The 112,352-nt window shown below is 72.5% G+C and carries 98 protein-coding genes, 2 rRNA genes and 1 pseudogene (2 of these 101 running past the window's edge); 47 read left to right on the top strand and 54 right to left on the bottom strand.

What is annotated here, in order from left to right; genetic code table 11:
* The 3 genes from LCN96_RS10360 to fxsT form a co-directional block, all read left to right on the top strand.
* Nucleotides 1–55, top strand: a 23S ribosomal RNA gene (locus LCN96_RS10360); it begins 3,049 nt to the left of the window's first position.
* A 130-nt stretch (nucleotides 56–185) separates the two neighbouring features.
* Nucleotides 186–302, top strand: a 5S ribosomal RNA gene (gene rrf, locus LCN96_RS10365).
* Nucleotides 303–593: 291 nt separating this feature from the next.
* Nucleotides 594–4,028: an FxSxx-COOH system tetratricopeptide repeat protein gene (fxsT, locus tag LCN96_RS10370; RefSeq protein ID WP_225275953.1), complete on the top strand. Its 3,435-nt coding sequence runs from the start codon at nucleotides 594–596 to the stop codon at nucleotides 4,026–4,028.
* Nucleotides 4,029–4,102: 74 nt separating this feature from the next.
* Here the strand turns inward: fxsT and LCN96_RS10375 are convergent, their stop codons facing one another.
* On the bottom strand, nucleotides 4,103–4,738 hold the full coding sequence (locus tag LCN96_RS10375; RefSeq protein WP_225272374.1) for a LysE family translocator: 636 nt from the start codon (nucleotides 4,736–4,738) through the stop codon (nucleotides 4,103–4,105).
* Nucleotides 4,739–4,836: 98 nt separating this feature from the next.
* Between LCN96_RS10375 and LCN96_RS10380 the strand changes: the two genes are divergently transcribed.
* A complete protein-coding gene (locus tag LCN96_RS10380; RefSeq protein ID WP_225272375.1) occupies nucleotides 4,837–5,295 on the top strand; it encodes an Lrp/AsnC family transcriptional regulator in 459 nt (152 codons plus the stop codon).
* 192 nt (nucleotides 5,296–5,487) lie between these two features.
* Here LCN96_RS10380 and LCN96_RS10385 read toward each other — a convergent pair whose 3' ends face one another.
* Entirely contained in the window at nucleotides 5,488–6,957 is a 1,470-nt protein-coding gene (locus LCN96_RS10385) for a phosphodiester glycosidase family protein (RefSeq protein ID WP_225272376.1), read from the bottom strand.
* A gap of 261 nt (nucleotides 6,958–7,218) precedes the next feature.
* Here LCN96_RS10385 and trpS point away from each other — a divergent pair, with 261 nt between their 5' ends.
* Complete coding sequence (trpS, locus tag LCN96_RS10390) at nucleotides 7,219–8,184, top strand: tryptophan--tRNA ligase (RefSeq protein WP_225272377.1); 966 nt, start codon at nucleotides 7,219–7,221, stop codon at nucleotides 8,182–8,184.
* Here the strand turns inward: trpS and LCN96_RS10395 are convergent.
* The 5 genes from LCN96_RS10395 to LCN96_RS10415 form a co-directional block, all read right to left on the bottom strand.
* Nucleotides 8,181–9,209, bottom strand: a complete 1,029-nt coding sequence (locus LCN96_RS10395) for an acetylserotonin O-methyltransferase (RefSeq protein WP_225272378.1) — start codon at nucleotides 9,207–9,209, stop codon at nucleotides 8,181–8,183. The genes trpS and LCN96_RS10395 overlap by 4 nt on opposite strands.
* Nucleotides 9,210–9,273: 64 nt before the next feature.
* Nucleotides 9,274–9,648, bottom strand: coding sequence for a cupin domain-containing protein (locus LCN96_RS10400; RefSeq protein ID WP_225272379.1), 375 nt, complete (start codon nucleotides 9,646–9,648; stop codon nucleotides 9,274–9,276).
* Between the two features lie 18 nt (nucleotides 9,649–9,666).
* Nucleotides 9,667–11,283 carry a PucR family transcriptional regulator gene (locus tag LCN96_RS10405; protein ID WP_225272380.1) on the bottom strand — a complete coding sequence of 539 codons (1,617 nt, stop codon included), beginning with the start codon at nucleotides 11,281–11,283 and terminating at the stop codon, nucleotides 9,667–9,669.
* A 66-nt stretch (nucleotides 11,284–11,349) separates the two neighbouring features.
* Nucleotides 11,350–12,978, bottom strand: coding sequence for an AMP-binding protein (locus tag LCN96_RS10410; RefSeq protein ID WP_225272381.1), 1,629 nt, complete (start codon nucleotides 12,976–12,978; stop codon nucleotides 11,350–11,352).
* Between the two features lie 13 nt (nucleotides 12,979–12,991).
* Nucleotides 12,992–13,693, bottom strand: a complete 702-nt coding sequence (locus LCN96_RS10415) for a TetR/AcrR family transcriptional regulator (protein ID WP_225272382.1) — start codon at nucleotides 13,691–13,693, stop codon at nucleotides 12,992–12,994.
* Nucleotides 13,694–13,748: 55 nt separating this feature from the next.
* On the opposite strand from LCN96_RS10415, the gene LCN96_RS10420 reads away from it, so the two are divergent.
* From LCN96_RS10420 to LCN96_RS10435, 4 genes are all read left to right on the top strand, one after another.
* A complete protein-coding gene (locus LCN96_RS10420) occupies nucleotides 13,749–15,236 on the top strand; it encodes an MFS transporter (RefSeq protein WP_225272383.1) in 1,488 nt (495 codons plus the stop codon).
* Between the two features lie 78 nt (nucleotides 15,237–15,314).
* Entirely contained in the window at nucleotides 15,315–16,595 is a 1,281-nt protein-coding gene (locus LCN96_RS10425) for an aspartate aminotransferase family protein (RefSeq protein WP_225272384.1), read from the top strand.
* Complete coding sequence (locus LCN96_RS10430; RefSeq protein WP_225272385.1) at nucleotides 16,592–18,100, top strand: CoA-acylating methylmalonate-semialdehyde dehydrogenase; 1,509 nt, start codon at nucleotides 16,592–16,594, stop codon at nucleotides 18,098–18,100. The genes LCN96_RS10425 and LCN96_RS10430 overlap by 4 nt, the downstream gene beginning before the upstream one ends.
* A 74-nt stretch (nucleotides 18,101–18,174) precedes the next feature.
* Nucleotides 18,175–19,317, top strand: a complete 1,143-nt coding sequence (locus tag LCN96_RS10435; RefSeq protein WP_225272386.1) for an extracellular solute-binding protein — start codon at nucleotides 18,175–18,177, stop codon at nucleotides 19,315–19,317.
* Between the two features lie 100 nt (nucleotides 19,318–19,417).
* Here LCN96_RS10435 and LCN96_RS10440 read toward each other — a convergent pair whose 3' ends face one another.
* Both LCN96_RS10440 and gabT read right to left on the bottom strand, forming a co-directional pair.
* Nucleotides 19,418–19,618: a hypothetical protein gene (locus LCN96_RS10440; RefSeq protein ID WP_225272387.1), complete on the bottom strand. Its 201-nt coding sequence runs from the start codon at nucleotides 19,616–19,618 to the stop codon at nucleotides 19,418–19,420.
* Nucleotides 19,619–19,826: 208 nt separating this feature from the next.
* On the bottom strand, nucleotides 19,827–21,155 hold the full coding sequence (gene gabT, locus LCN96_RS10445) for a 4-aminobutyrate--2-oxoglutarate transaminase (RefSeq protein WP_225272388.1): 1,329 nt from the start codon (nucleotides 21,153–21,155) through the stop codon (nucleotides 19,827–19,829).
* 140 nt (nucleotides 21,156–21,295) lie between these two features.
* Between gabT and LCN96_RS10450 the strand changes: the two genes are divergently transcribed.
* Complete coding sequence (locus tag LCN96_RS10450) at nucleotides 21,296–22,966, top strand: PucR family transcriptional regulator (RefSeq protein ID WP_311132251.1); 1,671 nt, start codon at nucleotides 21,296–21,298, stop codon at nucleotides 22,964–22,966.
* Here LCN96_RS10450 and LCN96_RS10455 read toward each other — a convergent pair.
* Nucleotides 22,932–23,558, bottom strand: coding sequence for a TetR/AcrR family transcriptional regulator (locus LCN96_RS10455; protein WP_225272390.1), 627 nt, complete (start codon nucleotides 23,556–23,558; stop codon nucleotides 22,932–22,934). The genes LCN96_RS10450 and LCN96_RS10455 overlap by 35 nt on opposite strands.
* Nucleotides 23,559–23,850: 292 nt before the next feature.
* Between LCN96_RS10455 and LCN96_RS10460 the strand changes: the two genes are divergently transcribed.
* Entirely contained in the window at nucleotides 23,851–25,278 is a 1,428-nt protein-coding gene (locus tag LCN96_RS10460) for an aldehyde dehydrogenase family protein (protein ID WP_225272391.1), read from the top strand.
* Between the two features lie 61 nt (nucleotides 25,279–25,339).
* Here the strand turns inward: LCN96_RS10460 and LCN96_RS10465 are convergent, their stop codons facing one another.
* Together LCN96_RS10465 and LCN96_RS10470 are read right to left on the bottom strand one after the other, a co-directional pair.
* The gene (locus LCN96_RS10465) at nucleotides 25,340–26,431 is read right to left on the bottom strand and encodes a trypsin-like serine peptidase (protein WP_225272392.1); all 1,092 of its coding nucleotides are present in this window, start codon (nucleotides 26,429–26,431) and stop codon (nucleotides 25,340–25,342) included.
* A 55-nt stretch (nucleotides 26,432–26,486) separates the two neighbouring features.
* Nucleotides 26,487–27,440, bottom strand: a complete 954-nt coding sequence (locus LCN96_RS10470; RefSeq protein WP_225272393.1) for a trypsin-like serine peptidase — start codon at nucleotides 27,438–27,440, stop codon at nucleotides 26,487–26,489.
* Between the two features lie 128 nt (nucleotides 27,441–27,568).
* On the opposite strand from LCN96_RS10470, the gene dxr reads away from it, so the two are divergent.
* The 3 genes from dxr to LCN96_RS10485 all read left to right on the top strand — a co-directional run bounded on the left by dxr (nucleotide 27,569) and on the right by LCN96_RS10485 (nucleotide 31,890).
* Entirely contained in the window at nucleotides 27,569–28,828 is a 1,260-nt protein-coding gene (gene dxr / locus LCN96_RS10475) for a 1-deoxy-D-xylulose-5-phosphate reductoisomerase (RefSeq protein ID WP_397351868.1), read from the top strand.
* A 39-nt stretch (nucleotides 28,829–28,867) separates the two neighbouring features.
* Nucleotides 28,868–30,034, top strand: a complete 1,167-nt coding sequence (gene ispG / locus LCN96_RS10480) for a flavodoxin-dependent (E)-4-hydroxy-3-methylbut-2-enyl-diphosphate synthase (protein ID WP_225272395.1) — start codon at nucleotides 28,868–28,870, stop codon at nucleotides 30,032–30,034.
* Nucleotides 30,035–30,321: 287 nt separating this feature from the next.
* The gene (locus tag LCN96_RS10485; protein ID WP_225272396.1) at nucleotides 30,322–31,890 is read left to right on the top strand and encodes a hypothetical protein; all 1,569 of its coding nucleotides are present in this window, start codon (nucleotides 30,322–30,324) and stop codon (nucleotides 31,888–31,890) included.
* A gap of 51 nt (nucleotides 31,891–31,941) precedes the next feature.
* On the opposite strand, the gene LCN96_RS10490 is transcribed toward LCN96_RS10485, so the two are convergent.
* Entirely contained in the window at nucleotides 31,942–33,753 is a 1,812-nt protein-coding gene (locus LCN96_RS10490; protein WP_225272397.1) for a glucuronyl esterase domain-containing protein, read from the bottom strand.
* 367 nt (nucleotides 33,754–34,120) lie between these two features.
* Here LCN96_RS10490 and LCN96_RS10495 point away from each other — a divergent pair, with 367 nt between their 5' ends.
* The 3 genes from LCN96_RS10495 (at nucleotide 34,121) to LCN96_RS10505 (ending at nucleotide 37,450) form a co-directional block, all read left to right on the top strand.
* Nucleotides 34,121–35,704 carry an alpha/beta hydrolase gene (locus LCN96_RS10495; protein ID WP_225272398.1) on the top strand — a complete coding sequence of 528 codons (1,584 nt, stop codon included), beginning with the start codon at nucleotides 34,121–34,123 and terminating at the stop codon, nucleotides 35,702–35,704.
* 72 nt (nucleotides 35,705–35,776) lie between these two features.
* Complete coding sequence (locus LCN96_RS10500) at nucleotides 35,777–36,619, top strand: GNAT family N-acetyltransferase (protein ID WP_225275954.1); 843 nt, start codon at nucleotides 35,777–35,779, stop codon at nucleotides 36,617–36,619.
* 9 nt (nucleotides 36,620–36,628) lie between these two features.
* Nucleotides 36,629–37,450 carry an NAD(P)H-binding protein gene (locus LCN96_RS10505; protein ID WP_225272399.1) on the top strand — a complete coding sequence of 274 codons (822 nt, stop codon included), beginning with the start codon at nucleotides 36,629–36,631 and terminating at the stop codon, nucleotides 37,448–37,450.
* A gap of 18 nt (nucleotides 37,451–37,468) precedes the next feature.
* Here LCN96_RS10505 and LCN96_RS10510 read toward each other — a convergent pair whose 3' ends face one another.
* Genes LCN96_RS10510 through LCN96_RS10520 form a run of 3 tightly spaced genes read right to left on the bottom strand, consistent with a single transcriptional unit; the run spans nucleotide 37,469 to nucleotide 40,395 of the window.
* Nucleotides 37,469–39,151 (bottom strand): SpoIIE family protein phosphatase, encoded by a 1,683-nt coding sequence (locus LCN96_RS10510; RefSeq protein ID WP_225272400.1) that lies wholly within the window; start codon nucleotides 39,149–39,151, stop codon nucleotides 37,469–37,471.
* 57 nt (nucleotides 39,152–39,208) lie between these two features.
* Nucleotides 39,209–39,586, bottom strand: a complete 378-nt coding sequence (locus LCN96_RS10515) for a DUF3037 domain-containing protein (protein WP_225272401.1) — start codon at nucleotides 39,584–39,586, stop codon at nucleotides 39,209–39,211.
* Nucleotides 39,583–40,395 (bottom strand): HipA family kinase, encoded by an 813-nt coding sequence (locus tag LCN96_RS10520; RefSeq protein ID WP_225272402.1) that lies wholly within the window; start codon nucleotides 40,393–40,395, stop codon nucleotides 39,583–39,585. Before LCN96_RS10520 ends, LCN96_RS10515 begins: the two co-directional genes overlap by 4 nt.
* Before the next feature lie 123 nt (nucleotides 40,396–40,518).
* Here LCN96_RS10520 and LCN96_RS10525 point away from each other — a divergent pair, with 123 nt between their 5' ends.
* Nucleotides 40,519–41,481, top strand: a complete 963-nt coding sequence (locus tag LCN96_RS10525; RefSeq protein WP_225272403.1) for an ArsR/SmtB family transcription factor — start codon at nucleotides 40,519–40,521, stop codon at nucleotides 41,479–41,481.
* Between the two features lie 298 nt (nucleotides 41,482–41,779).
* Here LCN96_RS10525 and LCN96_RS10530 read toward each other — a convergent pair whose 3' ends face one another.
* Complete coding sequence (locus LCN96_RS10530; protein WP_225272404.1) at nucleotides 41,780–42,652, bottom strand: TIGR03619 family F420-dependent LLM class oxidoreductase; 873 nt, start codon at nucleotides 42,650–42,652, stop codon at nucleotides 41,780–41,782.
* On the bottom strand, nucleotides 42,649–43,896 hold the full coding sequence (locus LCN96_RS10535) for an LLM class flavin-dependent oxidoreductase (RefSeq protein ID WP_225272405.1): 1,248 nt from the start codon (nucleotides 43,894–43,896) through the stop codon (nucleotides 42,649–42,651). Before LCN96_RS10535 ends, LCN96_RS10530 begins: the two co-directional genes overlap by 4 nt.
* An 89-nt stretch (nucleotides 43,897–43,985) precedes the next feature.
* Between LCN96_RS10535 and LCN96_RS10540 the strand changes: the two genes are divergently transcribed.
* From LCN96_RS10540 to LCN96_RS10575, 8 genes are all read left to right on the top strand, one after another.
* Nucleotides 43,986–44,795 (top strand): TIGR03619 family F420-dependent LLM class oxidoreductase, encoded by an 810-nt coding sequence (locus tag LCN96_RS10540; RefSeq protein WP_225272406.1) that lies wholly within the window; start codon nucleotides 43,986–43,988, stop codon nucleotides 44,793–44,795.
* 30 nt (nucleotides 44,796–44,825) lie between these two features.
* Nucleotides 44,826–46,586, top strand: a complete 1,761-nt coding sequence (locus tag LCN96_RS10545; RefSeq protein ID WP_225272407.1) for a serine/threonine protein kinase — start codon at nucleotides 44,826–44,828, stop codon at nucleotides 46,584–46,586.
* 47 nt (nucleotides 46,587–46,633) lie between these two features.
* Nucleotides 46,634–48,394 carry a serine/threonine-protein kinase gene (locus tag LCN96_RS10550; protein ID WP_225272408.1) on the top strand — a complete coding sequence of 587 codons (1,761 nt, stop codon included), beginning with the start codon at nucleotides 46,634–46,636 and terminating at the stop codon, nucleotides 48,392–48,394.
* Between the two features lie 106 nt (nucleotides 48,395–48,500).
* Nucleotides 48,501–50,672 carry a serine/threonine-protein kinase gene (locus LCN96_RS10555; protein WP_225272409.1) on the top strand — a complete coding sequence of 724 codons (2,172 nt, stop codon included), beginning with the start codon at nucleotides 48,501–48,503 and terminating at the stop codon, nucleotides 50,670–50,672.
* A 51-nt stretch (nucleotides 50,673–50,723) separates the two neighbouring features.
* Entirely contained in the window at nucleotides 50,724–50,876 is a 153-nt protein-coding gene (locus LCN96_RS10560) for a DUF6203 family protein (RefSeq protein ID WP_225272410.1), read from the top strand.
* A 43-nt stretch (nucleotides 50,877–50,919) separates the two neighbouring features.
* Entirely contained in the window at nucleotides 50,920–51,864 is a 945-nt protein-coding gene (locus LCN96_RS10565) for an RNA polymerase sigma-70 factor (RefSeq protein WP_225272411.1), read from the top strand.
* Between the two features lie 93 nt (nucleotides 51,865–51,957).
* Nucleotides 51,958–53,142: an NAD(P)/FAD-dependent oxidoreductase gene (locus LCN96_RS10570; protein WP_225272412.1), complete on the top strand. Its 1,185-nt coding sequence runs from the start codon at nucleotides 51,958–51,960 to the stop codon at nucleotides 53,140–53,142.
* A gap of 75 nt (nucleotides 53,143–53,217) precedes the next feature.
* Entirely contained in the window at nucleotides 53,218–54,222 is a 1,005-nt protein-coding gene (locus tag LCN96_RS10575) for a zinc-dependent alcohol dehydrogenase family protein (RefSeq protein WP_225272413.1), read from the top strand.
* A gap of 59 nt (nucleotides 54,223–54,281) precedes the next feature.
* Here LCN96_RS10575 and LCN96_RS10580 read toward each other — a convergent pair whose 3' ends face one another.
* The 5 genes from LCN96_RS10580 to LCN96_RS10600 all read right to left on the bottom strand — a co-directional run bounded on the left by LCN96_RS10580 (nucleotide 54,282) and on the right by LCN96_RS10600 (nucleotide 60,479).
* Nucleotides 54,282–56,222 (bottom strand): hypothetical protein, encoded by a 1,941-nt coding sequence (locus LCN96_RS10580; RefSeq protein WP_225272414.1) that lies wholly within the window; start codon nucleotides 56,220–56,222, stop codon nucleotides 54,282–54,284.
* A gap of 85 nt (nucleotides 56,223–56,307) precedes the next feature.
* The gene (locus LCN96_RS10585; protein ID WP_225272415.1) at nucleotides 56,308–57,114 is read right to left on the bottom strand and encodes a carbohydrate ABC transporter permease; all 807 of its coding nucleotides are present in this window, start codon (nucleotides 57,112–57,114) and stop codon (nucleotides 56,308–56,310) included.
* Nucleotides 57,104–58,015, bottom strand: a complete 912-nt coding sequence (locus tag LCN96_RS10590; RefSeq protein WP_225272416.1) for a carbohydrate ABC transporter permease — start codon at nucleotides 58,013–58,015, stop codon at nucleotides 57,104–57,106. The genes LCN96_RS10585 and LCN96_RS10590 overlap by 11 nt, the downstream gene beginning before the upstream one ends.
* Nucleotides 58,012–59,250, bottom strand: coding sequence for an ABC transporter substrate-binding protein (locus LCN96_RS10595; RefSeq protein WP_225272417.1), 1,239 nt, complete (start codon nucleotides 59,248–59,250; stop codon nucleotides 58,012–58,014). Before LCN96_RS10595 ends, LCN96_RS10590 begins: the two co-directional genes overlap by 4 nt.
* Complete coding sequence (locus LCN96_RS10600) at nucleotides 59,247–60,479, bottom strand: Gfo/Idh/MocA family protein (protein WP_225272418.1); 1,233 nt, start codon at nucleotides 60,477–60,479, stop codon at nucleotides 59,247–59,249. The genes LCN96_RS10595 and LCN96_RS10600 overlap by 4 nt, the downstream gene beginning before the upstream one ends.
* Before the next feature lie 102 nt (nucleotides 60,480–60,581).
* On the opposite strand from LCN96_RS10600, the gene LCN96_RS10605 reads away from it, so the two are divergent.
* Nucleotides 60,582–61,679, top strand: a complete 1,098-nt coding sequence (locus LCN96_RS10605; RefSeq protein ID WP_225272419.1) for an ROK family transcriptional regulator — start codon at nucleotides 60,582–60,584, stop codon at nucleotides 61,677–61,679.
* Between the two features lie 114 nt (nucleotides 61,680–61,793).
* On the top strand, nucleotides 61,794–62,501 hold the full coding sequence (locus tag LCN96_RS10610; protein ID WP_225272420.1) for an MBL fold metallo-hydrolase: 708 nt from the start codon (nucleotides 61,794–61,796) through the stop codon (nucleotides 62,499–62,501).
* A gap of 8 nt (nucleotides 62,502–62,509) precedes the next feature.
* On the opposite strand, the gene LCN96_RS10615 is transcribed toward LCN96_RS10610, so the two are convergent.
* Entirely contained in the window at nucleotides 62,510–63,037 is a 528-nt protein-coding gene (locus tag LCN96_RS10615; RefSeq protein WP_225272421.1) for a TetR/AcrR family transcriptional regulator, read from the bottom strand.
* Nucleotides 63,038–63,136: 99 nt separating this feature from the next.
* On the opposite strand from LCN96_RS10615, the gene LCN96_RS10620 reads away from it, so the two are divergent.
* Complete coding sequence (locus LCN96_RS10620; RefSeq protein ID WP_225272422.1) at nucleotides 63,137–65,362, top strand: MMPL family transporter; 2,226 nt, start codon at nucleotides 63,137–63,139, stop codon at nucleotides 65,360–65,362.
* 103 nt (nucleotides 65,363–65,465) lie between these two features.
* Here the strand turns inward: LCN96_RS10620 and LCN96_RS10625 are convergent, their stop codons facing one another.
* The 6 genes from LCN96_RS10625 to LCN96_RS10650 all read right to left on the bottom strand — a co-directional run bounded on the left by LCN96_RS10625 (nucleotide 65,466) and on the right by LCN96_RS10650 (nucleotide 68,839).
* A complete protein-coding gene (locus LCN96_RS10625; protein ID WP_225272423.1) occupies nucleotides 65,466–65,864 on the bottom strand; it encodes an effector-associated constant component EACC1 in 399 nt (132 codons plus the stop codon).
* 94 nt (nucleotides 65,865–65,958) lie between these two features.
* On the bottom strand, nucleotides 65,959–66,291 hold the full coding sequence (locus tag LCN96_RS10630; RefSeq protein ID WP_225272424.1) for a hypothetical protein: 333 nt from the start codon (nucleotides 66,289–66,291) through the stop codon (nucleotides 65,959–65,961).
* 48 nt (nucleotides 66,292–66,339) lie between these two features.
* Entirely contained in the window at nucleotides 66,340–66,729 is a 390-nt protein-coding gene (locus tag LCN96_RS10635; RefSeq protein ID WP_225272425.1) for a hypothetical protein, read from the bottom strand.
* A gap of 48 nt (nucleotides 66,730–66,777) precedes the next feature.
* Nucleotides 66,778–67,419, bottom strand: a complete 642-nt coding sequence (locus tag LCN96_RS10640; protein ID WP_225272426.1) for an ArsR/SmtB family transcription factor — start codon at nucleotides 67,417–67,419, stop codon at nucleotides 66,778–66,780.
* On the bottom strand, nucleotides 67,419–67,910 hold the full coding sequence (locus tag LCN96_RS10645; RefSeq protein WP_225272427.1) for a cupin domain-containing protein: 492 nt from the start codon (nucleotides 67,908–67,910) through the stop codon (nucleotides 67,419–67,421). Before LCN96_RS10645 ends, LCN96_RS10640 begins: the two co-directional genes overlap by 1 nt.
* Before the next feature lie 29 nt (nucleotides 67,911–67,939).
* Entirely contained in the window at nucleotides 67,940–68,839 is a 900-nt protein-coding gene (locus LCN96_RS10650) for an LLM class flavin-dependent oxidoreductase (protein WP_225272428.1), read from the bottom strand.
* A 115-nt stretch (nucleotides 68,840–68,954) separates the two neighbouring features.
* On the opposite strand from LCN96_RS10650, the gene LCN96_RS10655 reads away from it, so the two are divergent.
* Nucleotides 68,955–69,485: a hypothetical protein gene (locus LCN96_RS10655; RefSeq protein WP_225272429.1), complete on the top strand. Its 531-nt coding sequence runs from the start codon at nucleotides 68,955–68,957 to the stop codon at nucleotides 69,483–69,485.
* Between the two features lie 365 nt (nucleotides 69,486–69,850).
* On the opposite strand, the gene LCN96_RS10660 is transcribed toward LCN96_RS10655, so the two are convergent.
* On the bottom strand, nucleotides 69,851–70,939 hold the full coding sequence (locus LCN96_RS10660) for an alcohol dehydrogenase catalytic domain-containing protein (protein ID WP_225272430.1): 1,089 nt from the start codon (nucleotides 70,937–70,939) through the stop codon (nucleotides 69,851–69,853).
* 175 nt (nucleotides 70,940–71,114) lie between these two features.
* Here LCN96_RS10660 and LCN96_RS10665 point away from each other — a divergent pair, with 175 nt between their 5' ends.
* From LCN96_RS10665 to LCN96_RS10675, 3 genes are read left to right on the top strand one after another with little or no spacing between them, the layout of a single operon-like run.
* The gene (locus LCN96_RS10665) at nucleotides 71,115–72,362 is read left to right on the top strand and encodes an ABC transporter substrate-binding protein (RefSeq protein ID WP_225272431.1); all 1,248 of its coding nucleotides are present in this window, start codon (nucleotides 71,115–71,117) and stop codon (nucleotides 72,360–72,362) included.
* Between the two features lie 13 nt (nucleotides 72,363–72,375).
* Nucleotides 72,376–74,967: an ABC transporter permease subunit gene (locus LCN96_RS10670; protein ID WP_225272432.1), complete on the top strand. Its 2,592-nt coding sequence runs from the start codon at nucleotides 72,376–72,378 to the stop codon at nucleotides 74,965–74,967.
* Between the two features lie 2 nt (nucleotides 74,968–74,969).
* Nucleotides 74,970–75,710: an ABC transporter ATP-binding protein gene (locus LCN96_RS10675; protein WP_225275955.1), complete on the top strand. Its 741-nt coding sequence runs from the start codon at nucleotides 74,970–74,972 to the stop codon at nucleotides 75,708–75,710.
* Here the strand turns inward: LCN96_RS10675 and LCN96_RS10680 are convergent.
* The 3 genes and pseudogenes from LCN96_RS10680 to LCN96_RS57370 all read right to left on the bottom strand — a co-directional run.
* Nucleotides 75,698–76,426, bottom strand: a complete 729-nt coding sequence (locus LCN96_RS10680; RefSeq protein ID WP_225272433.1) for a dienelactone hydrolase family protein — start codon at nucleotides 76,424–76,426, stop codon at nucleotides 75,698–75,700. The genes LCN96_RS10675 and LCN96_RS10680 overlap by 13 nt on opposite strands.
* 59 nt (nucleotides 76,427–76,485) lie before the next feature.
* Nucleotides 76,486–77,103 (bottom strand): LysR family transcriptional regulator, encoded by a 618-nt coding sequence (locus tag LCN96_RS10685; RefSeq protein ID WP_397351871.1) that lies wholly within the window; start codon nucleotides 77,101–77,103, stop codon nucleotides 76,486–76,488.
* A 108-nt stretch (nucleotides 77,104–77,211) separates the two neighbouring features.
* Nucleotides 77,212–77,406 (bottom strand): annotated as a pseudogene (locus LCN96_RS57370) (LysR family transcriptional regulator); the annotation flags it as partial.
* Between the two features lie 9 nt (nucleotides 77,407–77,415).
* Between LCN96_RS57370 and LCN96_RS10690 the strand changes: the two are divergent.
* On the top strand, nucleotides 77,416–78,084 hold the full coding sequence (locus tag LCN96_RS10690; protein ID WP_225272435.1) for a type 1 glutamine amidotransferase domain-containing protein: 669 nt from the start codon (nucleotides 77,416–77,418) through the stop codon (nucleotides 78,082–78,084).
* A gap of 95 nt (nucleotides 78,085–78,179) precedes the next feature.
* Nucleotides 78,180–79,139, top strand: coding sequence for an alpha/beta hydrolase (locus LCN96_RS10695; RefSeq protein WP_225272436.1), 960 nt, complete (start codon nucleotides 78,180–78,182; stop codon nucleotides 79,137–79,139).
* A gap of 10 nt (nucleotides 79,140–79,149) precedes the next feature.
* Here LCN96_RS10695 and LCN96_RS10700 read toward each other — a convergent pair whose 3' ends face one another.
* Entirely contained in the window at nucleotides 79,150–80,184 is a 1,035-nt protein-coding gene (locus LCN96_RS10700) for a helix-turn-helix domain-containing protein (protein WP_225272437.1), read from the bottom strand.
* 46 nt (nucleotides 80,185–80,230) lie between these two features.
* Here LCN96_RS10700 and LCN96_RS10705 point away from each other — a divergent pair, with 46 nt between their 5' ends.
* The 3 genes from LCN96_RS10705 to LCN96_RS10715 are packed head-to-tail and all read left to right on the top strand — an operon-like array spanning nucleotide 80,231 to nucleotide 83,084.
* Nucleotides 80,231–81,325: an acyl-CoA dehydrogenase family protein gene (locus LCN96_RS10705; RefSeq protein ID WP_225272438.1), complete on the top strand. Its 1,095-nt coding sequence runs from the start codon at nucleotides 80,231–80,233 to the stop codon at nucleotides 81,323–81,325.
* On the top strand, nucleotides 81,322–82,266 hold the full coding sequence (locus LCN96_RS10710; RefSeq protein ID WP_225272439.1) for an acyl-CoA dehydrogenase family protein: 945 nt from the start codon (nucleotides 81,322–81,324) through the stop codon (nucleotides 82,264–82,266). The genes LCN96_RS10705 and LCN96_RS10710 overlap by 4 nt, the downstream gene beginning before the upstream one ends.
* Nucleotides 82,263–83,084 carry a TIGR03619 family F420-dependent LLM class oxidoreductase gene (locus LCN96_RS10715; RefSeq protein WP_225272440.1) on the top strand — a complete coding sequence of 274 codons (822 nt, stop codon included), beginning with the start codon at nucleotides 82,263–82,265 and terminating at the stop codon, nucleotides 83,082–83,084. Before LCN96_RS10710 ends, LCN96_RS10715 begins: the two co-directional genes overlap by 4 nt.
* Here LCN96_RS10715 and LCN96_RS10720 read toward each other — a convergent pair.
* The 8 genes from LCN96_RS10720 to LCN96_RS10755 all read right to left on the bottom strand — a co-directional run bounded on the left by LCN96_RS10720 (nucleotide 83,068) and on the right by LCN96_RS10755 (nucleotide 93,450).
* A complete protein-coding gene (locus LCN96_RS10720; RefSeq protein WP_225272441.1) occupies nucleotides 83,068–83,847 on the bottom strand; it encodes a hypothetical protein in 780 nt (259 codons plus the stop codon). The two genes, LCN96_RS10715 and LCN96_RS10720, sit on opposite strands and share 17 nt — an antisense overlap.
* A 79-nt stretch (nucleotides 83,848–83,926) precedes the next feature.
* Nucleotides 83,927–85,897 (bottom strand): CHAP domain-containing protein, encoded by a 1,971-nt coding sequence (locus LCN96_RS56495; protein WP_263657465.1) that lies wholly within the window; start codon nucleotides 85,895–85,897, stop codon nucleotides 83,927–83,929.
* A gap of 263 nt (nucleotides 85,898–86,160) precedes the next feature.
* A complete protein-coding gene (locus LCN96_RS10730; RefSeq protein ID WP_225272442.1) occupies nucleotides 86,161–86,910 on the bottom strand; it encodes a glucose 1-dehydrogenase in 750 nt (249 codons plus the stop codon).
* Nucleotides 86,897–88,975, bottom strand: a complete 2,079-nt coding sequence (locus LCN96_RS10735) for an acetate--CoA ligase family protein (RefSeq protein ID WP_225272443.1) — start codon at nucleotides 88,973–88,975, stop codon at nucleotides 86,897–86,899. Before LCN96_RS10735 ends, LCN96_RS10730 begins: the two co-directional genes overlap by 14 nt.
* Nucleotides 88,972–90,480, bottom strand: a complete 1,509-nt coding sequence (locus LCN96_RS10740; protein WP_225272444.1) for a class I adenylate-forming enzyme family protein — start codon at nucleotides 90,478–90,480, stop codon at nucleotides 88,972–88,974. The genes LCN96_RS10735 and LCN96_RS10740 overlap by 4 nt, the downstream gene beginning before the upstream one ends.
* Before the next feature lie 35 nt (nucleotides 90,481–90,515).
* A complete protein-coding gene (locus LCN96_RS10745; RefSeq protein WP_397351872.1) occupies nucleotides 90,516–90,839 on the bottom strand; it encodes a VOC family protein in 324 nt (107 codons plus the stop codon).
* Nucleotides 90,836–91,198 (bottom strand): Zn-ribbon domain-containing OB-fold protein, encoded by a 363-nt coding sequence (locus tag LCN96_RS10750; RefSeq protein ID WP_225272445.1) that lies wholly within the window; start codon nucleotides 91,196–91,198, stop codon nucleotides 90,836–90,838. Before LCN96_RS10750 ends, LCN96_RS10745 begins: the two co-directional genes overlap by 4 nt.
* Before the next feature lie 167 nt (nucleotides 91,199–91,365).
* On the bottom strand, nucleotides 91,366–93,450 hold the full coding sequence (locus tag LCN96_RS10755; protein WP_225272446.1) for a protein kinase domain-containing protein: 2,085 nt from the start codon (nucleotides 93,448–93,450) through the stop codon (nucleotides 91,366–91,368).
* 141 nt (nucleotides 93,451–93,591) lie between these two features.
* Here LCN96_RS10755 and LCN96_RS10760 point away from each other — a divergent pair, with 141 nt between their 5' ends.
* Nucleotides 93,592–94,185 (top strand): isochorismatase family cysteine hydrolase, encoded by a 594-nt coding sequence (locus tag LCN96_RS10760; protein ID WP_225272447.1) that lies wholly within the window; start codon nucleotides 93,592–93,594, stop codon nucleotides 94,183–94,185.
* Nucleotides 94,182–94,907, top strand: a complete 726-nt coding sequence (locus LCN96_RS10765) for an SDR family NAD(P)-dependent oxidoreductase (protein ID WP_397351951.1) — start codon at nucleotides 94,182–94,184, stop codon at nucleotides 94,905–94,907. The genes LCN96_RS10760 and LCN96_RS10765 overlap by 4 nt, the downstream gene beginning before the upstream one ends.
* Nucleotides 94,908–94,919: 12 nt before the next feature.
* On the opposite strand, the gene LCN96_RS10770 is transcribed toward LCN96_RS10765, so the two are convergent.
* On the bottom strand, nucleotides 94,920–96,191 hold the full coding sequence (locus LCN96_RS10770; protein ID WP_225272448.1) for a serine hydrolase domain-containing protein: 1,272 nt from the start codon (nucleotides 96,189–96,191) through the stop codon (nucleotides 94,920–94,922).
* Nucleotides 96,192–96,221: 30 nt separating this feature from the next.
* Here LCN96_RS10770 and LCN96_RS10775 point away from each other — a divergent pair, with 30 nt between their 5' ends.
* Nucleotides 96,222–97,130 carry a cyclase family protein gene (locus tag LCN96_RS10775; protein WP_225272449.1) on the top strand — a complete coding sequence of 303 codons (909 nt, stop codon included), beginning with the start codon at nucleotides 96,222–96,224 and terminating at the stop codon, nucleotides 97,128–97,130.
* Between the two features lie 9 nt (nucleotides 97,131–97,139).
* On the opposite strand, the gene LCN96_RS10780 is transcribed toward LCN96_RS10775, so the two are convergent.
* Nucleotides 97,140–98,279 carry a cytochrome P450 gene (locus LCN96_RS10780; protein WP_225272450.1) on the bottom strand — a complete coding sequence of 380 codons (1,140 nt, stop codon included), beginning with the start codon at nucleotides 98,277–98,279 and terminating at the stop codon, nucleotides 97,140–97,142.
* Nucleotides 98,280–98,377: 98 nt separating this feature from the next.
* On the opposite strand from LCN96_RS10780, the gene LCN96_RS10785 reads away from it, so the two are divergent.
* Nucleotides 98,378–98,971: a TetR/AcrR family transcriptional regulator gene (locus LCN96_RS10785; protein WP_225272451.1), complete on the top strand. Its 594-nt coding sequence runs from the start codon at nucleotides 98,378–98,380 to the stop codon at nucleotides 98,969–98,971.
* Nucleotides 98,972–98,986: 15 nt separating this feature from the next.
* Here LCN96_RS10785 and LCN96_RS10790 read toward each other — a convergent pair whose 3' ends face one another.
* Together LCN96_RS10790 and LCN96_RS10795 are read right to left on the bottom strand one after the other, a co-directional pair.
* The gene (locus tag LCN96_RS10790; protein ID WP_225272452.1) at nucleotides 98,987–100,471 is read right to left on the bottom strand and encodes an AMP-binding protein; all 1,485 of its coding nucleotides are present in this window, start codon (nucleotides 100,469–100,471) and stop codon (nucleotides 98,987–98,989) included.
* Nucleotides 100,468–101,532 (bottom strand): LLM class flavin-dependent oxidoreductase, encoded by a 1,065-nt coding sequence (locus LCN96_RS10795; RefSeq protein WP_225272453.1) that lies wholly within the window; start codon nucleotides 101,530–101,532, stop codon nucleotides 100,468–100,470. The genes LCN96_RS10790 and LCN96_RS10795 overlap by 4 nt, the downstream gene beginning before the upstream one ends.
* 97 nt (nucleotides 101,533–101,629) lie before the next feature.
* Between LCN96_RS10795 and cpt the strand changes: the two genes are divergently transcribed.
* Entirely contained in the window at nucleotides 101,630–102,160 is a 531-nt protein-coding gene (gene cpt / locus LCN96_RS10800; protein WP_225272454.1) for a chloramphenicol phosphotransferase CPT, read from the top strand.
* A gap of 3 nt (nucleotides 102,161–102,163) precedes the next feature.
* Here the strand turns inward: cpt and LCN96_RS10805 are convergent, their stop codons facing one another.
* Nucleotides 102,164–103,351, bottom strand: coding sequence for an MFS transporter (locus tag LCN96_RS10805; protein WP_225272455.1), 1,188 nt, complete (start codon nucleotides 103,349–103,351; stop codon nucleotides 102,164–102,166).
* A 73-nt stretch (nucleotides 103,352–103,424) separates the two neighbouring features.
* Between LCN96_RS10805 and LCN96_RS10810 the strand changes: the two genes are divergently transcribed.
* Nucleotides 103,425–104,441, top strand: a complete 1,017-nt coding sequence (locus tag LCN96_RS10810) for an ROK family transcriptional regulator (protein WP_225272456.1) — start codon at nucleotides 103,425–103,427, stop codon at nucleotides 104,439–104,441.
* A 43-nt stretch (nucleotides 104,442–104,484) separates the two neighbouring features.
* Here LCN96_RS10810 and LCN96_RS10815 read toward each other — a convergent pair whose 3' ends face one another.
* Nucleotides 104,485–105,906 carry an ATP-binding protein gene (locus LCN96_RS10815; RefSeq protein ID WP_225272457.1) on the bottom strand — a complete coding sequence of 474 codons (1,422 nt, stop codon included), beginning with the start codon at nucleotides 105,904–105,906 and terminating at the stop codon, nucleotides 104,485–104,487.
* A complete protein-coding gene (locus LCN96_RS10820) occupies nucleotides 105,903–107,552 on the bottom strand; it encodes an FAD-dependent oxidoreductase (RefSeq protein ID WP_225272458.1) in 1,650 nt (549 codons plus the stop codon). The genes LCN96_RS10815 and LCN96_RS10820 overlap by 4 nt, the downstream gene beginning before the upstream one ends.
* A gap of 85 nt (nucleotides 107,553–107,637) precedes the next feature.
* On the opposite strand from LCN96_RS10820, the gene LCN96_RS10825 reads away from it, so the two are divergent.
* Entirely contained in the window at nucleotides 107,638–108,210 is a 573-nt protein-coding gene (locus tag LCN96_RS10825; RefSeq protein WP_225272459.1) for a TetR/AcrR family transcriptional regulator, read from the top strand.
* On the opposite strand, the gene LCN96_RS10830 is transcribed toward LCN96_RS10825, so the two are convergent.
* Complete coding sequence (locus LCN96_RS10830; protein ID WP_225272460.1) at nucleotides 108,200–108,961, bottom strand: SDR family oxidoreductase; 762 nt, start codon at nucleotides 108,959–108,961, stop codon at nucleotides 108,200–108,202. The genes LCN96_RS10825 and LCN96_RS10830 overlap by 11 nt on opposite strands.
* A 36-nt stretch (nucleotides 108,962–108,997) precedes the next feature.
* Complete coding sequence (locus LCN96_RS10835) at nucleotides 108,998–109,855, bottom strand: RNA polymerase sigma-70 factor (protein WP_225275958.1); 858 nt, start codon at nucleotides 109,853–109,855, stop codon at nucleotides 108,998–109,000.
* A 90-nt stretch (nucleotides 109,856–109,945) separates the two neighbouring features.
* Between LCN96_RS10835 and LCN96_RS10840 the strand changes: the two genes are divergently transcribed.
* Nucleotides 109,946–110,620 carry a ThuA domain-containing protein gene (locus LCN96_RS10840; protein ID WP_225272461.1) on the top strand — a complete coding sequence of 225 codons (675 nt, stop codon included), beginning with the start codon at nucleotides 109,946–109,948 and terminating at the stop codon, nucleotides 110,618–110,620.
* Here the strand turns inward: LCN96_RS10840 and LCN96_RS10845 are convergent.
* The gene (locus LCN96_RS10845) at nucleotides 110,610–111,059 is read right to left on the bottom strand and encodes a TIGR03668 family PPOX class F420-dependent oxidoreductase (RefSeq protein ID WP_225272462.1); all 450 of its coding nucleotides are present in this window, start codon (nucleotides 111,057–111,059) and stop codon (nucleotides 110,610–110,612) included. The genes LCN96_RS10840 and LCN96_RS10845 overlap by 11 nt on opposite strands.
* Nucleotides 111,060–111,108: 49 nt before the next feature.
* Between LCN96_RS10845 and LCN96_RS10850 the strand changes: the two genes are divergently transcribed.
* The gene (locus LCN96_RS10850; RefSeq protein ID WP_225272463.1) at nucleotides 111,109–111,993 is read left to right on the top strand and encodes a prenyltransferase/squalene oxidase repeat-containing protein; all 885 of its coding nucleotides are present in this window, start codon (nucleotides 111,109–111,111) and stop codon (nucleotides 111,991–111,993) included.
* A gap of 11 nt (nucleotides 111,994–112,004) precedes the next feature.
* On the opposite strand, the gene LCN96_RS10855 is transcribed toward LCN96_RS10850, so the two are convergent.
* On the bottom strand, nucleotides 112,005–112,352 hold the 3' portion of the coding sequence (locus LCN96_RS10855; RefSeq protein ID WP_225272464.1) for a MerR family transcriptional regulator. Its footprint extends 273 nt past the window's final position; the window shows 348 of its 621 coding nt (coding positions 274–621); its start codon lies off the right edge, out of view; its stop codon occupies nucleotides 112,005–112,007.

Below are 112,352 nucleotides of genomic sequence, written 5' to 3' on the forward strand. Positions count from 1 at the left end.
GAAGCACGGTAACGTGTGGAGCTGACCGGTACTAATAGGCCGAGGACTTGACCACAAAGCATTGTGCTTGGTGTGTGCTGCGCTCTGTTACTCTTCGCCGGGTCCGGAGCTGCGCCACATCAAGGTACTTCTTGCTCGCGTCCACTACGCAATTCTGAGACAGCAAACGCGCTGTTTCGCAGGGTTACGGCGGTTATGGCGGGAAGGAAACACCCGGTTACATTCCGAACCCGGAAGTTAAGCTTCTCTGCGCCGATGGTACTGCACTCGGGAGGGTGTGGGAGAGTAGGTCACCGCCGGACAATCTTTATCTGGGAAAAGCCCCGACCAGCACCGGTCGGGGCTTTTTTCATTTCTCCCTGCGCATAGGGCGCTTTCCGGGCATGCTGGAATTCCGGTGGCGACCCTCCGGGGTCCCGGGTCACCCTGGAAGCGTGACTCCCCCTTCAAGACGGAGCTCCGGGCCGGAGCGACCTGGTCGCCGGCGCCCGCGTCTCCTCCTCTGGACGCTCACCCCGATCTCGCTCACTCTGGTTGCGGCGGGCGTGATCGACATGGTCGCTGACCTGTATGGGATGCCCGGCTCGTTGTTAATGGTGCTGGGTGAGCAGGACAGCCTGGTCAGCGTCTCCCTTGGGCTGTTCGGGCTGTTCGTGGCGGCCGTGGTCGTCATGGTGCGGCGCCGCACGGCGAGGAGGCCGTCGAGGAGTGGTGGCCGGCCCGGTCGATACGGGCTGGGCAAGCGTGCCCGTCCCGCGTTGCCGGCGGAAGGCGTCGGCGCGGCGGGGGCGGGCGTGGTGCCGCCAGGGCTGTCCGCCGCGCAGGACGGCGAGGGCGACCGGGACGCCGCACAGGTCGGTGAGCTGTGCGGCGGATCTGTCGTGCAGGACGGCGAGCGGGACGGGTCGCCTGCGCATGGAGGCCGGCGTGGCAGGTCGGACGCCCAGGACGGCGAGCGGGACGGGTCCGTGGCCGAGCAGGTGGAACGTTCCATCGAGGTGGCAGGGGACAACCCCGGGGTGGCGATGACCGGCGACAGGGCCACGGCCGTGAACGTCGGGCACGTGGACGTCGTGGGGGACGTGCGGTTGCCGCCCCGCCCGCAGGTCCCCACCCGCCCCGTACAGCTATCGCCCCGCCCGCCGCGACTGCTCGGCCGGGACGAGACGGTGGCGGAAGTGCGCAGGCGGCTGGCCGGCGGGAAGGGGCAGCCGTGCGTGGTGGCCGTGCACGGGCTCGGCGGGGTGGGCAAGACCAGCCTGGCCCTGGAGTACGCGCACCGGCACCTGCGTGACTACCAGCTCGTCTGGCAACTGCCCGCCGCCGACCCGGCGGTGCTCTCCGCCGCGTTCGCCCGGCTGGCGGCGTTGCTGGGGTTACGGGACACCGTGGACGCCGCCGACCCCGTCGATCAGGTGCATGCCGCGCTCGCGGCCCGTACCGAGCCCTGGCTGTTGATCTTCGACAACGCGCCGGAGGCTGATGCCCTGCGCCCTTTTCTACCGCCGGCGGGGCCCGGGCACGTGCTGATCACCAGCAGGTCCGGGAACTGGCCGCGCGAGCAGGGGCTGGAGCTGCCGGTGCTGGAGCCGGAGCCGGCGGCGGCGCTGCTGCTGGGGCGGTCGGGGCAGGAGGACGCCGAGGCGGCCTCCGCCGTCGCGGCCGAGCTGGGAGCGCTGCCGCTGGCGCTGGAGCAGGCGGCGGCGTTCATGGTGGAGACCGGGCTGACGCTGGCCGAGTACCTCGACCTCCTGCACGAGCAGCGGGCCGGGTTGCTCGCCCAGGGGCAGGCCTGGGGGTACGAGGAGCGGATCACGACCACGTGGCAGCTCGCGTTCAGACACCTGGCGGGCACCAGCCGGCAGGCGATCGCGTTGCTGCGGGTGCTGGCCTGCTACTCGCACGAGCCCATCCCGTACCATCTGCTGCTGTCGCAGCTCGAAGGGCGGACGGCGCGGGAGCTGTTCGCCGACGACGTGCAGCGGCAGCGGGCGTATGGGCGGCTGTCCGGGTCGCGGGTGCGGCTGGTGCGCGACTTCCGGCCGTGGATGAGCGCGGTGGCGGTGTTGCAGGAGCTGCCGCGCGATCCGCTCGCGATCAACACCGCCGTCGGCGCGCTGCGCGGGCACAGCCTGATCGGGCAGCCGGGGGAGGGCACGGTGTCGGTGCACCGCCTGGTCCAGGCCGTCACGCTCGATCAGCTCGCGCCCCACGAGCAGCAGCGCTGGCGGGACGCCGCCGCCGTGCTGCTGGAGTCGGTGCTGCCCGACGATCCCATCCGGAAGCGGGCCTGGCCCCGGTACGCGCTGCTCCTGCCGCACATCCTCGCCGCGCTGGGCCCGGTCTCGCCGGGCATGGACAAGACCGCGCGGTATCTGGGGGCGAGCGGCGACTACCGTACGGCCAGGTCGTTGTTCCAGGAGATCTGCGACGCGCTGAGCGCGAAGCTCGGCGCCGAGCATCCGTCCACGCTGACCGCCCGGCACGAGCTGGCCCGCTGGACGGGCGAGCTGGGCGAGGCGGCGGCGGCGCGACGGCAGTACGCTGAGCTGCTGCCCATCCGCACGGGCCAGCTCGGGGCGGAGCACCCGATCACCTTGACGATCAGGCACGAGCTGGCCCGCTGGACGGGCGAGCTGGGCGACGCGAGGGCGGCCAGGGACCAGTACGCCGAGCTGCTGCCGGTGAGCGCGCGGATGCAGGGCCCCGAGCATCCGAACACGCTCACCATCAGGCACGAGCTGGCCCGCTGGACGGGTGAGCTGGGGGACGCGGCGGCGGCGCGGGACATGTACGCCGAGCTGGTGCCGATCAGGGAACGCGTTCAGGGCCCCGACCACCCCGACACACTGGCCGCCCGGGCGAACCTGGCCCAGTGGACAGGCGAGGCGGGCGACCCGGCGGCGGCCCGCGACCAGTACGCGGCGCTGCTGCCGATCCGCGAGCGCGTCCAGGGCCCGCAGCACCCGTCCACGCTGACCAACCGGCACGAGCTGGCCCGCTGGACGGGCGAGCTGGGCGAGGCGCTGGCGGCCAGGGACCAGTACGCGGCCCTGCTGGTCGTGCGGGAGCGCGTGTCCGGCCCAGAGCACCCCGACACGCTGACGATCCGGCACGAGCTGGCCCGGTGGACGGGCGAGCTGGGGGACGCTGCGGCGGCCCGCGACCAGTACGCGGAGCTGGTGCCGATCAGGGAACGCGTCCAGGGGCGCGATCACCCCGACACGCTGATGGCCAGGGCGAACCTGGCCCAGTGGACGGGGCAGGCCGGAGACCCGGCGGCGGCTCGTGACCACTACGCGGCCCTGCTGCCGATCCGGGAGCGGGTCCTCGGCCCGCAGCACCCGTCCAGCCTGATCACCCGGCACGAGCTGGCCCGCTGGACGGGCGAGCTGGGCGACGCCGCGTCCGCCCGCGACCAGTACGCGGAGCTGCTCATCCGCCGTGAGCACGCCTCGGGCCCCGAACACCCCGACACCCTGACCACCCGGCACAACCTGGCCTACTGGACCGGCCAGGCGGGTGACCCGGCGGCGGCCCGCGACCAGTGCGCGGCCCTCCTGCATGTCAGGCGGCGCGTCCTCGGTCCCGAGCATCCGGACACCCTGATCACCTGGCACAACCTGGCCTACTGGACGGGGCAGGCAGGTGACGCGCAGGCGGCCAGGGACCAGTACGCGGGGCTGCTCGTCGTGCGGGAGGGGGTGCTGGGTCCCGAGCATCCTGACACGCTGACGATCCGGCATGAGCTGGCGCGGTGGATCGGTGAGCTGGGGGACGCGGCGGCGGCCCGTGATCGGTACGCGGCGTTGCTGCCGATCCGGGAGCGGGTGCAGGGAGCCGAGCACCCGGACACGCTGACCGCGCGCGCCAACCTGGCCTACTGGACGGGGCAGGCGGGGGATCCGGTGGCGGCCCGAGACCAGTGCGCGGCTCTGCTTCCCGTCAGGGAACGCGTGCTCGGTCCCGGGCATCCGGCGACGCGGACGACCCGGGAGCAGTTGGCCTACTGGAGCGAGCGGGCCTGATGCCGGGCCTGGGGGGTGACCACACGCAGGAGGGGCTGGTGGAGTGGCGCGGCTCGCAGAGCGACGCGATGGCGTTAGCGGGTGCTCAGCGTGGCGGCGGCGACGACGAGCAGCAGCGTGCCGGAGACCGCCGAGATCCGGCGTGCCGCCTTCGGGGTGCCGGTCAGTGCGGAGCTCGCCCGCGCCGTGCCGACCGCGACCAGCCCGTAGAGGACGGCGCAGTTCACGACGTGCAGCAGCCCGAGCGCGGTGAGCTGGATCCCGAGCGGCACGCCGGTCCCGGGCGAGATGAACTGCGGCATCAGCGACAGGTAGAGCAGCAGGCCCTTGGGGTTGAGCAGGGCCGTGAGGGCGCTCTGCCGCAGCACCCTGCCGCGCGGCTCGGCGGACGGCGCGGCGAGCGCGGGGCCGGTGCGGGTGCGGGTGCGCAGCGACAGCAGCGTCCTGACGGCCAAGAAGATCAGGTACGCGGCCCCGGCGTAACGCATCGCGGGCAGCGCGGCAGGTACGGCACGCAGGGCGGCGGCCAGCCCGGCGGCGGCCAGGACGGTGTGTACGGCGTACCCGCAGCAGATGCCCGCCACCGCCGTCAGCCCGGTCCTGCGGCCCTGGCCGAGGGAGCGGGCCAGCACGTACAGCATGTCCGGGCCGGGGGTGCAGATCAGCAGCAGGTCCATGCCCAGGAACAGGAGCAGCAGCTCGATGTCCATGATGTACCTCCTCGTGCTTGCGACGGTAGCCGAGCAGGGGTGGCACGCGATGGTGGATTCGTGCTGGCACATGGCCGTGCGTGGCAGGATGTTGCGTCATGGACCGGATTGACCGCAGGATCCTTCAGGAGCTGCAGCGGGACGGGCGGCTGAGCAACACCGAGCTGGCCGACCGGGTGGGGTTGACGCCGTCGCCGTGCCTGCGGCGGGTGCGGCAGCTGGAGGAGACGGGGGTGATCCGCGGCTACCGGGCGTTGCTCGACGGGGGCGCCGTGGGGCGGGGGTTCCAGGCGTTCGTCACCGTGGTGATGCGGTATGAGGATCATGACACGGTGGCCGAGTTCGAGCGGCGGGTGTCGGAGATGGCGGAGGTGGTGGAGGCGTACCGGCTGTTCGGGGATCCGGACTTCCTGCTGCGGGTGGCGGTGGCGGACGTGGCGGCGTACGAGCGGTTCTACTCCGAGACGCTGTCCGGGCTGCCCGGTGTGGCGCAGGTGACCTCGCACCTGGCGATGAAGGCCGTCAAGCCCGACACCGGGCTGCCGGTCACGGGCTGAGGGGGCCGCACCCGGCCACGGGCTGAGGGGAGCGGGGCCACACCGGGCCCCGTCCGCGCGGGGCCCCGTCCGCGCGGGGCCCCGTCCGCGCGGGGCCCCGTCCGCGCGGGGCCCCGTCCGCGCGGGGCCCCGTCCGCGCGGGGCCCCGTCCGCACGAGGCCCCGTCCGCACGAGGCCCCGAGCGAGCCGGCGTTACTGGGGCAACACCAGGAGAGCGTCGCCGACGGCGCGTTCGGCGCCGTCCGAGGGCCGGTTGACGACCTTGTTGCCGACGACCATGGCCGTGGAGCCGCCGCCGTCCAGGTTGATCGCCTGGGTGGCCCCCAGCCACCGCATGAACTGGGCGGCCTCCACGAAGTTGGCCCCCACCGTCACTCCGGGCTGGCGCCCGTCGATGGTGGCCAGGATCAGGCTGCCGTTGCGGGTGGTGCCGAGGAGGGTGCGCGGGTGGCGGCGCAGGATCATGTTGATCGAGTCGTGCCCGTCCGTCTTGGCGGTGATCTTGACCTTGCCGTTGCGGACGAGGCCGACGCCGCCCGCGACCACGTTCAGCTCAGGGGTGAGCTGGAGCGCCCGCTTCGTGCGCAGGTCCACGAGTTTGGTGTCGATCTGGACCTTCCAGTCCTGCCAGGCGTGCTCGTTCAGCCAGTCGGCGGCCACGCCGTTGCCGTGCAGCACCCGCATGCCGGCGGTCACCGCGCCGCCCGAGGCCCGCAGCCCGACGACCTTGTTGCTCGCGTCGATGACGGCGTCGACCCCGCCGGTGGGGGTCTTGGCGCCGTACTCCTCGGTGTAGAGCACCAGCTCGTCGGTCGTGGCGGCCCGGTTGATGCCGTTGACCTCGACCTTCTCGCCGTCCTGGGAGATGGCGGTCACCGTCGACTTCAGCTCGGTGATCTTGGCGGTGCGGCCCTTGAGCACGACGGCGGAGCGGCCGGGCACGGCCTCGCTGAGCAGCTTGCCCCCCACGACGGACGCGCCGAGGGGCTCGCCGCGCAGCGCGGGGGAGGTGTGGATGTTGAAGAAGCCGCCGTTGACGCCGAGCAGGGCCTTGCGGGCCTTGACCATCGAGGAGACGGTCTCCCGCTTGGCCACGCTGGCGCCGAGCGAGGCGGCGTACGAGCCGCGGAACGTCCTGACGTCGATCAGGGCGACCTTGACGTGCCAGGGGCCGGTGGTCTGCACCCCGTCGTCACCGAGATAGTCGACCTTGACCTTCAGCCCGGCGTCCTTGAGCTTCTTGGCCATCTCGTCGGCCTTCTTCTTGTCCTTTAACGGCCACAGGCCGACCCGGACCATGTAGACGGTCTGGGAGGGCGCGTCGGCCACGCCCGGCCGGACGACCTTCTGCACGGCGGGCGTCTCGCCGGCCGCCTCCACCTCCGCGGCGACGGTCTCGGCCGCGGTGAGCGACCCGGCGTCGCGGCCGTTGGGCATCAGGATGCTCACCGTGTAACCGTCGGTGGACGTGCCGGCCTTCACGTCGTACAGGTCGATGCCCTGCGCCACGGTGGTCATCGTCTTGGTCGGCACGGCCCGCGCGCCCAGCGGGAACTTCGCCGACGGGAACCGCACCGACTGCTGCTCCGCTGTCGCGGGCAACGCGGTGAGGGTGAGCGCCGCGGCTATGGCCAGGCCGCCGGCGAGGGTGCGTCGAGACATGAACTCTCCAGAGGGCGGAAAAGGGACCGCACCATAGTGGCGAGATCAAGGTCTCCTGGGCAGCCGAACGCGCCAAACGCTTGAAGAGGTTACGGAATCGACACAAGAACCGGGTACCCTTTGAGGCATGACTCGCTTCCGCATGTGGTGGCGGCCGATAGACGGCCGCTGAATTCCGCTGTGCGGGCCGTCCTGGAGACGGCCCGGAAGCGACGAGGGCTCTTCTCTCGGACGGCGTGATCCGAGAAGGAGAGAGACCTGATGAACGACGTCGTGCTGACGGGCGACCGCCCCACCGGGCCGCTGCATCTGGGCCACTATTTCGGCTCGCTGGCCAACCGGGTCCGGTTGCAGGACCTGCACCCCATGTACGTGCTGATCGCCGACTACCAGGTGATCACCGATCGCGACCTGCCCGGCGAGATCCGGCGCAACACCACCGAGCTGCTGCTCGACTACCTGGCGGTCGGCATCGACCCGGCCAAGGTGACGATCTTCCAGCACAGCGCGATCCCTGAGCTGAACCAGCTCCTGCTGCCGTTCCTGAGCCTGGTGTCGGTGGCCGAGCTGCGGCGCAACCCCACGGTGAAGGACGAGATCGCGCACAGCTCGCAGACGGCCGTGAACGGCCTGATGTTCACCTACCCGGTGCACCAGGCGGCCGACATCCTGTTCTGCAAGGGCACGCTGGTGCCCGTCGGCAGGGACCAGCTCCCGCACCTGGAGGTGGCGCGGCTGGTGGCGCGCCGCTTCAACGAGCGGTACGGCGAGGTGTTCCCGCTGCCGGAGGCCATGATGGGCGCGCAGCCGCTGCTGAAGGGCCTGGACGGCGGCAAGATGAGCAAGAGCCGCGGCAACGCGATCGCCCTGTCGGCCACCGAGGACGAGACCGCCGCGCTCATCCGCAAGGCCCGCACCGACGCCGAACGGCTGATCACCTTCGAGGAGGAGCGCAGGCCCGAGGTGGCCAACCTGCTCACGCTGGCCGGGCTGTGCCTGGGCCGCCCGCCGGCGGAGCTGGCCGGGGAGATCGGCGACGGGGGCGCCGTCATGCTCAAGCGGGTGGTGACGGAGGCGGTCAACGAGTTCCTGCGGCCGATCAGGAAGCGCCGGGCCGAGCTCGGCGAGGGCGAGGTCAGGCGGATCCTGGCGGAGGGCAACGAGCGGGCACGGGAGCGTGCGGTCCGGACCCTGGCGGAGGTTCAGGAGGCGATGGGTCTCAGCTAGCGGAGCGGCTTGCGGGCGATGGCCAGCTCCGTCGTCGGGGAGCCGAGCGGGCGCCGGTGGCGGACCCGGCCGAAGCCGGCCGCCCGCAGCAGGCCGGTCACCTCGGCCAGGCCGCGTACCCGGCCGCCCACGGTGACCAGGTAGTTCAGGTCGAGCAGGTGCACGAGGGCGCGGCTGGCCCGGCCCGGCATGAGGCTGTCGCCGAACTGGTCGCCGACCACGACCACGCCGCCCGGGTCGAGCGCCGCAGCCACGCGGCGCAGCAGCCGGGCGGCCTCCTCGTCGTTCAGGCCGTGCACGATGTTGAACAGCAGGGCGACGTCGTACCCGCTGCCGAGGTCGTCCTCCAGGAACGAGCCGGCACGCGGCGTCAGCCGGGGGTGGGCGGCGGCGGGCGGAAGCGCGTCCGGCAGGTCGATCACGGTGGCGCGCAGGCGGGGGTGGCGGCGCAGCAGGGCCAGGCTGAACAGGCCGTGCCCGCCGCCCACGTCCAGCACCAGCCGGGCGTCGCGCGGCACGGGGATGCGGCGTGCCGCGGCCGGGGCCTGCCGGGCGGCCACCGCCGCCGTCCAGGCGTGAAACGAGCGTGACAGCTCCGGGTCGTCCGCCAGCGAGGCGTAGAACGGCCTGGCCGGGGCGCCGTCCCGCACCGCCTGCTCCAGGCCGGGCCACAGCACGCGGGCGGTGCGCTCCCAGAACACCAGCCCCGGCAGCAGCGACGTGGTGGAGCCGGTGGTGAGCCAGCGCCGGGCGGTGCGGGTCAGGCGGTAGCGGCCGCCCCTGACCCGCAGGTAGCCGAGGCCGGTCAGGGCGCGTAACAGCACGCCGGTCGCGTGCGGGTCGAGGCCGAGCGCGGCGGCCAGGTCGCCGGCCGTGGACGGGCGCTCGCGCAGGGCGTCGAAGACCCCCGTCCTGGCCGCCGCGACGAGCGCGTGCAGGCCCATGGCGCCGAAGTAGTCGAACATCGGAGGCACGACCGACAGCCGGTGGGCCGCGGCTTCGAGGGGGTTGTAGAAGAGGGGCACACTTGCGACGGTAGGTCGCGGGAGAGGGCTGACGCGTCCGCCACGGAGGGTCGCGGGAGGCGGGCTAGCGCGTCTGGTACACCTTGCGCAGCGTCTCGTGCACGATCCAGGTGGTCTTGGCGCCCTCGGCCAGCAGGCACACGTCGCCCGGTCCGACCTCGATCGTGGTGCCGCCCGCCACGGCGATGGTGGCGCGCCCCGACAGCACGACGAAGAGCTCGTCGCGCTCCACGTCCGTCACGACGCCCGGGGTGATCTCCCAGATGCCCCGGCCGCCGCCCAGCTCCAGGGAGGAGGTGACGGGGTCGCCCGCGACGATCTGCGCCGGGTCGAGCTCGTCGGGGGTCAGCCGTACGTCGTGGACGGGCATGGCGAAGGCTCCTCCGGTGGCGAGCATCCGGCTGAGATCGGCCACGTCGGGCACCAAAACATCAGACATATCGCCCATTCCAGCACATCAGCGGCTCTCCCGGCGGAACGACTCCAGCGCCAGCAGTGCCACGTGCAGTGAGAGGCACGACTCGACGTCGTCCAGATCGGTGTCGAGGATGCGTTCGAGGCGGCGCAGGCGGTCGTAGAAGGCGGGCCTGGACAGGTGGGCCTTCTGCGCCGCGACCGCCTTGTTGCGGCCGGAGTCGAGGTAGACGCGCAGGATCCGGGTCAGGTCGCCGCCCCGCTGCGCGTCGTGGGCCAGCAGCGCGCCCAGCTCCCGCTCGGCGAACGTCTGCAGCCGCGCGTCGTCGCGCAGCAGGTGCAGCAGGCCGCGCAGGCGCAGGTCGGGCAGCCGGTAGAAGGGACGGCCGTCGGGCTGGCGGACCGCCACGTCGGCCACCTGCTCGGCCTCCAGGAAGCTGCGGCGCACGTCCCTGATCGACTCCACCACCGAGCCCGCCGCCAGCACGAACGCCGAGCCGGGGCCCCACAGCACGCGCAGCCGCTCGGCCAGCGAGGTCAGCGCGGGCTCCGCCTGGGTGCGCGGCGGCAGCGGCAGCAGCACCCCCACCCGCTCCTGGTCGAGCGCGCCCACCAGGGCGGGCAGGCGGGCGTCGCGGCAGGCGGCGGCGGTCGCCTCGGCCAGCTCCCCGAGCTGGGCCTGCCCGTCGAGCGCCTGATCGATGTGCTCGGTCGGCCTGATGACCACGCTGATCAGCTTGCGGCCGGTGAGCGGCACCCCGACCGCGCGGGCGCGGGCGGCGGCCTCGTCGGGGTCGGCGTAGGCGTGGGTGAGGATGCCGGTGATGATCGTGCCGTGCGCCTGGCGTTCGAGCGACTCCTGGTGGCGCTCCAGCAGGCGGCCCAGCGCGAGCGTGGTGGCGGCGCGCTCGGCCAGCACCAGGTCGCGCGGCGACGGCGCCGCGTCGCAGATCAGGATGAGCCGCCCCCAGTCCTGCCCGCGCGCGCCGACCGTGGTGACCAGCCAGCCGGAGGCCGGGTCGTACGCCGTGCGCTCGGCCGGGGCCACCGCCCGCGACCTGGTCTCCCACCCGGCCAGCAGGGCCCCGGCGTCGCGCCCCGCCGACTCGGCGGCCAGCACCTGGTGCGCGAGGTTCTCCAGCAGCACCGGCCGCGCCGACAGCCGCGCCACCTGGGCCAGCACCTCGGCCGGCGAGGCGCCCTCGACCGACAGCTCGGTGAAGACCTCGTGCAGCTGCTCGGAGGCGCGCAGCTCCTCCAGCTGGATGTCGATGATCCGCTCGTGCACCGACTCGGTGATCTGCACGAACGGCGTCTCGCGGGTCAGCACGATGACCGGGAAACCGTGCTCCTCCGCCGACTTCACCACGGCGCGCGGCAGCTCGCGGACGAACCTGCGGCCCAGCTCCACGATCAGCCCGGACGCCCCGACAGAAGACAGCTCGCCGATGTAGTCGGCGAGCTTCTCCGGGTCCTCCGGGAGGGCCACCCCCGTGGTGAGCACCAGCTCCCCGCCGCGCAGCAGGTGGGCGATGTCGGCGATCTCGCCGACGTGCACCCACCGCACCTTGGTGTCGAGCCGGTCGGCGCCCGCGACCACGCGCGGGCTGCCCCGGCGCACGGTCTCCAGGGCGAGGACGTCGGCGATGGTGGGCAACACGGGGCAGAGCCTAGCCGATCAGCCTGTAAGAACGGCCATGGGTCAATTTACACTTTGCGCCCTTTGTTATGGGTTGAGGTCCTCCTCGCGATACTCCCGGCGAGGCTCGCGTACGCGCAGCTCAACGCGGCGGATCTTGCCCGAGATGGTCTTGGGCAGCTCGTCGAACTCCAGCCGCCGCACCCGCTTGTACGGGGCCAGCTCCCGGCGGCAGTGCTCGAAGATCGACCGGGCCGTCTCCTCGCCCGGCTCGAACCCGGGGGCGAGCGTCACGTACGCCTTCGGCACGGCCAGGCGCACCGGGTCGGGCGCGGGCACCACGGCGGCCTCGGTGACGGCCTCGTGCTCCAGCAGCACGCTCTCCAGCTCGAACGGCGAGATGCGGTAGTCGGAGGCCTTGAAGACGTCGTCGGTCCTGCCCACGTAGGTGATGTAGCCGTCGTCGTCGCGGGTGGCGACGTCGCCCGTGCGGTAGAAGCCGTCACGCATGGCCTCCGCCGATCCACCGACATATCCGGACATGAGGCCGAGGGGTCGGCGGTCGTCCAGCGGCAGGCAGATCTCGCCGTCATTCCCCTGCTCGCCCGTGACCGGGTCGATCAGCACGATGTCGTACCCGGGCAGCGGCAGCCCCATGGAGCCGGGCTTGACCGCCTCGCCGGGGGCGTTGCCGATCTGGGCGGTGGTCTCCGTCTGGCCGTAGCCGTCCCTGATCGTGATCCCCCACGCCTTGGCCACCTGGTCGATGATCTCCGGGTTGAGCGGCTCGCCGGCGGCCACGGCCGTACGCAGGGGCAGCCGCCACGCGGCCAGGTCCTCCTGGATGAGCATCCGCCACACGGTCGGCGGCGCGCAGAAGGTGGTCACCCGCTCGTCGCGCAGCACCTCCAGCAGCGCGGGCGCGGAGAAGCGCCGGTAGTCGTGGACGAGCACGGTGGCCCCGGCGTTCCACGGGGCGAACACGTTGCTCCACGCGTGCTTGGCCCACCCGGGCGAGGACACGTTCAGGTGCACGTCGCCCGGCCGCACCCCGATCCAGAACATCGTCGACAGGTGCCCGGCCGGATAGGAGGCGTGCGTGTGCTCGACCAGCTTCGGCTGCGAGGTGGTGCCGGAGGTGAAATAGAGCAGCAGCGTGTCGCCCGCGCGTGTCGGCCCGTCGGGGGTGAACCGCTCGTGCGCGTGATAGGCGTCGTGGTAGGGCAGCCAGTTGTACGCGTCGCCCACGGCGATCTTCGTGTACGCGCCGGCCGGGAACTTCCCGGCGTCGGCGGCGTTGGCGATGACGTGCGAGACGCCGCCGCGCTCGATCCGCTCGGCGATGTCCTTGCCGGTCAGCAGCGTGGTGGCCGGGATGACGACCGCGCCCAGCTTCATCACGGCCAGCAGCGACTCCCACAGCTCGGCCTGGTTGCCCAGCATCAGCAGCACCCGGTCGCCCCGGCGCACGCCTTGCTCGTGCAGCCAGTTCGCGACCTGGCCCGAGCGAGCCGACAGCTCGGCGAAGGTGTAGGTGGCGCTGCTCTCGCCCACGATCTTGAGAGCGACGGCGCCGGGCGTCTCGGCGGCGAGCACGCCGTCGAACCAGTCGAGCGCCCAGTTGAACGTCTCCAGCGCGGGCCAGCGGAAGTCGCGGCGGGCGGTGGTGGCGTCGGACTCGAGCAGGAAGTCACGGGCGGCACGGAAATCGCTCATGCCGTGGATCCTGCTACGTCGGCAGCCGCCGCTCAAGACCGTCGAGCACCGACACGAGCCCGAAGTCGAAGGCGACCTCCCGCACCACGCGCGGATCCTCCACCCGGCTCAGCTCGTAACCCTCGCGCATGTGCGGATATCGCTCGAAGACCTGGACGACCATCGAGCGCATCTGCTCGACGTCGAGCTGCGCGGCGCCCGACTTGGCGTTCCAGGCGATCTCGGGGATCGTCATGCCGAAGATGAAGGCGGTCAGCGTGGCGATGGCGTAGTCGGTGTCGGCCCCGGTGAACCCGGCCTGCTTGAACATCCCGCGCATCTCGTTGGCCACGTGCAGGGCGTTGGGGCCGAGCGCGGGCAGCCGGCCGATCAGCTCGGCCGACCACGGATGGCTCAGGATCACCTGCCGCATGCTGTGGGCCAGGACGGAGACGGCCTCCCGCCAGCCCACCTCGTCGGGGTCGGGGACCATCATCTCGCCCCACACCTCGTCGTAGACCAGCTCCAGCAGCTCGTCCTTGTTGGCGACGTACCAGTAGAGGCTGGTGGCCCCCGCGCTCAGCTTCGCGCCCAGCTTGCGCATGCTCAGCCCGGACAGCCCCTCCTCGTTGAGCAGCTCGACCGCGGCTCTGACGATCTCCTCGCGGCTGCGCCCGGGACTGGTGGCCTTGCGGGGCTCGCGCAGCCACACCGAGGAGAACGTCTTGCCTGTCATACCCCAAGGATAAAGGCACTCGCACGCCGTTCGAGGTTTGTCGTACGCTGTGCGAGTGAACTCGAACACCGTACGAGACCCACGGCGATGGTGGATCCTCGCCGTCCTCTGCCTGGCGCTGCTGGTCCTCGGCATCGACAACACCGTGCTCAACCTCGCCATCCCCTCGCTCAACCAGGAGATGGGCGCGACGCCGTCGGACATCCAGTGGATCATCGACGCCTACGTGCTGGCCTTCGCCGGCCTGCTGCTCACCTCGGGCAGCCTGTCCGACAAGTACGGCCGCCGCCGCTTCCTGATCATCGGCCTGGTCTTCTTCGGCGGCGCCTCCCTGCTCGCCGTGCTCGTCACCGAGCCCTGGCAGCTCATCGCGGCCCGCGGCCTCATGGGCGTCGGCGGCGCGCTCGTCATGCCCTCCACGCTGTCGATCCTGATGACCGTCTTCGACGAGGAGGAGCGGCGCAAGGCGATGGCCGCCTGGAGCGCCGTGGCTTTGATCAGCCTGGTGTCCGGGCCCACCGTGGGCGGCTTCCTGCTGGAGCACTACTGGTGGGGCTCGGTCTTCCTGCTGAACATCCCCATCGCGGCGGTCGCCGTCGTGGCCGCCGTCGTCCTGATGCCGGAGACGCGCAGCGAGGGCAGGAAGATCGACCCGGTCGGCGTGGTGCTGTCGATCGTCGGACTGACCGCCGCCGTCTACGTGATCATCGAGCGCGAGTGGAACATCCCCGTCATCGCGCTGGCCGTCGTCGCCCTGGTGGCCTTCGTGATCTGGGAGCGCCGCCAGGAGGAGCCGATGTTGCCGCTCTTCCTGTTCGCCAACCGCAACTTCAGCGGCGCCTCGTTCTCGATCCTGCTCATGTCGTTCGGCGCGGGCGCCGTGATGCTGATCCTCACCCAGTACCTGCAGTTCGTGTTGGGGTACGGGGAGATGCAGGCCGGTCTGGCCATGCTGCCGTACGCCGTGGCCGCCGCGGTCTTCAACGGCGTGGGCGCCGGGCTCGGCAAGAGACTGAGCAACCGGGTGCTGGTGTTCGCGGGGCTGCTGCTGATGGCCGGGGGCTTCGTCGTCATGGCGCTGACCACCGGTTTCCTGCCCCTGGCCACCGGGCTGGTGATCATGGGGATGGGTGGCGGGCTGGCCGGCCCCGCCGCCTACACCTCACTCATGGGCGCCATCCCCGTGGAGCGGGCCGGCGTCGGCTCCGCGCTCAACGACACCGTGCAGCAGGTCGGCATGGCGCTCAGCATCGCCGTGCTGGGCAGCGTGCTGGCCACCCGGTACACCTCCGAGATGCCCGCGGGGCTGCCGGCTCTGGCCAGGGAGTCGATCGGCGGCGCCCACACGCTGGGCTTCGCCGAGGCGGGCAACCAGGCCTTCACCTCCGCCATGCATCTCGGCTCGTGGGTCGGCGCCGCCTTCTGCGTGGCCGCCGCGCTGCTCGCCGTCACGGTGCTGCGTCCCGGCCCGGCTGCCGTCGTCCCGTCGCCGGTGGAGGCGCAGGAGGCGGGGGTGGAGGTGTCCCGCCCCGTCAGCTCTTGACATCATGTAAGCCAAGGCATCTCCGCGCCGACAGGCTGCAGGTAGGAGGCTCTCCAGTGAAAAGGGATACTCGGTAACATGTCGGAGCTTCTCGCGCGCCACCGGGCAGTCATGCCGAACTGGTTGGCCCTCAACTACAACGACCCCATCGAGATCGTCAGCGGCAAGGGCAACCGTGTCATCGACGCGGACGGCAAGAGTTACCTCGACTTCTTCGCCGGGATCCTGACCAACATGATCGGGTACGACGTCCCCGAGGTCCGCGAGGCCGTCGAGCGCCAGCTCGCCACCGGCGTGGTGCACACCAGCACCGTCTACCTGCTGCGCGGCCAGATCGAGCTGGCCGAGAAGATCGCGCGGCTGTCCGGCATCCCCGACGCCAAGGTGTTCTTCACCAACTCCGGCACCGAGGCCAACGAGACCGCGCTGCTGCTGGCCACCTACGCGCGCAGGAGCGACCAGGTGCTGGCCATGCGCCAGAGCTACCACGGGCGCAGCTTCGGCGCGATCAGCGTCACCTCCAACCGGTCCTGGAAGAACAACTCGCTCTCCCCGCTCAACGTGCACTTCCTGCACGGCGCCGACCGGCACCTCACCCAGTTCAAGGGACTGTCGGACGACGACTACATCAAGGCGTGCGTGGACGACCTGCGTCACGTGCTGGCCACGTCCGTCTCCAACGACGTGGCGGCGCTGATCGCCGAGCCGATCCAGGGGGTCGGCGGGTTCACGATGGCCCCCGACGGGCTGTTCGCCGCGTACAAGGAGGTGCTGGACGAGCAGGGCATCCTGTTCATCTCCGACGAGGTGCAGACCGGCTGGGGCCGCACCGGCAGCGCGTTCTTCGGCATTCAGAACCACGGCGTGACCCCCGACATGATCACGTTCGCCAAGGGGCTCGGGAACGGCTTCGCGGTCGGCGGCATCGTGGCGCGCGGCGACCTCATGGACGCGCCGCACGCCGTGGGGCTGTCCACGTTCGGCGGCAATCCGATCTCCATGGCCGCCGCCAACGCCACCCTCGACTACGTGCTCGACCACGACCTTCAGGCCAACGCCGCGCGTACCGGAAAGATCATCATCGGCGGGCTCAAGGAGGCCGCCAAGCGGCTGCCCGTCGTCGCGGACGTGCGCGGCAAGGGCCTGATGTTCGCCGTCGAGCTGCGGAGCCCGGCCCAGGCCGCCCGCTTCATGGAGCTGACCAAGCAGGCGGGCCTGCTGGCGGGCAAGGGCGGCCTGTACGGCACCGCCATCCGGATGGCCCCGCCCCTCACGCTCTCCGTGGACGAGGCCACCGAGGGCCTCGGGATCATCGTCACCGCCCTCGAAACGATCAACGCAGAGGCAGCAGCGCAGTGAAGTCCGTCAAGCACTGGATCAACGGAGCACTCGCGGACGGCGACGCCGCCCGTACCGGGGAGCTCTTCAACCCGGCCACCGGCGAGGTGAGCGGCTCCGTCGCGCTGGCCTCGGCCGCCGACGTGGACGCCGCCGTCGCGGCGGCCGTCGCGGCCTTCCCCGCCTGGCGGGACGCCTCGCTGACCAAGCGGGCGGGGGTGCTGTTCCGCTTCCGCGAGCTGATGTACGCCCACCGCGACGAGCTGGCCGCGCTCATCTCCGCCGAGCACGGCAAGGTGCACTCCGACGCGCTCGGCGAGGTGGCCCGCGGGCTGGAGGTCGTGGAGTTCGCCTGCGGCATCCCGCACCTGCTCAAGGGCGGCTACTCCGAGGGCGTCTCGACCCGGGTCGACTCCTACTCGATCCGGCAGCCGCTGGGCGTGGTGGCCGGCATCACGCCGTTCAACTTCCCGGCGATGGTGCCGATGTGGATGTTCCCGATCGCGATCGCGTGCGGGAACGCCTTCGTGCTCAAGCCGTCGGAGCGGGACCCGTCGGCCTCGCTGCTCATGGCGCGGCTCTGGCAGGAGGCCGGGCTGCCCGACGGCGTGTTCAACGTCGTGCAGGGCGACAAGGTGAGCGTGGACCGGCTGCTGGAGCACCCGGACGTGCGGGCCGTGTCGTTCGTCGGCTCCACCCCCATCGCCCAGTACGTCTACGAGACCGGCACCGCCCACGGCAAGCGCGTCCAGGCGCTCGGCGGCGCCAAGAACCACATGCTGGTGCTGCCCGACGCCGATCTCGACCTGGTGGCCGACTCGGCCGTGTCGGCGGGGTTCGGCTCGGCGGGGGAGCGCTGCATGGCGATCTCCGTCGTGCTGGCCGTGGACCCGATCGGCGACGAGCTGGTCGAGAAGATCGTCGAGCGGGTCGGCCGGCTGACCGTCGGCCCCGGCGACGACCCCAGGTCCGAGATGGGGCCGCTGGTCACCGGGCCGCACCGCGACAAGGTGGCCTCCTACCTCGACCTCGGCGTGGAGGAGGGCGCCAAGCTGGTCGTGGACGGCCGCGAGACGCCGGTGCTGGGCGGCGGCAAGGCCGCGGACACGCCGGGCTTCTGGCTCGGCCCGACGGTGCTCGACCACGTGCCCGCCGGCTCGCGTACGCACACCGAGGAGATCTTCGGCCCGGTGTTGTCGATCGTGCGCGTCGGCACGTACGAGGAGGGCCTGGAGGCGATCAACGGCGGCGCGTACGGCAACGGCACCGCGATCTTCACCAACGACGGCGGCGCGGCCCGGCGCTTCCAGAACGAGGTCGAGGTCGGCATGATCGGCATCAACGTGCCGATCCCGGTGCCCATGGCCTTCTACAGCTTCGGCGGCTGGAAGTCCTCGCTGTTCGGCGACACGCACGTGCACGGCACCGAGGGCGTGCACTTCTACACCCGCGGCAAGGTCGTCACCTCACGCTGGCTGGATCCCTCGCACGGCGGCGTGAACCTGGGCTTCCCCACGAACGGGTAACCGCGGGCCACGAGCGGCGTCCCTCCAGGTCCTGACACCGGTAAGCTCCAGCAGACAGGACAAGGGGGGACATCGTGATTCGTCGCCGTGCTCAGGCTCTGGCGCTCGCCGTGACTGCGCTCACGGCGACGGCGCTGGTCACCGGCATGGGCACGGTGACGCCCGCCCCCACCCCGAAGCCCACGGCCACGCCCACGCCCACTCCCACGCCGACCGCGACGCAGAGCGACGGCACCCTGCAGATCCTCACCTACCGGGGCTACGCCGAGTACGGCGGCGTCAGCCCCAAGGTCAACTGGGTGGGCGACTTCGAGAAGGAGACGGGCTGCCGCATCGCCCGGCTCGACACCGTGCAGACCGCCGAGCAACTGGCCGGCCAGGTCACCCAGCGGCCCTACGACGTGATCACGGCCGGGCCCGCCCTGGCCGCCGACCTGATCGCCAACAAGCAGGTGCAGCCCATCGACCCGGCCAAGGTCAGCGACTACAAGGACCTCGCCGAGCGCTTCCGTGACCTGACCACGGTGTCGGGCGAGGCGTACGGGGTGCCGTACCTGTGGGCCTACCACGAGTTCGTCTACGACTCGGCCAAGGTCAGGGGCAACGGGGTGGAGCAGGTGTTCGCCTCCGGCAGGGCGGCGCTGCGCGACAGCCCGCTGACGATCGCCGACGCGGCGCTGGCCGAGGGGTCGGTGAAGGAGCCGTACGAGCTGAGCGAGGCCGAGCTCGGCAAGGCGATGGCGCTGCTGGGGCGCAACAAGGACCGCACCTACTGGCAGAACCCGGTCGACCTGGTCAAGGGCTTCGCCACCGGGGCGCTCGACTACGCGCAGGTCACCCCGTACTACCGCCAGCTCCTGCAGCAGGCCGGCATACCGATCAAGACCATCCCGGCGCCGAGGACGACCGGCTGGGTCGACTCCTGGATGCTGGGCGCCAACGTGCCCGACACCACCTGCGCCTACCGGTGGCTCAACTGGGTGACGGCGGCCAACGCGCAGCGCGACGCGGCGGCGTGGGCGGGCATGGCGCCGGCCAACTCCAAGGCGTGCAAGGGCCGTGCCAGGACGATGTGCGAGACGTACGGGGTGGGTGACGACAAGCGGCTCGACCGCGTGGTGTTCGCCGTGCGCCCGCCCGGGGATTGCCGGGCCGAGGACGGGGAATGCACTGACTATCGCGGCTGGGAGACGCAGTGGAGTGAGCTGCTCAAGTGAGCGGCTGAGCAGTGCCACGCGCCCGCCCGTCCGCCGCTGGGCGTGGCTCATCGGCGGCGCCCCGAGCCTTCCCCCATCCTGGAGGTCGCGCCGCCGCGGGCTAGCGGGACGGGAAGGCCACGACGGTGGCCATGGGAGCGGGCAGAAGGGCCTCGGCGCAGTCGGCGCAGGCGAGCACCGGCGCGTCGTCGGGCAGGCGGCCCACGCGCACGCGTGGCCGCGGCCACCTCTTGTGGCAGACGACGCAGGCGTCGCCGTCGCGTTGGGCCCAGGTCAGGCCCTCAGGGTCGAACGTCAACATATTCCGCGCCGTTCTGGTCGGACCCCAGTTCATCACGCTCCCAGCTGCCATCGCCCCTCCGTATGTCGGAACCGTTATAACCCTGACCGAGGCCGTGAGCGGCTAGCTGAGCGTCAAGTCAGGGTGAATTCTCTACCCTGATGGGGCCGTTTACACCACAAAAACGGGCATCCAGCCCAAGCTGGATGCCCGTTTGGTTGGCTTTCGTCTAGACCTCGGCGATCGCCTTCTCCAGGATCCCCAGCCCCTCCTCCAGCAGGTGCTCGGGGATCACGAGCGGCGGCAGGAAGCGCAGCACGTTGCCGTACGTGCCCGCCGTCAGCACCAGCAGGCCCTCGGCGTGGCAGCGCTTGACGATCTCCTGGACGGCGGTCGGGTTCGGCTCCTTGGTGCCCGGCTCGACCAGCTCGATCGCGATCATCGCGCCGCGCCCGCGCACGTCGCCGATCACCTCGAAGCGCTCCTTGAGCGCCTCCAGCCGGGGCAGCATGATCTCGCCGATGCGGCGGGCCTTGGCGACCAGGTCCTCCGCCTCGATCGTCTCCAGCACGCCGAGGGCCGCCTCGCAGGCGAGCGGGTTGCCGCCGTACGTGCCGCCGAGGCCGCCGACGTGCACCTTGTCCATGATCTCCGCCCGCCCGGTCACCGCGGCCAGCGGCAGGCCGCCCGCGATGCCCTTGGCGGTGGTGATGATGTCCGGGACGACACCCTCGTCCTCACAGGCGAACAGCGTCCCCGTCCGCGCGAAGCCCGTCTGCACCTCGTCGGCCACGAACACGATCCCGTTCGCCCGGCAGAACTCCGCGATCCGCGGCAGGAACCCCCTGGCGGGCACGATGAAGCCGCCCTCGCCCGCGATGGGCTCGATCACCACGGCGGCCACGTTCTGGGCGCCGATCTGCTTGGTGATCATGTCGATGGCCTGCTCGGCGGCCTCCTCCGCGCAGTTCTCCGGGCCGCTCGGCCAGCGGAACGGGTAGGCCAGCGGCACCCGGTACACCTCCGGCGCGAACGGGCCGAACCCTTGCTTGTACGGCATGTTCTTGGCCGTCAGCGTCATCGTGAGCAGCGTGCGGCCGTGGTAGCCGTGGTCGAACACCACCACGCCCTGACGGCCGGTGGCGTGCCGGGCGATCTTGACGGCGTTCTCCACGGCCTCGGCGCCCGAGTTCACCAGGAACGTGCGCTTGTCGTGGTCGCCCGGCGTCAGCTCGTTGAGCCGCTCGCAGACCTGCACGTACGACTCGTAGGGGGTGACCATGAAGCAGGTGTGGGTGAAGTCGGCGACCTGCTTCTGGACGCGCTCGACGACCCTGGGGGCGGCGTTGCCGACGTTCGTCACGGCGATGCCCGAGCCGAAGTCGATCAGCGAGTTCCCGTCGGCGTCCTCCACCACGCCGCCGCCCGCGCGCGTGACGAAGACCGGCAGCGTGGTGCCGATGCCGGGCGGGACGGCCGCCTGCTTGCGGGCCAGCAACTCCTGGGACTTGGGGCCTGGGATCGCGGTCACGACGCGCCGCTCCTGGGGAATGCTCATGGCTCCGACGGTACGGCGGGCTCCCACCAGGGCCGATACGTCGATATGTCACACTGGGAGTGCTCGTCTTTGCCGGAATGGACAAAACTCTCATGCCGCCTTCGTTGCAGACCGTCGTGCGCCGCATGAACCTCCGGCCGATGGCCGGGACCACGCGCCCCGGGGTGCTGGACGCCGCCGTGCGCTGGGTCGCGGTCAGCGAGCTGGCGGACCCGACACCGTACCTCGAGGGCGGGGAGCTGCTGCTCACCACCGGCATGCGGATGGAGGGCGACCTGACGGGGTACGTGGCGCGGCTGGTGCGGCGCGGCGTGGCGGGCCTCGGCTTCGGCGTCGGCGTCTCGCACGAGGAGGTGCCGCCCGCCCTCGTCGAGGCGGCGGAGTCGGCGGGGCTGCCGCTCCTGGAGGTGCCGCGCGAGACCCCGTTCATCGCGGTCGGCAAGGCGGTCAGCGAGCTGCTGGCGGCCGAGCAGTACGAGGAGATCAGCCGGGCCTTCGCCGCCCAGGGCCGGCTCACGCGGGCGGCGCTGCGGCCCGAGGGCGTGCACGCCGTCATCGACCGGCTCGCCAGGGAGGTCGGCGGCTGGGCCGCGCTCCTGGACGAGGCGGGCGAGGTGCGGCACGCCACCCGGGGGGCCGACGTGCGGGCCGTCACGGCCGAGCTGGCCCGCCTGCGCGGCACCCGGCCCGCCGCCGAGAGCGCCGAGGGCCGCCTGCGCGGCACCCGGCCCGCTGTCGAGGGCCGCCTGCGCGCCCGCCCCGCTGCCGAAGGCGGCGAGGCGCGGCAGGGGGAGCGGTTGCCTGCCAGTCTGGCTCTGTCCGGGCCGGGGGAGCACATCGTCGTGCAGCCGCTCGGCGGCGGGGCCCGGCCGCGCGGGTTCTTCGCCGTCGGCGCTCCGCAGCCCTTCACGCCCGTCACCCACACCGTCGTCAACGCGGCAGGTTCGCTGCTCACGCTGGCCATGGAGCAGGGCAGGACCCAGCTCGCCGCCTCCCGGCGGGTCCGCACGGCGGTGCTGGAGCTGCTGGTGGCGGGGGAGCGGGAGCGGGCGGCGGCGGTGCTGGAGGCGTTGGGCGGGCGGCTGCCCGAGGGGCCGGTGGTGGCGCTGGCGGCCGATCCGGAGGCGCTGGACGCCCTGGAGACGCAGGCCTTCGCCGCGCTGCTCGGCGAGGTCGCCGTCGCGCTGGTGGCCGAGAGCGCGGCGGAGGAGGTGGCGCTGGGCGCGGAGGCGCCGGTGGGGGTCAGCCAGCCGTACGAGGGCGCGGGCATCGGCCTGCGCAACGCGCTCGACCAGGCGGAGCGCGCCCTGGAGGCGGCATGGAGCCGCAGCGGCGCCGGGCGCGGTGGCGGAGGGCGGGGTGGTGCTGAGCGCGGTGGTGCGGGGCGCGGTGCTGCGGGACGCGGTGGTGAAGGGCGCGGCGCGGTGGGGGCCGGGGCTCGGGGCGCGGGGGCGGGCGGGCCGGTCGTCAGGTTCGCCGAGCTGGCCGGGCAGGGGCTGCTGGGGCTGCTCGACCCCGCCGCCGCCCAGGCGTTCTCGGCCGCCGTCCTGGCCCCTCTCACCGCGTACGGCTCCCGGGCCGACCTCGTCGAGTCGCTGCGCGCGTACCTGGACAGCAACGGCCACTGGGACGCCGCCGCGCAGAGGCTGGGCGTGCACCGCCACACCCTGCGCTACCGCATGAGACGCGTCGCCGAGCTGCTGGGCCGCGACCTCGACGACCCGGGCACCCGGGCGGAGCTGTGGCTGGCCCTGGAGGCGGCCAGGGGGACGGCCGCTACTCCTGCTTCTCGACCAGGTAGCAGCAGATGATCGCCGTGGTCACCGCCTCGTAGGTGCGCCCGTCACGCAGGTGCCCGGCACGTTCGAGGGAGATCGCCCCCTGCGCCGCCGCCCACAGCGCGTCGGCGATCTTGCGCGGCTGCGTGGGGATCAGGTAGCCGGCCGAGATGCAGTCGGCGATGACGCGGTCGAGGATGTTCAGGGCGGCGCGGGCCAGGGTCCTGGCGCGCTCGCTGGGCTCGAAGCCGGGGATCGCGCGCTCGAACATCAGGCTGTAGTAGCCGGGCTCCGACAGGCACGCCTGCCGGTAGGCGGGGCCGAGCGCGCCGAGCTGCTCCAGCGGGTTGCGGCGCTGCGGCACCGCCTCCAGGAAGCGGCGGAAGCGCTCGAACCCCTCCAGATAGAGCGCCTCCGCCAGACCCTCCCTGTTGCCGAACATCGTGTACATGACGGTCGTCGTGCAGCCTGCCTCCGCGGCGATCCGGCGCATGGTGAGGCTGTCGGGCCCGTCGGTGCGCAGCAGGTTCACCGCGACGTCGAGGAGGCGGGAGCGCAGCTCGTCGTGGCCGGCGCGCTCACCCATGAGGTAGGCGCCCTGCAGCCCCAGCGGCGCCGAGGTCATGAGACCTCCCTGGTGGCCAAGGAACCATGCGTCCTTGTGACCTCACGCTGTTCGGTCACGGGGCCCACGCCTTTCTGAGATCGGGGGCCCGCCGCGCTGGAGACCCGCACCGATGACTTAGCCATGGCGGAGATCGCTCAAACCACTCCGCATGGTAAACATCCCGAATTAGGTCTACTTCTGTTACATCGTGGGTATACAACGGGGCTTGTACTTAACGGTGAGCCCTCGCGGGGGTGTTGTGCATCGTGGTGTAAATCCCCGGTCCATGCCTTGGCATAACGTCGGAGACATGGACGTGCGTACCTTCTGGCTGGCCGGCCGCGCCGCGACCGGGGACTCCGAGCTCACTGTCACCAACCCCCACGACGGCCGCGAGGTCGGCAGGCACTCGGTGCCGACCGACGCGCAGGTCGAGGAGGCCGTCGCGGCCGCCTGCGCGGTGGCGAAGGAGGCCGCCGCGCTGCCCGTCCACGTGCGGGCGGAGGCCCTGGCCCACGTCTCGCGCCGGCTCGCGGAGCGGGCCGACGAGATCGCCCACCTGATCACGGCCGAGAACGGCAAGCCGATCGTGTGGGCGCGCGGCGAGGTCGGGCGGGCCGTGGCCACCTTCCGCTTCGCCGCCGAGGAGGCCCGCCGCTGGTCCGGCGGCGTGCAGCGGCTCGACACCGAGCCCGCCGCGGCCGGCCGCCTGGCCTACGTCTCCCGCGTGCCCAAGGGCCCCGTGCTGGCGATCACCCCGTTCAACTTTCCGCTGAACCTGGTCGCCCACAAGGTCGCCCCGGCCATCGCCGTCGGCGCCCCTGTCATCGTCAAGCCCGCGCCCGCCACGCCGCTGTCGTCGCTGCTGCTCGGCGAGATCCTGGCCGAGACTGACCTGCCCGCGGGCATGTTCTCGGTGCTGCCGATCGAGAACGACCGCGCCGCCGCGCTCGTCCAGGACCCCAGGCTCCCGGTCGTGTCGTTCACCGGCTCCGCGCCCGTCGGCTACGCCATCGCCGACCAGGTGCCGCGCAAGCACGTCACGCTGGAGCTGGGCGGCAACGCGGCGGCCGTCGTGCTGGCCGACGCCGACCTCGACTGGGCGGCCCAGCGCATCGCCCTGTACTCCAACTACCAGGCCGGACAGAGCTGCATCGCCGTGCAGCGGGTGATCGTCGAGCAGCCCGTCTACGACGCGTTCGTCGAGCGCCTGCTGCCCGCCGTCGCCGCGCTCGTCACCGGCGACCCGGCCGACGAGAAGACCCAGGTGGGCCCGCTGGTCTCCGAGGCCGCCGCCGAGCGGGTCGAGCAGTGGGTCCAGGAGGCCGTCGCCGCCGGGGCGACCGTGCTGGCGGGCGGCACCAGGCAGGGTGCGACCGTGGCGCCGACGGTGCTGTCCGGCGTGCCGCACGACGCCAAGGTGGCGTGCGAGGAGGTCTTCGGGCCCGTCATGATCCTCCAGCCCGCCGCCTCGATCGACGAGGCTTATGCGATGGTCAACGACTCCAAGTACGGGCTGCAGGCCGGGGTGTTCACCCGCTCGCTGGACGCCGCCTTCCGGGCGAACCGGGAGCTGGAGGTGGGTGGTGTGATCATCGGCGACGTGCCCTCGTACCGGGCCGACCAGATGCCGTACGGCGGGGTGAAGGACTCGGGGATCGGGCGCGAGGGGCTGCACTCGGCGATGGAGGACCTGACGTACGAGAAGGTCATGGTGCTGACCGGGCTGACACTCTGAGAAGCGCCCGTCAGCCTCAGTGGCGGGCGCCCGTCGCTGAGCCTGACGGGCGCCCGTCCGGTCAGGCGCGCTGTGCGGTGTCGAGGAGCGCCTTGACGGCGTCGCCGAAGTACGGGCCGTACATCGTGCGCTGGTCGTCGCTGTACTTGAAGCTGCTCAGGGACGTGATCGTGCCCTTCCCGGTGGCCGTGTCGAACCCGGTCATCCACGGGCCGCCGCTGGCCCCCGCCGTCATGTCGCAGCCGAGCCCCTGGTCACGGGTCTGCCCGTAGGGGTCGTTCTTCAGCCGGCCCGCGCAGTAGACCAGATGGTCGCCGCTGTACGGCGGATCGGCGGGGTAGCCGAAGCCGAACGCCTGCCCGCCCCGCCCCGCGTTGAACGCGATGCGCTGCGTGCCCACCACGTCGGCCACGTGCTTGCCCCGCGAGGTGGACAGGGCCACCATGCCGACGTCGTAGTTGTCGTCGCCGCTGCGTGACCAGGGCCCGGCGACGAACATGCGGCGCGCGGTGTACTGCCCGTACGGGCGCAGGCCGCTCGTGCCGTACCCGGGGACGAACGTCCAGTTCGCCGCCCACTCCCCGGCGCCGTCCTTGACGCAGTGGCCGGCGGTGACCACGACGTCCTTGTTGGCGGAGTCGACGGTGCTGGCCGAGCAGACGAAGTCGGCCCCCGCCACGGTGAGGAACACCCGGCCGGTGGTTCTGGCCACCGCGCCGCCGGTGATCCAGCGGGAGCCGGCCGTGCTGCTGTCGGGCCTGGCCGCGGCCAGGTGGCGCACGCCCATGAGCTTGCGCGGCAGCGCCAGGTCGGCCTGCTTGCCCGACAGGTCGGGGGTGGTGCGCACGCCGGCGCCGCCCGTGACGCCGCTCAACAGGTCGCCGCCGTCGGTCACGTCCGTCACGATGTCGAGCAGGCCGATCGGCAGGGCCTTGGCCATGCGCTCGGGAGTCCAGTAGTCGAGCACGCGCCGGTGGTCGGCGGCTGAGCGGGCGGCGACGTGCTCGACGATGTCGCTCCGCTTGGCCGTGTGCGCGGGCACGACGGCCGGTCGGTCGGCCTGCTGGCGGCTGGGTGCCGCGCCGAGGAGCGCGGGGCCGATCAGCCCCGCGAGGAGCGGCGCAGCCGCCAGCAGGGGGGTGCTCAAGGTCATGCCCACCGAGTGTGCACCACGAGATGTGTTCTTGTGACTACTTTCGGTAAATTGCTCAGAGTGCGTCGGCCGATTGGGCTGATTGGTAGACGGCCTGGGCGTCGTTCCCGAAATAGGGGCCGAGCATCCAGGTGGGGGCGAAGCTGTATTTGAAGCTGTTCACCGAATTCTGGGTGCCGAGACCGGTCGACTCGTTGAAATTCAGCATCCACGGCCCGCCGCTGGAGCCTCCGGTCATGTTACAGGTCAGCACGAGGTCGTCGCTGCCCATGAAGTCGTCGAACGCCCTGCCGCTGCAGTGGATCAGCTTCGAGCCGTCGTACGGGGCCAGCGCCGGGTAGCCGAAGGCGTACAGCTGCTGGCGTCTGGGCTGGTTGAAGGCCACGCCCTGGCCGCCGACGGCGTCGACCAGCGTCCTGCCGTCCAGCGGCGCCACCACGGCGGCGGCGACGTCGAAGTTCACGTCCTCACGGGCGTTCCACTGCGGCGTGGTCAGCAGCCTGGTCGCGGCCCAGGTGCCGAACGGGCGGCTGCCCCTGTCGTAGCCGGGGACGAAGACCCAGTTGGTGTGGAAGGCGCCGTTCATCTTCACGCAGTGGCCGGCGGTCAGCACCACGCTCTTGTTGGCGCTGGTCACGGCGGTGCCCGAGCAGGAGGAGTTGCGGCCGGCCTGCGTGGTGAAGAAGACCCGTCCGGTCGTACGGGCCACCGCGCCGCCGCCGGTCCACGGCTCACCCGGGGTTCTGGCCGCCAGCAGCTCCCGGGTGGGCGGGGCGGTGAACGGGGCGCCCCGCTCGGGCTCACCCGCCTGCGTCTTCGGTGCCGGGGCCGTCACCGGCCGGGCCGCCTCCATGCGGCCCTCGGTCCAGTACGTCAGCACCTGCCGCCGCTCGGCGGCCGTGTCGGCGGCGGCCCGCTGGGCGGGCTTGGGACGGGCCTCGGCGGGCCCTGGGGCGAGTGAGACGGAAAGCAGGGTTGCGGCGGCAAGCAGGGCGAAGCGGCGGTACATTACGAACCTCCCAAAACCGGACGGTGGGTTGGGAAGGTAGCCGTCGCAATGACCACTTTTCTCGGGCTATGCACATTCCGATATGACGATATTCCGGCATAAATCCACTGCATTCCCGCGTGTCACTTATGTGGGGGAATATTAGGTCGACCGGTCCCGCGTGCCCGAGTGCGCCGTGCAGCGGGGACAATGGACAGGTGCATGAGAAGACCCTCCGCTCCGTCGTCGTGCTCGGCTCCACCGGTTCGATCGGCACCCAGGCCCTCGATGTCATCGCCGCCGACCCCGGCGGCTTCAGGGTGGCCGCGCTGGCGGCCGGGGGCGGCAGGGTCGAGCTGCTGGCCACGCAGGCGGCGCGGTTCGGGGCCGAGGCGGTGGCGGTGGCCGACGCGGCGGCCGTACCGGCGCTGAAGGACGCGCTGGCCGCGCACGGCGCCGCGCCCACCGTGCTGGGCGGCCCCGAAGGGGTCGCCGAGGTGGCCGCGTGGCAGTGCGACGTGGTGCTCAACGGCATCACCGGCGCGCTCGGCCTGACCTCCACGCTCGTCGCCCTGGAGGCGGGCAGGGCGCTGGCGCTGGCCAACAAGGAGTCGCTGATCATCGGCGGGCCGCTGGTCAAGCGGCTGGCCCGGCCGGGGCAGATCCTGCCGGTCGACTCCGAGCACTCGGCGGTGCTGCAGTGCCTGTGGGCCGCCGGGCCCGACGGCTACGACGCCTCGCTCGTCAAGCAGCTGGTGATCACCGCCAGCGGCGGGCCGTTCAGGGGCATGAAGCGCGAGGAGATGGCGGGCGTCACCCCCGAGATGGCGCTGGCCCATCCCACGTGGTCCATGGGCCCCTACATCACCGTCAACTCCGCGAACCTGGTCAACAAGGGCCTGGAGGTCATCGAGGCCCACCTGCTCTACGACCTCGGCTTCGACCGCATCGAGGTCGTGGTGCATCCTCAGTCGATCATCCACTCCATGGTCGAGTACGTCGACGGCTCCACCATCGCCCAGGCCAGCCCGCCCGACATGCGGTTGCCGATCGCGCTCGCGCTCGGCCACCCCGGGCGCGTCCCCGGCGCCGCCAGGCCCATCGACTGGACCAAGGCGCACACCTGGACGTTCGAGCCGCTCGACGACCTGGCCTTCCCGGCGGTCGCGCTGGCCAGGCACGTCGGTGGCGAGGGCGGCACCGCGCCCGCCGTCTACAACGCCGCCAACGAGGTCTGCCTCGACGCGTTCCTGGAGCGCGGGCTGCCGTTCCTGTCCATCGTCGACACCGTGGCCAAGGTCGTGGAGGAGCACCAGGTCACCCCTGCCGACACCGTCGAAGAGGTACTGGCGGCCGATGCCTGGGCCCGGGCCCGTGCGGCCGAACTCACAGCCGGGCAGTCCCGCTAGCTACCTAAACTGGAAAGCGTCGTCACAGTAAGGGTTGAAATGTCTTCTGTAGCTCTCGGCATCCCGACGGTGCGCCCCAAGCCGCTCGCCGAACGCCGCCACTCCCGCCAGATCATGGTCGGCAGCGTGCCGGTGGGCGGCGACGCCCCCGTGTCGGTGCAGTCGATGACGACGACGGTGACCGCCGACGTCAACGCCACTCTCCAGCAGATCGCCGAGCTGACCGCGTCCGGCTGCCAGATCGTCCGCGTCGCCGTGCCGTCGCAGGACGACGCCGACGCCCTGCCGATCATCGCCAGGAAGTCGCAGATCCCGGTCATCGCCGACATCCACTTCCAGCCGAAGTACGTCTTCGCCGCCATCGAGGCGGGCTGCGCGGCCGTCCGGGTCAATCCCGGAAATATCAAGAAATTCGACGACAAGGTCGGCGAGATCGCCAAGGCGGCGGCCGACGCCGGTGTCCCCATCCGCATCGGCGTCAACGCCGGCTCCCTCGACCCGCGCCTGCTGCAGAAGTACGGCAAGGCCACGCCGGAGGCGCTGGTGGAGTCGGCGCTGTGGGAGTGCTCGCTGTTCGAGGAGCACGGCTTCCGCGACATCAAGATCTCGGTCAAGCACAACGACCCGGTCGTGATGATCAACGCCTACCGCCTGCTGGCCGCCAAGTGCGACTACCCGTTGCACCTGGGCGTCACCGAGGCCGGCCCGGCCTTCCAGGGCACCATCAAGTCCGCCGTCGCCTTCGGCGCCCTGCTCGCGGAGGGCATCGGCGACACCATCCGCGTCTCCCTGTCCGCCCCTCCGGTGGAGGAGGTCAAGGTCGGCACCCAGATCCTGGAGTCGCTCGGCCTGCGGGAGCGCGGCCTGGAGATCGTCTCCTGCCCGTCGTGCGGGCGGGCGCAGGTGGACGTCTACACGCTGGCCGACCAGGTGCAGGCGGGCCTGGAGGGGCTGAAGGTGCCGCTCCGGGTCGCGGTCATGGGCTGCGTCGTGAACGGGCCCGGGGAGGCTCGGGAGGCGGACCTGGGGGTGGCTTCCGGGAACGGGAAGGGGCAGATCTTCGTCAAGGGGGAGGTCATCAAGACCGTGCCCGAGTCGCAGATCGTCGAGACGCTGATCGAAGAGGCGTTGCGGCTGGCGGAGGAGATGGGTGTCGAGGTGGATCTCGACGATGAGAGCACGGGGCCGACGGTCACGGTCGGCTGAGGTCGAGTGTCTGGGGGCGGGCTCGTGGGTGAGCCCGCCCCCAGACAAAAACAGAGGGCGCGACCTCGTCGGTCGCGCCCTCTGGGGGGCCGTAGCCCCGGACAAGTTCTTGGTGCCCTCTTGTGCGGCTGATTTCAGCATACCCCGAACGAGGGCCTTGGCGCTTCCTTATGCTCAGAGTCGTCACATCAACACTTTGAGTAACAAGAGCCCGAGGCTGCAGGATGCCCAGCACTTCCCCCGGACGCGACCCGTCCTCCGCCTACTCCCGGCACGTCGTGACGCGCATGCTGGACTTCAGCAGTGCCAGAACGCCCTGGCCGCGCCGCCTTTGGGACGTCAGCAGCTTCTTAACGCTGGAGGAGTTGTACGAAGCGGGCACGTGGGTGGACCGGCGCGTGCTCTCCCAGGCCTCGGTCGACTGGCAACGGCATGAGAGTGAGCGGCTGTTCGGCGAGGACCCGGCGCTCGGCACCAAAGCGTTCCGGCGTGAGCTGCAAGGGTGCCTCCGTACGACTCTCACGACCGCCAGCGACGGCCGCAGGAGGCTACGGCACCTGATCGACGTGGGCCGATCGGGATACCTCGAACGCTGGGCCACGTGCGCGGCGGAGGAGGACCCGCCGTCACCGGAGAAGGTCGCGAGGGCTGTCGCCGCTCACCTGCTCGACAGCGGGTACAGCATGGACGGCCTGAATCACTGGCTGCGGCAGGGCCGGCTCGGCCTGTCGGCCACAGACTTGATCACTGAGATGGCGGGGTTGCTGACCGCGCCGCCGACCTGCTGGAAGGTGGTCGTCCCCTTCTCCGCTCTGCACGGCTGGGAAGAACTGGCGGCGAACCTGCCCCATTGGGTCGACGGAAGGGCGGCCGAGGAGATCATGGCCGCCGCCGGAGCGAAACTGACGGCCCCCGCCGTCGGTGCCCTCTCCTACGAGGTGGAGGCGAGAGACGCCGAACGAGCGCTGGAGATCGTGTCCGACGTCGTCGAGCGGCTGCAGGCGCGCGCCCGCTTCTCCGGGTCGGAGACGGTCACCCCGTTCGACCGGGCCGCCGTGCTCAACCACGGCAGCGCGATGCCACTGCGGATGCCCGCGAGAGGGGCTCGAGTGCTATCCCTCGCGGCGGAACGGCAGCTCTACCTGGTCGGAGTCGAACCGCAGCACTTGAGCGATCGGCGGCGCAGCGCCGTTGACGAAGCGCTGGAGATCGCCTCCGCTCTCAACCACGGCCCGCTTGCTCCCGCCATCGCCGGAGCGTGGAGCGCGCTGGAGTCCTTGCTGACCGAGGCGCGGGATCCCGACGAGCGGGAGCGCGTGGTCGCCGCGACCCGTGCCGCCGCCCTGGTCGCCTGTTCCTGGCCCCGGGCCGAGCTGACCGCGCTGTCGCACCGCATCCGGCGTACCGGGCCAGGAGACCTCGCCGAAAGGCTGGACCGCTGCGCGTCCAACCGTGAACGTGCCCAGGTGATCGCCGCTGAGCTGGAGCTCGGGCACTCCCTGCCGCTCGAACGTTCCTGGCGCAGGGCGAACGATGTCGCGGCAGTAGCCCGCATGCGCGCGCTGCTCGCCGACCGCACGCAGGTCCTCGCCCGCGTGCGGCGCTATGTCGAGACCTCGCTCCGCAGGCTCTACCGCAGCCGCAACATCATCCTGCACGGCGGCTCGACCGGCGGCGTCGCACTCCAGGCGACCTTGCGTGTCACCCCGCCGCTGGTCGGAGCCGCACTCGACCGGCTCGCGCATGCCGACTTGGTGGCCGGAGTCCCGCCTCTGGTCCTCGCGTCCCGCGCCGAGATCGCGCTGCGCATGGTCGGCGACGAGTTGGGCCCCGGCCTCTGCGATCTGATCGAGTAGGGGAGGGCCGCCCGTACCGGTAAGGAACGGGCGGGCCGGAGGGGATGGCCGTCAGGCGCAGGTGTAGCCGGACGGAGTCGAGGTGTTGCCGCTCGGGCGGTTGACCTGGAAGCCGGCGCTGCTGTTGCTCGCGCCCGCCGCGATCGTGCCGTTGTGGGCGACGTTGCGGATGGTGACGGTCTGGCCGTTGGTGGTGACGGTGCCGTTCCAGGAGCCGGCCAGGGTGTGGCCGGCGGGCAGGGTGAAGGTGACCGTCCAGCCGGTGATGGTGACGGTGCTCGGGTTGGTGATAGTCAGGGGCTGGACGCCGTAGCCGGTCGACCACTGCGTCTGTACGGTCCCGGTGGCGGTGCAGGTGCCGGTGGACGTGCCGGGCTGGGTGGTGAGCTGGGCCGTGTTGGAGACCGGTGAGGTGTTGCCCGCGGCGTCACGGGCGCGGACCTGGTAGCGGTAGGTGGTGTTCGGGGTCAGGCCCGTGTCGGTGTACGTGGTGGTGGGCGAGGTGTCGATCTGGGTGAAAGCGGTGCCGGTGGCGCGCAGGATGTCGTAGCCGGTGACGCCGTCGTCGTCCGTCGCGGCCGTCCAGGTCAGCGTCGTGCCCGTGGCGGTGGTCGCCGAGGCGGACAGGCCGGTCGGGGCCGTGGGCGGTGAGGTGTCGCCGCCGGTGCCGGTGGTGGTGAAGGTGACGGCCGGGGAGCTCGCCGACAGGTTGCCCGCGCCGTCACGGGCCCGCACGTAGACCTGGTACCGGGTATTGGCGGTCAGGCCGGTGAGGGTGATGGAGTCGGTGGTGGACTGGCCGAGCCGCGGGTCGGTGGCGCCCTGCTCGTGGTGCACGTCGTAACCGGCCAGGCCGGAGCCGCCCTGGTCGGTGGAGGCGGCCCAGGTGAGGGTGGCGCCGGTGGCCGTGACGGCGGAGGCGGCCGGGGCGCCGGGGGTGCTGGGCGCGGTGGTGTCGGTGCCCCCGTCGGGCAGGGTGGGGGTCGTCCAGTCGCGCCATTCGGCCAGGTTGCCGCTCTTGTTCGAGGCGATCCGCATCGAGCCGGTGTAGCTGCCGGTGTTCAGCAGGAAGCGCTGGATGCTCTGCTGCAGCGGGGTCCGCCACTCCGACCTGGTGGCGCAGTGGGTGCCGTCCTGGACGGCCGACCAGTACGTGATGTTGCCGCCGGCGCCGAGCGCCTTGTAGACCTCCGCGCCGCCCAGCGCCCCGACGCTCGCGGACCTGGCGGCGAGCCAGTCGATGTGCGGGTTGTCCATGATGAACAGGCCGCGCGGCGCGATCATGCCGACCACCGAGTGGGTGTCCACCGGCAGCCGGGCCGGGCTGCCCGTGAAGGAGCCGAACGCGTCGCCGAGCCACGGCTGCTCGGAGTAGGTGCTGCTGAGCGGTTGGGCGCCGCCCTCGCCCGGGACCGAGCGGAACGCGGCGACGCCGCCGCTGCCCGACTCGATGGGCATGGTCAGCGCGATGCGCTGGTCGAACGCGCCGACGACGAAGGCGCCCTTGCCGTACCGGGAGCAGCCCGTCACTCCGGTCGCGTCGGCGCGCAGGACGCTGCCGCCCGACTGCTCGATGACGTCGATGATCCGGCTCACGCCCCACGCCCAGGCGGCCAGGAGGCCGGTGCCGCTGGAGGTGCCGTAGAGGGTGTAGAAGGCACCTTGCTTGTTGGTGCGCGGCGTGCCCTCCCTGCCGACCGCGAGGGGGTCGTAGCTGATGACGGCGGCGCCGGCCGCCTTGATGGTGGCGGTGTCGGCGCCGAGGCCGCCCAGGACGACCACGGCGGGGAAGGGGCCGGTGCCGCTGGGCAGGTCCACGCCGGCCGTGAAGCTCGCGGTCCTGCCGTTGTGCGAGACGTTCACGGTGATGCCGGTCCTGGAGACCGTCCCCGTGACGCTGGACGGCTTGGCGGGCTTCTCGCCGTAGACGAACTTCTCCGCCAGCTTCCTGATCTCCTGGCGCCTGCACCGCCCGTCGGCCCGGGTGGCGACGCGGGTGCCGTTCAGCTTGGCGAAGGGGTCGGGGAGCCGGGAGACGGTGGCTAAGGAGCCCGCGTCGGGCAGGGCGGGCTGGAGGTGTGGAGAGCGTAGGTGCGAAAGTTTCGGGACCGGGGACGGTTGCGCTGTGTCATGGGATCATTACAGATCGGCAAACATGTCTCCATACTCGCAGTCACCGCGTGGTCGCGCACGGGAGCATCGCAAGGCCTATGACAAGGAAGGGGGCCGGGTGAAGCGGGTAATGGGGGTTGTCGCCGGACTGGTGGTGCTCGTCGCGGGGGTCGTGAGCGCGGACGGAGCAGCGGTGGCCGGCAGGAAGGCGCCTGTGGTGTGGGGGGCCTGTCCCAAGGTGGCGGGGAAGACGGCCTCGGCCGCCCTGGAGTGCGCCACCGTACGCGTGCCGCTCGACTACCGCCATCCGATGGGGCAGTCGATCAAGGTCGCGCTCAACCGGATCAAGGCCAAGGTGCCCAGGGACGGCAACCATCTCGGGACGTTGCTGGTCAACCCGGGCGGGCCGGGCTCGTCGGGCCGCGACCTGACCGAGTACGTGGCCACGTCACTGCCCGCCGACGTGGCCGAGCGGTACGACGTCGTCGGGTTCGACCCGCGCGGCGTCGGCGCCAGCGAGCCGTCCGTGCACTGCGTGGACCCCGCCACGTACTACAAGGCCCCGCGGCCGGACGCGGTGCCGCACAACAGGGCGGAGGAGAAGCGGCTGCTCGCGCGCGCCGAGGAGTACGCCTCCCGCTGCGGCCAGCTCTGGTCCTGGCTGCTGCCGCACCTCACCACCGAGAACTCCGCCAGGGACATGGACACCATCCGCGCCGCACTCGGCGAGGAGAAGATCAGCTACCTCGGCTACTCGTACGGCACCTACCTCGGCGCCGTCTACGCCACCCTCTTCCCCGGCCGCGTCAAGCGCCTGGTGATGGACAGCTCCGTCGATCCCACCGGCGTCTGGTACGACTCCAACCTCAAGCAGGACAGCGCCTTCGAACGCCGGCACCGCCAGTTCCTGGCCTGGACCGCCAAGCACCACGCGGCCTACAAGCTGGGCACCACGGTCAAGCAGACCTCCTTCGCCTACTACGCGATGCGCGACCGGCTGCGTGCCAGGCCGGCGGGGGGGCTCGTGGGCCCGAGCGAGCTCGACGACACCTTCACCGTGGCCGGCTACAGCGACAAGGTGTGGCCGCAGTTCGCCCAGGCGTGGTCCTCCTACGTCCGGCAGGGCGACATCAAGGGGCTCACCGAGATCTACGCCAAGCACGGCAAGAACGACGCGGCGGACGAGAACGGCTACGCCATCTACCTGAGCGTCCAGTGCCGCGACGCCCGCTGGCCGCGCCAGTGGGACAGGTGGCGGGCCGACATGAAGGCGATGCACCGCCAGGCGCCGTTCCTGACCTGGCCGAACGCCTGGTTCAACGCCCCCTGCGCGTTCTGGCCGGTGCGGGGCGGCAAGCCCGTGGAGGTGCACTCCTCGCGCAAGCTGCCGCCGTTCCTGATGCTGCAGTCACGGCACGACGCCGCGACCCCGTACCAGGGCGCGCTGCAGATGGCGCGGCTGTTCCCCCGCTCGCGCATGGTGCTCGAGGAGGGCGGCAACCACGGGGTGTCGCTGGCGGGCAACAAGTGCCTGGACGGGCATCTGGCCGCGTACCTGCGGGACGGCACGCTGCCGCGCCGTGACACGACCTGCCCCGCCTCGGCCGAGCCACGCCCGGCCGCGCACATGACGTCGCAGGGCCCGCAGCAGCAGGGACTGCTCGGGATCCTGGGCGTGCTGGAGGGCCTGCCCATCGGCTGACGTCAAGAAAGGGTTACCGTGGGCAGCGCCGGATGCCGTATTCGGTAACCCTTCGCGTAGTCTGACCATGTGATGCTGCGTACATCGGCGTCGCGCGTGCTCGACGACAACGACCGGGACGAGGTCCTCGCCCTCCTGGACAGCGATCCGGTCGCCAACGTCTTCGTGTCCTCTCGGGTGCGGGCCGTCGGACTCAATCCGGCGAGGCTCGGCGGGCAGATGTGGGGGTTCGGACCGCGCGGTGGCCTCGTGTCACTCTGTTACGCCGGGGCCAACATGGTGCCCGTCAACGCCGGCCCTGAGGCCGTGCACGCGTTCGCTGACCGTGCCCGCAAACAGGGGCGGCGCTGTTCGTCGATCGTGGGGCCGGTCGACGCGGTCTCGCTGCTGTGGGAGCGGCTGGAGCCGTACTGGGGGCGGGCCAGGGCGATCCGCTGGGCGCAGCCTGTCATGGCGACGTCCAGCAAGCCGCCCGTGGCCGCCGACCCGATGGTGCGGCGGGTGCGGCCCGAGGAGTTCGACATGCTGCTGCCGGCGTGCGTGGCCATGTTCACCGAAGAGGTCGGCGTATCGCCGAACCTCGGTGACGGCGGCGCCCTCTACCGGACGCGGGTGGCCGAGCTGATCAGGATCGGGCGGTCCTACGCGCGCATCGACGACGGCAGGGTGGTGTTCAAGGCCGAGGTGGGGGCCGTCACCCCGCACGCCTGCCAGATCCAGGGCGTCTGGGTCGCCCCGGAGCTGCGGGGCAGGGGATACGCGGTGGCCGGCATGGCCGCCGTGGTGGAGGCGGCGATGAGCTGCTTCGCGCCCGTCGTCTCGCTGTACGTCAACGACTACAACCACGCCGCCAGGGCGGTCTACCGCAAGGTGGGCTTCCGGGAGATCGACACCTTCATGTCCGTGTTGTTCTAGCATCCGGGCATGATCCTTGTCACGGGTGCAACGGGGAACGCGGGTAGCGCGCTGGTGCGGACACTGGCCGAGGCGGGCGCGCCGGTGCGGGCCCTGGTGCGGCGCGAGGCCGAGCTGCCAGCCGAGCTGGTCCTGGGCGACCTGAACGATCCGGAGTCGGTGGCGGCCGCCCTGGGCGGTGTGCGCGGGGTGTTCCTGCTGGCCGGGTACGACCGGATGGAGGAGACGCTGGCGGCCGTGGCGCGAGCCGGCGTCCAGCACGTGGTGCTGCTGTCGGCGAGCGCGGCCGAGGCCGCCGACGTGAGCAACCCGATCTCGGCGTACCACGTGCGCTCCGAGGCGCTGGTGCGGGAGTCGGGGGTGCCGTGGACGATCCTGCGGCCCCGCACGTTCATGTCGAACACGTTGCGCTGGGCCGGGCAGCTCAGGTCAGGGGACGTCGTGCGCGACTCCTGGCCCGAGGTGGCCGTCGCGACCGTCGATCCGCTCGACATCGCCGCCGTGGCGGCCGCGTCCCTGCTGGACAAGGGGCATGACGGGCAGGTGTACGGGCTGACGGGCCCACAGCCGCTGCGGCCCGGTGACCGGGTGCGGATCCTGGGCGAGGTGCTGGGCAGGGAGCTGCGGTTCGAGGGGATGAGCGACGCCGAGTCCAGGGCCGAGATGGTCGCCGGGGGGATGCCGGAGGCGTACGCGGAGGCGTTCTACGGGTTCTTCGCGCGCGGGGAGCTGGACGAGTCGGCGGTGCTGCCCACGGTGGACGAGGTGACCGGGCGCCCGCCGCGCACGTTCGCGCAGTGGGCGCGGGACAACGCGGGCGCGTTCGGCTGACCAGCGATCTGCCAGGCGCTAGCCCGGGACCCGCAGGGTGAGCAGGGCGACGTCGTCGTCGTTGTCGGCGGGGCGGACCCGGGTGAGCAGCCGGTCGCAGTAGACGCTGAGCGGGTGGCGGGTCAGCGCGGCGGCCTGCCGGCGCAGCCGGTCGAGGCCCTCGTCGAGGGAGTGGCTGGGCGACTCGATCAGCCCGTCGGTGTAGAGCAGCACGGTGGAGCGCGGCGGCAGCTCGACGACCGCGTCCTCGCGGACGGGCGCGAAGCCGGTGCCCAGCAGCAGGCCGCCGGCGTCCTCCAGGTAGCGGGTGCGCCCGTCGCCGTCGACCAGCAGCGGCGGCGGATGCCCCGCGTTGGTCCAGCGCAGCTGCCAGCTCCCGTCCATGCGCTCGGCCCTGGCGAAGACGACGGTGGCCATCGTGGTCTCCGACATCCTGGCCACCGCCTGGTCGAGCCGGTCCACGATCACGCTGGGCGGCTCCTCCAGCTCGCCGGCGTAGGCGCGCAGCATGTTGCAGACCTGCGCCATGCCGGACGCGGCGTCCAGGTCGTGCCCCACCACGTCGCCGATCACCAGCCCGGTGGCGCCGTCGGACAGCACGAACGCGTCGTACCAGTCGCCGCCGACCTGTGAGGCGTGCGGCGCGGGCACGTAGCAGGCGCCCATCTCCAGCCCGGGCACCGACGGCAGCCGGGGCAGCAGGTGGCGCTGCATGGTCTCGGCGACCCGGCGCTGCCGCTCGTACAGGCGCGCGTTGTCGAGCGCCAGCCCGGCGCGGCGGGCGATGTCCTCGACGAGCAGGAGGTCGTCCGTGGTGTACGGCCGGGACTGCTCGGAGCGCCCCAGCGTCATGGCGCCGACCACGTCGCGCACGCCGCGGATCGGCGCGGTGCAGGCCGACCAGATGCCGGTCGCCTTGAACAGGTCCCGCTGGACGGCGGCGAGCCGCGACTCGAGCGGCCGGTCGTAGTCGGCGGGGCTCACCAGCGTCGCGGTGACGCCGCGCAGCGCCCGCGCCAGCGGCATCGTGGACTCGCGCGGCAGCGGCGGCATCGGCCGCTCCAGGTCGGCGCGGTGCGCCAGGACGCCGTCCTCGTGGTGGACGACGGCGGCGCGCGTCACCTCGCCCTCCTCGGTGAGCAGGTCCACCACCGCCCAGTCGGCCAGCAGCGGCACGACCAGGCGGACGAGCTGGCGCAGCGTCTCGTCCACGTCCAGGCTGGCGGTGAGCGTCGTGGTCGTCTCCGCGAGCAGGGCCAGCCGGTCGAGCTGCGACATCTCCGGGGCGGGGTGCGCCCGCTGCCGCTCACCGAGCCCGGCCGAGCCGATCTCGTGGAAGAGCACCAGGGCGCCGGACCCGCCGTCGCCGATCCGGCACGGGGTGACCACCCAGGCGATCTCCACGAGCGAGCCGTCGCCCCGCTGCAGCCACACGTCCTGGCCGTGGGCGGAGTCGTTGGTGAGCAGGGGCTGCCGCATCACGCACCGGCTGCGCGGCAGCGGCTCGCCGCTCTCGCCCCGGTGCAGCAGGTCGTGGGCGTCGCGGCCCAGCAGCTCTCCCGCGCCGCGGCGCAGCAGCCGCTCGGCCTGCGGGTTGACCTCGACGATCCGCCCGCGGTCGTCGACCACGTACGTGCCCGCGTGGGAGAGATCGCCCAGCCGGAAGGAACGCGGCACGACGGACTGCTCGATGTCGCCCACGGCCGGCCCTCCTTCCCTCCTTCCTGCTCCTACCCAGCATCGCCGCTGGTCAAGGGCCTAAAGGCGGACGAGCTTGGCGAAAAGGCGACTGAGTTCGAGCTCGGGGTCGGCGGTGAGGCCCGCGTGCACGGGGCCCGCCTGGACGATCGTGCTGCGCGGCGCCGTCAGCCAGCGGAACCGGCCGCCGAGCGGCTCTCCCGCCAGCGGCCCGCACTCCTCGCCGCAGGCCAGCTCGTACGCACTCAGCGCCCGGCGCACCCCCTCGACGTCGGCCTGCGGATCGAGCGCCCGCAGCCGGCCGGGGTCCAGCTCGACGCGGGCGCACAGATACTCGCGCGGCTGGCAGTAGAGCAGCACGCCCGCGTTGATCAGCTCGCCCCGCTCGACCTTGGGCATCACGCGGATCACCGCGTACTCGTAGACGTCCCTGCTCACCGGCCGCCGCCTCCCCGCCAGAACTCGCCGACCGATCCCGGGCCCTGCTTGCGCTGCTTGTGCTCGCCGCGTACCAGCCACTCGCGCGGCCCGTGCGCCCGCTGGAGCAGGTGATCGACGTACGCCTCGCGCACCTCGCCGGGTGAGCCGAAGCCCGGCTCGCCGGCCAGCCACTCGTCGGGCACCAGCGCCGTCACGCTCTCCAGCAGCTCCCTGGTGATCCGGCCGGCCAGCTCGTCGCCCGCCGCCTCGACGTCGCCCGCGTACGGGGCGAGCACGTGGTCGCCCGCGTCGAACGGGCGCTGCGGGTCGGCGGTGCGCCAGTTGTGGTGGAACCAGAGCGCGGCCCCGTGGTCGATCAGCCACGTGTCGCCGTGCCAGACCAGCAGGTTGGGGTTGCGCCAGCTCCTGTCGATGTTGTGGATGAGGCCGTCGAACCACATCACCCGCGCCGCGAACAGCGGATCGGCCACCCAAGCCAGCGGCTCGAAGCCGAGCGCGCCCGGCAGGAAGTCGACCGCGAGGTTGAGCCCGGTGCTGGCCTTGAGCAGCTCCTGGACCTCGTAGTCGGGCTCCCTGACGCCGAGCTGCGGGTCGAGGTCGATGAGCTTCAGCTCCGGAGTCCTGAACCCGAGGTGGCGGCCCAGCTCGGCGCAGACGATCTCGGCGACCAGCACCCGCCTGCCCTGGCCGGCCTCGCGGAACTTCACCACGTACGTGCCCAGGTCGTCGGCCTCGACGACGCCGGGCAGCGACCCGCCCTCCCGCAGCGGGGTGACGTAACGGGTCGCTGCGATCTTTTCCAGCACCAGATGAGGCTATCGCCCCCGGCCGCCTGCGTTGATCGGGGCGAAGGGGTGCTCGCGCGGCCCGCTGCCGGAAGGCGGCCCGCCGTCGTAGAGTTGGGACCGGATGAGGGGATCGAGGGATCGATGCTCAGGATTCACTTCACCGGCGCGGACTTACGGCGCATCCGATTAGCGGAGAGCGTCGATCCCTTCTGGGAGCTGGTCTTCAGCAGGCATCGGCTCGCCGACCCGGCGCCACCGGCGGCGCTGCGTCCCTGGCTGGAGGCGGTGCGGCAGGAGGGAGAGCTGCGCCGCCACGAGCGGGTGGTGGCGGCGCTGACGCCGTTCGGCCCGTACTTCCCCGACTTCATCACGCCACCCGAAGGGCTGCAGGGGCTCGACGCCGGCCTGCAGGCGATCCTCGGCACGCCCCGCGCGCGGCTGCGTCACGAGATGCGGACGCTGGCCCGCACCGCGCCGCTGCCCGGCTGGGGCAGGCGGCTGGCCGAGGGGGAGACGGCGACGCTGATGAACCTGGCCGCCACGCTGCGGTCGTACCACGCCATCGCCATCGAGCCCTACCAGGACACCATCGACGCCGCCGTCGCGGCGGAGGTGTCACGCAGGCGGCGTGACCTGGCGGCGGGCGGTCCGGAGGGCCTGCTGCGCGGGCTGGCGCCGCTGATGCGCTGGCAGCCGCCGCTGCTGGAGGTCGACTACGACGTGGACCGCGACCTGTACCTGCACGGGCGCGGGCTGCTGCTGATCCCGTCGTACTTCTGCCGGCGCGTCCCCGTCGCCCTGGCGGACCCGGACCTGCCGCCGACGCTGGTGTATCCGATCGACTGCCACTCGCACTGGCAGGCCAACCGCAGCGAGTCGCTGGTCGCGCTGCTCGGCGCGACCCGCGCGACGGTGCTGGCCGCCATCGACGGCGGCGCCACCACCACGCAACTGGCCGAGCGCGCCGCGACGTCGCCCGCCTCCGTCAGCCGCCACACGCGGGTGCTGCGTGACGCCGGGCTGATCGAGACGCATCGCCACGGCACCGCGGTGCTGCACGTGACGACCCCGCTGGGGCGCACGCTGCTGTCGGCGGGCCGGTAGGCGTGTCCACCCTTTGCGCCCACGTGCAAAGGCTGGCCGCCTCCCGGACGCGACCAAGATACTGAGGGCCTCGCTGCGGAGCCTTCCATACGTTCTCGCATTCCTCGTATGGAAGGCTGAGCGGAACCCGGGTGCGGGCGGTCCTGCGGCGATGGCGGATCCGGGGGCCGAGAGGTCGTCGCGGAGCTGGAGACGGTACGCGGGCCGGTGGCGCGCATGCGGGCCCTACTGGGGCGGGCCTTTCGGTGACCGGCACGGCGCGGCCGTCTCGTTCCGGGTGGTCAGCGACCTTGTGGCCTCAGGTCTTCGCGATGACCTCCTCCGCGAAGCGTTCCATGGTGGCGATCTTCAGCTCCAGGGTGCCCTCGCCGTACCTGGCCTTCTCCTCGGGGGTGGCCAGCCACCACGGGGCGGCCATCGTGCCCGTCACACCCTTGGCCTCGAAGCGGCGGTAGGTGTCCGCGTCGGGGATCACGGCGAGCGGGGCGATGATCTCGAAGCCGTCCGTTGACCTGCCCTCGGCGTCGAGACGGCCGCGCAGGGACGCCAGGACCTCGTCGAACTGCTCCTCGGTGTAGATGCGGTTGCCGATCCAGCCGTCGCCCAGCCTGGCCGCGCGGCGCAGGGCCGCCTCGCTGTCGCCGCCCACGACGACCGGGATCGGCCGGGCGGGGACTGGGCAGATCGACAGCGGCGGGAGGCCGTCGAGCGTGACCGTCTCGCCCGCCCACAGCGAGCGCAGGACGGGCAGCATCGCGTCCAGGCGGCGCCCCCGCGTGTGGAAGTCCTGCCCGGTGCCGGTGAACTCCTCCTCGCACCAGCCCACCCCGACCCCGAACGTCACCCGGTCGTGCGACAACACCGCCGCCGTGGAGACCTGCTTGGCCACGGTGAACAGGTCGCGGGCCGGGGCGATGTACACGTTCGGGGAGAAGCGCAGGGTGGTGGTGACGGCGGCCATGGCGCCGATCGTCACCCACACGTCCGGCCAGTGCGTGCTCGCGTCCCAGCGCGGCCTGCCCGACTTCGAGTACGGGTACGGCGTGGCGAAGTCGGCGTAGAAGAGGTGGTCGGAGAGCGTCAGCGTGTCGAACCCGCACCGCTCGGCCGCCCGCGCCAGCTCCACGAAGTGCTCGGTGTCGGAGAACGAGGCTCCCAGCCAGTATCTCATCGGAACTCCGGGGCGACCTTGGTGGCGAACAGCTCCAGGTTCCGCTTGACCGTGTCCAGCGGCAGCACGCCCTGCTGGCCCTGCATGTAGAGGCCGAACCACTCCAGGTCCGGCATGCGGTCGAGCATGCGCTGGATGCCGCGCTTGACGTCGTCGGGGGTGCCGAACAGGGCCATCTCGACGTCGTTCATGCGCTTGGCGTCGCCCTTCTCCGGGGAGATGGGCTTGTGCTTCTCGTCCTCCTTCTTGCGCAGCACCTCCAGGTAGCCGAACGGGCCGAAGAAGGCGGCGAAGTCCTTCGGGATGCTGCGGCCGAAGGTGTTGATGGCCTCCTCGGTGGTGTCGGCGATACCGACGATCTTGAGGATGCCGGTGTGCTCGCCCAGCTTGTAGTGGCGGCCCTGCTTGGCCGACTCCTCCTGGTACAGCTTGGCCTTCTGGGCGTGGTCGTCCGGGTTCGGGGTGAACATCCACGGCAGGATGTTCTCCTGGGCGGCCCTGATGACCGACCGGTCGGAGATGGTGAACGGCTGCCACAGCTCGGGGTACGGGTTCTGGTACGGCCTGGGGCAGACGGAGACGGCCTTGATCGTGCCGCTGCCGTCCATCTCCTCCGGCGAGCCGAACGTGCGGGTCCACTCCTGGGCCGGCCAGCCCTCGATGCCCTCGTACGGGTAGGGCACCTGGTAGTCGAGCACGTCCGACTTGTAGCGGAGCGTCTCCTGCGTCCACGCCATCTTCATGATCTTCAGCACCTCGCCGAAGACGTCGAAGTTGCGCGTGTCGGACGCCGAGCCGTCGGAACGGGCGGCGGCGGCCTGCCAGCGCTGGCCCAGCACGTTCATCCAGCGGTTCTGGTAGCCGCGTGCCACGCCGAGCCGCAGCCGGCCCTTGCTGAACTGGTCGAGCAACGCCACGTCCTCGGCCGCCCTGATCGGGTCCCAGGCGGGCAGCACGAGGCCCAGCGGCGCGAGCAGGATGCGCTCGGTCCTGGCGGCGAGGTCGGTGAGGAACATCAGCGGGTTGACCGAGAACTCCATGCCCTCCGAATGGAAGTGGTGCTCGGTCATCATCAGCGCGTCGAACCCGATCTGGTCGGCGTGGACGGCTATCTCCCGTACCTCGTGCAGCAGTCTCTGGTACGACTCCGTGTCGCGCCCGATCGGGCGCTTGGCCCTGGCGTTCTCCTCGGCGGCGTAACCAGAGCCTGGTATTTGCGGATTCAGGAAGATAGAAAACTTCACCGTGGACCTCTTTCCGCGGGATGGTCTTCTGCAAGGTACTCTGGAAATCTTAACCGAGCAATCGCTTGGTTCGCTGTGGGGAGTGTCGTATGAGGCTTGGCGTCACGATGTTCGCGACGGATCTGGCCATGCCGGTCCACGAGCTCGCCAGGGCGGCGGAGGAGCGTGGCTTCGACTCGTTGTACGTGCCCGAGCACACCCACATCCCCGCCTCGCGGCGCACCCCGTACCCCGGCGGGGGTGAGCTGCCCGAGGAGTACAGGCGCACGCTCGACCCCCTGGTCGCCCTGTCCTACGCGGCGGCGGTGACCCGCGAGCTGCGGGTCGGGACCGGCATCCTGCTCGCCGCCCAGCGCGACCCCATCGTCACCGCCAAGGCGCTGGCCACCCTGGATCACCTCTCCGGCGGGCGCGTGGTCGTCGGCGTCGGGTTCGGCTGGAACGTGGAGGAGATCGAGAACCACGGCGTCCCGTACGGGCGGCGCCGCGAGGTGGCCCGGCGCAACGTGCTGGCCATGCAGGCGCTGTGGCGGGACGAGGTGGCCCACATCGAGGGCATGGAGCCGTCCTGGTCGTGGCCCAAGCCCGTCCGGACGCCGCCCGTCTACCTGGGCGGAGCCGCGGGGCCGAAGCTGTTCGCCCAGGTCGCCGAGTACGCCGACGGATGGATGCCGATCGGCGGGCACGGTATCAAGGCGGCACTGCCCGCGCTGCGGGCGGCCTGCGAGCAGGCCGGGCGGCCGGAGGCCTGCGAGGTGATCCCCTTCGGCACGCGGCCCAGCAGGGACAAGCTCGACTACTACGCCTCGCTCGGCATCACCCAGGTGGTGGCCACCCTGCCCAGCGGGCCCGCCGACGTGGTGCTGCCGCTCCTGGACGAGTACGCGGCACTGATGTGACAGCAGGGGTTGCTGTCATAATGGCGGCCTATGTCCCGCGCTGACGACCCCGCCCGGCTGGGCGAGTACCGGATCCTGCGCCGGCTCGGGCAGGGCGGCCAGGGGGTCGTCTACCTCGGCGAGTCGCCGCAGGGGGCGCTGGTCGCGATCAAACTCATGCACGCCAGGGTGTCGGGCGAGCCCGACGTGCGGCGCCGCTTCCTCGGCGAGGTGGAGGCCGTGCGGCGGGTGGCCGCCTTCTGCACGGCGCAGCTCCTGGACGCCGACCTCGACGGCGACCGGCCGTACCTGGTCAGCGAGTACGTCGAGGGACCGTCGCTGGCCGAGCACGTGGCCCGGCAGGGGCCGCGCTCCGGCGGCTCCCTGCACCGCCTGGCCATCGGCACCGCCACCGCCCTCGGGGCCATCCACCGGGCGGGGGTGGTGCACCGGGACTTCAAGCCGCCGAACGTGCTGCTCGGGCTCGACGGGCCGCGGGTGATCGACTTCGGGGTGTCCCGGATGATGGACGCGGCTGCTACCACCACTACTGGGCTTTCCCTGGGGACTCCTGCTTATCTGGCGCCGGAGCGGGTGCAGGGGCAGTCTGCGGGGCCTGCTGCGGACCTTTGGGCCTGGGGGTTGACCGTGGCCTATACGGCTACGGGGCGGCATGCGTATCTGGCTGATACGTACCAGGAGGTGCTGGCCAGGATCTTGTACGGGAAGCCGGATCTCGGGGGGTTGGACGGGGTCCTGCGGGAGGTGGTGGAAGGGTGCCTGCGTCACGATCCTGGGGAGCGGCCGGATGCGGAGGAGGTGCTGCGGTGGTTGCTGGGGCATGGGGCCGGCGATGTGCTCACGACCGGTGCCCGCGCGGCCACGCGGTCCGACCGGGATCGCGCCGGGCCCGACGATCGCGCTGTTGGCGCGCCTGACGGCCGTGCTGCCTCCGGGCCGGACAGCCGGGCCGCCGCCACACCTGGTGATGAGCCCGTCGGCCAGGTCGCCGATGGGGCTGGTGTTGAGGCGCTCGGTGCGGTGCCTTCCACCGCCGGGCTGCGGGGCGTGGGGCGGGCTGGGCTGTCCGCCGCTACCGGGCCTCGGGCCGGGGCGGACGCCAGGACGGAGCCGGAAGGCGGGCCGCCGCCTGGGCCATCGCCTGGCTCGCCGGCTGGGCAGACGGCTGGGTTGTCGGTTGGGGCGCCGGATGGGCGACGGTGGTGGCGGGGGCGGCCGGTCGTGATGGCGGCTGCTGCGGGGCTGGCCGTGGCGGTGGCGGGAGGCGTGCTCTGGTGGGCCGAACAGCGGCAGCCGGAAGCGGCCGGGACGTCACAGGTCACGCCGCCAACAGCCGCTCCGTTGAGCGCCACCTCGACGCGCGCTTCGACATCCGCCCCGACTCCCGCCCGGACCACCGCTGCGACGTCCGCCTCCACGCCTGCTTCCACGCCTGCTTCCACGCCTGCTTCCACGCCTGCTTCCACGGCGGCGGGGCCGGATCTGGACGGCACGTGGACGGGCTCGGCCGAGCACCCGACCGCCAAGCGGATCTTCCCGGTGGAGCTGCGTCTGCGTGCCGAGGGCTCGTCGAGCATGCGCTGGGGCGCCGACCTGCACTGCTCCGGACGGCTCACCCCGGGGAAGAACGCGCTGACGTTCCGGCTCGACCGGGTCAAAGGCGACATGTGTTACCCGGGCACGCTCCGCGTCGTCCCGTCCGCCGCTGATCCGAACCAGATCGTCATCAACGTGACGCGTGAAGGGCAGGGCGGGGTCACGTATTCGGGGAAGGTCTTACGTGGTTCCTGAACGGGGACGCGGCCCGCATCCCCAGGTGGGCGGCATAATGGGAGGATATGTCCGAGCTACGTGCCGATGATCCCAGGCAGCTGGGAGCGTACCGGCTGACACGCAAGCTCGGTCAAGGCGGCCAGGGGGTCGTCTACCTGGGCGAATCACCGCAAGGCACACTGGTCGCGGTCAAGCTGCTGCATGCCAGCCTTTCCGGGGATCCGGCCGCCCGGCGGCGGTTCCTGGGGGAGGTCGAGGCGGTCAGGAAGGTGGCGGCGTTCTGCACGGCGCAGCTTCTGGACGCCGATCTCGACGGTGACCGGCCCTACCTGGTCAGCGAGTACGTCGACGGGCCCTCGCTGCGCGAGCTGGTGATCGAGGAGGGGCCTCGCCAGGGCGGATCCCTCGAACGGCTGGCCATCGGCACCGCCACCGCGCTGGGGGCGATTCACCGGGCCGGGGTGGTGCACCGGGACTTCAAGCCGGGCAATGTGCTGCTCGGCATCGACGGGCCGCGGGTGATCGACTTCGGGGTGTCCCGGTTGATGGACACCGCTTCCACCACGACGCACCTGCCGATGGGGACGCCCGCGTACATGGCTCCCGAGCGGATGAAGGGGGAGTCCGCCGGGCCGCCCGCGGACATGTGGGCGTGGGGGCTGACCGTGGCTTACACGGCTACGGGGCGGCAGGCGTTCACGGCGGACACGCATCAGGAGGTGCTGGCCCGCGTTCTGTACGGGAAGCCTGATCTCGGGTCGTTGAGCGGGCGGCTGCGGGAGATCGTGGAGGCTTGCCTCGCTCCTGAGCCGGGGGAGCGGCCGGACGCCGAGGGGGTGTTGCGGCTGCTGCTCGGGCAGGACGTGGTGGAGGGTGATGTGCTGTCCACGGGGGCGATGGCCGCTGTGGGTGGTGAGCTGGGTGCGGGGCGGTCGTCGGGGGCGGGTGGCGGGCAGGTCTCGGGCTCGGGTTCGATCCCCGGTTCGGGTGCGGTTTCGGGTGCGGGGGGTCGTAGGTCGGAGGGCACTGGTCCGCTTGGGGCGGTTGTCGGGCTGGGGGCGGCCGAGTCCGAGCCCGGTGAGATCACTGATCCCGATCCCACCACGAGCTTTCCCGCGATCACCGCGCCGCTGATCGCGGCGCGCGCCGAGGGAAAAGCCCGCGAGCAGCGTGCGGCCCAGGCCCGGGCTGACGCCGCCGCTGCCGGCCGTGACGAAGGCGCCGCTGCCTCGGGCGGGGGCGAAAGCGCCGCCTCGGCGGGCGGAGAGATGAGCGTCGCCTCGTCGGGCGGAGGCGGGAGTGTCGTCTCGCGGGGTGGTGGCGAAAGTGCCGCAGCCGAAGACGGTGCCGACACGACCACCCGGCCTGAGGCAGTGGCCCTTACTGGCCGCCCTGAGAAGACCTCTCCTCCTGGAGGTGGACGGCGGCGGTTCCGGCCATGGCAGGTGGTCGTGGTGGTGGGTGGGCTGGTGGCGGCGGTGGCCGGGTTCCTGGTGTGGGCGCGGGGGGCCGAGCAGGGGGTGGAGGGGACGTGGACGGGGTCGGCGGAGCACTTCACCGCCGAGCGGGTCTTTCCCATCGAGCTGCACCTGACCAGCGACGACGGCGGGATGATGCGGTGGGGCGCTGACCTGCACTGCTCGGGTCGCCTGGGTCGGACGGGCAGTGGCATGGTGTTCGCCCTTGAGCAGGTGCAGGGCAAGGAGTGTCATCCGGGGACGGTGTGGATGTCGCCCACCGCTGATCCGAACCAGATGGCCATCAAGGTGACACGTGGCGGTAAGGACGACGTGACGTATTCGGGCAAGGTCGCGCGTACGTCCTGACTGGCTGTGTCACGTTCAGGCGGCGATTGGGCCGGGCACCGTTGACTGTTCGCGGGCTGTTGCTTTCAGTAGAAGGCAGAACGGGTGGCGGCGAGGGGAGGCGCCCGTGCCGACGGCGCAGCCGCTCCGAACGGGGGACCCGCAGCGACTCGGGGAGTACCTTCTTTCCGGGCGCCTGGGTGAAGGCGGGCAGGGCGCGGTGTTCCTCGGTTCGAGGGGCGGGGAGAGGTACGCGGTCAAGCTCCTGCACGGGCCCGTGGGGGATGAGCGGGCGGCGTTCCTGCGGGAGGTGGAGCTGGCCAAGCACGTGGCCAGGTTCTGTACGGCCCAGGTGATCGATGCCGGGTTCGACGAGGGGCGGCCGTACATCGTCAGCGAGTACGTGGACGGGCCCTCGCTCGCCCGCGAGGTCACGCTCACCGGCCCCCGGCAGGGTGGCGCGCTGGAGCGGCTGGCGGTCAGCACGGCCACGGCCCTGGCGGCGATCCATCGGGCGGGCATCGTCCACCGTGACTTCAAGCCGCAGAACGTGCTGCTCGGCTCCGACGGTCCGCGCGTGATCGACTTCGGCCTGGCCAAGGCGCTGGACGCGGCGGCCACGGTGAGCGGGCGGGGGGTGGGCACGCCCGCGTACATGGCTCCCGAGCAGATCACGGCCCTGGCGGTCACCGGCGCGGCCGACGTCTTCTCGTGGGGCGCGACGATGTGCTTCGCGGCGAACGCCTCGGCTCCGTTCGGCCAGGACTCGGTGGCGCCGGTGCTGCACCGTATTCTCACCGCCCCGCCTGAGCTGGGGCGGCTGGACGGGCGGTTGCGGGTGCTGGTGGAGTCGTGTCTCGACAAGGATGCCCGTAATCGGCCCAGTAGTCGGGAGTTGCTGTTCGAGCTGTTGGGGGAGGCGACCGAGGGGGTGCCGGCTGAGGTGCTTCGTTCGCCTCCGCCGCACATTCTCCGTGCGCCGCCGCCGCTGATTCCGGAGCAGCGCTCGCCCGAGACGCACGAACGTGGGACGGGGGCGGGCGCGGGCGGGGTGCCCACTGGCGGGCCGGGCGCGAGCGGGCCGGGCGCGGCGGCGTTCCCGATGGCCGAGCCGGAGGCGACGGGCGCGCCGGGCGGCGCCTACCACCTGCCTTCGGGTGCCGACGCTCCGATGCCCTTGCCAGGCTCCGCCGCCGGCCGCTTACCGGGAGCCGCCGCCCCTGGGGCTTCTCCAGGAGGTGGCACGAACACCGGTGAGCCGCCCGGCGCCGGCGGGGCGGCACAGGGCTTCGGCACCGACGACGGCCTCAGGCATGGCTCCGGGCCGGGCTTCGGTGCCGGGGCCGCGATGGAAAGCCCCCCTCATGGTCGCCGGGGCTGGCCCAGGGCCGCCGTCGCGGTCTGCGTAGCGCTGCTGGCGACCGCCGCCGTGCTCCTCACCGTCATCATCCCCACGATCAACAGGAACAACGCCGCAACCCCCACCCCCCAAGCAGGCGGCGGCCCACTCACCTCCGAGCCGATCACCTCCCCACCCTCGGCCTCCGCCCCCTCCACGCAACCGCCCACCAGACCCAAGCCCCAATCCCGCGGCCCTCAAGAGCCCTCCACCAGCGACCCGCCGACGCTGATCCGTCCGGCCACGGCAGCCATCCCGCCCCTGATCGGCCTCGACAGGGCCGCCGCCACCCAGGCGCTCGAACGAGCGGGCCTCACCCCCGGCCGCATCACCGAACGCGACGCCCCCCAGCGGATCGGCCGGATCCTGTCCACCGACCCGGCCCCCGGGACGACCGTGAACCAGGGCACCAAGGTCGCCCTCCAGATCTCGGCGGGCCTGCCGGTCCCGGCCCTGGCGGGCATGCAGCGCAAGGCCGCCGAGGCGGCGCTCGCTCGCGCGGGCCTCGAACCGGGCGGCATCACCCGCTCCTGCTCGCAGCAGCCGGACGGCCAGGTCCTCGGCACCCGGCCCAAGGCGGGGCGCCGGGTCACGGGTGGCACCTCGGTGTCCCTCACTGTGGCCCGCAACGGCAGCCCCGCCCCGTCGGTCGTCGGCCGGCAGCGGGAGGACGCCCGTGCCGCACTCGTGGCGGCGGGCCTGTCCGTGCAGGTGCGGGAGCAGCCGGTGGAGGACGAGGCCGGTGCGGGCACCGTCCTGGCCCAGAGCCTGTCACCGGGCACCTGCGCCAAGCCCGGCACCGACGTCACCATCACGGTCGGCGTGTTCGCGCAGCCGAACCCCGATCCCGGCGAGACCACCCCCTCACCGACCACGACCGGCCCGATCGTCGAGGAGTGATCCCGAGCCGGCGCAGGCGTGCCCCGATCTCTCGCGGGCAGGGGCGAGCGCATGAAGAAGTTGCTCAAGCTCCTGTTCGCCCGCCGCCTGGCCGCCTCCCCGCTGGGCCTGGCCGCCCTCGTCCTCGGCTGGTTCCTGGCCCGCCGCAAGCGGCACCGCCGTGCGGAGGAGACCGAGTACCGCAGAGCCGCTGCGCCGAGGTAGCCACGCGGGCTGCCGGAAGGCGGCACCGCCTATGATCGAGGCCATGCCCCTGACCGCGGACGACGTCGACCGGTTCGTGGCCGCCCGGCCGCGCCTGGAGGCCATCGCCTACCGCCTGCTCGGCTCGGCGGCGGAGGCCGAGGACGCGGTGCAGGAGACGTTCCTGCGCTGGCAGGCCGCCGACGTCGAGCGCGTCGAGGTGCCCGAGGCGTGGCTGACGAAGGTGCTGACCAACCTGTGCCTCAGCCAGCTCACCTCCGCGCGGGCGCGCCGTGAGACCTACGTGGGCCAGTGGCTGCCCGAGCCGCTGCTCGCCGGGGACCCGATGCTCGGCCCGGCCGACACCGCCGAGCAGCGCGAGTCGGTCTCGTACGCGGTGCTGACCCTGATGGAGCGCCTGACGCCCAACGAACGGGCGGTGTACGTGCTGCGGGAGGCCTTCGGCTACCGGCACCGGGAGATCGCCGAGATCCTCGACCTCACCGAGGCCGCCTGCCAGCAGATCTTCCACCGCGCCAAGCAGCACGTCGCCGACGGCCGGACCCGCACGGAGATCGACGAGGCGGCGGCGAGGAAGATCGTCGAGGAGTTCCTGGCGGCGGCCACCAGCGGCCGGACCGAGCCGCTCGTCCGCCTGCTCACCGCGGACGCCGTCTCCGTCGGCGACGGCGGCGGGAAGGTCCCGGCACGGGCCAAGGCGTTCGAGGGGGCCGTGGCGGTGGCGAAGTTCCTGCGCGGCCTGTTCAAGCCCGCCGAGTCGAAGCGGGCCATGCTCGGGGGCCGGCCCGAGGTGCACATCACCACCGCCAACGGGGGCCCGGCCGTCGTGGCGGTCGTGGACGGGCGGGTCGTCGGCGTCATGTGCCTGGAGATCACCGCCGACGGCATCGCCGCGTTCCGCAACCAGATCAACCCCGACAAGCTCGTGCGCGCGACCGAGCGGTGGGCGGCCGGCGACCACGGTGAGCCGCTGTTCGTCGCGTACTGAGTGGAGTGTGAGGGGCATCACAACGGGTTCCTGTCAGGAATCGCGGGGCCGTCCGGTTCAGGGGGCGGAACCGCGTAAGACAGGAGCGAGGAAATGCAGCACCGAATCGTCGTCCTCGGAGCCGGATACACCGGAGCCTTCGCCGCCGGCCGCCTCGCCAGGCGGCTGCACCGTGAAGACGTCGCCGTCACGCTGGTCAACGCCGAGCCCGACTTCGTGGAACGGGTGCGCATGCACCAGCTCGCGACCGGCCAGGAGCTGAGGCCGCGGCCGTTCAGCGAGATGTTCGCGGGCACGGGGGTCGAGCTGAGGCTGGGCAGCGTGACCGGCGTGGACGTGGATCGCAAGACCGTCAGTGTCGTCGCGGCGGACGGTGCCGAGGAGCTGCCCTACGACACGCTCGTCTACGCCCTCGGCAGCGCCTGGAACCCCCAGGGCGTCCCCGGCACCGCCGAGCACGCTTACGAGATCGCCGGCCGCCCCGGGGCGCTCCGCCTGCGCGAGCGCCTGAACGGTCTCGGCGCGGGCCAGAGCGTGGTCGTCGTCGGCGGCGGGCTCACCGGTGTGGAGGCCGCGACCGAGATCGCCGAGGCCCGCCCCGACCTGCGCGTCGCCCTCGCCGCCAGTGGCGCGCTCGGCGGCTGGCTCTCCCCGAAGGGCCGCGCCCACCTGCGCAAGGTGTTCGGCAGGCTCGGCATCACCGCCCACGAGCACACCACCGTCGCCGCCGTCGAGCCGGACCGCGTCACCACCGCCGACGGCACCGCCATCCCGGCGGCGGTCACCGTGTGGACCGCTGGTTTCGCTGTCCACCCGATCGCGGCGGCGACCGCGCTGGAGCTGGCCGCCAACGGACAGATCGTGGTCGACGACACCATGCGCTCGGTCTCGCACCCGGACGTGTACGCCATCGGCGACGCGGCCAGGGTGATGGGCCCGGGGGACAAGCCGCTGCGCATGTCGTGCGCCTCGGGACTGCCGACCGCCTGGCAGGCCGCCGACGCGATCGCCGCTCGCCTGACCGGCGGCAAGCTCCCGCACGCGCCGCTGCGTTACTTCAACCAGTGCGTCTCGCTGGGGCGCAAGGAGGGCTTGATCCAGTACGTCACCGCCGACGACCGTGCCGTCAGCGCGGCCCTGACCGGCCGGTTCGCCGCCGTCTACAAGGAGCTGGTCTGCAAGGGGGCCGCCTGGGGCGTCGCCCACCCGATGTTCGGGATGCCCGCGCGGCCCCGCCGCGTCCTGCGGGAGGGCTCGGCCGCCGGCGCGGTGGCGTAGCGGTGCGGGGACGGCCGGGCGACGATTCCCCGCCGGGAATTGCCGGGCCGGCGGGCGGGCCAGCAGGATCCCGGCATGCGTACTCATCGACTGGAACGGCCGGAGATCGTGCTCAGCCAGGCGCCCGTGCCGGAGCCGGGGCCGGGGCAGCTCCTGGTCCGGGTGCACGCGGCGGCGCTCAACAAGCGCGACCTGCTCATCCTGGACGGCACCTACGCCCTGCCCGCCCGGCCGGGGGTGATCCCGGTCAGCGACGGGGCGGGGGAGGTGGTCGCGGCAGGGCCGGGGGTGAGCAGGTTCAGGGCAGGGGACCGGGTGATGGGGTCGTACTGGCCGCGCTGGCATGACGGCCGGCTGCGGCCCGAGCTGGTGGACCAGCCCGGCTGCACGTCGGACGGCATGCTGACCGAGTACGCGCTGCTCGACGAGCAGGCGGCGGTGGCCGTGCCCGAGCACCTGAGCTGGGCCGAGGCCGCGACGTTGCCGTGCGCCGCGCTGACCGCGTGGACGTCGCTGACCGGCGGCGGGAAGCTGCTGCCCGGCAGGACCGTGGTGCTGCTCGGCACGGGCGGGGTGTCGCTGTTCGGGGTGCAGCTCGCGCGGCTGCTCGGGTGCCGGGTGATCGTCACCACGTCGCGGGCGGGCCACGCCGACCGGCTGAAGGCGCTGGGCGCCGACCACGTGATCGACTACACCGCCACGCCGCAGTGGTGGCGGCGGGTGCGGGAGCTGACCGGCGGCAAGGGGGCGGACCTGGTGGTGGACACGGCCGGGCCCGCCACGATCGACGGCTCCGTACGGGCCGCCGCGCTCTACGGCGAGGTGGTCGTGCTCATCACCAGGGATGACACGAGCGAGCACCTGGCGATCTCCCACGAGGCGTACGCCTCCAGCCTGGCCACGCTGCGCCGCGTCTTCGTCGGCAACCGCACGGACCTGGAGGAGCTGTGCGCCGCCGTCGCCGCCGCCGGGCTGCGGCCGGTGATCGACCGGACCTTCACCGACGTGCGCGCCGCTTACCGCCACTACCGGGAGGGCTCGCCGTTCGGGAAGGTCGTCATCGAGCTCGGCCCCGCCTGACCAGCCGGCCATGGACGTCACGAAGGGCGCGTGAAGGCCGGTGAGGCGGTGCGGCGGCCCTACGAGCGGCGTCTTCTGCGGGCGGAGCGGCGGGTGCCCTGGCCCGTGCCCGGGATGAGGCGCAACGGGCGCTCGCGCAGCGGCTGCGCCACCAGCTCGCGCAGCTCCTCCAGCCCGGTGACGTCGTGGTGGCCGGAGGTGAGGACCGCCGTCGCGAGCTCGTACGCGTCGTCGCCCGCCATCGACCTGAGCTGATCGATGAGGACCCGGGCACCGCCGAGCTCCAGCAGGGTGAGGAAGTTCTCCGCGCCCAGCAGCAGGTGCTCGTGCCGGTCCAGCGTCGCCGGGTCCACCTCGCCCGCGTCCACGAGCAGGGTCAGGGCGGTGGCGGCCAGGACGTGATCGTGGCGCAACGCCCGGACCAGGGCCGCACCCTGGGGATGCACCTCGGCGAGCACGGCGAGCATGGCGGCGGCGCGGGTGCGGAACGGGCAGTCGCGGATCGCCCGCAGCAGCACCTCCAGGTCCTGGCCCGGGCGGGACAGCCAGGCGTTCAGCTCGACGGCGGCCTCGCGGGGCGGGTAGTGCTGGAACAGGACGCCGAGCAGCTCCGCCGGAGGTGCGGTGGCCAGCTCGCCGATCAGCGGGGCGTCGTGGCCCTGCGCGAGCAGGCGGTCCCGCAGGTGTGCCAGGGCGAGCGGGGTGAGGCGGGCCAGGAGGAGGTCGGGCTCTGCGAGGCGGGCGCGCAGGCGTTCCAGCGCGTCAGGCGGCAGCGGCCGATCGTCGTCGGGCTGCTCGTCCGGGGGCCCGCGGGTGAGGTCCACGGCGCCCAGGTCGGCCAGCATCTCCAGGGTGCCGTCCAGCTCGACGGCGGCCCAGCGGCGCCGGAGGTCCTTGATCCGCTCGGGTGTCCCGTCCCTGGCCGTGTGCTCCTGGCAGGTCAGCCAGACCAGCTCCGCCACGCGGGCCACGGGCACGTCCCGCATGCCGTACAGGGCGTCCAGCATCTGGTCGAAGCACTCGGTGTGGCCGCCTGCGGTGATCAGGTGGGGCAGCGCGTCGAAGGCGCGGGCCCACAGCGCCGACGGGTCGCGCAGCAGCGGGGCGGCCCTGGCCACCCGGCACAGGCGGCCCCTGCTGACGCGGACCAGGCCCAGCCTCCTGGCCCAGGCCAGCAGCAGACTCAGGCGCGGCAGGCCGGCGGAGCCGCGGACCTGGAGCTGCTCCTCGCCGGTGCCGAGGAGGATCGACAGCTCGCGGGCGTCGGCGAGGGTGAGGTCACCCGCCCTGGTGAGGGGGCGGCCCACCTCGCCCGCCCAGGTGGCCAGCGCGACCAGGCGCCGTACCGTCGTGCTGCGGGCGGCGGCCTCGGCCAGGTCGGCGGGCGCGGGCAGCGCGACCGGCGGTGGCAGGCAGCCGCGCTCCTCCTCCAGGTCGAGGTCCGTCCGGGTGCAGCGGGCCCGCAGGAGCCGGTCGAGCAGCTCCTGGTCGTAGCGGATGCGGCCGGCGTCGAGGTCGAGCTGGAAGTCCCGCAGCGCGCCCGGGCCGGCGAGGTCGTTGCCGTGGTCGAGGGCCGTCTGCGCCCAGAACTTGGCCAGCCCCTGCAGGGAGGGGTCGTCCAGGGCCGCGCGGAAGTCGGGCAGCGCCCGGATGATGGCGTCGTCGGCCTGCGCCGGTGTGGCGCCCCGCGGGTCGCGCAGGCCGGTGGCGGCGAGGTAGTGCAGAAACGTGCGCAGGATCTCCGGCGCGATCTCCAGGATCTCCCTGGGGGTCACCACGTACTTGGGGATCCAGCCTAGCAGGTAGCGCCTGATCTGCGGCTCGTCCCAGTAGGCAAGGCGGCCGTCACGGCTGCGGTGGCGGGCGTCGAGGGCGGCGCGGAGCAGCGGCGCGTCGGCGGGGCGGCCGTGCTCGTCCGCCCAGGCGAGACAGCGCCTGATCAGGACGGTCCTGGCCGCCTCGTACTCCTCCGTCTCCTGAGGCTCGAACCACGTACGCAACCGCGTGCCTCCTCCCACGGGCGAGGTCCGGCATATCAGTATTCCGGGTACGGAGCCGCCGAGGGGGCCACTTGAGCGGATGCGGCTACTTCAGCGCCCCCGCCGTCAGCCCCGCCACGATCCGGCGCTGGAAGAACAGCACCAGCAGCACCAGGGGAAGGGTGACCAGCACCCCGGCGGCCATCTGCGTCCCGAAGGGCGTGTCGAACTTGGCCGCCCCCGTGAACTGGGCGATCCGCACGGTGGCCGGCTGCCGGGCTTGATCGTTGATCATGGTGACCGCGATGATGAACTCGTTCCAGGTCGCGATGAACGCCAGGATCGCCGTGGTGAAGATGCCCGGCGCCGCCAGCGGCAGCAGGACGCGGCGGAACGCGGCGAACGCCGTGCAGCCGTCGATCATGGCGGCCTGCTCCAGGTCGTACGGGAGCTGCCGGAAGAACGCCGTCAGGTTCCAGATGGTCAGCGGCAGCGCGAACGACATCGACGGCACGATCATCGCCTGGTAGGTGTTGATCCACCCGATCGCCGTGAACAGCTCCAGCAGCGGCACGATGAGCAGCGCCCCGGGGAACATCGACACGGCGATCACCAGGGCCAGCACGACGTTCTTGCCCCGGAAGTCCAGCCGGGCCAGCGCGTAGGCCGCCAGGGTGCCCACCAGCAGCGTCACCGCCGTGGTGACGCCCGCGACGATGAGGCTGTTGAGGAGCGACTGCCCGAAGCCCAGGTCGGCGGCGAACACCGCCTCGTACGACTCCAGGGACCACGGCGCGGGCAGCGGCGACTTGTCGTGGATGTCGGCGGTGCGGCGGAAGCTCGACACCACCATCCAGTAGAACGGCACCAGGCAGTACAGCGCGATGCCGATCATCCCGGCCCTAGCCCACACGGGCGCTCCCCTCACGCCGGCGCGCCCGTACGTCACTGAGCAGGTCCGCCCCGAGCAGCTTCACGAACACGAACGCGATCACCGCGATGTAGCAGAACAACGCCGTCCCGTAGGCCGACGCGGGCCCGTAGTGCACCCGGGTGGCCTCGTCCCAGATCAGCCCGGACAGCGTCTCCACGGACTGCTTGCGCGGCCCCACCAGCACGTACGGCAGATCGAAGATCCGCAACGCGTCCATCAGCCTGAACAGCACGGCGACCAGCAGGGCGGGCTTGACCAGCGGCAGCGTGACCCGCCAGAACGTCTGCCACGGCGTGGCCCCGTCCACCTTCGCCGCCTCGTACACCTCGGCGGGGATGATCTGCAGCCCGGCCAGCACGAGCAGCCCGACGAACGGCGCCGTCTTCCACGTGTCCGCGACGATGACCGCGAGCTTGGCCCAGGGGCCGTCGGCCGTCCACAGGATCTCGGTGCCGAGCAGCGCGTTCGCCACCCCGTCCGCCTGGAAGATCCACTTCCACATCAGCCCCGCCACGGCGGTCGGCACCGCCCAGGGGATGAGGATGCTGGCCCGCAGCAGCGCCCGCCCCCTGAACGCGCGCCGCATGACCAGCGCCATCGCCACGCCCAGCACGACCTCCAGGGACACCGTCACCACGGTGAAGAGCGTCGTGTTGAACGCGGCGTTCAGGAAGCGCTGCTGCACCACGCCCGCGTAGTTCGCGAGCCCGGCGAACCACTCGCCCTCCACCACGAACCCGTCGGCGTCCAGCCGCTGCCCGCTCTCGTAGAACGACTCCCGCATGGCCGCGACCAGCGGGTAGAAGACCACCAGGGCGAGCACGAGCAGGGTGGGCGACAGCAGGGCGGCCGCCGCCCACCGCGACGATCGGGGCGTCACTTGAGCAGTGGCCCGAGCGCGGCCTGGAGCTCCGACAGGCCCTGCTCGACCGGCTTGGCGCCGGTGACGATGGCGTACGCGGACTCCTGGATGGCGGCGGTCACGTCACCGTACTTGACGGCCTTGGGGCGCGGCTCGGCGGCGAGGATGCCCTCCTTCAACGCGGGCAGGTACGGGTACTTCTCGATCATCGCGGGATCCTCGTAGACCGCGGCCCGCGGCACCGGCATCGAGCTGGTCTGCGCGAACGCCTTGATCTGCGCCTCGCTGGTCATGAAGGCGACGAAGTCCTGCGCCGTCTGCTTGTGCTTGGAGAAGGCGGAGACGGCCAGGTTGTTGCCGCCGAGCGTGCCCGCGCCCGGCCCGTCGAGGCCGGGGATCGGGGCGACGTCGAACTTGCCGTTCACCTTGCTGGAGCCGTCGGTCTTCTGCGCCGCCTCGTAGCCGTAGGCCCAGTTGCGGTAGAAGAGCAGCTTGCCCTCCTGGAAGGCGACCCGTCCCTCTTCCTCCTTGTACGTGATCGCCTCCTTCGGGATCATCCCGCTCTTGAACCCGTCCGCCAGGAACCGCGCGGCCTGCTTGGCGGCGTCGCTGGTGAGCTGCGGCTGCCCGGAGGCGTCGAGCAGCTCGCCGCCGGCCGAGGCGACGGCCTCGGCGAAGTTCACGGTCAGGCCCTCGTACTTGTCGAACTGGCCGCCGTAGCAGCTCATGTCCTTCTGCTTCGGCAGCACCTCCTCGCAGATCCGCTTCATCTCGGCCCAGGTCTTGGGCGGCTGCTTGACCAGGTCGGTGCGGTAGTAGAGCAGGCCGGTGCCGGTGAACATCGGCATCGCATACAGCTTGTCGCGATATTTCGCCGTCTCGATGGTGGTGGGCAGGAAGCCGGTGGTGTCCAGCTTGAGCTCGTCCACCCACCGGTTCGCGGCGAACTCGCTGGTCCACACGGCGTCGATGAGGATGACGTCCCCGGCGTCGGACTTGGTCTGCGCGTTCTGGATGAGCTTGCGGCGCTGCTCGTCGGCGCTCTCCGGCAGCAGGACGACGCTGACCTTCTCCTGCGGGTGGGCGGCGTTCCAGGCGTCGACGATCTTCTGCACGGACTCGGCCTCGAACTTGCCGCCGAGGAACGTGATCGGCCCGCGGGTCTGCGCGGGCGCCTCGGGGGTGGAGGATCCGCAGGCGACCAGGCCCGCGCCGAGCGCCAGCGCGGCGGCGGTGACGTGCATGGCTTTCATCGGGGGGTTCCTTCTTTCAGGGGTACGGTCTCGCCGGTCAGCCGTGACCGCTCCGCGGCCCAGGCGATGAGGTGGCTGTGCAGGCTCTGCGCAGGCGAGGAGAGGATCGGGGTGCGGTCCCGCGTGGCGACCGCCGTCAGGAACGCCTCCACCAGCGCTTCGTCACCGCCCCCGTGCCCGCCCCTGGCCGTGCCGTCCCCGCTCGGGCGGGTGTCGACGACGGAGGAGCGGCCGGTGACGAAGTCGTGGACGGTCAGGTGCTCGCCGTCGCCCTCGATGGAGCCGCGGGTGCCGAAGATGCGGGTCTGCCGGTGCTGCGCGGGCGTGAACCCGGTCATGGTGAACGACGCGGTCGTGCCGCCCTCGAACTCCAGGTTCACGACCTGGTGGTCGACCACGTCGTTGTCGCAGGCGTAGACGCACCTGCCGTACGGGCCGGTCCTGAGCGCCGCCAGCACCCCCTCCTCCGAGACGTCGTCCGTGAGCACGGACAGCGGCCAGGAGTGGTCGCCGGCGAGCGGCAGGTAGATGCGCTTGGCCGAGTACGGGCAGGACGGCTCGACGGAGCAGTCCAGGCAGCGGTCCGCGGCGCCCTCCGGCCGGTTCTCCGGCCGGAAGTGGTGCAGCCCGCCGAACGAGGAGACCCGCGTGACCTGCTTGCCCGTGAGGTGCACCAGCCAGTCGAGGTCGTGGCAGGACTTGGCCAGCAGCATGAACGTGGACTCGTCGGCCCGCCGCCAGTTCCCCCGCACGTAGGAGTGGGCCTGGTGCCACCACCCGACCGGCTCCAGGTGCTGGACGCTGACGATCTCGCCGATCCGCCCCTCGTCGAGCAGCGCCTTCAGCGCCCGCGTGTAGGGGGTGTAGCGCAGCACGTGGCACACCGCGAACACCGCCCCCGAGCGCTCGGCCGCCGTCACGATGGCCCGGCAGTCGTCCTCGGAGACCGCCATCGGCTTCTCCAGCAGGATGTCGTAGCCCAGCTCGGCGAAGCGCACCGCGGGCTCGACGTGGTCGCGGTCCTGCGTGGCGATGACCACCGCGTCCGCCTGCCGGGGCAGCGCCGCCAGCTCCCGCCAGTCCGCGTACGGCACCGCGCCGGGGAACCTGTCACGGCGGCCGGCCAGCGGATCGGCCACCGCGACCACCCGGGCCCTGCCGGTCGCGGTCGCGTGGCGGGCATAGGAGGTCCCCCGCGACCCCGCCCCGACGACGGCGAGTGTCACCATACGAGCGCCTCCCACATATGTAACCAATTCACGTATGTCGGCCGATGCTAGGATCCGGGCTGGTAGCCGTCAATAGGGAAGTTATGGGAAAGGGTCTCATAAGTGACCGAGCTCCGGCCGGGTGACGCGTCGCTGCTGCGCAAGGTGAACACCCAGGTCACGCTCAGAGCGCTGCGCCGGGCGGGCGTGGCCACGCTGACCCAGCTCGGGCGGGTCACCGGGCTGTCCAGGCAGACGGTCGAGGCGGTGCTCGACGAGCTGGGCGAGCGCGGCTACGTCCGGGAGGTGCCGCCCGACGAGGGCGTGATGGGGCGGCCCGCGCGGCGGTTCGGGTTCCGGGCGGACGCCGGCTACGTGGTGGGCGTGGAGGTCGGCGGCGACTCCATCGTGGCCGCGCTGGCCGACCTCAACGGCGAGGTGATCGCCTGGGAGCGGGCCGAGGTCTCCGGCGACGCCGCTGCCCACGAGCGGCTGGAGGCCGCCGAGCGTACGGCGCTGGCCTGCGTGGACGGCGCCGGCGTGGCCCGCAGGCGGATCTGGACGGTGGCGGCGGGCACCTCCGGCATCGTGGACAGGACAGGCCGCGTGTCCCTGTCGATCACCCTGCCCGGCTGGACGGGCGTGGACCTGGCGGGGCTGGCCGGCCGCTGGTTCGGCGGCACCGCGCTGGCCGCCAACGACGCGAACCTGGCCGCCCTCGCCGAGCACTGGCGCGGCAGCGCCCAGCACGCCTCCGACGTCGTGTACGTGCTGATCGGCCACCGCGCCGGCGCCGGCATCCTGATCGGCGGCCGGCTGCACCCGGGCCGCACCGGCGCGGCCGGCGAGATCGGCACGCTGCGGCAGGTCGGCTGGGAGGACGCCGCCCGCGAGCTGGTCAAGGACGCCTCGGCGGCGGAGGTGTTCGAGGCGGCGCTGCGCGGCGACCGCGACGCCGTGCGCCGGGTGGACCGCTACGCCGAGAACCTCGCCATCGGTGCCTCCGCCCTGGCCCTGGCCATCGACCCCGACCTGCTGGTGCTCGGCGGCGGCTACGCGCGCGCCGGCGACGTGCTGCTCGAACCGCTGCGCCGGCACCTGGCCGAGCTGTGCGTGAGCGCGCCGGAGGTGGTGGCCTCCACGTTCGGGGACGAGGGGGTGGCGATCGGCGCGGTCCGCCTCGCGCTCGACCACGTCGAGCGGGAGATCCTGGGGCTCTGAGGCGCTCCTGCCGGGGCCGCGGGGACCTGAGGGCTGAAGGTGGGCCGGTCTGCTGCTGCCGCGGCACCTGCCCCACAATAAGGACCGCTGATATCAGTCATCGTGGGAGAATTCGTGAAACTCGCCCCTCACCTGCACCGCCTCGGAAACGACATCGTGGCGTGCTACCTGGTCGACACCGACGAGGGCATCACCCTCATCGACGCGGGACTGCCCGGCCACTGGCGGGATCTGCAGGACGAGCTCCGCTCGCTGGGCAAATCCGTCGATGACATCCGCGGGCTGGTGCTGACCCACGGCGACTCCGATCACATCGGCTTCGCCGAACGCCTGCGCAGCGAGCACGGCGTTCCGGTGTTCGTGCATGCCGGTGACGCCGTTCGTACCCGGACGGGAGAGAAGCCCAAGGTCGCCACGGGTCCCATGCGTCTCGGCCCGACGCTCGGCTTCTTCGGCTACTCGCTGCGCAAGAACGGCCTGCGCACCCGCTACGTCAGCGAGGTCACCGAGATCGCCGACGGCGACGTCCTGGACCTGCCGGGCAGCCCGGTGATCGTGAGCATGCCGGGGCACTCGCCGGGCAGCGTCGCGGTGCACGTCCCGGTGGCCGACGCGGTCTTCGTCGGCGACGCCCTGACCACGCGGCACGTCCTCACCGGGCGTACCGGCCCGCAGCCCGCACCCTTCACCGACGAACCGGCCACGGCCCTGGCCTCCCTGGACCGGCTCGCCGGGCTGTCGGCATCCTGGGTGCTGCCCGGCCACGGCGCTCCCTGGCGTATCTCGCCGGACCAGGTGAGCGAGGCGGTCAGGAAGGGCTAGAGCCGCTCTCAGAAACCGCGGGCGGTCTCCAGCAGCACGTCGCGGACCTGCTCCTCCGGCAGGTCCATCGTGTTGACCGCCCCCCACTGCAACGCGCCCAGCAGCGCCCAGCTCTTGAGCCTGATCTCGGGGCTGGGGTCGTCGCCCACGAGCTTGGCGTAGATCGTGTCCTTGAACGTCCTGATCTGGTCGCGTTCGGAGCCGGGCGCGGCCGTGGCGTCGTCCGCCGCCAGGTCCTCCATGAACAGCCGGATCACCGACCGGTAGCGCACCGCGAACTCCACCAGCGCCTCCACGAACGCACCGCGGTCCGCGTACGGCGCGTCGAGCAGCGCCAGCATGTCACCCGCCACCGGCGACAGCAGCTCCAGCGCCAGCCGGTCCTTCGGATGGAAGTGGTAGGCGACCGCTGTCTTGGTCAGCCCGACGGCCGCGGCGATGTCGGACAGGGACGTGGCCGCGTAGCCACGCTCGGCGAACAACTCCCTGGCAGCCGCCAGAATTCGGGTGCGGGTGTCGTCGGATGATGTGGTCATCGTCTCATTTCCCTGCGGGAGCGAGCCTTCCGGACATCTCCCGTTTTATCGTAGGTCCTGTACGACCGTACAGGACGGGCGTCGAGTGGGAGCTGAGCGATGACGCGGTTACTGGGACGGCTGGGCGGCTGGTGCGCGCGGCACGGTTGGATCGTGCTGGTCACCTGGATGATCGCCGCCGCGGCCCTGATGGGCGGCAGCCTCGCCTTCCCCAGCCCCACGAACAGCGACGCCAGCATCCCCGGCACCGACGCCCAGCGTGCCCACGACCTGATGAAGACCGGCTTCGGCACCGGCTACGCCGCCGGCGGCACCGTGCAGCTCCTCCTCTACTCCGCCGACGGCCCGCTCATCGAGGACGAGCGCAAGCAGGCCGTGGAGCGCGCCATGGACCGGCTGCGCGCGATGCCGCACGTCACCAAGGTCGAGACCCCGTTCCGCGCCGGCGGCATCTCCTCCAACCTGCAGATCGGCCTGATCACCGTCCGCATGGAGGGCAACGACAGCGACAAGATCGCGCAGACCACCCAGGAGCTGTCCAAGGCCGCGGAACCGGCCCGGGAGGCCGGCCTCGAAGTGGTGCCCGCCGACAGCTCGACCCCGGCCGACAAGGAGATCAAGACGGGGCCGAGCGAGATCATCGGCATCGTCTGCGCGCTGCTGGTGCTGGTGTTCGCGTTCGGCACGCTCGTCGCCGCCACCGTGCCCATCTTCGCCGCCCTGATCAGCGTCGCCTCCGGCCTGGGCATCATCGGCCTGCTCGGCTGGGTCGTGGACATGCCCAAGCAGGCCGGCATCATGGCCACGATGATCGGCCTCGGCGTCGGCATCGACTACGCGCTGTTCCTGCTGTCGCGCCACCGCCGCCTGCTCGCCGAAGGGGTGCCGGTGGTGGAGTCCGTCCGCCGCACCGTGGCCAGCTCGGGCGGCGCGGTCGTGTTCGCGGGCGGCACCGTGATCATCGCGTTGAGCGCGCTGCTGCTGGCCGGGTTCCCGCTGCTGGCCACGCTCGGCTGGGTCACCGGCATCTCGGTCGTGGCCGCCGTGCTCACCTCGGTCACGCTCGTCCCGGCCCTGCTCGGGCTGCTCGGCCACCGCATCAACTCGCTCAAGGTCCCGCTGCTGCGCGGCGCCGGCGGCTCCCACGCCGCCGGCACCGGCTGGGCGGGGCTCGGCGCCTGGGTGGCGCGCCGCCCCTGGCGGGTGCTCCTCGGCAGCGTCGTCGTGCTCGGCGCGCTCGCCGCCCCCGCCCTGGCGCTGCAGCTCGGCCCGCTCGACGAGGGCTACGGGACGCAGGGCTCCGAGCCGCGGCGTGCGTACGAGCTGATGGCCACCGGCTTCGGCCCCGGCTTCAACGGCCCGCTCATCGTGGTCGCCGAGCTGCCCACCAAGGTGAGCGACGCCGACGACCCGCTCGTGCAGGACCTCACCCGCGAGGTGGAGGACGTGGACGGCGTCAAGTTCGTCGCCGACCCCAAGGTCAACACCTCCGGCCGCTCGGTGCTCATCCAGGCCATCCCCGAGTACGCGCCCAGCGACGAACGCTCCGCCCAGGTCGTCAGGGACGTCCGCGCCATCTCCCTGCCCGGGGTGGACGTGCACGTCGGCGGCAAGGTCGCCGGCCTGACCGACGCAGGCGACCGCATGAACGAGCGCACCCCGCTGGTCATCGGCGTCGTCGTCCTGCTCAGCGCGCTGCTCCTGCTGCTCGCCTTCCGGGCGCCGATCGTCGCCGTCAAGGCGGCGGTGATGAACCTGGTGTCGCTGGGGGCCGCGTTCGGGGCGCTGGCCATGGTGTTCTCGATCGGGCTCGGCAGCGGGCTGGTGGGCATGGACCCGCCGGTCAACTCCTCCTACCTGCAGACGATCTTCTTCTCGGTGCCCATCGAGAGCTACGTGCCGCTGATGTTGTTCGCGGTGCTGTTCGGGCTGTCGATGGACTACGAGGTGTTCCTGCTGACGGCGGTGCGGCAGTCGTACCTGCGGCACGGGAACAACGCCAGGGCGGTGGCCGAGGGGCTGGGGTCCACCGGGCGGGTCATCACGTCGGCCGCGCTGATCATGGTGGCGGTGTTCGTGGCGTTCATCGCCTATCCGGACGCCATGGTGAAGACGTTCGGGGTGGGGCTGGCAGTGGCGATCGCGGTGGACGCCACCATCATCCGCGGGTTCCTGGTGCCGGCCACGATGGTGCTGCTGGGACGGCTCAACTGGTGGTGCCCGCGGTGGCTCGACCGGATCCTGCCGAACCTGTCGGTGGAGGGGCACGAGGAGGACGAGCCGGTGGAGGTGGAGCGCCGGGAGCCGGTCACGGCCGGGGTGTAACGGCCGGGGTGTAACGGCCGCTCACCCGGCCGTTTCGTCAGGATCGTCCGGTCGTTTCGTCACGGTCGTCCGGTGGTCTCGTCAGGCTGGTCCGGTGGTCTCGTCAGGCTGGTCCGGTGGTTTCGTCAGGCTGGTCGGCCGGGGTTGGTTCCAGCATGCGGATCAGCTGCGCGGCCAGGTCTCCGGCGCCGGCGGCGTCCGCTGCCTTGACGCCCTTCGCGGTCACCTCCACCGACCGCTCGCCCAGCGTGACCTTGACGCTCACCTCGCCGCGCCGGGTGCCCAGCCAGGCCACCAGCACCGTGGCGGCGGTGGCGAGCCCGCCGCCGGCGCCGAGCAGCAGGTTCAGCACGTCGGGGGCGGTGCCGAGGGCTCCGGGCTCGGGCGGGGCCTCGACGATCCTGACCCTGCCGCGCAGCTCGGGCTCCTCGCCCAGCCAGGCGTAGAGGTCGCGCAGCTCGTCCCCGGGATTGTCGCCGTCGATCCGCAGCTGGACGGTCACGAGCGCCCCCGTTCCTGGAGTCCGTCAACCGGAATGTACCGCGCCACCCTCTCCCGGGGCACGACCCCGGGAGAGCCTGCGGCGGTGCGGCGCGTCAGTCGATCCGGGTGCAGTCCTGGAGGGCGACCTCCCCGGGGGCGTCGGCCGTGCCGCCGCCGGTGCACTTGATCCGTAGCGGGGTCTGGCGGGCGACGCCGACCGCCTCACCGGAGAAGTCGCCGTTCGTCACGGCGCCCAGCGAGGCCGTGCAGTTGCCGAACAGCACGGTGCGGCCGGGATCTCCGCGTACGGAGTCACAGGTGTAGGTGGGCTGGAGGATCGGGGGGAGCGTGCTGCTGGCGGTGGTCGCGTAGGTCGGTGGCGAGCCCAGGCCCATCAGGGCGAGGACGGCGGCGGCTGTGGCGGGAACGAGGCGGATCAACGGCATGCCTCCATCGGTCTGCGGGTGGCTGCGCCGGTCGCGGCGGTGCCTGTCTCAGTCGGGGTCGGCGAGGTTGCAGGCGGGGACCCAGCCGACGATGCCGGTGGTCGCGTTCGTGCCGTGGTGCCACAGGGTGCTCTCGAAGTGGTCGCAGCGGTAGAGCCCGTGCTCCTCCGACCGGTCCGACTCGAACCCCTGCCCCGCGTAACCGAGCCCGTTACGGCCGGACCCGGCCCGGGGCTCACTCCAGATGATCACGCCTTGCGCGCCGAAGTCGTACAGACGCCTGGCCTGCGCCTGTGTCTGCGCCTGTGTCTGCGCTTGCATGGCCGTGGCCGTGGCCGTGGCCGTGGCCGTGGCTGTGGCTGTGGCTGTGGCGGGGGCCAGGCTGCTCGCCGCCAGGAGCGTGAGCAGGCCGGCCGTGGTGGCTCGTCTGATGTGCACCGCGCCTCCTTCCATGAGTTCCATCGCTCACGGTAAGGGGTCGGTCACTCACCGTGCCAATGGTTTTCCGTCGCGTCGCCATCCGAGGAAGCCCCCGTCCAGCGGACGGGCCTCGTACCCGTGCTCGCGCAGCAACCGCACCGCCTCGGGCGCGACCACGCAGTACGGCCCCCCGCAGTACGCCACGATCTCCGCCCCGGCGGGCAGCTCTCCCAGCCGGTCCCGCAGCTCCGCCATCGGCACCGAGACCGCCCCCGGCACGTGCCCGGCGGCGTACTCGGCCGCCGCCCGCACGTCCACGACGATCGTGCCGGGATCGTCCAGCCGCGCGGCCAGCTCCTCGACGGTCACCCCATCCAGAGTGCCCAGCCGGGCCCGCACGGCCTCGCGCAGCCCGGCCAGCCGTCCCTCCGCGAAAGCCTCGAACTCCCCGAGGAAACGCGAAACCCGCTCATCGGCCAGCCGGTAGTACACCCGCGTGCCGTCCCGCCTGCTGGCCACCAGCTGCGCGGCGCGGAGGTGCTGCAGCTGGGCCGAGGTGTTCTTGAGCGGGACCCCGGCCGCCTGCGCCAGCTCCTCCACCGTCCGCTCCCGCTGGTCGAGCACGTCCAGCAGCCGCAGCCGCACCGGGCTGGCCAGCGCCTTGCCGAGGCGCGCGAGCTGCGCGTAGATCGGCTCCTCCGCGAACATCAGACCATGTACTGGTCGTGGCGCAGGTACACGTCGGTCCACTCCTCGGGGCTGAGCTGCCGGCCGCTCTCGACGATCGCGGCCAGCTCCTCGAAGTACGACTCCCTCGGAGCGCCCGGGGTGAACAGGATGAGCATCGTGGCCGGCTCGCCCGATTCGTTGCGGAAGGCGTGCACACCGCCCTCGGGCACGAACAGGAAGTCGCCCGGCTTGCCCTCCGCCCACTTGTCACCGTTGAAGAGCCGGATGGTGCCGGACAGGACGTAGAACGACTCGGTCATGGTGCGGTGGAAGTGGGCGCCGGGCCCGCCCGGCTTGGGGCCCATCTCCCAGCGGTAGAGTCCGTACGCGCCGTTCGTGGAGCCGCCGGTGGCCAGGTAGTGGACCTGGGTGTTGGTGCCGATCGTGAGGTCGGGGGCACGGTCGGCGAAGGCGTAGGTGCCGCTGTGCTCGCCCTGTTCGGCGAAGTAGCGCGGCTCGGGGTAGGACATGGCAAACTCCTCTACTCTTCTAAAGAACCTTAGAATAGTAGGGGGAGCACCTCCCCCGCCAGCCGTTCGAGCTGCTCCGTCTCGTCGGACATCGCATCCAGCGGCACCAGCTCCGCCCCCGCCCGCAGCACCTCGCTCAGCCCCTGCGCACACGCGTCAGGCGGCCCGCTGACCGCCATGTCCGCGTTGCCGTACATGCGAGCCAGTGACCCCTCGATCCTGCCCCGTTCACCCACCGAGACGTAGACGCGCTTGGCCACCCGGAACCCCGCCGGGTCGCGCCCGGCCTGCTCCAGCTCGCCCCTGAGCGCCCGCACCTGCTCGGCGAACGCCGCCGTGGTCGCCCCTCCCGCACCCACGAACCCGTCACCGTGCCGCACCGCCCGCCTGATCGCTGCGGGCTGGTGCCCGCCCATCCAGACCGGCGGATACGGCTTCTGGTACGCCTTCGGCTCCATGGCCGCCTCCACCTGGAAGAACCGCCCGTGGAAGGCCACCTTCGGCTCGCTCCAGCACGCCTTCATCAGCTCGATGCCCTCGGTGAAGCGCGTCACGAACCCCTCGGGCGACACCCCGAAGGGCCCGAGCAGGCTCCTGGAGCCCAGTCCGAAACCCACCTCCAGGCGCCCCCGGCTGAGCTGGTCGAGGGTGCTGAGGCTCTTGGCCAGGAGCAGCGGGTTGTGCACGACGCTGACGAAGACCGCACAGCCGAGACGCAGGCGTTCGGTGCAGGCGGCGGCGTACGTCATGACCTCGATCGGGCCGAGCGTGGGGACGGGGTTGAGCGTGCCCTCGCGGGCCCAGGCGCTGTGGAAGCCGAGTTCTTCTGCGCGCCGCAGGTAGGCGCGGAACGCGGCGGGCTCGAACGTGCCGTCGGCGATCTGCTGGGGGAGGGAGACGGCGAAGCGGGCGGCCGTGATTTCTGTCATGCACCACCGGATAACCCGGCTCCGGTGGCGCGTCCAGTTTCGCGCGCCTGCCCGAGGTCAAGATGTGATGACCGTACGGGCCGTCGTGCCGTGGCGGATGTGATCGACTGTCCCGGTGCGCTCTGTCGGCAAGGTGGCGGTGGTGGTGCTGGTCATGCGGATCGATCATCGTGCGACGCGGTTCTGGAGGGCAGTGCGAACCGCCGTCGTGACGTGTGCGCTCATGAGCTCTCTCGGGTGCGAGGTTCAGCTCTTTCACACCCGGTCGGAAGTGGACCCGGCCGCGGTCCGGGAGGTGAGCGCCCTCGGCGTGGTCGTCGCCCGCACCACGCAGGAGCTGTCATACGAGAACACCACCATGGTCATCGAGACGATGATCTCCGACGTCGGGAGAAGCGACTTCGCCGAGGCGCTGGATGTCGTGCGCGATCGGCTGCGAGAGCGCGGATGGGTGGTGACTGACGCAGGGCTGAATCACCTGGATATGAGGTCGGCCGAGTCGGCCGACGTTCGCCTCGACGCCGGCTTCCCGAGCCTGCTCGCCTCGTTTCCTGCTGAGCAGCATGCTGAGATTGCCAAGGCAATGAAGGCCACCGTGACCGGGGCGCATGCTTATGTGATGGTGACGCTCACCAGAGCGGGATAGAGAGGCTCTCGAAGTGAGGGTCCGCTGGGATTGGCGTGCTGTGTCCTCAGGGTGTGGACGGGGTGGTCTGTCATGGTGATGGCTCGGGGGAGCGCGAGGGGGCTGGAAAGCCCTCTCGCCCCGGTTTCGTGGCGAAGCCGCGAAGCCGGATGAACACAGCCCGAGCCGAAGGCGAGGCCCTTCTTTGGGGTGGGCTCCCAACGGGCAAGCCGGTAACTGGGATTGGGGCGGGCTGGGGTTTGGAAGAACGCCCGAGCGATCAGCGAGGCCCTTGCAGTTGGGGGGGTCGAAGGGGCGCAGCCCCTGGGAGGCAGGGCCCGAGCCCTCGAAAGGCGCGATAGCGCCTCAATGGGAGGACCGCGCTTTTAGAAGGTGATGACCGTGCGGGCGACAGTGCCTTGGCGGACGTGGTCGACGGCCTCGTTGAGGTGGTCGAGGGGGAGGCGTTCTGAGATCAGGGCGTCGAGGTCCAGGCGGCCGCGTACGTACTGGGCGGCGAGCATCGGGAGGTCGTGGCCGGGGTTGGCGTCGCCGCCCTGGGTGCCCATCAGGCGGCGGGAGGCGAACAGCAGGCCCGTGTCCAGTTCCATCGGGTGGCCCGCCGGTGGGCTGCCGACCATGACCGTGGTGCCGCCCGGCTGGGTGGCGGCGAAGGCCTGGGCCAGGACGCCGGGGGCGCCGGTGGCGTCGAAGGCGTAGTCGACGCCGCCCCTGACCAGCTCGCCGACCTGGCGGGGGAGGTCCGTGGCCGGCAGGGTGTGGGTGGCGCCGAGGCGTTCTGCCTGCTTGAGCTTCTGGTCGGCCACGTCGGCGGCGATGATCGTGGTCGCGCCGGCCAGCACCGCGCCCTGGATGACGTTGAGGCCGACGCCGCCGCAGCCGACCACGAGGACCGTGGCGCCGGGCGGGACCTGGGCGACGTTCAGGACGGCGCCGACGCCGGTGATGACGCCGCACGCCAGGAGGCACATGGCGTCGAAGGGCAGGGACGCGGCGACTTTGACGCACATGGGCTCGGGGACCACGGCGTACTCGGCGAACGAGCCGATGCCGATGAAGCGGCGCACCTCCTCGCCGTCCAGGGTGATGCGGGGCAGGCCGCCCATGATGGTGGGCAGGCGGGCGGGGCCCGCGCAGAGGTGGGAGCGGCCGGCGGTGCAGGGGCGGCAGCGGCCGCAGGGGCCGTTCATGGCGATGACGACGTGGTCGCCTGGCTGCACCGCGGTGACGCCGGCGCCGGTCGACTCCACCACGCCGCTGCTCTCGTGGCCCAGGATGTAGGGGAGCCTGCTGACGACGGGGCTCTTGCCGTCGATGGCCTTGAGGTCGGAGCCGCACACGCCCGACGCCTTGATCTGTACGCGGACCTCGCCCGGCCCCGGGTCGGCGATCTCGACCTCGCGCAGCTCCATGGGGGCGTGGAATGCGGTGAGCACGGCGGCGCGCATCAGCATGCGACTCACGCTAGCCGGGCCGCCCGTAACAAACAAGCGGTTGGTAGGTAAATCCGATCACCCCCGTTGACGTCCATGGTGCGGAAACTTACGCTCGCGCTAACCAAGCGAGCGCTAGGCCGACAAAGTGCCAGGCCGAAGAAGTGCTGAACGCTCGACACGGTGGGAGGCCGTCATGGTGCGGAGGAAGTCGGCGGCGGTCGTGGTCGGGGTGCTGGCCGCCGTCGCCGGATGCGCGGCGCAGCAACAGGGAAGCCGAGCGGGGCAGGACGCGACAGCCGGCGTCACCGCCACGACGATCAGGGTCGGCGGCGTGCTGACCAAGACCAGCGCCAGCGGCTACTCCACCAAGGACGCCGAGATCGGGGCGAAGGCCAGGTTCGAGCGGGCCAACGCCGAGGGCGGCGTGCACGGCAGGAAGATCGAGTTCCTCGGCGCCGAGGACGACGGGCAGGACGCGGCCAAGGGCGACGCGGCGGCCAAGAAGCTCGTGCAGAAGGACCAGGTGTTCGCCCTCGTCCCGGTGCACGCCCCCAACTTCGGCGGCGCCGCGTTCCTGGAGCAGCAGGGCGTGCCGTGGTTCGGCTGGGCGACGGGCCCGCAGTGGTGCGGGACGAAGACGGGCTTCGGCTACAACGGCTGCCTGGCGCCCAAGCCGGGGGCCGGGTCGCAGACGTGGTGGGGCAGGCAGATGGCCGACCTGCTCGGCGGCTCCGAGGGCAAGAGCGTCTACGTCCAGACCTCCGACTCCAGCGGCAGCAAGTACGGCGGCACCACCATCTCCCAGTCGTTCACCGCCGCCGGGTTCGACCTGGCCGGGGTGAACTCCGGCCTGCCGGCCGCCGCCCCGCCGCCCGACTGGCTGCCGTACGTGAACAAGATCATGACCTCGGACGGCGGCGGCCCCCCTGACGTGGTCGTCTCCGTGATCGCGGGCACGAAGTTCAACGTCGGCCTGTACGCGGCACTCAAGCGAGCCGGCTACCGGGGCGTACTGACCGACGCCACCAGCTACGACGTCGCCATCCTCAAGGACCCGGCCAGCGCCCAGGCCCTCGACGGCGTGATCGCGGCCCCCATGTTCGAGCCGTTCGAGTCCACCGCCCCCGAGATCGCCAAGCTCAAGCAGGACGTGGAGAAGGTCGCCCCCGGCACCCAGCTCACCCAGCACCTGGCCATCGGCTACTGGGCCGCCGACATCTTCCTCGACATGCTGAACAAGACCGGCAAGGACCTGACCAGGGCGAAGTTCCTGCAGACGGGCAACGGCTCCTACCTGTACGAGAACGCGGGCTTCGGCAGGATCGAGTACCCCAAGGACCACGACGAGCCGAACGGGTGCGGTGCCCTGGTCAAGCTGGAGGGCGGCGCCTTCCAGGTGGCCAAGAGCATGAAGTGCTTCGACAACGTGCCGCTGAAGTGAGCGTGCCGCTGAGATGATCCTGGACTACGTGCTCAGCGGCCTGGTCACCGGGGCCGTCTTCGCGATCATGGGCTCCGGCCTGACCCTCTCGTACGCCGCCACAGGCGTGTTCAACTTCGCCCACGGCGCCATCGGGTTCCTGACGGCCCTGCTGTTCTACCAGCTCAACCAGGCCGGCCTGCCCGCGTGGCTGTCGGCGCTGGTGTCGGTGGTGCTCTTCGCCCCCGCGCTCGGCTACGGCCTGCACAAGGCCATGTTCAGGGGGCTCGCCCAGGCGGGGGAGACCGCGCAGATCGTGGCCACCATCGGGCTCACGATCGCGCTGCCCGCCCTCGGCCTGCTGGTCGTGGACCTGGCGGGGCTGCCCCCTGCGGACGCCACCGCGTTGCCGCGCGGCGTCGGGCCGCACCCCGCGCAGGCGTTCGACGTGCTCGGCGTGCGGCTGGACAGCGACCAGCTCATCACGTTCGGCTTCTCGGCGGTGGCGGCGGCCGGGCTGTGGGTGTTCATCCGGCACACCCCGTACGGCCTGCGCATGCGTGCCTCCGTGGACCGGCGGCGCCTGGCCACGCTGCGCGGCATCGACGTGGACGCCACCTCGGCGCTGGCCTGGATGCTCGGCTCGGGGCTGGCGGGCCTGGCCGGGGTGCTGGCCGTGTCGGTGCTGGGGCTGGACGCGACCGCGTACACGGTGCTGCTGTTCGCCTCGGCGACGGCGGCGGTGTTCGGGCGGCTGCGCTCGATCCCCTGGACGTTCGCGGCCGGGCTGGCGCTCGGCGTCGTGCAGAACCTGGTCGCCGGCTACACCGACTTCCTCGAAGAGGTGACGGGGCTGCGCACGGCGGTGCCGGTGATCCTGCTGTTCGCCGGGCTGGTGCTGCTGAACAGGTCGCGCGAGCGGGTGGCGGGCAGCGCGGCGGAGGACGTGCCGCCGCCCGACCACCTCGCCGGCCTGCCGCCGTGGCGGCGCAGGCTGCCGTGGGCCGCCGGGGTGGCGGCGCTGGTGGTGTTCGCGTTCGCCGGGCCGCCGTACTACGTGGGCGTCGCGGCCCAAGGGCTCGTGCTTGCGTTGATCTTCTGCTCGTTCGTGGTGGTGACCGGGATCGGCGGCATGGTGAACCTGGCGCAGGCCGCCTTCGCCGCCATGGCGGCGCTGACCTGCGGGTGGGCCTTCGCGTCCGGGCTGCCGTTCTTCGTGGCGATCCTGCTCGGCGTGCTGGCCGCCGCGGCGGTGGGGATGCTGGTGGCGCTGCCCGCGCTGCGGCTGGGCGGGCGGGTGCTGACGCTGGCCACGCTGGCCCTGGCGCTGCTCGCCGATCAGGTGCTGTTCCAGGTGGACGCGTTCAGCAACGGGACGATCGGGTGGTCGATCCCCGCGCTCGGGTTCGGCTTCGCCGACACCTCCGACGCGCGGGTGCGGGTGGTGGTGCTGCTCCTGCTGATCGGGGCGGTGGCGCTGCTCGTACGGAACCTGGAGCGCTCGGCGTCCGGACGGGCGATCCTGGCCGTGCGGTCGGCCCCGGCGGCGGCCACCACGTCGGGGCTGTCGGCGCCGCGGACGAAGATCACGCTGTTCGTGCTGGCGTCGGCCGTCGCCGGGCTCGGCGGGGTGCTGTTCGCGATCTCCAAGGGGTCGATCACGGCGACCGACCTGCCGGCGTTCTCCGGGTTCGTGTGGCTGGCCGTGGTGGTGCTGCAGGGGGTGCGGCGCGTCGGCGGGGCCGTGCTGGGCGGGCTCATCGCGGTGGCCGTCCCCGAGCTGCTGTCCACCTGGGACGTCTCCGCGCACGTCGGCGCCATCCTGTTCGGGCTCGGCGGCATGATCCTGGCCAAGCACCCGGACGGGGTGCTGACCCAGCTCGCCGAGCTGCGTCACCGGCGCCCGAGCCCGCCGGTGACGCGGGCGCCGGCCGGGCCGCGCGAGCCGGCGCTGTTCGCCATGGAGGGGGTCGTCGCCGGGTACGCCGACGTGACCGTGCTGCGCGGCGTGGACCTGCACGTCCATCCCGGCGAGGTGGTCGCGCTGCTCGGCGCGAACGGCGCGGGCAAGTCCACCACGTGCGCGGCGGCGGCCGGGGACCTGCCGGTGAGCGCCGGCCGGATCCTGCTGGACGGCGTGGACGTCACCGCCTGGCCCGCCCACCGCAGGGCCCGAGCCGGCATCCTGCTCGCACCGGAAGGCAGGGGCGTCTTCCCCGGCCTCACCGTGGAGGAGAACCTGCGCACCTGGCTGCCCGACCCCGAGCCCGTCTACGAGCGCCTGCCGCACCTGGCGGAGCGCCGTACCGTGCTCGCCGGCGCCCTGTCCGGCGGCGAGCAGCAGCTCCTCACGCTCGCCCCGGCGCTGGTGCGCCCGCCGCGCGTGCTGATCGCCGACGAGCCGTCGCTCGGGCTGGCGCCCATGGTGGTGCGGCAGGTCTTCGACGTCTTCGCCGAGCTGCGCGAACGCGGGGTCGCGCTGCTGCTCGTGGAGGAGAAGGCCACCGAGGCGCTGGCGATCGCCGACCGGGTGGCGTTCATGCGGCTGGGCCGGGTCACCTGGGTGGGGCCGCGGGCCGAGGTGGACAGCGAGCGGCTGACCGCCGCCTACCTGGGGGTGCGGTGAGCATGCTGGCCGTGGACGGCGTGTCGGTGGCGTTCGGCGGGGTCAGGGCGCTGGACGGGGTGACGTTCGAGGTCGGGCGGGGCCTGGTCTGCGGGGTGATCGGGCCGAACGGGGCCGGCAAGACCACGCTCTTCGACGTGGTGTCGGGGCTGCGCAGGCCGGGCGAGGGGCGGGTGCGCCTCGACGGCCAGGACGTGACGGCGGTGCCGGCGATCAAGCGGGCCAGGGCGGGGCTGCGCCGCACGTTCCAGCGCACCCAGGTGTTCGGCCGGCTGACCGTGGCCGCGAACGTGCTGGCCGCGCTCGACTGGCACGGCGGCGGAGGCGGGCTCGCCGCCGACCTGGCAGGCTGGCCGGCCAGGCGGCGGCTGGAGCGGCGGCGGGAGGAGCGCGTGGCCGAGGTGCTGGAGCTGTGCGGGCTCACCGAGCTGCGCGACGCCTACGCCGCCGCGCTCCCCGTCGGCCAGCGCCGCCTCGTCGAGCTGGCCAGGGCCCTGGCCGACCGGCCCCGCCTGCTGCTGCTCGACGAGCCCACCTCGGGGCTGGACGCCGGGCAGAGCGCCCGCCTGGCCGAGGTGGTCAGGTCCCTGGACACGACCGTGCTGCTGGTCGAGCACGACATGGGGTTCGTGATGGACACCTGTGACCGGATCGTCGTGCTGGACCTGGGCAAGGTCATCGCCACCGGCACGCCCGCGCAGGTGCGGGAGGACCCCGTCGTGCGGGCGGCCTATCTGGGCTGAGCGTGCCGCTCGGTGAACGACAGGATCCGCCGCCAGGAGTCCTGGCACGCCTCGGCCCACTCGCCGTAGGAGCGGTCGAAGAACGAGTGCGGGGCGCCTTCGTAGATGTGCGTCTCGTGCTCGGTGCCCACCCGGTCGAGCGCGGCCTCGTACGCGGCGAACTCCTCGGGCGAGGACGCCGTGTCGGCCCCGCCCCGCAGCAGGAGCAGCGGCGCGCCGGGCCCCGACTCCGGCGCCTCGATGAAGCGCAGCGCGCCGTAGAAGCCGATGCCGCCCGACAGGCCGTTGCCGCCGGCGGCCAGCCACCAGGACAGGGCGCCGCCCAGGCAGAAGCCCGTGGTGAAGACGGGCCCGCCGAGTGCGTCGGTGGCCGCCCGCACGTCGGCCCGCACGCCTTCGAGGGTGACCTGCTGGACGTGCGGCATGAACGCGAAGTCGTCGTCGCGGGAGCCCAGGCCCGCCGTACGGCCGAAGTAGTCGATCGCGATCGTCCGGAACCCCGCCTCGGCGAAGCGCTGGGCCAGGTCCCGGTAGAAGGGGTGCAGACCGCGCACGTCGGGCAGGATGACCATGTTGCGGCCGTTCGGCTCGGCGGGCTCGGCCCGGTAGGCGAGTAGCCGGTTGCCGTCGGCGGCGGTCAGCTCGGTCTGCTCGTGTGAGGCCACCTCGCCCTGGACGGGCGGTGCGGGCGGCCTGCTGTCGGTGGAATGGCACATGGGAACCAGCATGCCCGTGGACGATCCAGGCTATCCAGGTCGCAGGCTGAGGAGCCCGGTCAGAACGACTGGGCGGCGCGCAGCTCCCGCATCAGGTGCTCGCGGACGCGGGCCACGGCGGGCCTGGCCCGCGCGCCGGCGCGGACCGCGAGATAGCCGGTGTTGATCGGCGCCTCCGCCGGCTCGGCCAGCGTCACCAGCGTGCCCGCCGCCAGGTCCCGGCGGCACAGGTACGACGGCAGCACCGACACGCCCATCCCCGCCCGGACCGCGCTCAGCACGCCGCGCAGGTCGGGCATGACGACCTGGGCCGACATGGCCGGGCGGCGGCCGTACACGGTGCGCCAGTAGCGCCGCACGATCGGCAGGTCCTCGGCGTAGGCGACCAGCGGCCGCGGCGGCGGCCCCGCGTCCGGGGCGCCGACCAGCAGGAACTCCTCGTCGTAGACCGGGTCCGCCTGCACCCCGCGCAGCCGGGGCCGGATCGTGGACAGCACCAGGTCCAGCCGCCCGGCCGCCAGGTCGTGCAGGAGGTCGTCGGACAGCCCCAGCGTGACGCGCAGCCGCAGCCCGTCACGGACGAGCGGGGCCAGCATCGGCATGACCACCTCGCTCAGGAACTCGGCGGGCCCGCCCAGATGCACGGGCTCGTCGGTCGGCAGCTCCGAGGCCACCACCTCGTCCAGCGCGTCCAGCCCCGGCGCGACCCGGCGGGCCAGCTCGTCGGCGGCGGGCGTGGGCGCGACGCCGCGCGGCAGCCGGTCGAACAGCGGCCGGTCCAGCGTCGCCTCCAGCGCCTTGACCTGCGCGGTCACGGCAGGCTGCGACAGGCCGAGCGTCTGGGCGGCGGCGGTGATGGAGCCGGTCCTGTGCACGGCCAGGAAGGTGCGCAGCAGGTCGAGCGAGAGCGGTGACATATCAGTATTCTGATGGCTCGGGGCGGTTCCGGTGATTTGTTGCTGATGGCTCGCCGGAGTCATCCTGAGTGCATGACCAAGCGTGTACTCATCGCCCTGACCAGCCACGACGACCTCGGCGGCGTGGAGCGGACCGGATACTACGTGCCCGAGGCCGCCCACCCGTGGGAGATCTTCCGCAAGGCCGGCTTCGAGGTGGACGTGGCCAGCGTCAAGGGCGGCGAGCCGCCCCAGGACGGCTACGACCCCGGCGACCCCGCCCAGGCCGCCTTCGTCGCCTCGGCCGAGCAGCGCGACACCGCCCGCCTGGCGGACGTGGACGCCGCCCGCTACGACGCCGTGCTCTACGCCGGCGGCCACGGCACCATGTGGGACTTCCCCGACGACCCCGACGTGATCAGGATCGGGCGCGAGGTGTACGAGCGCGGCGGCGTCGTGGCGGCCGTCTGCCACGGCCCGTCCGCGCTGGTGAACCTGACGCTGTCCGACGGGTCGTACCTGGTGGCGGGCAAGCGGGTGGCGGCCTTCACCAACGCCGAGGAGGAGCTGCGCGGCGTGGCGGGCGTCGTGCCGTTCCTGCTGGCGGACGCCCTGGTCGCGCGCGGCGCGACCCACGAGCCGGGCGACAACTGGCAGGCCCAGGTCGTGGTGGACGGCCGCCTGGCCACCGGCCAGAACCCGGCCAGCGCCGCCCCCCTGGCCGAGCAGGTCGTCGAGCTGCTCGCCGAACGGCGGGTCTGAGGCGGACAATCGCCGCCGGATGGCGGTTGTGCGGCAAGGGCGTGTGATCCGACCATCGAGGAGTAATGCGACCGCCCCCGTGGAAGGGAACCCCCATGGCCCACCCCAACCTCGATCCGGAGCTGCGCGCCGGGATCGAGCAGTTCCCGATGCCGCCCGGTGACCTGTCCGCCGTGTTCGCGGACCTGCCTGGCGCGCGGGCGCAGATGAACGCGATGATGGCCGCCGCGCCCGCGCCCGACACGCGGATCTCGATCGAGAACCGCATGATCCCGGGGCCCGAGGGGGCGCCGGACGTCCGCGTGCGGATCTACCGGCCTGAGGAGCCGGGGCAGGGCCGCCCGGCGCTCTACTGGATCCACGGCGGCGGCATGATCATGGGCATGCCGGAGGGCGACGACGGGCCGATGATCGAGTACGTCGAGCGGCTCGGCGTGGTCGTCGTCTCCGTCGACTACCGCCTGGCGCCCGAGCACCCGCACCCCGCCCCCGTCGAGGACTGCTACGCCGGTCTCGTCTGGACCGTCAAGAACGCCGCCGAGCTGGGCATCGACCCGGGCAGGCTGGCCGTGGGCGGCGCCAGCGCGGGCGGCGGGCTGGCCGCCGCGACCGTGCTGCTGGCCAGGGACAGGAGCGGGCCCGAGGTGGCCTTCCAGCTGCTCGTCTGCCCGATGCTCGACGACCGCAACACCACGCCGTCCAGCCACGAGTTCGCCGAGGCCGTGGTCTGGGACAGGCAGGCCAACCTCTTCGGCTGGACGGCGCTGCTCGGCGACCGGATCGGCGCCGACGACGTGTCACCGTACGCGGCGCCGGCCCGGGCCGCCGACCTGTCGGGGCTGCCGCCGGCGTTCGTGGACGTGGGGGAGCTGGAGGTGTTCAGGGATGAGTGCGCCGACTACGCGCTGCGGCTGGCGCGGGCCGGGGTGTCGACCGAGTTCCACCTGTATCCGGGGGCCTTCCACGGGTTCGACATGCTGGTGCCTGGCGCGGCGCTGAGCGTCAGGGCGCGGCAGGCGCGCGAGGCGGCGCTCAAGCGGGCGTTCGGGATCTGATCGGCGGAGGTCAGGAGAGCAGCCGGACCAGGGCCAGGGCCAGGTGGGCGCGCATCCGGCCCGGCTGGTCGCCCAGGGAGAAGCCCAGCACGGACTCCGCGCGGGCGATGCGCGCGGCCAGCGAGCTGTGGTGCAGGTGGACGGCCTGGGCGGCGCCGCGCACCGAGCCGGCCAGGCACAGGGCGCGCACCGCGAGCAGCGCCTCCTCACCCAGCCGGGACATCGCCCGCACGTCGGGCAGGCCCGCGATCGCCTGCTCGGGCAGGTCGGCGAACAGGGCCAGCGCCCCCAGGTCCGACCAGCGCATCACCAGGTCGTGCGGGCCGGTGAAGCGCAGCGCCGTGCGGGCGCCGGCCCACGACTCGGCCGCCCGCGCGCCGGGCAGCTCGGGGCCGATGCCGACCCTGGCGCCCTCGGGCAGCCCGACCTCCAGGGCGGTGGCGACCAGGACCGCCGCCGTGTCGCCGATCGTGGCGGCGCGCACGTGGTGCCCCATCGCCCGTAGCCCCGAGGCCGGCTCCTGGCCGGGCAGCGCGATGGCCAGGGCCTGCAGCGGGGTGGCCGGGTCGAAGCCGAGCAGGCGCAGGGCACGGGCGCGCTCGGCCTCGCCGGTCTCGGCCGACAGCGCCAGCTCGACCAGAGCCGGGTCCTTCGGCGTACCGGCGAGCGCGGCGGCGCGTTCGAGGGTGACCTCGGCCGCCGCCGCGTAGCGCTCCAGGACGATCTCGTCGAGGCCGTGCGCGGGCCCTTCGCGCTCCATCCAGACCGCCCCGAGCCCGGAGCTCAGCTCCCGGGCCGAGCCGGGCACGGCGGGCGTGACGACGGTTCCGTCGACAGAGCCGTCGGCGGCGACGCGGGTGCGCCGGCCGGTGGCCGCGTCGAGCAGGCCGACGGGGCACTGCGTCAGCCGGGCCGTGGCCGTGAGCAGCACCGGCACGCTGACGTGGTCGCGCACCAGCGAGTCGAAGTAGGCGATGACCCGCACCGCGCTCTCCGCGTCCGAGTCGAGGGTCGAGAGCCGCAGCAGCAGTCCCTGCACGAGCACCAGACTAGCCTGGCCACGATACCAAGCGTGCGCTAGTTTGGTTTCTGTGGATCTCGACTACTCCACGGCCGAGCTCGCCTTCCGCGCCGAGGTACGCGACTGGCTGGGCGGGCACGCCCCGCCGCCCCTGCCCCCCATGGACACCGCCGACGGCTTCGCCGCACACCGCGCCTGGGAGGCGGAGCTGGCGGGCGCGCGGCTGTCCGTCGTCTCCTGGCCCGAGGAGTACGGCGGGCGCGGCGCCTCCCTCATCGACTGGCTGATCTTCGAGGAGGAGTACTGGGCCGCCGGCTGCCCCGCCCGCGTCACCCAGAACGGCATCTTCCTGCTCGGCCCGTCCCTCCTCCGCCACGGCACCCCCGAGCAGCGCGAGCACTGGCTGCCCCGGATGGCCAGGGGCGACGACGTGTGGGCCCAGGCCTGGTCGGAGCCCGAGGCGGGCAGCGACCTGGCCGCCCTCACCTCCCGCGCCGAGCCCTGCGAGGGCGGCTGGCGGCTGTACGGGCACAAGACGTGGAGCTCCCGGGCCGCCTTCGCCACCCACGGCTTCGGCCTCTTCCGCACCTCGGGGGCGCGGCACCGGGGGCTGACCTACTTCATGTTCCCCATGACCGACGTCGCCGTACGCCCGATCGCGCAGCTCGACGGGCTGCCCGGCTTCGCCGAGCTGCGCTTCGACGGCGTGTTCACCCCCGAGTCGATGGTGCTGGGCGAGGTGGGCCAGGGCTGGCGGATCGCGATGGCCACCACCTCCTCCGAGCGCGGCCTGACCCTGCGCAGCCCCGGCCGGTTCCTGGCCACCGCCGACCGGCTCGTCGAGCTGGCCGGGGACGCCGACCCGGTGCTCGCCGACCGGGCCGCCCGCTGCCGGGTGGAGGCGGAGGCGTACCAGCTGCACACGTTCGGGACGGCCAGGCGGATCATGGCCGGGGAGGAGATCGGCTCCGCCGCCAGCCTGGGCAAGATCTTCTGGTCCGAGCTGGACCTGCGCATGCACGCGCTGGCCCTGGAGCTGCTCGGGGACAGGGCCGAGGACTGGCTCGACGGGTTCCTGTTCTCGCTGGCCGGGCCCATCTACGCGGGCACGAACGAGATCCAGCGCAGCATCGTCGCCGAGCGGGTGCTGGGGCTGCCGCGATGAACTTCGGCTTCAGTGAGGATCAGCTCGCGTTGGCGGCGACCGTACGGGACGTGCTGCGTACGCACTGCCCGCCAGGCTCGTTGCGCACCGAGCGGCGGCCCGCGTGGGAGCAGCTCGCCGCGCTGGGGTTCTTCGGGCTGCTGCTGCCCGAGGAGACGGACGGGCTGGGGCTCGGCCTGGTGGACGTGCTGCCCGCCCTGGAGGAGACCGGGCGCGCCTGCCTGCCCGGGCCGGTCGTGGAGACCGCCGTGGTGGCGCCGGGCCTGCTCGCCGAGGTGCCCAAGCTGGCCGCCGGCGCGGTGTGCGTCGGCGTGCTGCCGCCCGGGCAGGCGTACGCGGCCGACGCCGACCTGGCCGACCTGCTGGTGGTGGTGCGGGACGGCCGGGCACGGGTGGTCCCGCGCCAGGACGTACGGCTCGCGCCCCGGCGCGGCGTTGACCCGTGCAGGCCGCTGTTCGAGGTGGCCTTCTCCCGCTCCGAGCCCCTCGCAGGGCCCGTGGCGCCGGTGCTGGCCCGCGCGACCGTGGCCACCGCCGCGCAGCTCGTCGGGGTCGCCAGGGAGCTGCTCGCGGTCACCGTCGGCTACGCCCGCGTGCGGACCCAGTTCGGCGCGCCGATCGGCTCCTTCCAGGCCGTCAAGCACCAGCTCGCCGACGTGGCCGTGGCCGTGGAGTTCGCGGCGCCGCTGGTGTACCGGGCGGCGCTGACGGTGGACGCCGGCAGCGCCGAGCGGGACGCGAGCGCCGCCAAGGCCGCCGCCGGCGAGGCCGCCACGCTGGCCGCCAGGGTCGCGTTGCAGGTCCACGGCGCGATCGGCTACACCGAGGAGCTGGACCTGCGGTTCTGGCTCGCCCGGGCCTGGTCGTTGTCCGCCGCGTACGGCACCACGGCCGCCCACCGCGAACGCCTGCGCACCGCGATCACGGGGCGGCGCCCGTGAAGTTCGGTGTCCCCCTCGGCCTGGTGCACCCCGCCGCCTGGAAGGACGTGGCGGTGGCGGCCGACGAGCTGGGGTTCGAGTCGGTGTGGCTGCCCGAGCACCTCGTCTTCGCCACCGACCTGTCCCTGGCCGTCTACCCGGGCACCACCGACCCGGGGATCAAGCCGCGGACGCCGCTGTTCGACGCGCCCGCCTACCTGTGCTGGCTGGCCGCCTTCACCACCCGCGTCCGGCTCGGCACCGCCGTGCAGCTCCTCGCGCTGCGCCACCCGTTCGTCTCGGCCCGCGCGTTCGCCACCCTGGACGTGGTCTCCGGCGGCCGGGCCGTCTGCGGGGTCGGGGCCGGCTGGTACCGGGGGGAGTGGGAGGCGGCCGGAGTGCCGTTCGCGACCAGGGGCGCGCGGCTGGACGAGGCGATAGAGGTGGTCAGGCGGCTGTGGAGCGAGCCGCTGGTCGCCCACTCCGGGCGGTTCTACAGCTTCCCCGAGGTGGCCTTCGAGCCCAAGCCGGTGCAGCGGCGGCTGCCCGTGCTGGCCGGCGGCGAGTCTGCCGCCGCGCTGCGCAGGGCCGCCACGCTGTGCGACGGGTGGATCAGCATGCCGCACACCATCGAGTCGATCAAGCCGCAGCTCGCCCGGCTCGGCCCGGGGGTGCCGGCGACGGCGCACGCGTACGAGCTGGCCTCGCCCGCCGAGGTGGGCGACTGGGCGGCGCTCGGGGTGGAGCGGCTGATCGTCCGGCCCTGGACGCGCAGCAGGGACGCGGTGTCCCGGCTGGCCGCCTTCGCCGAGGAGTACGGGGTCAGGAACACCTCGTAGTGGAGCTGCCGCCCGACCTGACCGTCCGGCACTTCCGCGATCTCGTCGGGGCGGGCTGGACCGTGGGCTTGGCTGTGGGCCTGGTGGTGGGCCTGGTGGTGGGCCTGCTTGTGGGGCGTGGTGTCGTGGTGGACCGCGTGGGGCGCGGCTCGGCCGTCCCGGGAGGGCTGGTGGCCGGCCGTATCGCGGCCTTGCTGCCCTTGCCGCCGCCGGGCCGCGCCCTGAACGTCGCCACGGAGCCGGGCGGGACGAACGTGCCCCGTTCGGCCTTCCCGCCGATCGCGGGCACCCGGCGCTCCATCGGCAGGTGGTACCAGTCGTGGCCGTCGAGCCGGTCGTCACAGCGCTCGTCGGGGACCCGGACGCGCGTGGTCACCCGTACGCAGATCTTGACGCGATCCCCGTCATCGGCGACGAGGACGCCCTGCCCCGAACCGCCCTTCGCCGAGGCCCGGTAGGGGCGGCGGGGCGGCGCGTAGGGGAGGCCCTCGGCCGCCGCCGTCCCGACGGCGGGGACCGCCGACGTCACCGGGACGTAGAACCAGACGTGGCCCTGCTCACGGTCGTCGCAGCGCTGGTCCGCCACCCTGAGCCTGGTGACCTGCGCGAGGCAGATCCGGGCGTGGTCGACGACGCCCTGGCTCCGCTGCGTCGCCGTCCTCGTGGGCGGTGCCGGTCGCGCCTCGGAGGCGGTGGCTGCGCAGCCGGCGGTCAGGAGGACGGCCAGGCCGAAGGAGGTGGCGCGGACGGCGGTCTGCGACAAGGTGCTCCCAGCTGTGTGTGGGTCGGTGATCACTGGACGGATCAACGACAGCCGTCGGAAGGGAGTTCCCTGTGCCTGGTCAGGCGCGGTGGCGGCCCCCGCCGACCAGGCGCTGCTCGTCCTGCGCGTGCGTCCTGCGGTGGCGGCGGCCCCTGAGCGGGACGTCCGGCGCGTGTCCCGCGTGCTCCTCCGCGCCCGCGCGCCTGCGCCTGCCCCGGTAGGCGGCGAGCTCGGGGGAGTCGAGGAGGTCGCCGCCGCCCCGCCTGCCGCGCCTGCTGCGCGGCGGGCTGAAGGCGTCGAACGCGCTGGTCGCCCCGGGGATGAGGATGCGCTCGAACGGGCCGGTGTCCACCAGGCGCTGGAGCGGGCCCGTGTCCAGGACGACCTCCAGCGGGCCCGTCTCGTCGAAGAGCGTGATGCGCTCCAGCGGGCCGGTCTGGTCGGTGAACGCGAACCGGCTCTGGTCGAAGTCCGGCTCGTACGGCTCGCTGTCGAAGGCCGGGGTGAACGGGGCTGAACCGGGCCGGTGGTCCTGGGGGAACGAGGCCGCGTCCGAAGTGTTGCGGTGGTGCTGCGGGGCGTCGGTGGTGAGGTCGAACGGCCTGGTCTCCAGGGGCAGCTTGCGGTGCCGGGCGCCGCCGGAGCGGGCCGCGCCCTGGCTCGTGACGTGCCGCTCGGCGTCCCTGCCCGCTGCGTCCCTGCCTGCTGCGTGGCGGGCGGCGGCGTCCCTGCCCGCCGCGTGGCGGGCGGCGCTCCGGCCGGTGGCGCGGTGGCGGGTCTGGGAGGCGGTGACGGAGTCGAGGACGTGCGAGGCGGCGTCCTCGCGGGTGTCGGTGACGGCGTCCACGGCGCCGAGGGAGCGCAGGGCGGCCGCGGTGGCGAGCCGGTCGGCGTCCTCGCGCAGCTCCACCGCGGTGTTCACGGCGGCGACGGCCGTCACAGGGGCGGTCCCGCGGCGACGGCGGCGGCCCTTGGCGCGGGACGGGCGGGCCGGCTTGCCCGCCGTGGCGGCGGCCGGGCTCAGCCGCAGGCGGCGGGTCTTGGCCACCGCGAGCAGGGCGAGCGCGGCGACCAGCGCGGAGCCGATCAGCGTCGGCGAGTCGATGGCGGGCAGCGGCCCGGTCGCGGAGGTGTCGGTGTGGGACGGCAGCGGCTCGGCGGTGGCCGCCTCGGTGTCGGCCGTGGCGGGCTTGGCGTGCTTGCCCTTCTTGACCGCGCCGGGGGCGGGGGAGGCGGCGGCCTGCGGGCTCTGCTGCGTGGCGGCCGGCTCCGGCGTCGCGCCGGCGCGGGGGCCCGACGGCTGGGTGGCGGAGTCCGAGCGGCCCTCGGCGGCGGAGTCCGCGGCCTCGGCCCCGGACCGCCCCTGGGCCTCGGCCGGGGTCCGGCCCTCGACCTGGCCCCTGGCCGCCGGCTGCTCCGGGGTCGGGTTCTGCGCCTGGATTCGGCCCGTGCCCTGGGGGAACTGGGCGGAATGGCCCGCCTCCGCCCTGGGGATCAGCGAGCTGAGCGACTCCTCGGGGATCTGGAGCGTGCCAACCTGGTTCGCCTGCTCCTTGGCCTTCTTCGCCGCCGCGGCGGCGTCGAGCCGCTCTTTGATGCGGTCGGGGTAGCCGTACCCGACCACCTTGCTCGTGTCGCGTTCCTTGCGCTTGGCGACGCCACCGTCGATGTTGCCCTCGATCGTGTGGATCCTGCCGCCCTCGACCCGCGTCACGACGCCGACGTGGTCGATGTTGTCGATGTCGTTGGAGCCGCTCCAGTCGTAGAAGACGAACGCGCCGGGCTTGGGCGTCTTGCCCCAGGCCCCCTGCTCCTTGAACCACTCGGCGTGCGCCACCGTCCACGCGAACTGCCCGATCCACTCCTCGTAGCCGAGCTTGTGGGCGGCCCACGAGAGGTACATGTCGCACCACGGCGCCGCACTGTAGTCGGCGTCGAACTCGACGTTCTTGCCGTACCAGTCGCCGAACTTGGTGTAGGACCCGGACTTCTCCGAGTACCCGAGCTGGCTCTCGAGCAGTTCGATGTACTTCTGGATCTCTGGCGTCATGGAAGTATGGGGGCACCTTCCGGGCAAGACCGGGTTTATCCACGCAGCACTGGGTAAGGAGGGGAACCCGGGACTGGTGTGACAAAACCGGAGGCCTGTCGTCTTCCGTGCTGAGTGAGGTTATCAAGTCGTAACCCCAGGTTGCGCACGTCCCCCGGAGAAACCATGTCTCTCCGGGGTTAGAAACCGCAGGTCAGTGATGTTGCCAGAAATGTCCAAAGCTAGGCGGTTTAACCGTAAAAGATCTACCTTGGGGTAAGGTCTCAGTACCCCGCGCCCGTCAGCAGGCCCCCGTCCACCGTCACCTCGGTGCCCGTGCAGTAGCTGGCCCGGTCCGAGGCCAGGAACGCCACCACGTGCGAGACCTCCACGGGCTTGGCGAAGCGCTTGATGACCATGGACTTCACGAACGCGTCGGCGTCCACCTCGCGTGCGAGGTCCGGGTCCATGACCATGGCGGTGTTGATCGCGCCGGGGTGCACGGAGTTCACCCTGATCTTGAACCTGGCCAGCTCGCGGGCCGCCGACTTGGTGATCCCGCGGATGCCGAACTTCGAGGCCGAGTACGCCGACAGGCCCTCGGCGCCGACGTACCCCTCGATCGAGGAGATGTTCACGATCGAGCCGCGCCCGGCCGCCCGCATCGGCTCGATCACCGACCTGACGCCCAGCCAGGTGCCCTTGAGGTTGACGTCGATCACCCGGTCGAAGTCCTCCAGCGACATCTCCTGAATACGACGAAATTTCAGGATTCCGGCGTTGTTGACCAGCACGTCGAGCTTGCCGTACACCTCCACGGCCGTCCCCACGGCGCGCTCCCACTCCTCGGGGCTCGTCACGTCGTGCCGCAGGTAGGTGGCGCCCGTCTCCTCCGCCAGCGCCTTGCCCTCCTCGTCCAGCACGTCCCCGAACACCACCCGCGCGCCCTCCTCCAGGAACAGCCGCACGTGCGCCGCCCCCATGCCCCGCGCCCCGCCGGTGATCAGCGCCACCTTGCCGTCAAGCAACCCCATGCCGTCCTCCTGCCGCGACGGCCACGGCGGCCGCCTCCATGGTGCGGTAGACGGGGATGCCCGCCGCCGCCGCGATCCGACCCACCTCGTCCTCGACGCCCGCGGGGGCGCACTCGCCGTTCCTGGTCACCAGGGTGATCCGCAGGCCGGGGCGGGCCGCCTGGGCGGTGGCGAGGGCGCGCATGTAGGCGTACAGGGGCTCGGGGGTGGTGCCGTAGGTGAAGAAAGCCTGGACGTTCACGTGCGCCACCACGTCGCGGTACGGCCCCGCGAGTGCGTCCATCACGTCGGACACCAGCTCGGCCCTGCCCAGCGGCCCCACGGGCACTTCGAGCGGGTTGCCCGTCGCCACCACCCCTAGGCGGCGCAGCGCGTCCAGGCGGTCTTCGGGCAGCGGGTCCAGCCGGACCCCGGCCCGGTCGAACGCGTCGGCGGCCAGCACGCTCGCACCGCCGCTCGGCCCCACCACCAGCACCTGCTCGCCACCCGCGCTCTCCGCGCCGTGCGGCGGCTGCCCGCCTGCATGCGCCTGTTGCCTGCCCGTGACCCGCGTGGCGTGCGCCTGGAAGTACGCCAGCACCCCGATCAGGTCGTCCTGGCTCGACACCAGCGTCGCCCCGGTCTGCCCGGCCACCGCCTCCCAGATCCGCCGATCGCTCACCAGCCCGCCCGTGTGCGAGGCCGCCGCCCGCTGCCCCTGCCCGCTGCGCCCGCCGACCAGCAGTACCACGGGCTTACCGGCCTCCCGCAGCGCCTCGTACAGCTCGCGCCCGTCCCTCGGGTCCTCCAGGTACAGCCCGATCGCCCGTGTCTCGTCGTCGCGCGCCAGCCAGCGCAGCAGCTCGGCGGGGGTGACGTCGGCGGCGTTCCCGACGGTGACGACCCGGCTGAACGCCAGCCCCCGCCGCTCCCCGACCTTGATCACCTCACCGGCCAGACCACCGCTCTGCGAAACCAACGCGACCGCCCCCGCCGGCCCCGTCCCGCCGCCGACGAACGTCTGCCGCCCTCGCGGGCAGTACACGCCCATGCAGTTCGGGCCGAGCAGCCGCGTCCCGGCCGCCCGGGCCGCCGCGACCAGCTCCGCCTCCAGGTCCTGCCGCCCCGCCTCGCCGAACCCGCCGCTCATCACCTGGACGAACGGCACCCCGCCCGCCTGCCGTACGACCTCGGCGCAGCGCTCGGCGGGCACGGCGACCAGGGCGTAGTCCACGTCCGCGTGCGCCAAGGAGGGCACGGCGGGCACCCCGCCCACCTCCGCCGCCGTGGGATGCACGGCCACCAGCGGCACGCCCGTGTCACGGTAGAAACCGAGGAACATGTTCCCGAAGTTCGGCCGGGACGTGGACGCCCCGACGACGGCCACGGCTCTGGGCTCGAAGAGCGGCAGGAAGTCGGCCGGGGGCCGTGCCACGCCCGGGGTGCGGTTCACCGCCGCACCCGGGAGGTAGCGGGCATCCACCGCGATCGCCCCAGAAGGCCCCGCGATGACCGGGTTCAGCTCGAACTCGCCCAGCTCCAACCGTTCCCACAACCCACCGGACCCACCCACCGCCATCACCAGCTTGACGACCGCGTCCACATCCACCGGCGGCCCTCCGCGCCACCCGTCCAGCAGCGCCGCCCCGCGCAGGGACGCCAGCGCGCCCCGCACGTCCCCCTCCGAGACCGGGCAGAGCCGCAGCGCGCTGTCCCGCAACGCCTCCGTCCACACCCCGCCCAGCCCGACGAGCAGCACAGGCCCGAACGCCGGATCCCGCACCAGCCCCACGATCAGCTCGACCCCGGCCTCGGCCTGCTCCTCCACCAGGAAGCCCGCCGGCTCCAGCCGCGCCCGCATCCCGGCCGCCGCCGCCCCGAGCTCCTCGTGCGCCAGCCCCAGCACCACGCCCCCGGACTCGGACTTGTGCGTCAGCCCCGGCCCGAACGCCTTCAGCACGAGCGGCCCGGCCAGCTCCCGGGCGATCTCGAACCCGTCCCCGCGCACCACGACCCCGCGCGGCACCGGCACCCCCGCCTCCGCGAGCAGCGCCTTGACCTCGTGCTCGTACGGGCCCGCGGTCACGGCAGCAGCTCGCGGATCTTCCTGCGCAGCAGCTTGCCCGGCCCGCCCGAGGCGTCCTGGGAGTGCGGCAGCTCGGCGGCCACCACGATGTGATCGGGCCGCTGATGCGCGGGCAGCAGGTCGGCCAGGGCCAGGGCCAGCTTGGCGGCGTCCAGCGAGTGGCCGGCCCGCGGCACCACGGCCAGCAGCACCTGCTGCTCGGCCGCCCCCTCGGGCACCCCGACGGCACCCGCCTCGGCCACCCCGTCCAGCGCGGAGGCCGCCTCCTCGATCACGGACGGCTGGGTCCAGATCCCGCCCTTGAGTATCGAGTCCTCGCGCCGCCCGAGCACGCGCAGCACGCCGTCGGCGGAGAGCGTGCCGAGGTCGCCGCCGACGTACCACTCGCCGCGCAGCACCTCCGCCGTCCTGTCGGGCAGCCCGTCGTACTCGGCCATCCGGTGCGGCCCCGCCAGGTTGATCTCGCCGACCGCGTCGATCACCGGGGCGCCCTGCGGGTCGGTGATGCGCACCGCGTTCCCCGTGCGCGCCCGGCCGGAGGAGCCCAGCGGGGTCGAGCCGTCGTCCACCCGCCCCATGCACGTGTACGGGGCCTCGGTCTGCCCGTAGTAGGAGTACACGCCGGCCTGCGGCAGCCTGGCCTTGATCCGGTCCAGCATGGTCGCCGTCAGCGGCTCCCCGCCCAGCATGATCACCTGAATGGACGACAGGTCCACGCCCTCGTGGTCGGGCGAGGCCAGCAGCGCCGAGTAGAACGAGGGGATCTGCGACAGGTGCGTGACCCGTTCGCGCGGCACGACGCGCAGGAAGTTCGCCGGCCCCCAGTCCTGCTCCAGCACCAGCCGCATCCCGGCGTAGAGCGCGGGCCCGGCGATGGCGGGGAAGCCGATGCCCCAGATGATCGCGCCCGTCCCGAACACCGAGCCGGGCCCGCGCGGCACGTCCAGCCAGATCTGCGCCGTGGCCAGCGACGACGCGTGCGTGTGCACGACCGCCTTCGGCAGCCCGGTCGTCCCCGAGGTGAAGTACAGCGCGAGCGGGTCGTCGTGGAACGCGCCGAGCGGCGGCTCCTCGTCGGAGGCCCCCTCCAGGTCCCTGACGTGGATCCAGGCGGTGATCCCGGGCAGGGCCGGCCTGATCTGCTCGACTACCGACTCCACCGTCGCGTCGTACACGAACGCCGTGCACCGCGCCGCCGCCACCACGTCACGCAGCGTCTCCACCGGCCAGTACGGGTTCAGCGCCGCCGTGACCGCCCCGATCTTGGCCTGCGCCAGGTACACCTCCGCCACCCGTAACGTCTCGTTCAGCAGCGCCGCCACCCGCGTGCCCGGGCCGATCCCGGCGGCGAGCAGGGCGTGGGCGCGGCGGTTGACGTTCCTGTTGAGCTGGTCGTAGGTGAAGCTCTGCTCGCCGCAGTAGGTCAGCGCCACCCGGTCGGGCGTACGCAGCGCTCCGGTGGTCAGGATCGCGTGGCCGTAGTTGCCGTAGGGTGATCGGGCCATGGGGGGTGCCTCCCTAGTGAGCGGGCCGGGGCAGGTCAGAGCGGCGCATAGAGCACGAAGACGTTGCCGGAGGGATCGCGCAGCACGGCCCGCGTCTCGTGCGGCCCCGCCTCGGGCTCCCGCACCACCTCGGCGCCGCGCGCCGTCAGGTCCCGCACGGCCGCGGGCACGTCGTCCACTTTGTACGACGGCGCGGCCGAGTCCGTGACCTGCTCGGCCGGGCCCGCCAGCGCCACCGTGACCCCGCCCCCGTCGAGCGCGGCGAACCTGTCACCGTCGCGGAACTTCACCGGCAGCCCGTAGAAGGCGATCGCCTCATCCAGGTCGGCGACGGGGATCAGCACGTTGCCCAGCTTCACGCGGGCCTCCAATGGGGCAGCTCGTCGCGGAACGTCACCCGCACCGGCAGTCCGATGCGCACCTGCTCGGGCGGGCACCCCACCACGTGCCCGAACGCCCGCACCCCCTCCGGCAGGTCCACCCAGGCCATCACGTACGGCTCGCGCCCGCGGTATCCCTGGGCGAACGAGCGGTGCACGACCGTGTAGGTGTGCACCACGCCTTCACCGGAGGCGGGGTCGTAGGCGAACTCCCGGGCGCCGCACCAGGGGCAGGCGGGCTCGGGGAGGTGGATGCGGCGGTCGCAGGACGTACAGCGCTGGATGACCAGCTCGCCGCGCGCGCAGGCGGCCCAGTAGGGGGAGGTGTCACCGCTCATCGCTGCCAAGCTAGCGCACGCTTGGTTGCCCGACAAGGCCCGCGATGATCCCACCACCTGCCGCCTGCCGCCTGCTGCCCGCCTGCCGCCTGCTGCCCGCCGTCTGCCGTCTGCCGTCTGCTGCCCGCCCGATGCCCGCCGCCCGCCTGCCGCTCGCCTGCCGCGCGTCACTCCGTCGCGGAGGGCTTCGGGACGGCGGGCAGGAGCGGCGCGGCTGCGGGCTCCTCGACGAAGCGCCGCAGCACGCTGGGCGGGCTCTCCGGGGGCGTGCCGGATGGTTGCGTGGCCAGGGCGCCGGAGGGCTGTGCGATCGGGGTGCCGGAGGGCTGTGCGGTCGGCGCGCCGAGGGGTTGTCCGGTTGGGGCGTCCGAGAGTCGCGTCGGCGCTGGGTGCGAGGGCTGTAGGGCGGGTGCCTGTGAGGGCGCGTCGGAGGGCCGCGCGGCCGGGGTGCCGGAGGCCGGTGGTGGCGCGACGGGGGTGTCCGAGGGCGACGGAGTGGGGGTGGGTTTCGGGGTCGGGGTGGCTGAGCGCGTCGTGGCCGGCGGCGGGCAGGCGGGGCCGTTCATCGTGGCCTCGCTCACCTGCGGCCCGTTCGACGCGGCCGGCTCCGTCATCACCAGGAGGCCGAGATGCGCGCGCTCGCCGCACTCCGGCTCCCCGGGCGGGTGCGAGACCGCGACGCTGTACGAGGTCTGCCCGCGTAGTGTGCGGCTCTCCTCCCGGACCGTTCTGGCGGCCCCGCCGTCGCCGTCCCGCCGCGTGTACGAGATCAGCAGCCGTACGGGGCCCGTCCCGTCCGCGGAGACGGAGACCGTGCCCGTGGTGCCGTTCCAGCCGGTGATGCCGGCGGCCAGCACGGTGGGCAGCGCCACGGAGGTGCCGCCTTGCGGGGTGGGCGGGGGTGGTGCGGCGGTGCCGGGCGGAGGGGTGGTGGCGCGGGTGGTCGGGGCGGAGGTGGGGGGCGTGGAGGTGGCGGGCCGGGAGGGGGTGGCCGGGGGCTCGGTCTGGGCCTCGGTGCCGGCCTGGGGTGGCGGGATGAGGATGGTGCCGGGGCCGGAGGGCAGGTGGCCGCCGGACAGCAGGATCGCGATGAGCGCCGCCGCCACGGTCGCGCCGGCCACCCAGAGCTGCGGTGGTAACCGGGGCACGCGCTCGCGGAGACCGGCGGCGACGGAGGTGCGGTTGTCGGTCCTGGCCAGGGGGAAGCGCAGGGCCAGCAGCGTGGCCAGCTCCGCCAGGTGCCGCCGGCCGCGCTTCTCCCAGTCGGGGCCGTAGCCGGTGGTGGCGTCCTCCTCCAGCTCGGCCGCGAACTGCCTGGCTGAGGCGTACCTGTCGGAGGGGTCCTTGGCCAGGCCCCGTCTGAGGAGGTCGCGCAGCGCGTCCGGCGCGACCTCCAGCGGTAGCGGCTCCGCCACGTGCATGGCGCGCAACGCGGGCACGTCCGACGCCGCCTCGCCGCCGACCTGGCGCGCTACGTCGGACGTGCCGCCTCCGTGGACCTGATGCGCTACGTCGGACGTGCGGCCTCTGTGGACCTGATGCGCTACCTCGGGTGCGCCGCCCTCCCCGATCGGACGCGTTGCGTCGAGCGTGCCGTCCCCGCCGGTGGCGAGCGTCCCGTCCGGCGTGTCGCCCCCGCCACCCCGACGCGCCACGTACGGCGGCCGTCCCCTGACCGCCTCGAACAGCACGCACGCCGCCGCGTAAAGGTCCGCGAGCGGCCCGGCCCGCCCCTGCGTCCACAGCTCGGGCGCCATGTACGCCGGCGTCCCCGCCGGTACGCCCGGCTCCTCCGCGTGCACCACGACGCCGAAGTCCCCCAGCTTGGCGGTGCCGTCGGCCTGCACCAGGATGTTGCCCGGCGTGACGTCCCGGTGCGACACCCCGCGCTCGTGGGCGGCGGCCAGGGCGAGCAGCGTGCTCTTGAGGATGGCCAGCGCCGCCTCCGGGGTGACGTGGCCGTGCTCGGCCAGCAGCGTGCGCAGTGACACGCCGTCCACCAGCTCCATGACGACGGCGGCCCTGGTGGGGGTCTCGACGTACTCGTGGAGCCGCACCACGCCGGGGTCGTCGAGCTCGACGAGGTGCGGGGTGTCCGACCGGAAGCGGTCCATGAACTCGGTGTCCCTGCGCAGGGTGGCGTTCAGGTACTTGATCGCCACGTACGCGCCGGTCGACTGGTAGGTGGCGAGGAACACGCGGCCGGTGCGGCCGGCGCCGAGCTGGCGCACTTCACGGTAACCAGGGACCAAGTCCTACCCCCATCAGGCAGCCGTCATGGATTCGACGGTCTCACCCGGGGTTCCGGTTGTCACGAGGCGGGAGATTTCAGCCGGTGTTATGCTGATCCGGATAACCAAGCAAGCGCTCGGCTAAGAAGGTGGAGGGCGCCGGTGGAGCGCGTGGCGGTGCTGGTCATGGAGATGCAGCGGGGCGTGGTCGGCGATCTGACGAGATTTCCGGAGCTGGTGGAGGCGTGCGCGCGGCACGACGTCACCGCCAACGCCGCCCGCCTGCTCCAGGCGGCCCGGCCGGCCGGGCTCCCGGTGATCCACTGCACGGCCGCGTTCCGGCCCGACCGCGCCGGCTCCCACACCGCGAACTGCCCGTTCATCGTCTCCCTGCTCAAGGACCCCCGGCACATGCTGGAGGGCACGCCCGCCACCGAGGTGCTCCCCGAGCTGCGCGCGGACACGGACCTGGAGAGCCGGCGCCACCACGGGTTCTCGCCCTTCACCGGCACCGCGCTCGACATGACACTGCGCTCGCTGGGCGTCACGTCCGTCGTCGCGCTCGGCGTCTCGCTCAACCTCGGCATCCCCGGCCTGGCCCTGGAGGCGGTGAACCTGGGCTATCGGGTGACCGTCGTCACGGACGCGGTGGCGGGCATCCCCGAGGAGTACGCGCGCGCCGTGCTGAAGCACACGATCAGCCTGCTCGCCACCCGCGCCACCACCGCCGACCTGGTCGAGGCGTGGAAACGATGATGGACGGGCTGCGCCTGGACGGGCGCGTGGCGGTGGTCACCGGGGGAGCGGGCGCGATCGGCACGGCCATCGCCGCCGATCTGACCGGGCTGGGCGCCGAGGTCGTGATCGCCGACGTGGACCTGACGAACGCGGGCAAGGTCAAGGCTCTGCACCTGCACCTGGACCTGGCCTCGCCGCGCGCGGTGGAGGAGTTCGCGGGTGCGGTGGGCAAGGTGGACATCCTGGTGCACAACGCCGGGGTGGCGATCGTGGAGCCGTTCATCGAGAGCGACCCGGCGGGCTGGGACCTCATGTGGCAGGTCAACCTGCGCGGGCCGATGTTGCTGACCAAGCTGCTCCTGCCCGGCATGATGGCCAGGGGGTGGGGGCGGCTGGTGTTCGTCTCCTCCGACGGGGCCAGGGCGGGGTCCGGGGGCGAGGGGGCGTACGCGGCGACGAAGGCGGGGCTGTTCGGCCTGGCCAAGACGCTCGCCCGCGAGGCCGCCAGGGCGCACGTCACCGCGAACGTGGTCTGCCCCGGGCCCACCGACACCCCGATGCTCCGCCGGGTGTCGGACGCGGAGCCGGGGCTGGTCGACAGGATCGCGCGGGCCATCCCGCTGCGCCGCCTCGGGACGCCCGCCGACGTGGCCGGGCTGGTCGCCTACCTGTGCACGGAACGCGCCGCGTACATCACCGGACAGACCCTGTCGGTGAGCGGCGGCGTGACCATGCACTGACCGCCCGTGCGCTCACAAGGACTCGTAGACGGCCTGCAGCAGGCGGTGGCCGCGCAGGTTGCCGGAGATCGCGTTGGCCATCTTGTTCATCACGTACGCGATGGCCAGGCCGCGCCCCGGGTCGCCGACGCCGATCGAGCCGCCCGCGCCCGAATGCCCGAACGCGCTCGGCGAGGGCACCAGGAACGTCATCGACGGCCGCATGAACCCGAGCCCGAACGACGTGTCGAGGCACAGGACCCGGTCGGGGCCGTGCACCCGGGGCCGCAGCGCCTCCTGGAGGGTCTCGGGGCGCAGGATCTCGCCGGCGATCAGGGCGCGGTAGAAGCCGGCCAGGCCACGGGCGGTGGTCACCATCCCGGCCGCCGGCCAGCCCGCCCGCAGGATCACCGGGTTGTTCGCGCCGCCCTTGAGCAGGTTGATGGCGGGGTTGCCGAGCGCCCGGTTCATCAGGCTGCCGGGGTCGAGCGCCGCCCTGGCCATCTCGGCCAGCACATCCGGCGCCCGCCCCCCTCCCGCCGCCTCAGCCGCCGACTTACCACCCGCCCTACCAGGCGTCGGCTCGCCGCCTGGGATTGTCGCGTCCGTCGGCGCCGCCACCTCGGCGCCCTGCGGCACCGGTTCGGTGACGGTGGTGGCGGGCCTGCCGCTCCCGGCGCGTTCGCCGGCCGTCAGCCGCGCCGCCCGTTCGATCACCGGCTCCGGCGCCCCCACCCACAGCTCCAGCCCCAGCGGCCCCGCGATCTCGGCCGACACCAGCTCGCCCACCGACTTCCCCGTCACCCGCCTGATCACCTCCCCCACCAGGAACCCGTACGTCAGCGCGTGATACCCGTGCGCCGTCCCCGGCTCCCACAACGGCCGCTGCCCGGCGAGCCTGGCCGCGATGGCGGGCTGGTCCTCGAACTCCTCGACCGGCACCGGCTCCTCCAGCGCAGGCAGCCCCGCCTGGTGGGTGAGCAGGTGCTCGACGGTGACCGCCCCCTTGCCCTCCGCCGCGAACTCGGGCCACACCTCGGCGACCGGGGCCGCGACGTCCACCATCCCCCGCTCCACCAGGTGCAGCAGCACGGCCGCGGTGACCGCCTTGGTGCAGGAGTAGGCGAAGGCGGGCGTGTCGCGCTCCCAGGGCCGCCCGGTGTGCCGGTCGGCGACGCCGTCCCACAGGTCCACGACCAGCTCGCCGTCCAGGTAGACGGCGAAGGCGGCACCCAGCTCCTCGCCGTCGGCGAACTGCCGCTCGAACACCTCGCGTACGCGGGAGAACCGAGGATCGCAGTGCATCAGACCTCCGCAGAGAAAGGGAGCGCTTACTTGGCAACCGAGCCTAACAACTGGGGACGATTCGGCCCAGACGATCAGCGCGGCACCCTGAACCTGCTCACCCCCTCCGTCGTCCTCGCCGCCCTGCGCAGCGCCACCACCGGTGAGGTGCTGAGCCTGGCCATGCCGATCAGGGGCGCCACCTCCTCGCCCGCTCCCGGCACGGTCCCGCACCTGCCGGGCCGGCCGCTGCCGCAGCACTTCATGTCGGTGGACGGCGGCGACTACGCGGCCGGCGCCCGGCCGATCGGCGCCGGCCTGCGGGTGGCCGACGACGCCCTGATCGTCACCCACCACGGCACCACCACGCACATGGACGCGCTGTGCCACATGTGGTCCGGCGACGAGCTCTACAACGGCCATCCGGCCGCCAGGGTCCGCTCGTACGGGGCCACGCGGTGCGGGATCGAGCACGTGGGCGGGGTGGTGGCCAGGGGGGTGCTGTACGACGTGCCACGGCTGCTCGGCCTCGGCCACCTGCCCGCCGACCACCGGATCACGGCCGGGCTGCTGGAGGAGATCGCCGTGCCCCGGGCCGGGGACGTGGCGGTCATCCGTACGGGCTGGCCGGTGGTGTGGGAGCGCTCGCGCGAGGAGTACTGGTCCGGCCAGCCGGGCCTGTCGGCGGAGGCGGGGCGGTGGCTGGCGGCGCACGACGTGGCGGCCGTGGCCTCGGACAACGCCGCCATCGGCGGGCTCGACGCGCGCGGCCTAGCCGCCGAGCCGGTCGAGGACGACCTGCACCTGCTGCTGCTCCACCGGCACGGCATCCACCTGATCGAGATGCTGTGGCTGGAGGAGCTGGCAGCGGCGGGGCGGACGGAGTTCGTGTTCGTGGCGGCGCCGCTGCGGATCGAGGGCGGCACCGGCAGCCCGCTCACCCCGCTCGCCATCCTCTGACCTGTGCCCTCAGCCCCAGGTGACCGGCAGGCACGTGACGCCGAACACCGCGGCGTCCTGCTTCAGCGGCACCCGCGCCGCCGGGACGGCGAGCCGCAGGCCGGGGAAGCGCTCGAACAGCGCGCCGTAGCCGACGCGCAGCTCGATCCTGGCCAGTTGCTGCCCCAGGCACTGGTGCACGCCGTGCCCGAAGGACAGGTGCCTGCGGGCCTCCTCGCGGCCGGGGTCGAGTGCGTCCGGGTTCGCGAACGCGGCCGGGTCGCGGTTGATCACCGGCACGGACAGCGCGACGGTCTCGCCCGCGCGCACCAGCACGCCCGCCACCTCGACGTCCTCCCGGGCGGCCCTGCTCGGCGCGCCGAACTGCACGATCGCCAGCCAGCGCAGCAGCTCCTCCACCAGGCCCTCCTCGTAGGGCAGCCCCTGCTCCAGCAGGGCGAGGACGCCGAGGGCCAGCATGTTCGCGGTGGTCTCGTGGCCCGCCACCAGCAGCAGCATCGCCACGTTGATCAGCTCCTCGTCGGTGAGCTCGCCGAGCAGACCGCTGATCAGGTCGTCGCCCGGCTCGGCGTGCTTGCGCCGTATCAGCTCACCCAGATAACCCGCCAGGTCGGCGGACGCCCCCGCCACGTCGCCGTCCGCCGTGACGAGCTGGAGGCTGCGGGACTGGAAGAATTCATGATCCGCGTACGGCACCCCGAGCAGCTCACAGATGACCATCGACGGGATCGGCAGCGCGTAGGCGCTGACGAGGTCCACCGGTGGCCCCGCCGCCGCCATGGCGTCCAGGTGGCCGGCGGCGATGCGCTCGATGCGTGGCTCCAGCAGGCGCATGCGGCGCAGCGTGAACTGGCCGGTGAGCAGGCGGCGATAACGCGTGTGCTCGGGCGGGTCCATGGCGCCGAAGAAGCCCGGGGGAGCGGGGCGTCCTGTCTCGCCCGGTGTGGTGAACCGCACGGCGGCGTGCTTGAGCTCCCGCCGTGCGCTGAACCTGGGGTCGCCGAGCACCGCCCTGGCCGCCTCGGCCGTGGTGGCCAGCCAGCCCACATGGCCGTCGGCGAACTCCAGCCTGCTCATCGCGGGCAGGCCGCGCAGCTCGGCGGGCGGGTCGAAGGGGCATCGCGGGTCACGGGTCGTGGGAAGTCGCATGATTATGAGAGTAGACTCTCAAAAGAAGGTTGTATAGCAAATGGTGAGGATCTCCTTGAAGTGGACGCGGGCCGCCGTACCCCCGAGAATGCGGAGACATGAGTGATCGACCGGGCCTGCGCGAGCGGAAGAAGGCCAAGACGAGGGCGCTGATCCAGAAGGAGGCGCTGCGGCTGTTCCGCCTGCAGGGGTACACCGCCACGACGGTCGAGCAGATCGCGGAGGCGGCCGAGGTGGCGCCCAGCACGGTCTTCCGCTACTTCGCCACGAAGGAGGACCTGGTGATCGTCGACCAGTTCCCGCCCTTCGTGGAGGCGCTCGACCAGGTGCCGCCCGACGTGCCCCCCGTGCGGGCCGTGCGCCTGGCCATGCGGGCCATGATCGAGGCGCAGACCCCGGAGGAGCGCGCGGACAGCCTGGAGCGCGAGCTGCTCATGCTCACGGTGCCCGAGCTGTGGGCGGCCAGCGTCGCGAACGTGACCGCCGTCGCCACCACCCTGCGCGACCGGCTCGCGGCCCGCGAGGGGCGGCCCGCCGACGACCCGGGGATCCGCAACGTCACGGGGGCCGTCATGGGCGTCATGGTGGGGGTCTGGGCCGAGTGGGTGAAGGACCGCGACCTCGACGCGCCGGCCCGCCTCGACGAGGCCCTCGCCCACCTGGAGGCGGGCCTGCCCCTGCCCCGCCCGTGATCAGGCGCCCCCTGATCAGCTTCCCGGGTAGTTGCCTCCGCCGTGCGCCGCGTCGAGGGCGTCGTAGTCGGGGGTGAATCCGCGCTTCGGGACGGCGTCCACGAAGGTCACGTGCCGCGGCTTCTTGTACGACGCCAGCAGCCCCTTGACGTGCTCGACCAGCTCGTCCTCCGAGACGCCGGCCCCCGGCTTCAGCGCCACGACGGCCTTGACCGCCTGGTGCCAGTCGGGATCGGGCACGCCGATGACGGCGGCGTCGGCCACGGCGGGATGGGCCTTCAGCGCCCGCTCCACCTCGGCCGGATAGACGTTCTCCGCCCCCGTTTTGATCATCCTGAGCTTGGGCCCGATGAAGGTGATGGTGCCGTCGGGCTCGCGCCGGCCGAGGTCGCCGGTGTGGTGCCAGCCGTGAGCCGTCTTTTCCGCATTTAAGTCGGGCCGGGCGAAATATCCGGAAAAGAGGGTCTTGCCGCGCGCACAGATCTCCCCGGTCTCACCCGCCGGCACCTCGCTCCCGTCCGGACCGAGGATGCGCACCTGCACCAGCGGCGACGGCCGCCCGGCGAACCCGGCCCCGCCCTCCGCCAGCCCTAGGAACGTGAGCATCCCGCCCACCTCGGTCTGCCCGTACCCGCCCATCTTGGACCGGCACCAGGGCGAGTCGTCCACGGTGATCATGTCGTCCCACTCGGCGGAGTGGGCCACGAACCGCAGCGACGACAGGTCGTACTTGCCGCCCGCGTTCGCCTTCGCCACCGCGTCGATCATCCCCCCGAACAGGAACGCCTGCGTCACCCGCTCGGCGTCCACCAGCCGGCACACCTCCTCGGGGTCGAAGGCGGGGGTGAACACGTTCGTGCCGCCGATCTGCAGCGTGGCCAGGCAGAACATCATCGTGCCCACGTGGAAGAGCGGCCCGTTGTTGAGGAAGGTGAACCCGGGCTCCATCTGCCGCACGACCAGCAGGGACGTGGCGTGCGCGACGAGCGCGGCGCTGCTGAGCAGGGCGGCGTTCGGCCGGCCCGCGAAGGCGGCGGTGTAGAGGGCCAGCACCGGCTCGGTGTCGGCGACCTGGGCGAACTCCCGTACGGAAGCCCCGGCGATCAGCCGCTCGTACTCCTCGCCCGCCTGGATCCAGCTCGCCTCGCGCAGCGGGGCGACCGGCTCGGAGTGCTCCCAGAAGACGGCCGAGGGCGTGAGGTCTCCGAGGACGAAGCGCAGCTCGTCCTCGGACTGCCGCCAGTTCGCCGGGCAGAACACGGCGCCCAGCCTGGAGCAGGCGAGCAGCAGCTCCAGCACCGCGGACGCGTTCTGCCCCAGCCACAGCACCCGGTCGCCGGCGGACACGCCCAGCCCGTCCAGGGCGGCGGCCAGGCGGCTCACCCGCTCGTCCAGCTCGGGGTAGGTGAGCCGGATCTCCCCGTCCACCACCGCGGTGACCTGGGGGCGGCTGCGGGCGTGGTCGGCGAGCACGTCCGACAGAGTCAGGCTGTGGATCATCGTGCGCCTCCGAAGGCAGGCATGACCTCGGTCGCGAAGAAGCGCATGACCCGCTTCATCTCCTCCAGCGGCATCGGCCGGGTGCTGCCGAAGTCGCACAGCAGGTCGGTGAACCCGGCGTCCCGCAGCAGGGAGATCTGCTCGATCACCCGCGCCGGGTCGCCGATCACCTCCAGCTGCTCCCACCGGAAGTCGGCGGAGAGCGTGCCGCCCTTGAGGTAACGGTCCTGGTAGTACTCGAAGCCCTGGGCGGCCCTGCCCGTCCTGGGGTCGATGGGCGCGCTGCGCTCGTTGAAGATGCGCGAGCGGTCGAACGACGCCTCGAACCGCTCCTGGTCCGCGCGGGCCTGCTCCAGGGTGGGGGCGACGTACACGCTGCGGGCCACCACCAGGTCGGCGTGACCGGTGTGCCCGGCCTGCGCGGCCGTCTCCCGCCAGGTCTCGGCCGCCTTGACGACCTTCCTGAACGGCGCCGCCGGGTCGGCCAGGATGGGCAGGCCGCGCTCGGCGTACATGGTCACGGTCTCGGGCGAGACGGCCGCCACGTGCAGGGGCGGATGCGGGGTCTGCAGCGGCCTGGGCACCAGCGACACCTCGGCGCCGGTCCGGTAGAACTTGCCCTCGTGCTGGTACGCCTCCTGCGTCCAGAGCCCGACGATCACCTCCAGCGCCTCGTTGAACCGGTCGCGCGCCTCCGCCAGGTCGATCCCGAACCCCTCGAACTCGAAGCTCTGGTACCCCCGCCCGATCCCGAGGTCCAGCCGGCCGCCCGACAGCACGTCCACCTGCGCGGCCTCCTCGGCGACGTGCACCGGGTTGTGCAGCGGCAGCACGACGATGCCGGTGCCGAGCCTGATCCGGCTGGTCCGGGCGGCGGCGTGGGCGAGCATGGTGAACAGGTTCGGCACGACCCCGTAGTCCCTGAAGTGGTGCTCGGCCAGCCGTACCCCGTCGAACCCCAGCTCCTCGGCCAGTCCGATGAGCTCCAAATGGTAGTCGTAGACGTCCTTGAAGCTCTGCCCGTCGAACCGGTGGAAGAGATGGAAGGTCGAGAACTTCATGCGGCAACCCCTCAGCAGGTAAACCAAGCGCTCGCTTGGGAGCGTATCAGCCGAAATGCGGTTCCGCATCACCGCAGGGTGCCCCTAGCGTGTCCGTGTGACGCAAGTGATCGTGTTGAACGGCGGATCGAGCGCGGGCAAGTCGTCGATGGCCAGGAGCCTGCAGGCCGTCCTGCCCGAGCCGTGGCTCAGCATCTCCATCGACGACCTCGTGGATGCGATGCCCGCGGCCATGCAGGCCGTGGACACCGGCATCGAGATCACCTCCGACGGCGAGGTGAATGTGGGGCCCGACTTCAGGAGGCTGCAACTGGCCTGGCGGGAGGGGATCGCCGCGATGGCCCGCGCGGGCGCTCCGGTCATCGTCGACGACGTCTTCCTCGGCGGGCCCTCGTCCCAGAAGGAGTGGCGGGAAGTGCTCTCGGGCCTGGACGTGCTGTGGGTCGGCGTCAGGTGCGACAGCGCGGTGGCCGCCGAGCGCGAGCTGGCCCGGCAGGACCGCCCCCAGGGCATGGCCGAGCTGCAGGCCGAGGTGGTCCACCAGGGCGTGCGCTACGACGTGGAGGTGGACACCACGCACGCGGCCGCCCTGGAGTGCGCGCGGACGGTCGCCGCGCACGTCCGGTAGGGATCAGTCGCGGCTCGCGACGAGGCTGCCCGCGCCGGCGGGCTGCGCGGCCCCGCCGCCCGAGGGCCGTACGACGCGGGCCAGCAGCGTCATCGTCGCCACCACGCAGGTGATCATCATGAACGCGGCCGGGTAGGACAGCGTGCCGGCCAGCCAGCCGGTGACCGGCGGCGCGATCATGCCCGACATGTAGGTGATCGTGGCCACCCCGGTCACCCCCTCGCTGGCGTTCGTCCCCGTGTTGCCCGCCGCCGCCAGCACCAGCGGCATGACCACGGCCACCCCCAGCCCGATCAGCGCGAACCCGGCCACGCCGAGCGCGGGCGTGCGGGCCGTCACCACGGCGACGCCGCCGAGCACCGCCACGATCCCGCCGACCCGGACGGTCCGCACGGGGCCGAGCAGCCGGATCACCCGGTCGCCCAGCAGGCGGGTGCCCGCCATGCAGAGCATGAGGACGGTGTAGCCGGCGGCGGCCACGCCCGGCCCCGCGTCGGTGACGTGCGTCAGGTAGACGGCGGCCCAGTTCGCGCTGGCGCCCTCGGCGAACACGGCACAGAAGCCGACCAGGCCGAGCGGCAGGATCGCCCGCGACGGCAGCGCGAAACGGCGCGGCGCGGGGGCGTCCTGGGTCGTGCCGGGGGCGGCGTCGTCCCTGAGCAGGCCGCGCCCGGCCAGCCCGAGCACGACGAGCAGGACGGCGGCGGCCACGCCGAGGTGGATCCTGGCGTCGACGCCGGACTGCGCGGCCAGGGTGCCGACGGCGCCGGCGGCCAGGCTGCCCACCGCCCACATGCCGTGCAGCCCGGACATGACGGAGCGGCCGAGCCGCCGTTCGAGCACGACGGCATGGGCGTTCATCGTGATGTCGGACATCCCCGCGCCCACCCCCGACAGGAAGAACACGGCGAACAACCAGGCGGGCGACGGCGCGAGCGCGGGCAGGGCCAGGATCACGCACCACGCCGCGAGTAAGGCGCGGGTGGCGGCACGGCTGCCGAACCGGTACGCCACCCGCCCGGCCATCGGCATGCCGATGAACGCGCCGATCGGCGGGCAGAGCAGCGCCAGGCCGAGGGTGCGCGGGTCGAGGGCCAGGTGCTCCTGGATCCACGGGATGCGCGTGGACACGGTGCCCGCGACGGCTCCGTGCACGGCGAAGACAACGGCGATCGCACGATGGTGACTCATGTGTCAGAAACTATCAGGCAGGCTTCCTGATGAAAAGAGAGTTTCAGGCAGGGACCCTGACTAATATGGGAGCGTGAAGACCGCGACCCCCGCCATGGCCCGTGCGATCAACGACCGGCTGGCCCTCGACCTGCTCCTCGACCGCGGCCCCCTCACCGCGCCCCAGCTCCGCGAGCTGACCGGCCTGTCCAGACCGACCGTGTCCGACCTGATCGAGCGCCTCACGCAGGGCGGGCTGATCGAGGTCACGGGTGAGTCCGGCGAGGACCGGCGGGGGCCGAACGCCCGCGTCTACGGGCTGGTGGCGGGCCGCGCCCACGTGGCGGGGGTGGACCTGCGGCGCGAGACGATCTCCGTGGCCGTCGCCGACATCACCGGGCGGACGGTGGGCAGCCGCACCCGGCCGGTCGGCGGCGACCTGGTGGACCTCGTGGCCGAGGTCGTCGCGGAGGCCGCGGGGGAGCGGGCGGTCGACACGGTCGTGGTCGGCGCCCCCGGGCTGGTCGCGCCGCGCGACGGCGAGCTGGTGTCGTCCAACGACGTGCCCGGATGGCGCACCGGGCTGGTGCCGGCCTGGAGCGAGCGGCTGGGCGTGCCGGTGACCCTGGAGAACGAGGTCAACCTGGCCGCCATCGCCGAGCTGCGCACCGGAGCCGCGCAGGGCGCCGAGGACTTCGTGCTCATGTGGGTGGGCGACGGCGTGGGCGCGGCGGTCGTGCTCGGCGGCCGACTGCGGCGCGGGGTGTCGGGCGGTGCGGGGGAGGTCGGGTTCCTCCAGGTGGACGGCACGGCGTTCTGCAACCTGGTGACCGAGAGCGTGGCGCGCGACCTCGGCCGCGGTGAGTTCGCCGCGCGCCTGGCCAAGGGCGCCTTCGCGTTCGTCACGCTCCTCGACCCCGGCCTCGTCGTGCTGGGCGGGGAGGCGGGGCAGGCGGGCGGCGACGGGCTGGCCGCCGAGGTCGCCGCCCGGCTACGGGAGCTGGCGCCCGCGCCGACCGAGGTGCGGGCCAGCACCGTGGCGGGCAACGCGGTGCTGCAGGGCGCCGTGCTCACGGCACTCGACCAGGCCCGCGACCACGTTTTCGGCTGACGATGAGAGCGCTCTCAACCGCGGTGCCCCCGGTAGTGCGCGATCAGGTGGTGGCCGCCGGCTCCCGGAGCGGCAGCCGTACCTCGAACCAGGTCTCGCCGGGCACCGAGCGCACCTTGATCTCACCGCTGTGCCGACCGGCCACGATGCGGTAGGAGATGTCCAGGCCCAGCCCCGTGCCCTCACCCACGCTCTTGGTCGTGAAGAACGGCTCGAAGATCCGGTCCTTGATCGCCGCGGGCACCCCGGGGCCGGTGTCGCCGATCTCGATGATCGCCTCGTCCTCGTCGTGCGCCGTGCGGATGGTCAGCGTGCCCTCCTCGCCCATCGCGTCGAGGGCGTTGTGGATGAGGTTCGTCCAGACCTGGTTCAGCTCGCCCGCGTAGCAGGGCAGGTCGGGCAGCGTGCGGTCGTAGTCGGTGACCACGCTGATGCCCGGCGGGATCTTGCCGCGGAAGATGGCCACCGTGCTGTCGAGCAGGTCGTGCACGTTCACGAGCTGGAACGGCGCCCGGTCCATCTGGGAGTACTGCTTGGCCGAGCGGATCAGCGTGGTGATGCGCTCCGTCGCCTCGGTCACCTCGTTGAGCATCTGCGAGATCTCGATGGCCTCGGCCAGCCAGTGCAGCGCCTTCGGCGTGTGCTCGGCGCCCACCTTGGTGCGGATCTTCTGCAGGTACGCGCTGGTGAACCCGGCGTTGACCAGCGCGGGCGCCAAGTCCCACGGGTCCTCGACGCCCACCTCCTCCAGCGCCTCGCCCAGCTCGTCCTCGGCGTCGGAGATCTCCAGCGGGGAGCGCTTGTCCTGCTGGGCCAGGTTGCTCGTGCACGCCTCCTGCGCCTCGATGAGCGCGCGCAGCTTGTCGGGCGGGATGCCGTCCTCGGCGAGCTGGGCGAGCTGGAAGCGCGAGGTCTTGATCAGCGTGCGCAGCTCGCTCACCGCCCGCACGGCCGCCGCGGCCGGGTTGTTCAGCTCGTGCGTGAGCCCCGCCGTGATCGTGCCGAGCGCGGTCAGCCGCTGCCGCCGGTCGATGATCTCGCGCTGCATGCGCCCGCCGGACAGCAGCCCGTCGAGCAGGTGCATCGCCATCGGGAACCACTCGGCCACGATGTAGGCGAACTTCTTGGCCGGCAGCATGAACATGCGTGACGGCGCGGTCGCGCGCAGCGTGTGCTGGTAGGTCTGCGGCGCCCGGTCGCCGAGGTAGGCCGAGGTGGCGCCGCCGTAGACGCCGGGCTGCGAGGTGCGGGGCATCGCGACGGTGCCGGCGCTGACCGTCTCGCTGATCATCTGGATCTCGCCCTCGAGCAGCACCGCGAAGCACTCGGCGGGCTCGCCCTGGCGGACGATGTCCTCGTCCTGGGCGTAGGTCTGCACGGCGCCGCTCATCGCGAGCTTGGTGAGCTGCTCGTCGGACAACCGCTCGAAGAGGAAGAGCTTGCGCAGCTCGTCTATGTCGATCATTGCTTCTCCAGGTACCGATGCACGAGCGCGACGGCCATCGCGCCCTCCCCGACGGCGGAGGCCACCCGCTTGATCGATTCGGCGCGTACGTCGCCCGCGGCCAGCACCCCCGGCACGTTCGTCTCCAGGAAGTACGGCTCGCGCCGCAGCGGCCAGTTGCGCGGCCGCCGCCCGCCCTGCACCAGATCGGGCCCGGTCAGCACGAACCCGCGCGAGTCGCGCTCGATCGTCTCGCCCAGCCACTCGGTGTAGGGCTGCGCCCCGATGAACACGAACAGCCACTGCGCGTCCACCGTGCGCTCCTCGCCCTTGGTGGACAGCGTCAGCCGCTCCAGGTGCCCGTCGCCGCCACCGCCGACGACCTGGGTCTCGACGTGCACCTCGATGTTGGGGATCGCGGCGATCTGCTCGATGAGGTAGTGCGACATGGACTTCTCCAAACCATCACTCCTCACCAACAAGTGAACCTTGCTCGCGAATCCCGACAGGTAGACGGCCGCCTGCCCGGCCGAGTTCGCCGCGCCCACGATGAACACCTCGGTGTTCTTACAGGCCGGCGCCTCGGTCAGCGCGGCGCCGTAGAAGACGCCGCGGCCCACGAACTCGTCCAGCCCCGGCGCCTCCAGCCGCCGGTAGGTGACGCCGGTGGCCAGGATCACCGCGTGCGCCGCGATCTCCCCGCCGTCCTTGAACCCGATCACCCGCGCCTGCCCGCGCGGCTCCAGGCTCGTCACCTTGCGCGCCGTCAGCAGCTCCGCGCCGAACTTCAGCGCCTGCCTGCGGGCCCGGTCGGCGAGCTGCTGGCCGGAGACGCCGTCGGGGAAGCCCAGGTAGTTCTCGATCCTGGAGCTCTGGCCCGCCTGCCCGCCCGAGGAGTACGCCTCCACCAGCACGGTGTTCAGCCCCTCCGAGGCGCCGTACACCGCCGCGCCCAGCCCGGCGGGGCCGCCGCCCACCACGATCAGGTCGTAGAAGTCGGTGGCGGGCGTGGTGGACAGCCCCACCGCGGTGGCCAGCGTCGCCTGGTCGGGCGACTCCAGCGTGGTGCCGTCGGAGGTCACCACCAGCGGCAGGTGACAGCCCTCGCCCGCCGCCTTCACCAGCTGCGCGCCCTCCGGGTCCTCGGCCAGCATCCACTGGTAGGGCACGTGGTTGCGGGCCAGGAAGTCACGCACCTTGTACGACTGCGCCGACCACCGGTCGCCCACCACCCGCAGCTCGGTGCGCTCCACCCGGTCGGTACGCAACCAGGCGTCGAGCTGGCCGTCGATCACCGGGTAGAACTTCTCCTCCGGCGGGTCCCAGGGCTTGAGCAGGTAATGGTCGAGATCGACGACGTTGATCGCCTGGATCGCCGCGTCGGTGTCGGCGTAGGCGGTCAGCAACACGCGGCGCGCGTACGGATACAGGTCCATCGCGGCCTCGAGGAACTGCACCCCGTTCATCTGGGGCATCCGGTAGTCGGCCAGGATCGCCGCCACCTCGTCGCCCCGCAACCGCATCTCCCGCACCGCGTCGATGCCGTCCCTGGCCGTCTCCGCACGCACGATCCGGTATTCCTGGCCGTAACGGCGTCTCAGGTCACGGGCGACCGCCCGCGACACGCCTGGGTCGTCGTCCACCGTCACGATGACCGGCTTGTCCATGCCCCACGTCCTTCTTCATGGTCTTCCTACTCAGAGGATGTCATGTACGCCGGTGTGGGTGAGCACGCGCTCATATCATGGGCGGATGGGCACACGCGACCGCATCATCGACGCGGCTGAGCAGGCGATTCAGGAGTTCGGCATCGCGGGCGCCACCACCAAGCGCATCGCCCACCAGGCCGCCTGCTCCGAGGCGCTGCTCTACAAGCACTTCGCCAACAAGGAGGAGATCGTCCTCGCCGTGCTGCTGGAGCGCTCGCCCGGCCTGGGCCCCGCGCTGACGAAGCTGCGGCTCGGCGTGGGGCAGGGCGACCTGGCCGCCGACCTGGCCGAGTTCGCGTGCAGGACCCTGGAGTTCTACGTCAGGGCCGCCCCGGTCGCCGGGGGCGTGCTCGGCGACCCGCCGCTGCTGACGGGGTTCCGCACCATGCTGGCCAAGGCCGACCTCGGCCCGCACCTGCCGATCCAGGCGCTGGCCGAGATCCTGCGGGCCGAGCGGCAGGCCGGCCGGATCGCGGCGGACGTCGATCCCGACGCCGCCGCCTGCCTGCTGATGGGCGCCTGCTTCCACCGGGCGAACCTGACCCACTTCGTGGACCTGCCCGACGACGACGCGAGCTGGGCCGCCACCATCGTGCGTACGCTGTTCAGGCGATGACGCGGCTCTCCCCGCCGTCCACCAGCAGCGAGACCCCGTTCACGAACGAGGCCCGCTCGCTGGCCAGGAACGCCACCACGTCGCCCACCTCCTCGGGCCGCCCGATCCGGCCCACCGGCACGCCCTCGCCCCGCTCGCGCAGCGCCTCCTCGCCGCCGGACAGCTCACGCAGCCGCTCGGTCTCGATGGGGCCCGGCATGACGTTGTTGACCCGTACGCCGTCGCGCCCCACCTCGCGGGCCAGCGTGCGCACGACGCCCGCCACCGCCGAGCGCATGGCGTTCGACAGCGCCAGGTTGTCGAGCGCCTCACGGGCCGACCGGCTGGTGATCGTGACGATCCGGCCCCAGCCGCGCGAGCGCATCTCCGGCAGCACCGCGTGGATCAGCCGCACGGTGCCGAGCAGGTTGCGCTGGACGGCCACGTCCCAGTCGTCGAGCCCGACCGCGTCGAAGCGGCCGGCGGGCGGCCCGCCCGCGTTCGCGACGAGGATGTCCACGGGGCCGAGCACGTCGCGCGTCTCCTCCGCCAGCCGCCGCGCGGCGGCCGGATCCTCCACGTCGGCCAGCACCGCGTGCACGACCTTGCCGAACTCCTGCAGCTCCACCACCGCGTCCGCGAGCTTCTCCGGGTCGCGGGCGCTGACGCACACGTCGCAGCCCTCCCGCGCGAGGCTCTTCGCGGCGGCGAGCCCGAGGCCCGCGCTGCCTCCGGTGACGAGGGCGACCTTGCCCGAGATGCCGAGATCCATGGGGCGACTCTACCGATCGGGCGCCCCCGGAGGCGCTCAGGCCAGGCCCACGCGTGCCAGCTTGTCGGGGTTGAGCACGCCGTAGATCTCGCTGATGCGGCCGTCCCTGATGTCGATCATGACGAGCTGCGGGTGGCCGCCCACCTGGGTGGCGACCGCCGGCATGCCGTTGACCTCGATGAACCGCCAGCCCTTGAACGCGTAGCGCGCCTGCAGCGCGACCAGGAACGTGGCCACCTTCTTCCGCCCGACGATCGGCCGCAGCGCCGCCCTGACCTTGCCGCCGCCGTCGTTGTAGGACACGACGTCCTCGTGCAGCAGCTCGGTGAGCGCGGCCAGGTCGCCGCCCCCGGCCGCCCGGATGAACTTGGTCAGCAGCTCGGTGTGCTCCTCACTGGACGGGTGGAACCGGTCACGCCCCTGCGCCAGCCGCACGGAGGCGCGGTGGTGCAGCTGCCGGGCGTTCGCGACCGAGGAGCCGACGATCTCGGCGATCTCGTCGTAGGGCAGCTCGAACGCCTCGCGCAGCACGAACACCGCCCGCTCCGGCGGTGACAGCCGCTCCATCAGGTGCAGCGTCGCGTACGAGACCGTGTCGCGCAGCTCCGCCGTGTCCAGCGGCCCCGCCTGCGCCGTCTCGACCGGCTCCGGCAGCCACGGCCCGGTGTAGGCCTCCCGCTTGACCCGCGCCGAGCGGAGCTGGTCGAGCGCCAGCCGCGAGACCACGGTCACCAGGAAGGCGCGCGGCTCCCTGATCTCCGCGTGGTCGGTGGCCTGCCAGCGCAGCCAGGCCTCCTGCACCACGTCCTCGGCGTCCCACATGCTGCCGAGCAGGCGGTAGGCCAGGCCGAGCAGCATCGGCCTGTGCTCCTCGAAGTCGTCCACGATCGGCATCATGCCCTGTCGCAGGAGTGGGCCGCGTGCCGGGGTGTTGTGACGGCCGACGGGGTGGAAAAGCAACGGCAAGCATGATGAGCTGGGCAAGTGGCGAGAAACTTGATCCTGTCGGGAGGCCTGTTCCACGACTTCGCCGCCACGTCGGAAGCGCTCGCGCGGACGCTGGCCGAGGTGGGAGTCGAGTCGGAGATCACCGAGGACATCGCGGGCGCGCTGAGCGAGCCGTCGGAGGTCCAGCTCATCACCGTCAACGCGCTGCGCTGGCAGATGACCCAGGACCGCTTCGCCGACCTGCGCGACCAGTGGCGCTTCGGCCTGCCGGCCCAGGCCCGCACCACCCTGCTCGACCACCTCGACCGGGGCGGGGGGCTGCTGTGCATGCACTCGGCCTCGATCTGCTTCGACGACTGGCAGGGCTGGCCGCGCGTCCTGGGCGGCTGCTGGACCTGGCCCAAGTCCCACCACCCGCCGCTGGGCTGGACGGGCGTGCGGGTGCACGGCAAGCATCCGGTGGTCGACGGGCTGCGCGACTTCGACGTGGTGGACGAGGTCTACAGCGACCTCGACGTGCTGCCCGACGTGGAGCCGCTGGCCTCCGCCAACGGCCAGCCGCTCGTCTGGGCGCGGCCGGTGCGGCGGGGCCGGGTGTTCTACGACGCGCTGGGGCACGACACGCGCTCCTACGACAACGAGATCCACCGGACGCTGCTCCAGCGGGCGGCGCTGTGGCTGCTCAAGCGGCCGGTCACGATCACGGAGTAGCCGACCAGCCGCTCCAGGCTGTGACCCGGATGACGATCACGGGGCCGCCGGGGCGGCGCTCGCGGTACTGCGGGTACTTGGCGGCCAGCGCGTCGATCGCCCGCTCCCGCTGCTCGCCGTGTTCGACGACGCAGGCCAGGCCGTCGGCGCGGACCCACCACAACCGCGTCCAGTCGTCCTCGTAGTGGTCGGCCAGCACGCTGACGGCCGGGTTCGCCCTGATGTCGCGCAGCCGTGCGAGGTCGGTGGTCGTCTTGGGCTTGTGATCGACGGCGGTCACCACCGTGTCGCAGAGCAGGGTGTCGCAGAGCAGGGTGTCGTCGAGCAGGGCGCCGCCGAGCAGGGCGAAGGTTATGGGCACCACGCGGGGGGTGCCGTCGGCGGCGAGCCTGGCCAGGCGCGCCACGGGTTGCGCGGCGAACCGCTGCCGGGTGGACATGTCCGGAACCTACAAGACCGACCGGCGCCCAGCTGGGCACGATGACCACATGAACGTGAACCTTTCCCTGATCCCGGGATTCCTGGCCGGGCACGGGCGTGTCCTCGACCGCCGCCGCTACGACCTGCTCGTCGGCACGGGAGACGCGGCCGGCGTGCTGGCGGCTCTGGAGGGGTACCGCAACGCCGACGGCGGCTACGGCTGGGGGCTGGAGCCCGACCTGCGCTCGCCCGAGAGCCAGCCGGGCGCCGCGCTGCACGCCTTCGAGGCGTTCGCGGAGGCGGGCCCCCTCACCTCGCCGCACGCGGCGGCGCTGTGCGACTGGCTGGACGCGGTGACGCTGCCCGACGGCGGGCTGCCGTTCTCCCTGCCGCTGACGGTCCCCGCCGCCACCGCGCCCTGGTGGACCGGCGGCGACTCGGCCACCTCGTCCCTGCAGATCACCGCCATCACCGCGGCGGTCGCCCACCAGGTGGCCGCGCACGACCCGGCCGTCGCCGGGCACCCGTGGCTGGAGAAGGCCACGCGCTACTGCTTCGAGACGATCCGGGCGCTGGAGGAGCCGCCGCACGCGTACGTGCTGCTGTTCGCCGTGCGGTTCCTGGACGCCGTGTACGACAGGCCCGGCGCGGCCGACCTGCTCAAGCGGCTCGGCGCGCTCATCCCCGAGGACGGCCGGGTGCCCGTCGCGGGCGGCACGGAGAACGAGGCCCTGCGCCCGCTGGACTTCGCGCCGTTCCCCGGGCGGCCGGTGCGCGACCTGTTCGAGCCCTCGGTGATCGCGGCCGACCTCGTCCGGCTGGCGGGGGAGCAGCAGGACGACGGCGGGTGGACCGTGGACTACGCGCGGATCTCCCCGGCCGGGTCACTCGAATGGCGCGGCGCCGCCACCGTCAGCGCCGTGCGGATCCTGCGGGCGAACGAACTGGTCTAGGTGTTCGAGATCTAGGGCGTCAGGCGACGGGCGGACTCCGACTCGTGGGCCATGCGGCGCAGCGTGTCGAGCGCCCTGCCGTACAGGACCGTGCCCAGCACCAGCGCCTCCACCGCGGCGTCGCGCGGGCCGTCGAAGGGGATGCTGTCCATCTCCACCTCCGAGACCAGCTTCCGCGCCACCTCCACGTACGGCGCCAGATCGACGGGCACGCCGAGCTGCCGCATCCTGACCAGCGTCTGGGCCAGCTCGTCGCGGGTGGGGGCGTCGGGGTGGACGTCCCAGCCCAGGTCGGCGACGAAGGCGTCCACCTCGGCGCGGGCGGCCTGCCACTCCTCGCCCGGCTCGGGCTCGACGGC

It is taken from the genome of Nonomuraea gerenzanensis, assembly GCF_020215645.1.
In the GTDB taxonomy this organism is placed as follows: domain Bacteria; phylum Actinomycetota; class Actinomycetes; order Streptosporangiales; family Streptosporangiaceae; genus Nonomuraea; species Nonomuraea gerenzanensis.

What these genes read in the sequence shown, in the direction of transcription:
- LCN96_RS10375 (WP_225272374.1), bottom strand. Translation starts at nt 4,738, where the DNA reads ATGGACATCGAGCTGCTGCTCCTGTTCCTGGGCATGGACCTGCTGCTG.
- LCN96_RS10750 (WP_225272445.1), bottom strand. Translation starts at nt 91,198, where the DNA reads ATGAGCGGTGACACCTCCCCCTACTGGGCCGCCTGCGCGCGCGGCGAG.
- LCN96_RS10380 (WP_225272375.1), top strand. Translation starts at nt 4,837, where the DNA reads ATGGACCGGATTGACCGCAGGATCCTTCAGGAGCTGCAGCGGGACGGG.
- LCN96_RS10630 (WP_225272424.1), bottom strand. Translation starts at nt 66,291, where the DNA reads ATGCCGTTGATCCGCCTCGTTCCCGCCACAGCCGCCGCCGTCCTCGCC.
- LCN96_RS10710 (WP_225272439.1), top strand. Translation starts at nt 81,322, where the DNA reads ATGAACTTCGGCTTCAGTGAGGATCAGCTCGCGTTGGCGGCGACCGTA.
- LCN96_RS10770 (WP_225272448.1), bottom strand. Translation starts at nt 96,191, where the DNA reads ATGCACTGCGATCCTCGGTTCTCCCGCGTACGCGAGGTGTTCGAGCGG.
- LCN96_RS10740 (WP_225272444.1), bottom strand. Translation starts at nt 90,480, where the DNA reads ATGGCCCGATCACCCTACGGCAACTACGGCCACGCGATCCTGACCACC.
- gabT (WP_225272388.1), bottom strand. Translation starts at nt 21,155, where the DNA reads ATGAGCATTCCCCAGGAGCGGCGCGTCGTGACCGCGATCCCAGGCCCC.
- LCN96_RS10780 (WP_225272450.1), bottom strand. Translation starts at nt 98,279, where the DNA reads ATGCGACTTCCCACGACCCGTGACCCGCGATGCCCCTTCGACCCGCCC.
- LCN96_RS10815 (WP_225272457.1), bottom strand. Translation starts at nt 105,906, where the DNA reads ATGATCGACATAGACGAGCTGCGCAAGCTCTTCCTCTTCGAGCGGTTG.
- LCN96_RS10505 (WP_225272399.1), top strand. Translation starts at nt 36,629, where the DNA reads ATGATCCTTGTCACGGGTGCAACGGGGAACGCGGGTAGCGCGCTGGTG.
- LCN96_RS10540 (WP_225272406.1), top strand. Translation starts at nt 43,986, where the DNA reads ATGAGGCTTGGCGTCACGATGTTCGCGACGGATCTGGCCATGCCGGTC.
- LCN96_RS10530 (WP_225272404.1), bottom strand. Translation starts at nt 42,652, where the DNA reads ATGAGATACTGGCTGGGAGCCTCGTTCTCCGACACCGAGCACTTCGTG.
- LCN96_RS10845 (WP_225272462.1), bottom strand. Translation starts at nt 111,059, where the DNA reads ATGTCCACCCGGCAGCGGTTCGCCGCGCAACCCGTGGCGCGCCTGGCC.
- LCN96_RS10615 (WP_225272421.1), bottom strand. Translation starts at nt 63,037, where the DNA reads ATGACCACATCATCCGACGACACCCGCACCCGAATTCTGGCGGCTGCC.
- LCN96_RS10640 (WP_225272426.1), bottom strand. Translation starts at nt 67,419, where the DNA reads ATGTTCGCGGAGGAGCCGATCTACGCGCAGCTCGCGCGCCTCGGCAAG.
- LCN96_RS10600 (WP_225272418.1), bottom strand. Translation starts at nt 60,479, where the DNA reads ATGGTGACACTCGCCGTCGTCGGGGCGGGGTCGCGGGGGACCTCCTAT.
- LCN96_RS10830 (WP_225272460.1), bottom strand. Translation starts at nt 108,961, where the DNA reads ATGGATCTCGGCATCTCGGGCAAGGTCGCCCTCGTCACCGGAGGCAGC.
- ispG (WP_225272395.1), top strand. Translation starts at nt 28,868, where the DNA reads ATGTCTTCTGTAGCTCTCGGCATCCCGACGGTGCGCCCCAAGCCGCTC.
- LCN96_RS10440 (WP_225272387.1), bottom strand. Translation starts at nt 19,618, where the DNA reads ATGTTGACGTTCGACCCTGAGGGCCTGACCTGGGCCCAACGCGACGGC.
- LCN96_RS10560 (WP_225272410.1), top strand. Translation starts at nt 50,724, where the DNA reads ATGAAGAAGTTGCTCAAGCTCCTGTTCGCCCGCCGCCTGGCCGCCTCC.
- LCN96_RS10620 (WP_225272422.1), top strand. Translation starts at nt 63,137, where the DNA reads ATGACGCGGTTACTGGGACGGCTGGGCGGCTGGTGCGCGCGGCACGGT.
- LCN96_RS10765 (WP_397351951.1), top strand. Translation starts at nt 94,182, where the DNA reads ATGATGGACGGGCTGCGCCTGGACGGGCGCGTGGCGGTGGTCACCGGG.
- fxsT (WP_225275953.1), top strand. Translation starts at nt 594, where the DNA reads ATGGTGCTGGGTGAGCAGGACAGCCTGGTCAGCGTCTCCCTTGGGCTG.
- LCN96_RS10415 (WP_225272382.1), bottom strand. Translation starts at nt 13,693, where the DNA reads ATGACAGGCAAGACGTTCTCCTCGGTGTGGCTGCGCGAGCCCCGCAAG.
- LCN96_RS10850 (WP_225272463.1), top strand. Translation starts at nt 111,109, where the DNA reads ATGAACGTGAACCTTTCCCTGATCCCGGGATTCCTGGCCGGGCACGGG.
- LCN96_RS10570 (WP_225272412.1), top strand. Translation starts at nt 51,958, where the DNA reads ATGCAGCACCGAATCGTCGTCCTCGGAGCCGGATACACCGGAGCCTTC.
- LCN96_RS10525 (WP_225272403.1), top strand. Translation starts at nt 40,519, where the DNA reads ATGCTCAGGATTCACTTCACCGGCGCGGACTTACGGCGCATCCGATTA.
- LCN96_RS10575 (WP_225272413.1), top strand. Translation starts at nt 53,218, where the DNA reads ATGCGTACTCATCGACTGGAACGGCCGGAGATCGTGCTCAGCCAGGCG.
- LCN96_RS10425 (WP_225272384.1), top strand. Translation starts at nt 15,315, where the DNA reads ATGTCGGAGCTTCTCGCGCGCCACCGGGCAGTCATGCCGAACTGGTTG.
- LCN96_RS10455 (WP_225272390.1), bottom strand. Translation starts at nt 23,558, where the DNA reads ATGACCTCGGCGCCGCTGGGGCTGCAGGGCGCCTACCTCATGGGTGAG.
- LCN96_RS10465 (WP_225272392.1), bottom strand. Translation starts at nt 26,431, where the DNA reads ATGACCTTGAGCACCCCCCTGCTGGCGGCTGCGCCGCTCCTCGCGGGG.
- LCN96_RS10665 (WP_225272431.1), top strand. Translation starts at nt 71,115, where the DNA reads ATGGTGCGGAGGAAGTCGGCGGCGGTCGTGGTCGGGGTGCTGGCCGCC.
- LCN96_RS10695 (WP_225272436.1), top strand. Translation starts at nt 78,180, where the DNA reads ATGGCCCACCCCAACCTCGATCCGGAGCTGCGCGCCGGGATCGAGCAG.
- dxr (WP_397351868.1), top strand. Translation starts at nt 27,569, where the DNA reads ATGTGGGGGAATATTAGGTCGACCGGTCCCGCGTGCCCGAGTGCGCCG.
- LCN96_RS10500 (WP_225275954.1), top strand. Translation starts at nt 35,777, where the DNA reads ATGCTGCGTACATCGGCGTCGCGCGTGCTCGACGACAACGACCGGGAC.
- LCN96_RS10790 (WP_225272452.1), bottom strand. Translation starts at nt 100,471, where the DNA reads ATGATCCACAGCCTGACTCTGTCGGACGTGCTCGCCGACCACGCCCGC.
- LCN96_RS10470 (WP_225272393.1), bottom strand. Translation starts at nt 27,440, where the DNA reads ATGTACCGCCGCTTCGCCCTGCTTGCCGCCGCAACCCTGCTTTCCGTC.
- trpS (WP_225272377.1), top strand. Translation starts at nt 7,219, where the DNA reads ATGAACGACGTCGTGCTGACGGGCGACCGCCCCACCGGGCCGCTGCAT.
- LCN96_RS10670 (WP_225272432.1), top strand. Translation starts at nt 72,376, where the DNA reads ATGATCCTGGACTACGTGCTCAGCGGCCTGGTCACCGGGGCCGTCTTC.
- LCN96_RS10545 (WP_225272407.1), top strand. Translation starts at nt 44,826, where the DNA reads ATGTCCCGCGCTGACGACCCCGCCCGGCTGGGCGAGTACCGGATCCTG.
- LCN96_RS10645 (WP_225272427.1), bottom strand. Translation starts at nt 67,910, where the DNA reads ATGTCCTACCCCGAGCCGCGCTACTTCGCCGAACAGGGCGAGCACAGC.
- LCN96_RS10680 (WP_225272433.1), bottom strand. Translation starts at nt 76,426, where the DNA reads ATGTGCCATTCCACCGACAGCAGGCCGCCCGCACCGCCCGTCCAGGGC.
- LCN96_RS10675 (WP_225275955.1), top strand. Translation starts at nt 74,970, where the DNA reads ATGCTGGCCGTGGACGGCGTGTCGGTGGCGTTCGGCGGGGTCAGGGCG.
- LCN96_RS10795 (WP_225272453.1), bottom strand. Translation starts at nt 101,532, where the DNA reads ATGAAGTTCTCGACCTTCCATCTCTTCCACCGGTTCGACGGGCAGAGC.
- LCN96_RS10565 (WP_225272411.1), top strand. Translation starts at nt 50,920, where the DNA reads ATGCCCCTGACCGCGGACGACGTCGACCGGTTCGTGGCCGCCCGGCCG.
- LCN96_RS10820 (WP_225272458.1), bottom strand. Translation starts at nt 107,552, where the DNA reads ATGGACAAGCCGGTCATCGTGACGGTGGACGACGACCCAGGCGTGTCG.
- LCN96_RS10485 (WP_225272396.1), top strand. Translation starts at nt 30,322, where the DNA reads ATGCTGGACTTCAGCAGTGCCAGAACGCCCTGGCCGCGCCGCCTTTGG.
- LCN96_RS10825 (WP_225272459.1), top strand. Translation starts at nt 107,638, where the DNA reads ATGGGCACACGCGACCGCATCATCGACGCGGCTGAGCAGGCGATTCAG.
- LCN96_RS10690 (WP_225272435.1), top strand. Translation starts at nt 77,416, where the DNA reads ATGACCAAGCGTGTACTCATCGCCCTGACCAGCCACGACGACCTCGGC.
- LCN96_RS10730 (WP_225272442.1), bottom strand. Translation starts at nt 86,910, where the DNA reads ATGGGGTTGCTTGACGGCAAGGTGGCGCTGATCACCGGCGGGGCGCGG.
- LCN96_RS10595 (WP_225272417.1), bottom strand. Translation starts at nt 59,250, where the DNA reads ATGAAAGCCATGCACGTCACCGCCGCCGCGCTGGCGCTCGGCGCGGGC.
- LCN96_RS56495 (WP_263657465.1), bottom strand. Translation starts at nt 85,897, where the DNA reads ATGACGCCAGAGATCCAGAAGTACATCGAACTGCTCGAGAGCCAGCTC.
- LCN96_RS10400 (WP_225272379.1), bottom strand. Translation starts at nt 9,648, where the DNA reads ATGTCTGATGTTTTGGTGCCCGACGTGGCCGATCTCAGCCGGATGCTC.
- LCN96_RS10785 (WP_225272451.1), top strand. Translation starts at nt 98,378, where the DNA reads ATGAGTGATCGACCGGGCCTGCGCGAGCGGAAGAAGGCCAAGACGAGG.
- LCN96_RS10805 (WP_225272455.1), bottom strand. Translation starts at nt 103,351, where the DNA reads ATGAGTCACCATCGTGCGATCGCCGTTGTCTTCGCCGTGCACGGAGCC.
- LCN96_RS10835 (WP_225275958.1), bottom strand. Translation starts at nt 109,855, where the DNA reads ATGCCGATCGTGGACGACTTCGAGGAGCACAGGCCGATGCTGCTCGGC.
- LCN96_RS10650 (WP_225272428.1), bottom strand. Translation starts at nt 68,839, where the DNA reads ATGACAGAAATCACGGCCGCCCGCTTCGCCGTCTCCCTCCCCCAGCAG.
- LCN96_RS10550 (WP_225272408.1), top strand. Translation starts at nt 46,634, where the DNA reads ATGTCCGAGCTACGTGCCGATGATCCCAGGCAGCTGGGAGCGTACCGG.
- LCN96_RS10460 (WP_225272391.1), top strand. Translation starts at nt 23,851, where the DNA reads ATGGACGTGCGTACCTTCTGGCTGGCCGGCCGCGCCGCGACCGGGGAC.
- LCN96_RS10660 (WP_225272430.1), bottom strand. Translation starts at nt 70,939, where the DNA reads ATGCTGATGCGCGCCGCCGTGCTCACCGCATTCCACGCCCCCATGGAG.
- LCN96_RS10410 (WP_225272381.1), bottom strand. Translation starts at nt 12,978, where the DNA reads ATGAGCGATTTCCGTGCCGCCCGTGACTTCCTGCTCGAGTCCGACGCC.
- LCN96_RS10450 (WP_311132251.1), top strand. Translation starts at nt 21,296, where the DNA reads ATGGCCGGGACCACGCGCCCCGGGGTGCTGGACGCCGCCGTGCGCTGG.
- LCN96_RS10385 (WP_225272376.1), bottom strand. Translation starts at nt 6,957, where the DNA reads ATGTCTCGACGCACCCTCGCCGGCGGCCTGGCCATAGCCGCGGCGCTC.